At 71.7% G+C, this 93,834-nt stretch carries 78 protein-coding genes, 1 tRNA gene and 3 pseudogenes; 36 read left to right on the top strand and 46 right to left on the bottom strand.

The annotated features are described in order from the left end of the window. Positions 1-161 precede the first annotated feature (161 nt). Together ACWD0J_RS17070 and ACWD0J_RS17075 are read left to right on the top strand one after the other, a co-directional pair. Positions 162-578 (top strand): annotated as a pseudogene (locus ACWD0J_RS17070) (amino acid permease); the annotation flags it as partial. A 22-nt stretch (positions 579-600) separates the two neighbouring features. Then, entirely contained in the window at positions 601-1,551 is a 951-nt protein-coding gene (locus ACWD0J_RS17075) for a pseudouridine synthase (protein ID WP_451496607.1), read from the top strand. Between the two features lie 86 nt (positions 1,552-1,637). Here the strand turns inward: ACWD0J_RS17075 and ACWD0J_RS17080 are convergent, their stop codons facing one another. The 6 genes from ACWD0J_RS17080 to ACWD0J_RS17105 all read right to left on the bottom strand — a co-directional run bounded on the left by ACWD0J_RS17080 (position 1,638) and on the right by ACWD0J_RS17105 (position 7,186). After that, positions 1,638-3,122, bottom strand: a complete 1,485-nt coding sequence (locus ACWD0J_RS17080) for a cytochrome P450 (RefSeq protein WP_451496608.1) — start codon at positions 3,120-3,122, stop codon at positions 1,638-1,640. 85 nt (positions 3,123-3,207) lie between these two features. Next, a complete protein-coding gene (locus ACWD0J_RS17085) occupies positions 3,208-3,828 on the bottom strand; it encodes a GTP-binding protein (protein ID WP_451496609.1) in 621 nt (206 codons plus the stop codon). Next, positions 3,809-4,225 (bottom strand): DUF742 domain-containing protein, encoded by a 417-nt coding sequence (locus tag ACWD0J_RS17090; protein WP_451496610.1) that lies wholly within the window; start codon positions 4,223-4,225, stop codon positions 3,809-3,811. The genes ACWD0J_RS17085 and ACWD0J_RS17090 overlap by 20 nt, the downstream gene beginning before the upstream one ends. Next, a complete protein-coding gene (locus ACWD0J_RS17095) occupies positions 4,222-4,629 on the bottom strand; it encodes a roadblock/LC7 domain-containing protein (protein ID WP_451496611.1) in 408 nt (135 codons plus the stop codon). The genes ACWD0J_RS17090 and ACWD0J_RS17095 overlap by 4 nt, the downstream gene beginning before the upstream one ends. Continuing rightward, positions 4,626-6,227 carry a sensor histidine kinase gene (locus ACWD0J_RS17100; protein ID WP_451496612.1) on the bottom strand — a complete coding sequence of 534 codons (1,602 nt, stop codon included), beginning with the start codon at positions 6,225-6,227 and terminating at the stop codon, positions 4,626-4,628. Before ACWD0J_RS17100 ends, ACWD0J_RS17095 begins: the two co-directional genes overlap by 4 nt. A 323-nt stretch (positions 6,228-6,550) precedes the next feature. Further along, complete coding sequence (locus ACWD0J_RS17105; RefSeq protein ID WP_451496613.1) at positions 6,551-7,186, bottom strand: TetR/AcrR family transcriptional regulator; 636 nt, start codon at positions 7,184-7,186, stop codon at positions 6,551-6,553. 197 nt (positions 7,187-7,383) lie between these two features. Here ACWD0J_RS17105 and ACWD0J_RS17110 point away from each other — a divergent pair, with 197 nt between their 5' ends. From ACWD0J_RS17110 to atzF, 4 genes and pseudogenes are all read left to right on the top strand, one after another. Next, the gene (locus ACWD0J_RS17110) at positions 7,384-8,208 is read left to right on the top strand and encodes an urea amidolyase associated protein UAAP1 (protein WP_451496614.1); all 825 of its coding nucleotides are present in this window, start codon (positions 7,384-7,386) and stop codon (positions 8,206-8,208) included. Continuing rightward, positions 8,205-8,834: an urea amidolyase associated protein UAAP2 gene (locus ACWD0J_RS17115; protein WP_451496615.1), complete on the top strand. Its 630-nt coding sequence runs from the start codon at positions 8,205-8,207 to the stop codon at positions 8,832-8,834. The genes ACWD0J_RS17110 and ACWD0J_RS17115 overlap by 4 nt, the downstream gene beginning before the upstream one ends. Next, positions 8,831-12,345, top strand: a pseudogene (locus tag ACWD0J_RS17120) (5-oxoprolinase/urea amidolyase family protein). The gene ACWD0J_RS17115 and the pseudogene ACWD0J_RS17120 overlap by 4 nt, the downstream one beginning before the upstream one ends. A gap of 115 nt (positions 12,346-12,460) precedes the next feature. Next, a complete protein-coding gene (gene atzF / locus ACWD0J_RS17125; protein WP_451496616.1) occupies positions 12,461-14,113 on the top strand; it encodes an allophanate hydrolase in 1,653 nt (550 codons plus the stop codon). Between the two features lie 87 nt (positions 14,114-14,200). Here the strand turns inward: atzF and ACWD0J_RS17130 are convergent, their stop codons facing one another. The 11 genes from ACWD0J_RS17130 to ACWD0J_RS17180 form a co-directional block, all read right to left on the bottom strand. After that, complete coding sequence (locus tag ACWD0J_RS17130) at positions 14,201-17,053, bottom strand: DEAD/DEAH box helicase (RefSeq protein ID WP_451496617.1); 2,853 nt, start codon at positions 17,051-17,053, stop codon at positions 14,201-14,203. Between the two features lie 143 nt (positions 17,054-17,196). After that, positions 17,197-18,141, bottom strand: a complete 945-nt coding sequence (gene tatC / locus ACWD0J_RS17135; RefSeq protein ID WP_451496618.1) for a twin-arginine translocase subunit TatC — start codon at positions 18,139-18,141, stop codon at positions 17,197-17,199. Positions 18,142-18,188: 47 nt separating this feature from the next. After that, positions 18,189-18,479 carry a Sec-independent protein translocase subunit TatA gene (tatA, locus tag ACWD0J_RS17140; protein WP_451496619.1) on the bottom strand — a complete coding sequence of 97 codons (291 nt, stop codon included), beginning with the start codon at positions 18,477-18,479 and terminating at the stop codon, positions 18,189-18,191. Between the two features lie 264 nt (positions 18,480-18,743). Continuing rightward, on the bottom strand, positions 18,744-18,938 hold the full coding sequence (locus ACWD0J_RS17145) for a hypothetical protein (RefSeq protein ID WP_451496620.1): 195 nt from the start codon (positions 18,936-18,938) through the stop codon (positions 18,744-18,746). Between the two features lie 37 nt (positions 18,939-18,975). Further along, the gene (locus tag ACWD0J_RS17150; RefSeq protein WP_451496621.1) at positions 18,976-19,263 is read right to left on the bottom strand and encodes a hypothetical protein; all 288 of its coding nucleotides are present in this window, start codon (positions 19,261-19,263) and stop codon (positions 18,976-18,978) included. 126 nt (positions 19,264-19,389) lie between these two features. After that, positions 19,390-20,415 (bottom strand): helix-turn-helix transcriptional regulator, encoded by a 1,026-nt coding sequence (locus tag ACWD0J_RS17155; RefSeq protein WP_451496622.1) that lies wholly within the window; start codon positions 20,413-20,415, stop codon positions 19,390-19,392. A 14-nt stretch (positions 20,416-20,429) separates the two neighbouring features. Next, on the bottom strand, positions 20,430-21,383 hold the full coding sequence (locus ACWD0J_RS17160; protein WP_451496623.1) for a helix-turn-helix transcriptional regulator: 954 nt from the start codon (positions 21,381-21,383) through the stop codon (positions 20,430-20,432). Between the two features lie 129 nt (positions 21,384-21,512). Beyond that, positions 21,513-21,884, bottom strand: coding sequence for an FKBP-type peptidyl-prolyl cis-trans isomerase (locus ACWD0J_RS17165; RefSeq protein ID WP_030672441.1), 372 nt, complete (start codon positions 21,882-21,884; stop codon positions 21,513-21,515). A gap of 60 nt (positions 21,885-21,944) precedes the next feature. Beyond that, positions 21,945-22,949 carry an FKBP-type peptidyl-prolyl cis-trans isomerase gene (locus tag ACWD0J_RS17170; protein ID WP_451496624.1) on the bottom strand — a complete coding sequence of 335 codons (1,005 nt, stop codon included), beginning with the start codon at positions 22,947-22,949 and terminating at the stop codon, positions 21,945-21,947. 127 nt (positions 22,950-23,076) lie between these two features. Then, positions 23,077-24,438: a Pup--protein ligase gene (pafA, locus tag ACWD0J_RS17175; protein WP_451496625.1), complete on the bottom strand. Its 1,362-nt coding sequence runs from the start codon at positions 24,436-24,438 to the stop codon at positions 23,077-23,079. Between the two features lie 9 nt (positions 24,439-24,447). Then, the gene (locus ACWD0J_RS17180) at positions 24,448-25,707 is read right to left on the bottom strand and encodes an MFS transporter (protein ID WP_451496626.1); all 1,260 of its coding nucleotides are present in this window, start codon (positions 25,705-25,707) and stop codon (positions 24,448-24,450) included. A gap of 116 nt (positions 25,708-25,823) precedes the next feature. Between ACWD0J_RS17180 and ACWD0J_RS17185 the strand changes: the two genes are divergently transcribed. Continuing rightward, positions 25,824-26,840, top strand: coding sequence for a LacI family DNA-binding transcriptional regulator (locus ACWD0J_RS17185; RefSeq protein ID WP_451496627.1), 1,017 nt, complete (start codon positions 25,824-25,826; stop codon positions 26,838-26,840). A 79-nt stretch (positions 26,841-26,919) separates the two neighbouring features. Here ACWD0J_RS17185 and prcA read toward each other — a convergent pair whose 3' ends face one another. The 6 genes and pseudogenes from prcA to arc all read right to left on the bottom strand — a co-directional run bounded on the left by prcA (position 26,920) and on the right by arc (position 32,976). Then, on the bottom strand, positions 26,920-27,657 hold the full coding sequence (prcA, locus tag ACWD0J_RS17190; protein WP_451496628.1) for a proteasome subunit alpha: 738 nt from the start codon (positions 27,655-27,657) through the stop codon (positions 26,920-26,922). A gap of 60 nt (positions 27,658-27,717) precedes the next feature. Continuing rightward, positions 27,718-28,563: a proteasome subunit beta gene (gene prcB, locus ACWD0J_RS17195; protein WP_451496629.1), complete on the bottom strand. Its 846-nt coding sequence runs from the start codon at positions 28,561-28,563 to the stop codon at positions 27,718-27,720. Next, positions 28,515-29,041: pseudogene (locus ACWD0J_RS17200) on the bottom strand (endonuclease VII domain-containing protein). The gene prcB and the pseudogene ACWD0J_RS17200 overlap by 49 nt, the downstream one beginning before the upstream one ends. Before the next feature lie 51 nt (positions 29,042-29,092). After that, positions 29,093-29,308 (bottom strand): ubiquitin-like protein Pup, encoded by a 216-nt coding sequence (locus tag ACWD0J_RS17205; protein WP_030038375.1) that lies wholly within the window; start codon positions 29,306-29,308, stop codon positions 29,093-29,095. Between the two features lie 155 nt (positions 29,309-29,463). Further along, positions 29,464-30,975, bottom strand: a complete 1,512-nt coding sequence (dop, locus tag ACWD0J_RS17210) for a depupylase/deamidase Dop (protein ID WP_451496630.1) — start codon at positions 30,973-30,975, stop codon at positions 29,464-29,466. A 234-nt stretch (positions 30,976-31,209) separates the two neighbouring features. Further along, positions 31,210-32,976, bottom strand: a complete 1,767-nt coding sequence (arc, locus tag ACWD0J_RS17215) for a proteasome ATPase (RefSeq protein ID WP_451496631.1) — start codon at positions 32,974-32,976, stop codon at positions 31,210-31,212. 243 nt (positions 32,977-33,219) lie between these two features. Here arc and ACWD0J_RS17220 point away from each other — a divergent pair, with 243 nt between their 5' ends. Next, positions 33,220-33,525, top strand: coding sequence for a ferredoxin (locus ACWD0J_RS17220; protein ID WP_451496632.1), 306 nt, complete (start codon positions 33,220-33,222; stop codon positions 33,523-33,525). A 59-nt stretch (positions 33,526-33,584) separates the two neighbouring features. Here the strand turns inward: ACWD0J_RS17220 and ACWD0J_RS17225 are convergent, their stop codons facing one another. The 3 genes from ACWD0J_RS17225 to ACWD0J_RS17235 all read right to left on the bottom strand — a co-directional run bounded on the left by ACWD0J_RS17225 (position 33,585) and on the right by ACWD0J_RS17235 (position 36,959). Beyond that, on the bottom strand, positions 33,585-34,163 hold the full coding sequence (locus ACWD0J_RS17225; protein WP_451496633.1) for a hypothetical protein: 579 nt from the start codon (positions 34,161-34,163) through the stop codon (positions 33,585-33,587). Between the two features lie 211 nt (positions 34,164-34,374). Further along, entirely contained in the window at positions 34,375-35,277 is a 903-nt protein-coding gene (locus tag ACWD0J_RS17230; RefSeq protein ID WP_451496634.1) for a tRNA (adenine-N1)-methyltransferase, read from the bottom strand. 38 nt (positions 35,278-35,315) lie between these two features. Next, entirely contained in the window at positions 35,316-36,959 is a 1,644-nt protein-coding gene (locus ACWD0J_RS17235; protein ID WP_451496635.1) for a site-2 protease family protein, read from the bottom strand. Positions 36,960-37,133: 174 nt separating this feature from the next. On the opposite strand from ACWD0J_RS17235, the gene ACWD0J_RS17240 reads away from it, so the two are divergent. Together ACWD0J_RS17240 and ACWD0J_RS17245 are read left to right on the top strand one after the other, a co-directional pair. Beyond that, positions 37,134-38,150, top strand: coding sequence for a RecB family exonuclease (locus tag ACWD0J_RS17240; RefSeq protein WP_451496636.1), 1,017 nt, complete (start codon positions 37,134-37,136; stop codon positions 38,148-38,150). Between the two features lie 14 nt (positions 38,151-38,164). Next, a complete protein-coding gene (locus tag ACWD0J_RS17245) occupies positions 38,165-38,836 on the top strand; it encodes a response regulator transcription factor (RefSeq protein ID WP_345624712.1) in 672 nt (223 codons plus the stop codon). Positions 38,837-38,922: 86 nt separating this feature from the next. On the opposite strand, the gene ACWD0J_RS17250 is transcribed toward ACWD0J_RS17245, so the two are convergent. The 4 genes from ACWD0J_RS17250 to metH form a co-directional block, all read right to left on the bottom strand. After that, positions 38,923-40,500, bottom strand: a complete 1,578-nt coding sequence (locus ACWD0J_RS17250; protein ID WP_451496637.1) for an ABC transporter substrate-binding protein — start codon at positions 40,498-40,500, stop codon at positions 38,923-38,925. 72 nt (positions 40,501-40,572) lie between these two features. After that, the gene (locus tag ACWD0J_RS17255; protein WP_451496638.1) at positions 40,573-42,177 is read right to left on the bottom strand and encodes an ABC transporter substrate-binding protein; all 1,605 of its coding nucleotides are present in this window, start codon (positions 42,175-42,177) and stop codon (positions 40,573-40,575) included. A 448-nt stretch (positions 42,178-42,625) separates the two neighbouring features. Then, positions 42,626-43,321: an HAD family hydrolase gene (locus tag ACWD0J_RS17260; RefSeq protein WP_451496639.1), complete on the bottom strand. Its 696-nt coding sequence runs from the start codon at positions 43,319-43,321 to the stop codon at positions 42,626-42,628. 130 nt (positions 43,322-43,451) lie between these two features. Next, positions 43,452-46,976, bottom strand: coding sequence for a methionine synthase (gene metH, locus ACWD0J_RS17265; RefSeq protein WP_451496640.1), 3,525 nt, complete (start codon positions 46,974-46,976; stop codon positions 43,452-43,454). A 282-nt stretch (positions 46,977-47,258) separates the two neighbouring features. On the opposite strand from metH, the gene ACWD0J_RS17270 reads away from it, so the two are divergent. From ACWD0J_RS17270 to ACWD0J_RS17285, 4 genes are all read left to right on the top strand, one after another. Then, positions 47,259-48,023, top strand: a complete 765-nt coding sequence (locus tag ACWD0J_RS17270) for an IclR family transcriptional regulator (protein WP_451496641.1) — start codon at positions 47,259-47,261, stop codon at positions 48,021-48,023. A 344-nt stretch (positions 48,024-48,367) separates the two neighbouring features. Further along, positions 48,368-49,162, top strand: coding sequence for an MIP/aquaporin family protein (locus tag ACWD0J_RS17275; RefSeq protein ID WP_451496642.1), 795 nt, complete (start codon positions 48,368-48,370; stop codon positions 49,160-49,162). Between the two features lie 87 nt (positions 49,163-49,249). Continuing rightward, positions 49,250-50,788 carry a glycerol kinase GlpK gene (gene glpK, locus ACWD0J_RS17280; protein WP_451496643.1) on the top strand — a complete coding sequence of 513 codons (1,539 nt, stop codon included), beginning with the start codon at positions 49,250-49,252 and terminating at the stop codon, positions 50,786-50,788. 19 nt (positions 50,789-50,807) lie between these two features. Continuing rightward, the gene (locus ACWD0J_RS17285; protein WP_451496644.1) at positions 50,808-52,424 is read left to right on the top strand and encodes an FAD-dependent oxidoreductase; all 1,617 of its coding nucleotides are present in this window, start codon (positions 50,808-50,810) and stop codon (positions 52,422-52,424) included. 106 nt (positions 52,425-52,530) lie between these two features. Here the strand turns inward: ACWD0J_RS17285 and mtnK are convergent, their stop codons facing one another. The 4 genes from mtnK to ACWD0J_RS17305 form a co-directional block, all read right to left on the bottom strand. Then, positions 52,531-53,703 carry an S-methyl-5-thioribose kinase gene (gene mtnK, locus ACWD0J_RS17290; protein WP_451496645.1) on the bottom strand — a complete coding sequence of 391 codons (1,173 nt, stop codon included), beginning with the start codon at positions 53,701-53,703 and terminating at the stop codon, positions 52,531-52,533. A 15-nt stretch (positions 53,704-53,718) separates the two neighbouring features. After that, entirely contained in the window at positions 53,719-54,765 is a 1,047-nt protein-coding gene (locus tag ACWD0J_RS17295; protein WP_451496646.1) for an ABC transporter permease, read from the bottom strand. A 76-nt stretch (positions 54,766-54,841) separates the two neighbouring features. Then, positions 54,842-56,386, bottom strand: coding sequence for a sugar ABC transporter ATP-binding protein (locus ACWD0J_RS17300; RefSeq protein WP_451496647.1), 1,545 nt, complete (start codon positions 56,384-56,386; stop codon positions 54,842-54,844). Next, on the bottom strand, positions 56,373-57,479 hold the full coding sequence (locus ACWD0J_RS17305; protein WP_451496648.1) for a substrate-binding domain-containing protein: 1,107 nt from the start codon (positions 57,477-57,479) through the stop codon (positions 56,373-56,375). Before ACWD0J_RS17305 ends, ACWD0J_RS17300 begins: the two co-directional genes overlap by 14 nt. 562 nt (positions 57,480-58,041) lie before the next feature. On the opposite strand from ACWD0J_RS17305, the gene ACWD0J_RS17310 reads away from it, so the two are divergent. From ACWD0J_RS17310 to mtnB, 3 genes are all read left to right on the top strand, one after another. After that, positions 58,042-58,641, top strand: coding sequence for a 1,2-dihydroxy-3-keto-5-methylthiopentene dioxygenase (locus ACWD0J_RS17310; protein ID WP_451496649.1), 600 nt, complete (start codon positions 58,042-58,044; stop codon positions 58,639-58,641). A gap of 71 nt (positions 58,642-58,712) precedes the next feature. Further along, positions 58,713-59,420, top strand: coding sequence for an acireductone synthase (gene mtnC, locus ACWD0J_RS17315; RefSeq protein WP_451496680.1), 708 nt, complete (start codon positions 58,713-58,715; stop codon positions 59,418-59,420). Next, positions 59,417-60,025, top strand: a complete 609-nt coding sequence (gene mtnB / locus ACWD0J_RS17320; RefSeq protein ID WP_451496650.1) for a methylthioribulose 1-phosphate dehydratase — start codon at positions 59,417-59,419, stop codon at positions 60,023-60,025. The genes mtnC and mtnB overlap by 4 nt, the downstream gene beginning before the upstream one ends. 72 nt (positions 60,026-60,097) lie before the next feature. Here the strand turns inward: mtnB and mtnA are convergent, their stop codons facing one another. Continuing rightward, positions 60,098-61,180, bottom strand: a complete 1,083-nt coding sequence (gene mtnA, locus ACWD0J_RS17325) for an S-methyl-5-thioribose-1-phosphate isomerase (protein ID WP_451496651.1) — start codon at positions 61,178-61,180, stop codon at positions 60,098-60,100. Between the two features lie 292 nt (positions 61,181-61,472). Here mtnA and ACWD0J_RS17330 point away from each other — a divergent pair, with 292 nt between their 5' ends. From ACWD0J_RS17330 to ACWD0J_RS17365, 8 genes are all read left to right on the top strand, one after another. Continuing rightward, the gene (locus ACWD0J_RS17330) at positions 61,473-62,525 is read left to right on the top strand and encodes a BMP family ABC transporter substrate-binding protein (protein WP_451496652.1); all 1,053 of its coding nucleotides are present in this window, start codon (positions 61,473-61,475) and stop codon (positions 62,523-62,525) included. Next, positions 62,506-64,035, top strand: coding sequence for an ABC transporter ATP-binding protein (locus ACWD0J_RS17335; protein ID WP_451496653.1), 1,530 nt, complete (start codon positions 62,506-62,508; stop codon positions 64,033-64,035). Before ACWD0J_RS17330 ends, ACWD0J_RS17335 begins: the two co-directional genes overlap by 20 nt. Before the next feature lies 1 nt (position 64,036). Next, positions 64,037-65,098: an ABC transporter permease gene (locus ACWD0J_RS17340; protein WP_451496654.1), complete on the top strand. Its 1,062-nt coding sequence runs from the start codon at positions 64,037-64,039 to the stop codon at positions 65,096-65,098. After that, positions 65,098-65,961 carry an ABC transporter permease gene (locus tag ACWD0J_RS17345; RefSeq protein ID WP_451496655.1) on the top strand — a complete coding sequence of 288 codons (864 nt, stop codon included), beginning with the start codon at positions 65,098-65,100 and terminating at the stop codon, positions 65,959-65,961. The genes ACWD0J_RS17340 and ACWD0J_RS17345 overlap by 1 nt, the downstream gene beginning before the upstream one ends. Continuing rightward, entirely contained in the window at positions 65,961-66,722 is a 762-nt protein-coding gene (locus tag ACWD0J_RS17350; RefSeq protein ID WP_451496656.1) for a phosphorylase family protein, read from the top strand. The genes ACWD0J_RS17345 and ACWD0J_RS17350 overlap by 1 nt, the downstream gene beginning before the upstream one ends. Then, a complete protein-coding gene (locus ACWD0J_RS17355) occupies positions 66,719-68,014 on the top strand; it encodes an amidohydrolase (RefSeq protein ID WP_451496657.1) in 1,296 nt (431 codons plus the stop codon). The genes ACWD0J_RS17350 and ACWD0J_RS17355 overlap by 4 nt, the downstream gene beginning before the upstream one ends. A gap of 107 nt (positions 68,015-68,121) precedes the next feature. Continuing rightward, positions 68,122-68,793, top strand: coding sequence for a FadR/GntR family transcriptional regulator (locus ACWD0J_RS17360; protein ID WP_451496658.1), 672 nt, complete (start codon positions 68,122-68,124; stop codon positions 68,791-68,793). Positions 68,794-69,207: 414 nt separating this feature from the next. Further along, on the top strand, positions 69,208-70,212 hold the full coding sequence (locus ACWD0J_RS17365) for a PAC2 family protein (RefSeq protein WP_451496659.1): 1,005 nt from the start codon (positions 69,208-69,210) through the stop codon (positions 70,210-70,212). 93 nt (positions 70,213-70,305) lie between these two features. Here ACWD0J_RS17365 and mshC read toward each other — a convergent pair whose 3' ends face one another. The 4 genes from mshC to ACWD0J_RS17385 form a co-directional block, all read right to left on the bottom strand. Then, positions 70,306-71,535, bottom strand: coding sequence for a cysteine--1-D-myo-inosityl 2-amino-2-deoxy-alpha-D-glucopyranoside ligase (gene mshC, locus ACWD0J_RS17370; RefSeq protein WP_451496660.1), 1,230 nt, complete (start codon positions 71,533-71,535; stop codon positions 70,306-70,308). A 90-nt stretch (positions 71,536-71,625) separates the two neighbouring features. Further along, positions 71,626-72,456, bottom strand: a complete 831-nt coding sequence (locus ACWD0J_RS17375; RefSeq protein WP_451496661.1) for an SCO1664 family protein — start codon at positions 72,454-72,456, stop codon at positions 71,626-71,628. Beyond that, on the bottom strand, positions 72,420-73,010 hold the full coding sequence (locus ACWD0J_RS17380; RefSeq protein ID WP_451496662.1) for a DUF3090 domain-containing protein: 591 nt from the start codon (positions 73,008-73,010) through the stop codon (positions 72,420-72,422). Before ACWD0J_RS17380 ends, ACWD0J_RS17375 begins: the two co-directional genes overlap by 37 nt. 99 nt (positions 73,011-73,109) lie before the next feature. After that, positions 73,110-73,796 (bottom strand): histidine phosphatase family protein, encoded by a 687-nt coding sequence (locus tag ACWD0J_RS17385; RefSeq protein WP_451496663.1) that lies wholly within the window; start codon positions 73,794-73,796, stop codon positions 73,110-73,112. Between the two features lie 62 nt (positions 73,797-73,858). On the opposite strand from ACWD0J_RS17385, the gene corA reads away from it, so the two are divergent. Continuing rightward, positions 73,859-74,854: a magnesium/cobalt transporter CorA gene (gene corA, locus ACWD0J_RS17390; RefSeq protein ID WP_451496664.1), complete on the top strand. Its 996-nt coding sequence runs from the start codon at positions 73,859-73,861 to the stop codon at positions 74,852-74,854. Between the two features lie 126 nt (positions 74,855-74,980). Here the strand turns inward: corA and ACWD0J_RS17395 are convergent, their stop codons facing one another. Both ACWD0J_RS17395 and ACWD0J_RS17400 read right to left on the bottom strand, forming a co-directional pair. Beyond that, positions 74,981-75,769, bottom strand: coding sequence for a ferritin-like domain-containing protein (locus tag ACWD0J_RS17395; RefSeq protein WP_451496665.1), 789 nt, complete (start codon positions 75,767-75,769; stop codon positions 74,981-74,983). Positions 75,770-76,011: 242 nt separating this feature from the next. Then, positions 76,012-77,067 carry an LLM class F420-dependent oxidoreductase gene (locus ACWD0J_RS17400; protein ID WP_451496666.1) on the bottom strand — a complete coding sequence of 352 codons (1,056 nt, stop codon included), beginning with the start codon at positions 77,065-77,067 and terminating at the stop codon, positions 76,012-76,014. A 195-nt stretch (positions 77,068-77,262) separates the two neighbouring features. Here ACWD0J_RS17400 and ACWD0J_RS17405 point away from each other — a divergent pair, with 195 nt between their 5' ends. After that, positions 77,263-78,246 carry an aldo/keto reductase gene (locus ACWD0J_RS17405; RefSeq protein ID WP_451496667.1) on the top strand — a complete coding sequence of 328 codons (984 nt, stop codon included), beginning with the start codon at positions 77,263-77,265 and terminating at the stop codon, positions 78,244-78,246. Next, complete coding sequence (locus ACWD0J_RS17410; protein ID WP_451496668.1) at positions 78,243-80,432, top strand: helix-hairpin-helix domain-containing protein; 2,190 nt, start codon at positions 78,243-78,245, stop codon at positions 80,430-80,432. Before ACWD0J_RS17405 ends, ACWD0J_RS17410 begins: the two co-directional genes overlap by 4 nt. 98 nt (positions 80,433-80,530) lie before the next feature. Here the strand turns inward: ACWD0J_RS17410 and ACWD0J_RS17415 are convergent, their stop codons facing one another. Then, a complete protein-coding gene (locus ACWD0J_RS17415; RefSeq protein ID WP_451496669.1) occupies positions 80,531-81,226 on the bottom strand; it encodes a hypothetical protein in 696 nt (231 codons plus the stop codon). A gap of 47 nt (positions 81,227-81,273) precedes the next feature. On the opposite strand from ACWD0J_RS17415, the gene ACWD0J_RS17420 reads away from it, so the two are divergent. Next, positions 81,274-81,462, top strand: a complete 189-nt coding sequence (locus ACWD0J_RS17420) for a DUF5703 family protein (protein WP_005485166.1) — start codon at positions 81,274-81,276, stop codon at positions 81,460-81,462. A gap of 109 nt (positions 81,463-81,571) precedes the next feature. Here the strand turns inward: ACWD0J_RS17420 and ACWD0J_RS17425 are convergent, their stop codons facing one another. The 3 genes from ACWD0J_RS17425 to ACWD0J_RS17435 all read right to left on the bottom strand — a co-directional run bounded on the left by ACWD0J_RS17425 (position 81,572) and on the right by ACWD0J_RS17435 (position 84,281). Next, positions 81,572-82,399, bottom strand: a complete 828-nt coding sequence (locus ACWD0J_RS17425; RefSeq protein ID WP_451496670.1) for a chaplin — start codon at positions 82,397-82,399, stop codon at positions 81,572-81,574. A gap of 169 nt (positions 82,400-82,568) precedes the next feature. Next, positions 82,569-82,802: a chaplin ChpH gene (gene chpH / locus ACWD0J_RS17430; RefSeq protein WP_451496671.1), complete on the bottom strand. Its 234-nt coding sequence runs from the start codon at positions 82,800-82,802 to the stop codon at positions 82,569-82,571. Between the two features lie 153 nt (positions 82,803-82,955). Then, positions 82,956-84,281 carry a M20/M25/M40 family metallo-hydrolase gene (locus ACWD0J_RS17435; RefSeq protein ID WP_451496672.1) on the bottom strand — a complete coding sequence of 442 codons (1,326 nt, stop codon included), beginning with the start codon at positions 84,279-84,281 and terminating at the stop codon, positions 82,956-82,958. A gap of 187 nt (positions 84,282-84,468) precedes the next feature. Between ACWD0J_RS17435 and ACWD0J_RS17440 the strand changes: the two genes are divergently transcribed. The 4 genes from ACWD0J_RS17440 (at position 84,469) to ACWD0J_RS17455 (ending at position 90,626) form a co-directional block, all read left to right on the top strand. Beyond that, positions 84,469-84,553 (top strand) — tRNA-Leu (locus tag ACWD0J_RS17440). A gap of 279 nt (positions 84,554-84,832) precedes the next feature. Beyond that, a complete protein-coding gene (locus tag ACWD0J_RS17445) occupies positions 84,833-88,687 on the top strand; it encodes a Pls/PosA family non-ribosomal peptide synthetase (protein WP_451496673.1) in 3,855 nt (1,284 codons plus the stop codon). 74 nt (positions 88,688-88,761) lie between these two features. Beyond that, positions 88,762-90,141, top strand: a complete 1,380-nt coding sequence (locus ACWD0J_RS17450) for a M1 family metallopeptidase (RefSeq protein WP_451496674.1) — start codon at positions 88,762-88,764, stop codon at positions 90,139-90,141. A gap of 83 nt (positions 90,142-90,224) precedes the next feature. Beyond that, the gene (locus tag ACWD0J_RS17455) at positions 90,225-90,626 is read left to right on the top strand and encodes a YchJ family protein (protein WP_451496675.1); all 402 of its coding nucleotides are present in this window, start codon (positions 90,225-90,227) and stop codon (positions 90,624-90,626) included. 12 nt (positions 90,627-90,638) lie between these two features. On the opposite strand, the gene ACWD0J_RS17460 is transcribed toward ACWD0J_RS17455, so the two are convergent. Then, positions 90,639-91,340, bottom strand: coding sequence for a FadR/GntR family transcriptional regulator (locus ACWD0J_RS17460; protein WP_451496676.1), 702 nt, complete (start codon positions 91,338-91,340; stop codon positions 90,639-90,641). A gap of 143 nt (positions 91,341-91,483) precedes the next feature. Between ACWD0J_RS17460 and ACWD0J_RS17465 the strand changes: the two genes are divergently transcribed. From ACWD0J_RS17465 to ACWD0J_RS17475, 3 genes are all read left to right on the top strand, one after another. Then, complete coding sequence (locus ACWD0J_RS17465) at positions 91,484-92,062, top strand: gluconokinase (protein ID WP_451496677.1); 579 nt, start codon at positions 91,484-91,486, stop codon at positions 92,060-92,062. A gap of 38 nt (positions 92,063-92,100) precedes the next feature. Next, positions 92,101-93,528: a GntP family permease gene (locus ACWD0J_RS17470; RefSeq protein ID WP_451496678.1), complete on the top strand. Its 1,428-nt coding sequence runs from the start codon at positions 92,101-92,103 to the stop codon at positions 93,526-93,528. Between the two features lie 25 nt (positions 93,529-93,553). After that, on the top strand, positions 93,554-93,834 hold a 281-nt coding region (locus ACWD0J_RS17475), incomplete at its 3' end, for an SDR family NAD(P)-dependent oxidoreductase (protein WP_451496679.1).

The following is a 93,834-nucleotide window of genomic DNA, read 5'->3' on the forward strand; positions in this document are numbered from 1 at the left end:
GTGACGCACTTTGGGGTGACGGCCCGGCGTGCGATGGGGTGGTGCAACCTGCGATCAGGGGTAAGGGGCCAGGGCTCCCAAGCTAGTGCTTTCGTCGTCCCTCCCGGCGTCGGCGTATCACGAGGCATCGCGATCGGGAACCCGACGCGGGAGCGTGAGGAATGGTCGGTGTCCTCGCGGCGGCCCTGCTGCTGCTCAACTTCGCCTCCCCGGACGCGTTTCTGGCCATCGGCACGACCTGCATCGTGCTGCTGTACCTGGCGTACGCGATGGTCACCGGCCCGTTGCTGGTGCGCCGGCTGCGCGGCCGGTTCTCCGTCGACGGCACCGACGAGACGGGCGCCCGGCTCTTCTCCCTCGGCCGCTGGGGCGTCCCGGTCAACGCCCTCGCCCTCCTGTACGGCGCGTTCATGACCGTCAACCTGGCCTGGCCACGGGCCGCGGTGTACGACCCGGCGGGCATGCACTGGTACTTCCGGTGGTTCTCCGTGCTCTTCCTCACCGGGACCGTCGTGATCGGCGCCGGCTACCGGCTGCACCCGTCCCGTACCCGGGCCGCCGTGGCCGTGCCGGTGTGAGCGGCGCTTAGGCTGGCGGGTGATGAGACGCCGGACCCGGATCCCGCCCGCTCCCCTGCCGCAGCGCGAGGGGGTGGATCCGGTGCGGGTACGGCTGCCCGCCGAGGGACGCTGGGCCACTGTGCGCGAGCATCTGGTGGAGCGGCTCCCGGCGGGCGCCGGTGTCGTCGAGGGGATGTTCGACGCGGGGCTGGTCGTCGGGGCGGACGGCCGGGCGGTGGCGCCGGACGCGGCCTATGAGCCCGGGATGTTCGTGTGGTTCCACCGGGAGCTGCGCGCCGAGGTGCCGGTGCCGTTCCCGGTCGGCGTGGTCTACCGCGACGAGCACATCGTCGTCGCCGACAAGCCGCACTTCCTGGCCACCACCCCGCGCGGCAGCCATGTCACCGAGACCGCGCTCGCCCGGCTGCGCCGGGAGCTGGGCATCCCGGCACTGGGCGCCGCGCACCGGCTGGACCGGCTCACCGCCGGGCTGGTGCTGTTCACCGTACGGCCCGAGGAGCGGGGCGCCTATCAGTCGCTGTTCCGCGACCGGCACGTACGCAAGGAGTACGAGGCCGTCGCCCCGTACGATCCGGCCCTCGCGCTGCCCCGGACCGTGCGCAGCCGGATCGTGAAGGAGCGCGGGGTGCTGGCCGCCTACGAGGTCGAGGGCGAGCCGAACGCGGTCAGCCGCGTCGAGCCGGCCGAGCACGACGGGCGGGGACGCGGCCTGTACCGCCTCGTGCCCGCCACCGGACAGACCCATCAGCTGCGGGTGCACATGAACAGGCTCGGCGTGCCGATCCTCGGTGACCCGCTCTACCCGGTGGTGACCGGCCCCGTACCGGCCGGTGACTTCCGGCGTCCGCTGCAACTGCTGGCACGGAGCCTGGAGTTCACCGATCCGGTCACGGGGGCGGAGCACCGGTTCCGGAGCGGGCGGGTCCTCGCGGCGTGGACGTCGTACGACGACTGGGCGGCCGGCGCGTAGCACCGGCCCGGTCGGGCCGCACCGGGTCGCCGATCCGCCCGCAGGCGTCGAGTTCTCCCGTACCGTCGGCCCTCCGGTCCGCCCGGTCAGCGACCGCGCCACCAGCGCAGGAACCGGCGCCAGGGGCCCCTCGGGCGAGCAGGTCCAGGGGTCGGGCCGGGGTGCTGCGGCGGGGTGACGGCCGGCTGGGGTGCCGTCTGCGCCACCGGCGCCGACTCCGGCTGGCGGGTGCCGATCCGCCAGGCCTCGCGCTGCGGCGGGAGCTGCGTGTGGCCCGGCTTGAGCATCACGTCCTGCGGCGGCTTCGGCGCGAACCGTACCGGCAGTTCCACCAGGTGGCGTGAGGACATCGACTCCGTCCAGGTCAACTCGTCCTCGTCGCAGTCGAGTTCCACGTCCGGCAGCCGCATCAGCAGCGCGTCGACACCGGTGTCGGCGATGGCCCGGCCGATGTCCTGGCCGGGGCACTCGTGCGGCCCGCCGCCGAAGGCGAGGTGCGAGCGGTTGCCCTGCATGTTGGCGGTCAGGTCGGGACGCACCCGGGGGTCGATGTTGCCCGGCGCGATACCGAAGAGCAGCCCGTCGCCCCGGCGGATGCGCTGGCCCCCCAGCTCCGTGTCCTGCTTGGCGAAGTAGGCGAAGATCGTGCTGAACGGCGGCTCGTTCCACAGGGACTGCTCGACCGCCTCCGGCACCGTCATCTGGCCGCCGCTGAGCTGGGCGCGGAAACGCGGGTCGGTGAGCACCATCCGCAGCACGTTGGCGGTGAGGTTGGCGGTCGCCTCGTACGCGGCGATCAGCACCAGCCGGAGGTGCTCGCGGACCTCGTCGTCGGTGAGCCGCGCCGGATGGGTGATGAGGTAACTGGTGAAGTCCTCCTCGGGCTGGGCGCGACGGCGCGCGGTGAGCCGGCCGAGGGCGTCCATGAGGTACGCGTTGCTCGCGATCGCGGTCTCGGTGCCCCGGAGCATGTCGCGGGCGGCCTGCACGATCCGGTCGTTGTACTCCTCGGGCATACCGAGGATCTCGCACATCACGGCCATCGGCAGGTGCTCGGCGAACTGGCTGACCAGGTCCGCGGTGCCCTCCTCGCAGAACCGGTTGACCAGGCGCTGCGTGGAGCGGTTGATGTGCCGGCGGATGCCCCGGGGGTCGATGGTCGAGATGGCGCCGTTGACCGCGCGGCGCAGCCTCAGGTGCTCGTCGCCCTCGACGTGCGAGGCGATGGGCTGCCAGGCGATGTGCGGCATGAGCGGGTGGTCCGGCTTGACCATGCCGTCCAGGAGCGGGGTCCAGATGCGGCTGTCCCGGCAGAACTGCGAGGGCGTACGCACCATGTGCAGGTTCTCGGCGTGGCCGAGCACCAGCCACATCGGCACGTCGTCATGGAGCAGCACGGGCGCCACCGGGCCGTGTTCGTCCCGCAGTCGCTCGTACAGGGAGCTGAGGTCCTCCGCCTGCGGGCCGTAGAGCCGGCGCAGCCCGCCGGGGCCGCGGGCGTGGGCGGGGCAGCCGGGCGGCGGGACGGGACCGGGGTCCGTGCCGGTCGGGGAGTGGGTTTCAGGCGTCACAGTGATCGCTCCGAAGTGGATCCGGTGTCCGTGTCGGTGGGTGTGAGTCGGGGGTGGGCCGGGACGTCGGGGGCGGACACGGCGGTCACCTCAGCGCGCCCGACATCGCGAGGGAGTGCAGGAACCGCATGAGGGTCATCAGGGTGTCCCGGCTGGAGGCGCGACGGCGGGCGTCGCACTCGACGATGGGGATCTCCGCGTCCAGGTCGAGCGCCTCGCGCAGCTCCTCGACGGGGTACCGGGGGCCGTCCGGGAAGGTGTTGACGGCGACCACGTACGGCACGCCCTTCTCCTCCAGCCGGTCCATGACGTCGAAGCTGACGTCCAGCCGGCGGGTGTCGACCAGCACGACCGCGCCCAGCGCCCCCTCGAACAGGCCGTTCCACAGGAACCAGAAGCGTTCCTGTCCGGGGGTGCCGAAGAGGTACAGCACGAGCTGGTCGGTGATGCTGATGCGGCCGAAGTCCATCGCCACGGTGGTGGCCGTCTTGGTCTCGGAGCCGTAGTTGTCGTCGACGCCGACGCCGGCCTGCGTCATGGTCTCCTCGGTGGTCAGCGGTTTGATCTCGCTGACCGAGCCGACCATGGTGGTCTTGCCGACACCGAAGCCGCCCACGATGACGATCTTCACCGCCGCCTGGGCGGTGTGCGGGAGGTGGTCCTCCGTTCGTGGACCCGTGATGGTGTCAGAGCTTTTGAAGTCCATGCATCACCGCTTCGAGGAGGGAACGGTCGGCCAGCGCCTGGCGGATGATCGGGGCGCGCGCCGTCACCAGTTCGGCCGTCAGCAGCTCGGTGACCAGCACGGTCACCACGCTGTACGGCAGGCTCAGATAGGCCGACAGCTCGGCCACGGACAGAGGGGCCGTGCACAGCCGGAGCAGCGCCGCCTGCTCGGGCGTGGCGGAGGGCGGTGGATCCGCCTCCGCCACGATTAACGTGACCAGGTCGAGGTCGGAGCGCACTCCGCCGTCCGACCCGGTGATCACGTACAGCCGTTCGGGGTTCTTCTTCGGCCCCTCGGGTGGCTCTCGTTCCTCCGGCGGGGGCGTCGGCTCGGGTTCCTGTGTGGGGTGTCGCCGCCGGCGTTGCGGAGGAGTCATACGGTCTGCCCGTTGCGCCTCGGCGGGCTCGTGAGATGCGCGCCGATCCGGACGACCAGGTCACTCATGCGAGCGCTCATGAAGCCGGGTTCGGCGCGCACGTCGGAGAGCACCGCGAGGTAGGCGTTGGGGCCGGCGGCCATCAGGTAGAAGTAGCCGCCCTTGATCTCGATGAGGACCATCTTCATCTCGCCCTCGCTGCCCGGGATCTCCTGGGCGACGGCGGTCGCCAGGCTCTGCAGGCCCGCGCAGGCCGCGGCGACGCGGTCGGCGGTGTCCGGGTCGCCGCCGTGGCGGGCGATGCGCAGGCCGTCGGCGGAGAGCACCACGATCATCTGGATGCCCGGCACGCCTTTGGCGAGGTCCTGGAGCATCCAGTCGAAGTTGCCTCGCTGCTGGATCACTTGAGGTTCCCCTCGTCGTCGGCCTCGACGTGGGCCGGTTCGTTGGTCGGCTGGGTGGATGCGGTGGAGCCCGGACGCTTGAGTCCGTCGAAGAACGCCTGGACCCACAGGCCCGGCGGGGGTTCGGGCGCTTTCTCCTCGGGCTCGGGTTCCGGCTCGGGATCCCGCTTGGCGGTCGACCAGATGGTCGGCCGGCCTTCCCGTTCGGCCTGCTCGATGGCGGCCTGCTCGGCGTACCGCTGCGAGAAGGAGGCCCTGATCTGGCGGCGGCGCTGCGGCAGCCCGTTGGCGGTCCACTCGGTGACCTCGCGGACGTCGTCCTCCACGGCGACCGGGGTGATGAACTTGGGGCTGGTGGGGCGGCGCTTCTTGATCGTGCGCTTGGGACCGGGGAGAGCGCCGAGTTCGGGCTGGGGCACGGCGGTGGCGCCGATGCCGTGGGCGAGTCCGACACCGGGCTCGGAGGTGAGCATGTCGCTCGGCACGACGAGGATGGCGCGGACCCCGCCGTACGCGGAGGCGCGCAGCGAGACCTGCATGTCGTACGCCCGGCAGAGGCGGCCCACGACGGCGAGGCCGAGGCGGGGCGCCTCGCCGAGGTCCTGCAGGTCGCCGCCCGACATGGCGCGCTCCAGCATGCCCTCGGCGCGCAGCCGGGCCTCCTCGCTGAGGCTGACGCCGGCGTCCTCGATCTCGATGCAGACGCCGGTCTGCACCTCGGTGGCGGTGACGTGCACCTTGGTCTGCGGCGGCGAGTAGCGGGTGGCGTTGTCGAGGAGTTCGGCGGCCGCGTGGATGACGGGTTCGACGGCGGTGCCCTTGACGTTGACCTTCGCGATGGAGGACAGGTCGATGCGCCCGTACTCCAGGATCCGGGACATGGCGCCGCGCAGCACGCTGTACAGCGCGACCGGCTCGGGCCACTGGCGGCCGGGGCGGCCGCCGCCGAGGACGGAGATGGAGTCGGCGAGCCGGCCGATCAGCGCGGTGCCGTGGTCGATGCGCAGCAGGTCGTCGAAGACCTCGGGGTTGCGGCCGTGGTCCTCCTCCATCTCCCGCAGTTCACTGGCCTGCTGGTGCACGATCGCCTGAACGCGGCGGGCGATGTTGACGAAGGACCGCTGGGTGCCGTCGCGCAGGATCTCCTCGTCGTCGACGATCTTGAGCATCGTCTTGATCAACGACAGCTGGGCCTCGGGCAGGTCGCGCCACGCGGGGTCCATGTCGCCGAGGTCGAGCATCACCTCTCTGGGGGAATTGCCGGCCCGCAGCCGGTCCAGCGCGGCCGGGACGATCACCTTCGCGAGGTTGATCATCTCCTCGTCGTGGGCGGCGATCCGCCGTTCTAGATACGCGGTGTGACGGTCGTGCTCCGCGCGCAGGTCGCGCAGGGTCCGGCCGCGGCGGACCGCTTCGGTCGCCGTCGCGATCACCAGGAGCGTCGCGACGGCACCGCACCAGCCGACCGCCGACCGGGCCGGCTCCGTCACCACGGCGACGGCGGCCCCGGTCACCGCGGCCATCGCTATGGCGGGCAGCAACAGCACGCGCGGGTACGGGAGTTCACGGCGACCGGGAGGAGATTGAACACTCACCATGTGGGCCCTCGGAAAGAGATCGGCTGGGTGTCAGGGGAGCTTGCGGGGGGAAACGTCATGGGTATGTCGGTATCTTCTGCGCATGTGGGAACAAGCGCACGAATACCCATCAACTCGGTGCGCTGCGGGCGAGCTTAGTCCGACCGGATCATCGCCGTGTCATATTCAGCAAGCGCCTGAAATCGGGCGCGCGGGAAGAGTACGCTCGGCTCCATTTGCACGCTGTGGTCTCATTCGAACACGTTGCGTGATGCCGTACGGGCGTACGCGTGTCACTCACCGTGACGAGTGAAGCGCCACGGAGGCAGCTGCTCGTGGGAGCCTCAGACCCCCGCGATGCGCAGCGCGGCGTCCGCCGTCGCCTCCGCGAACGCGGACACGGGCCGCTCGGGGTCGGAGCGGTGCACGAGGATGACGCTCTCGATGAGCCCGAACACCAGGTCCGTGCGCAGCTTGAGCTCACTCTTGGCGAGCGCGCCGCCTTCTGCCGTGGCCGCGATCAACTGCCGGTAGGCGTCCTTGAGTTCGGCGCGCACGGCATGGAAGCCGGCGAACCGTTCGGCGCGCGCCTCGGGCAGGAGACAGAGCCCGCCGAGATTGTGCGGTCCGCCGCACAGCACCTCCACGTCGGCCCGGCACAGCTCCCACAGCCGGTCTGCGGCCGGGGCGGTGTCGTCGGCGAGGAGTTCACGGGCGTACGCGAGGGAGGGCGTGACCGTGGACTCCAGGAGCCGGGCGAGCAGTTCCTCCTTGCCGGAGACGTAGTGGTACATGGACGCCTGGCGCATGCCGGCGCGCTCGGCGACGGCCCGGGTGGAGGTGGCCGCGTAGCCGAGGGTGGTGAACAACTCCGCGGCGGCCGCGAGGAGTTCCTCGCGCGGCTCCAGTCCGCTGTCCGGCCGCTGCGCGGCTCGCGGCCTGCCGACCCGCCGGCCCGGTCGTGCACCTGCTGTCCCCATGCGGTCGATCCTCGCACACCACCGATCCCGGTGATCTTCGTGAGGGCCCGGTAACCGAGCGGCAACGCGGGGGCAACGCCGGCGACCCGCCTTCCGCCTAATTTCTGTCGAGCGACAGAAATGGACCGGAACCCGAGACCGGAACACAAGACCGGAACACAAGACCGGAGCCCGAGACCAGAGCCGGAGGTCCCGCGATGGCGACACAGACCACAGACGGAGCCCGCGCCCACGCACGCGCCCAGGAGGGCACCCGCGCCGAGGCCATGCCCGTCGTCCCGGCGCGGGACTGGCCGGCCCCGCCCCGCGAGGCGGGCCACCTGGTGTGGGCGGAGACCGTGGCGGGCGGGAACTACACGCACCGGGTCCTGGCCCGCGGCACCGAGCTGCGTCTGGCCGACCCGCGCGGCGAGGCCTGCGCGCACCTGCTCCTGTACGCGGCCGACCGGCCCTGGGAGCGGCTGAACGTCGCCGACACGGTGAAGGTCCAGTGGAACGCCTACCTCGGCGAGGGGCGGCTGCTGCTGTCCGACCAGGGCCGGGTCCTCGCCTCGGTCGTCGCCGACACCTCCGGCCGGCACGACGCGCTGTGCGGCACTTCCACGCTCGTCCGCAACACCGGGCGCTACGGCGACGGCACCCCGCAGGGCCCCTCCCCCGCGGGCCGCGAGCTGTTCAAGCTGGCGGCCGCCAAGAACGGCCTGGAACCCCGGGACCTGCCGCCGTCGCTCTCCTTCTTCCAAGGGGTGGAGGTGGGTGAGGACGGCGTCCTCGCCTTCACCGGCTCGGCCGGCCCGGGCGCGAGCGTGACCCTGCGCGCCGAGCAGGACGTCACCGTCCTGATCGCGAACGTGCCGCACCCGGCCGACCCGCGCCCCGAGTACGTCAGCACCCCGCTGGAGGTGCTCGCCTGGCGCGCCGAGGCGACCGGGCCGGGCGACCCCGGGTGGGACGCCACCCCCGAAGGCCGCCGCGCCTTCCTCAACACCGCCGAGTTCCTCGCCGCGAGGGGGCTCGCATGAGCACGAACACCCGTCCGAACACGCGTACGTCCGTCATCCCCGCCCGCGCCGCCTGGTCCTCCGTCGTCCGCGCCGGCGACACGCTCACCATCACCGACCTGCACGGCAACCAGGCCGTCGACTTCCTCGTGTACGACGCCCACGACACGTCGGTCCGCTACAGCGCGCCCGACACGATCCACGCGCAGGGCGGCATCTTCCTGACCACGGGGAGTGTGCTCATGTCCAACGAACACACCCCGCTGATGAGCGTGGCCGCCGACGAGGTCGGCCGCCACGACACGGTCGGCGGTGCCTGTTCCAAGGAGTCGAACACCCTGCGCTACGGCCACCACACCTGGTCGCAGCACGCGTGCGTGGACAACTTCCTGGCCGAGGGCGCCCGGTACGGCCTCGGCAAGCGCGACCTCGTCTCCAACATCAACTGGTACATGAACGTGCCGGTCGAGAAGGACGGCACCCTCGGCATCGTCGACGGCCTGTCCGCCCCGGGCCTGAAGCTGACCCTGCGCGCCGCGTGCGACGTGCTCGTCCTGGTCTCCAACTGCCCGCAGATCAACAACCCGTGCAACGGCTTCGAGCCGACGGCGGTCGAGATGACGGTCACCGAGGCGGGCACCGCATGAGCTTCGACACCCTCCTGGTCGCCAACCGGGGCGAGATCGCGGTCCGGATCATCCGCACCGCCCGCGAACTCGGCCTGCGCACGGTCGCCGTGTACTCCGACCCGGACCGCTCCGCTCCGCACGTCCGGCTCGCCGACGAGGCGGTGCGGCTGGGCCCGGCGCCCGCGAAGGAGTCGTACCTCGACGCCGATCTGGTGCTGAAGGCCGCCAAGGACACCGGCGCGGGCGCGATCCACCCCGGCTACGGCTTCCTGTCCGAGGACGCGGCCTTCGCCCGCCGCTGCGAGGACGCCGGGATCGTGTTCGTGGGTCCCACCCCCGGCCAGTTGGAACTGTTCGGCGCCAAGCACACGGCCCGGGCGGCGGCCGAGGCGGCCGGGGTGCCGCTGGCACCGGGCACCGGTCTGCTGGCCTCGCTCGACGAGGCGCTCGCCCGGGCCGCCGGAATCGGTTATCCGGTGATGCTCAAGGCGACCGGCGGGGGCGGCGGCATCGGCATGTCGGCCTGTCACTCCGCCGACGCGCTGGCCGACGCCTGGGAGCGCGTGCAACGCGTCGCCGCCGCCTCCTTCTCCTCGGCCGGTGTCTTCCTGGAGCGGCTGGTCGAGCACGCCCGCCATGTCGAGGTGCAGGTCTTCGGCGACGGCGCGGGCAGGGTGGTCACCTTCGGCGACCGCGACTGCTCCCTCCAGCGCCGCAACCAGAAGGTCGTCGAGGAGGCTCCGGCACCGGGACTGCCCGCACCCGTGCGCGCCCGACTCGCCGCCTCCGCCCGCGACCTGTGCGCCTCGGTCGGCTACCGTTCCGCCGGAACCGTCGAGTTCGTCTACGACGCCGCCCGCGAGGAGGCGTACTTCCTGGAGGTCAACACCCGCCTCCAGGTGGAGCACCCGGTCACCGAGGAGATCCACGGCGTCGACCTGGTCGCCTGGATGCTGCGCCTGGCGCGCGGCGAGCGGGACGTCGTGCGCGAGCCGGGCGCACCGCGCGGCCACGCCGTCGAGGCCCGCCTCTACGCCGAGGACCCGTCCCGCGACCACCGGCCGAGCGCGGGCCTGCTGACCCGGGTCGAGTTCCCGCCGGGCGTCCGCGTCGACGGCTGGGTGGAGACCGGCACCGAGGTGACCACGTCGTACGACCCCCTGCTCGCGAAGGTCGTCGCCTACGGCTGCGACCGGGCGCACGCCCTGCGGCGGCTGGACGAGGCGCTGGCCCGCACCCGCGTCGACGGCATCGAGACGAACCTGGGCCTGGTCCGGGCGGCGCTCGCGGACCGCGCCTTCCGGGCGGCCACGCACTCCACGGCGACCCTGGCCGGGGTGAGCGATCCGACGCCTCGCGTCGAGGTCGTCTCCGGCGGCACGCTCACCACCGTGCAGGACTGGCCGGGCCGCACCGGCTACTGGCAGGTCGGCGTCCCCCCGTGCGGCCCGATGGACGACCTGTCCTTCCGGCTCGGCAACCGGGCGCTCGGCAACCACGAGGGCGCTCCGGGCCTGGAGTGCACCCTCCAGGGCCCCTCGCTCCGGTTCACGCACCCGACGACCGTGTGCGTGACGGGCGCCCCGGCCCCGGTCACCGTGGACGGCGCCCCGGTCGGCCAGTGGGAGCCGGTGACGGTGCCTGCGGGGGCCGTCCTGGAGATCGGCGCCCCGCGCGCCCACGGCCTGCGGACGTACGTCCTGGTCGCCGGGGGTCTCGACGTGCCGGCGTTCCTCGGCAGTGCGAGCACCTTCACCCTGGGCCGCTTCGGCGGACACGGCGGCCGGGCGCTGCGCACCGGTGACGTCCTGCACGGCGGAACGGTGGCCGAGGGCCGGCCGGTGCCGCCGGAGCACCGCCCGGACTTCAGCGCCGCATGGCACGTCAAGGCCGCCGAAGGCCCGCACGCCGCCCCGGAGTTCTTCACCGAGGACGACATCCGCGACTTCTACGCCGCCGACTGGAAGGTCCACTTCAACTCGGCGCGCACCGGTGTCCGCCTGATCGGCCCGAAGCCGCGCTGGGCCCGCACCGACGGCGGCGAGGCGGGCCTGCACCCGTCCAACATCCACGACACCCCGTACTCCGTCGGCGCCGTCGACTACACGGGCGACATGCCGGTGCTGCTCGGCCCGGACGGCCCGTCGCTCGGCGGGTTCGTCTGTCCGGCGACCGTGCTCAGCGCCGAGCGCTGGAAGCTGGGCCAGCTGCGCCCCGGCGACACCGTGCGCTTCGAGCCCGCCCGGATCGACGGCTCGTCCCGCGAGGCCATCGAGGACGGCGGCATCCTCGCCCGGGACGGCGACGTGACGTTCCGGCGCAGCGGCGACGACAACCTGCTGGTCGAGTTCGGCCCCATGCAACTCGACCTGGCGCTGCGCATGCGCGTCCACGCGCTGATGGAGGCGGTGACCGACGAGGGCCCGGAGGGGATCACGGACCTCACCCCGGGCATCCGCTCCCTCCAGATCCGGACCGACCCGCGCCGCCTCTCCCAGCCCGAACTCCTCGCCGCGGTACGGGTGATCGCCGCGTCCCTGCCGCCGAGCGACCGGCTGGTGGTGCCCTCCCGCACGGTCCGGCTCCCGCTGTCCTGGGACGACCCGGCGACCCGGGAGGCGATCGACCGCTACATGGCGGGCGTGCGCGACGACGCGCCCTGGTGCCCGTGGAACATCGAGTTCATCCGCCGCGTCAACGGGCTGCCGTCGGTGGACGACGTGTACCGCACGGTCTTCGACGCCGAGTACCTGGTCCTCGGGCTGGGCGACGTGTACCTGGGCGCCCCCGTGGCCACCCCCCTGGACCCCCGTCACCGCCTGGTGACCACCAAGTACAACCCGGCCCGCACCTGGACGGCCGAGAACTCCGTCGGGATCGGCGGCGCCTACCTGTGCGTCTACGGCATGGAGGGCCCCGGCGGCTACCAGTTCGTGGGGCGGACGACCCAGGTGTGGTCGGGCTGGCAGCAGCGCGGCGCGTTCGAGCCGGGCTCCCCGTGGCTGCTGCGCTTCTTCGACCGGATCAGGTGGTATCCGGTGGACGCCGACGAACTCCTCGGCCTGCGCGCCGACATCACGTCCGGCCGCTTCGTGCCTCGATCGAGGAGGGCACCTTCTCACTGGCCGACTACCAGGCCTTCCTGGCCGAGAACGCCGAGTCCATCGCGGAGTTCGGGAACCGGCAGCGGACCGCGTTCGCCGCGGAGCGGGACGCGTGGGAGGCGGCGGGCGAGTTCACGCGGGCGGACGTGGCGGGCGAGGCACCGGCCGTGCCCGCCGCGGAGGTGACCGTCCCGGCGGGCGGACGCCTCGTCGAAGCGGAGTTCGCCGCTTGCGTCTGGCAGCTGAACGTCGAGCCGGGCGACGAGGTGACGGCCGGCCAGCCGCTGCTCGCCCTGGAGGCGATGAAGATGGAGTCCCGGGTGCACGCGCCGGTGGACGGCGTGGTGGCCAGGGTCCTCGCCAGGCCCGGCGACCAGGTGGAGGCGGGCACGGCCCTGGTCGTCCTCGCCCCGGCGCCGGCCTGACAGCTCCCGTACCCGCCGCCCGGCTCCCGCTCACACACCGGGAGCTGCCGACCTGACAGCTCCCGTCGCCGCACGGGTGACGCCGGCCCGCGAACCGAAAGCCGAGGATCACCGCATGTCCAGCACACTCTCCCGCGTCCGCGCCGCCCACGCCCGGATCGAGACCGTGGACCGTCCCGAGATCTGGATCGGCCTGCGCCCGCGGGCGGACGTCGAGGCGGAGGCCCGGGCGATCGACGCCCGGGTGTCCCAGGGTGAACGGCTTCCGCTCGCCGGACGCCTGTTCGCCGTCAAGGGCAACATCGACGTGGCGGGCCTGCCCACCACCGCGGGCTGCCCGTCGTACGCCTACGAGCCGCGGGACGACGCGCCGGTCGTCGCCCGTCTCCGCGCGGCGGGCGCGCTCGTGCTGGGCACCACCAACCTGGACCAGTTCGCGACGGGCCTGGTCGGCACCCGCTCCCCGTACGGCGCCGTGCGGGGAGCGCACGACCCGGCCAGGATCAGCGGCGGCTCCAGCTCGGGATCGGCCGTCGCCGTGGCCCTGGGCATCGTCGACTTCGCGCTGGGCACCGACACCGCGGGCTCCGGCCGGGTCCCGGCCGCCTTCAACGGCATCGTGGGCCTCAAGCCCACCCGTGGCCTGGTCCCGACGGCGGGCGTGGTCCCCGCCTGCGCCTCCCTGGACTGCGTGACCGTCTTCGCCCGGACCCTCCCGGAGGCCGAGCAGGCCCTGTCGTACATGGCGTCCCCGGCCGGCCGCGACCTGCCGCCGCTGCCCCAGCGCGCGCCGGGCCCGTGGCGGATCGCGGTCGCGGCGGCGGATCAGCTCGGCGAGCTGGACGAGGGCTGGGCACAGGCCTACGAGGCCGCCGTGGACCGGCTGGTCTCCTCCGGCACCTCGGTGCGCACCCTCGACCTCACCCCCTTCACCGAGGCCGCCGCGATGCTCTACGAGGGCGCTTTCGTCGCCGAGCGCTACACCGCCGTGGGGAGCTTTGTCGACAAGGCGATCAGCGAAGGTGACGGGTCCCTCGATCCCACCGTCGCCGGCATCATCACCCGCGCCCGTGACATCCCGGCCCACCGGCTGTTCGCCGACACCGAGCGCCTGGCCGCCCTGCGCACCCGCGCCCGCGCCGAGCTGGCCGACGCGGACGCCCTGCTGCTTCCCACCGCGCCCGGCCACCCCACACTCGCCGAAGTGGCCGCCGACCCGCTGGGCGCGGGCGCGCGCCTGGGCCGTTTCACCAACTCCACGAACCTCTTCGACCAGGCGGCGGTCGCCGTCCCGGCGGGCGAGGCGAACGGCCTGCCGTTCGGCGTGATGCTGGTGGGCCCGGCGTTCACGGACGGGCGGCTGGCGAGGATCGCCGCGCTGCTGCCCCCGCAGACGCGCCTGGCGGTGGTGGGCGCGCACCTGTCCGGCCAGCCCCTCAACGCCCAGCTGCTGTCCCTGGGCGCCCGCCTCGACCGTACGACCACCACGGCGCCGGTCTACCGCCTGCACGCCCTACGGACCGACCCGCCCAAGCCGGGCCTGGTCCATGTCGGCGAGGGCGGGAGCCCGGTCGAGACGGAGGTGTGGCGCCTTCCGGCGGAAGGCCTGGGCCGCCTGCTGACGGCACTCCCCCGCCCGATGGCCCTGGGCAGCGTGGAACTGGCCGACGGCAGCCGGGTGCCCGGTTTCCTGTGCGAGCCGGGCGCCCTGGAAGGAGCGCCCGACATCACCGAGTACGGGGGCTGGCGAACGTACCTGGACCGCTGATCCCCAGGGGTGCGGGGAACCGCGCGACCAGCCACAGACCAGCCGCCCCGCACCGACCCGCACCCGCACCCGCACCCATGCGGCCCGTCACCCCACCGACGAGTAGGCCACAACCCCCCGCAGCAGCTGGTCGACCGCCTTGCGCGCGTTCTTCGCCACCGTCGAACTGCCGGAGGGTGCCGCCGCCGCGATCTGCCCCAGCACGTCGATCACCTGCTTGCACCACCGAACGAAGTCCCCCGCCGGCATCTCCACCTCGCGCAGCACCTCGTCGAGGCCCTTGCCGCCGGCCCACATGTACGCGGCCCAGGCGAACCCGAGGTCGGGCTCACGCTGGCCCACGCCCTCGGTCTGGCTGATCCGGAAGTCCTCCTCCAGAGCGTCCAGCCGGCCCCAGATCCGCACCATCTCCCCGAGCGCGGTCTTCGCCTTCCCGGACGGCAGCTTGGGCGCCATCGCGTCGTCGCTCTGCCGCGCCTCGTACACCAACGCCGAGACGCACGCGGCCAGTTCGGCGGGGCTGAGCCCTTCCCACACACCCGCCCGCAGGCATTCGCTCGCCAGCAGATCGAGTTCGCCGTACAGCCGGGCGAGCCGCTTGCCGTGCTCGGTGACCTCGTCGGCGCGCAGATAGTCCAGCTCGGTCAGCAGCGCCACGATGCGGTCGAAGGTACGGGCGATCGTGTTGGTGCGGCCCTCGATGCGCCGCTCCAGCTGCGAGGTGTCCCGCAGCAGCCGGTGGTAGCGCTCGGCCCAGCGGGCGTGGTCCTCCCGGTCGTCGCAGCCGTGGCACGGGTGCGCCCGGATCGCGGTGCGCAGCCGGGCGATCTCCCGGTCGTCGGCGGCCTGGGACCGCTGCTTGCGGGCCCGCTCCGGCGGGATGTGCCCGGCCTTGGTGCGCAGCGCGGAGGCCAGGTCCCGACGCGACTGCGGGGAGCGCGGGTTGAAGGACTTCGGGATCCGCATCCGCTCCAACGCCTCGACGGGCACCGGGAAGTCGATCGACGCGAGCCGCTTGACCTGGCGCTCGGCGGTCAGCACCAGCGGGCGCGGCCCGTCGTGGTGCTCGAAGCCCCGGTGGCCGTTGGACCGCCCGGCCGGCAGCCCGGGGTCCAGCACCAGGGCCAGGCCCGCGAACTTGCCGGTCGGCACGTGGATGACGTCACCGGGCTTCAGTTTCTCCAGGGCGACCGCCGCCTCCGCCCGCCGCTGCGCCACACCCTGCCTGGCCAGTTCCGTCTCACGGTCCTTGAGTTCGCGGCGCAGCCGCGCGTACTCCTCGAAGTCGCCGAGGTGGCAGGTCATGGAGGCCTTGTAGCCCTCCAGTCCCTCCTCGTTGCGCTGCACCTGCCGGGAGATCCCGACCACCGACTTGTCGGCCTGGAACTGCGCGAAGGACGTCTCAAGCAGCTCACGCGAGCGGTGCCGGCCGAACTGCTCGACCAGGTTGACCGCCATGTTGTACGACGGCTTGAAGCTGGAGCGCAGCGGGTACGTGCGCGTGCCGGCCAGTCCCGCCAGGTGGTCGGGGCTGATCCCGCGCTGCCACAGCACCACCGCGTGGCCCTCGATGTCGATGCCGCGCCGGCCCGCGCGCCCCGTCAGCTGCGTGTACTCGCCGGGGGTGATGTCGGCGTGCTGCTCGCCGTTCCACTTGACGAGCTTCTCCAGCACCACCGAGCGGGCGGGCATGTTGATGCCCAGCGCGAGCGTCTCGGTCGCGAACACGGCCTTCACCAGGCCGCGGACGAACAGTTCCTCGACGACCTCCTTGAACGTCGGCAGCATGCCCGCGTGGTGGGCCGCGATACCGCGCTCCAGGCCCTCCAGCCACTCGTAGTAGCCGAGCACGTGCAGGTCCTCGGTCGGGATGGACGCCGTGCGCTCCTCGACCAGGGCGCGCACCCGTTCCCGCGCCTCGTCGTCGTTGAGCCGCAGGCCGGCGTGCAGGCACTGCTGTACGGCGGCCTCGCAGGCGGCGCGGCTGAAGATGAACGTGATGGCGGGCAGCAGGCCCTCGGCGTCGAGCCGTTCGATGACCTCGGGCCGGCTCGGTGTCCACACCCGTGAGCGCTGGCGGCGCTCCCGCTCCCGGTCGGCCTCGCGCATGGCGCGGCCCCGTTTGCGGTCCGGGTACGAGGGGCGGCTGGCCTCCATGCGGGCCAGCCGCGTGAGGTCGGGGTTGACGGCCTTCTTGTGGCCCTCGCCCTCCTCGAACAGGTCGTACATCCGGCGCCCGGCGAGCACGTGCTGGAACAGCGGCACGGGCCGGTGCTCGGAGACGATCACCTGGGTGTCGCCGCGGACGGTGTCGAGCCAGTCGCCGAACTCCTCGGCGTTCGAGACGGTGGCCGACAGCGAGACGAGGGTGACCGACTCGGGGAGGTGAATGATCACTTCCTCCCAGACGGCGCCACGGAAGCGGTCGGAGAGGTAGTGCACCTCGTCCATGACCACGTGTCCGAGGCCCAGGAGGGTCTGCGAGCCCGCGTACAGCATGTTGCGGAGCACCTCGGTGGTCATCACGACCACGGGGGCGTCGGAGTTGACGCTGTTGTCGCCGGTGAGCAGGCCCACCTTGTCCGCCCCGTACCGGCGGCACAGGTCGGCGTACTTCTGGTTCGACAGGGCCTTGATCGGGGTCGTGTAGAAGCACTTCTTGCCCTGCTGGAGGGCGAGGTGGACGGCGAACTCGCCGACGATCGTCTTGCCCGAGCCGGTGGGCGCGGCGACCAGCACGCCCTTCCCCGCTTCGAGCGCCTGACAGGCCTCGATCTGGAAGGGGTCGAGACCGAAGTCGTACATCTCGCGGAAGGAGGCGAGCGCGGTGGCCTGCTCGGCAGCGCGCCTACGTGCTGCCGTGTACCGCTCGGCCGGTGAGAGGTCGTCTGTCATCGTGCTTTCGAGCGTACCGGGCCGCACTGACAACAGGACGATCATTATCCGGATCCGCCCTCGCCGATCCCCGGATCCCCGCAGTTCACAGCCCCGCCAGGCCGCACACGGCCGTGTACGGCGAGCGGCCGGTGCGCCGCTCGGGCGCCCGGCCGCGATCCGCGGTGGGGTGAGTGAGGCCGGGCGCCTCAGGTCACGTCGTCGTACCCGTTGACCCGCTCGGTGCTCGCCTGCTCGGGCAGCGCCCGGCTGGCCGGGACGGTCTCCACCTGGCCGATGTCCTCGGGCGTGAGGTCGAGCTCGGAGGCCTCGTCGTCGGCGGGGCCGAGCTCGTCGCGGCGGCGCCTGCGCCGGTCGTTGACCAGGGAGAAGGCGACCGCGGCGAAGTACAGCACCCAGATCGGTCCGGCGAGCGCCAGCATCGAGATGGGGTCGGTGCTGGGCGTGGCGATGGCCGCGAAGAGCGTGATGCCCAGGATCATGCCGCGCCACCAGCCGAGCATGCGCTTGCCGGTGATCGCCCCGGTGAGGTTGAGGAAGACCAGCAGCAGGGGCAGCTCGAAGGAGAGGCCGAAGACGAGCACCATGCGCGTGACGAGGTCGAGCAGGTCGTCCAGCGGCAGCAGGTTGGAGACGCCGGACGGCGTGAAGTCGAGCAGCACCTTCGCCGTGGTGGGCAGCACCGCGTAGGCGAAGTAGGCGCCGCCGAGGAACAGCGGGGCCCCCATGCCGACGAACGCGTAGGCGTACTTCTTCTCGTGCTTGTGCAGGCCGGGTGCGACGAAGGCCCACAGCTGGTAGAGCCAGACCGGCGAGGCCAGGACGACACCGGCCATCAGCGACACCTTCAGCGCCAGCGTGAAGGGCATGAGCAGACCGTTGACCGTGATCTGCGCACACGTCTCCGAGGAGGTCTTCGACAGTTCCTCGAAGGACAGGTCGCAGCCGACGCTGTCGAGAATCGGCTCGGTGATGAAGTTGATGATGTCGTAGTAGAAGAAGGCGGCGACGACGGTGACGGCGACGATGGCCAGCATCGCCTTCGCGAGCCGGTTGCGGAGTTCACGAAGGTGCTCCGCGAGGGGCATCCGCCCCTCGGGATCCTTCTCCTCTTTGCGGGCGGACTTCAGCAACCCACGTTCCCATCTCGTGCGGCGGGCCGGAGGTCACCGGCCCTGCGTCAGCGCTTGGTCGTGTCCGTCGGCTCGGCGACCGGGCGCGAGCTGGTCACGTCACCGGGAGCGGCCTGGATGGTGCGCTGAGCCGCGGACTGCTGGTCGTCCTGCGGCGGGGCCGCGGGAGCGGACGTGTTGTCCTGGCCCTCGGACTTCATCGCCTTCGCCTCGCTCTTGAGGATACGAGCGGACTTGCCGAGCGAACGCGCCATGTCGGGAAGCTTCTTGGCGCCGAACAGCAGGATGATGACGACGAGGATGAGAATGATCTCGGGGGCGCCGAGCCTTCCGAACATAAGTCTTTACCTTCTCACCGAGGCGGCTTTGGGTGGGGTGCTGTCCGACCGGTCGGACAGGTGTCCGATCAATCGTGCTTGACAGCGATCGTAACGCTCAGGGGTGAACGCCTGGCAATCCCTGTGCGTACTCCCGGTCCGCGGATCCGGGCCTCGTTCTCCGGTCCGCGACCAGCAGCGTACCTGCCGGGACCACCGGGGTGACAGGGCGAAGCGGCCCAAAACGCATCACACCCGGAACTCACAGGGAACACCCCGGTGGGCTCACAGGGAGTCCACAGCGCGGGCCGCGCTCATCGACGCCCGCTCCAGATCCTCGGCGGCACGGTTGATCCGCTGCGCGGATTCCGTGACCTGCCTGCCCAGCCGCTGCGCCTCCACGAAGACCCGGACGGCGAGCACACCGAGAACGGCCAGACCCAGAAAACCCACAGCTACCGCGAACATCGCCCAGAACATGACGCCGAGCCTAGACCGTCCGGCACACCCGTCGCCGCTAGGGCGAGTGCAGCCGCAGCGTCCTGACACCGCCGCCGGTGAGCAGTTCGACGATCCGTTCGCCGGCCGGCTTGCGCACGGAGGCGCCGCACTCGGGGCAGGTGAAGGAGTAGAACGTCGTGCGGCTGGAGGCGCCGATGGCCAGCCGCAGGGCGCTCGCGGCGAGCTCGAAGCGGCCCCGGCAGTCCGGGCAGCCGGCCCGGAACGTCACCGGGGTCACGCTTCTCATCCCGGCGAAGGCGGCGGACACCGTCATGGCCCCGCCGGACGTCGACGACTCGCTCAAAGCCCTGCTCCTGTTCTTCTCGCCGTTCGCCTCGGGGGCGTCTCGGGGGAGGCGTCTCGGGGACGCCCTGGCCGGTGCGAGCAGGCGACCGCGCCCAGCAGCCCTCGCCTCCGGCGCGTCCGCGGCTCACGTCCGCCTGTCGGACCGCCCGTCGGGCACCGCGTGCGCCTCGATCCCGTCGTACGCCGCCAGCGCCTCGCGGGCCGCCTCGCGGGCGCTGACGGCGAGGTCGCCGGGGGAGACGATCCGGCCGTCGCGCCCGAGCCGCAGCGCCAGCCGCCGCAGGGACGTGGGATCCGGGGTCCGCAAGGTGATACGCAGCCCGCCGTCCGCAAGCTCGTCCGCACTGTCGTGCGGGTAGTACTCGGCGACCCAGCGCCCGCCCGGGCCGACCTCGATGACGACCTCGGGATCCTCGGCGGCGGGCTGCACCAGCGCCTCGGACAGGTCCCGCAGCTCGATCTCGGGCGGGGCGGACGGCTCGTCGAGGATCTTGATCTCGGCGACCCGGTCGAGACGGAAGGTGCGGCGCGCCTCGGAGCGTCGGCACCAGGCCTCCACGTACGTGTGCCCGACGCTGACCAGCCGGATCGGGTCGATCTCCCGCTCGGTGACCTCGTCCCGCGCGGGCGAGTAGTAGCGGATCCACAGCCGGCGCCGCTCGGAGATCGCCCGGTCGACGTCGGCGAAGACGCCGCCCTCGGACTCGAAGGTCACCGACAGCCGGGAGCTGGCGCCCGCCTGCTCGCCGGCCGCGGCCTCGACCTTGGCGGTGGCGCGCAGCAGCGCCTGCCGGTCGCTCTCGCGCAGCCCGGGCAGCGTGGACACCGCACGGGCGGCGACCAGCAGCGCGGTGGCCTCGTCGGCGGCGAGCCTCAGCGGCTCGGCGGCCTCCGCCCCGAGGGCGGCGGGGTTGTGCCACCAGATCCGCTCACCGTCGGTGTCGATGTCGAGCAGGTCGCCACCGCGGAAACTGGTCCCGCACATCGGCAGGACGTCGAGGTCGGAGACCAGTTCGTCCTCGCTGATCCCGAAGGCGCGGGCGACGTCCTCGACGCGGGCGCCGGGCCGTTCCCGCAGATACGTCACCAGGGACAGCATCCGCCGGGTCTGGTCGATGGCGTTGCCCGGCCTGGCCGGTTTTCCCACCACTTTCTTACGCCCCCTCAGCCCTTGGCCACGGCTCGCAGCCGGTCCAGCACGTCGGCCCGCAGTTCGGCGGGCTCCAGGACCACCACGTCCGGCCCGAACTCCACCAGCCAGGCGTCCAGTCCGTGCCCGTACGGAATCTCCAACTCGTCCCAGCCGTCTCCCAGTTCCCGAACCGAGGTGGCCTTCGCCCGCAGGGGGTAACCCGCGCCGGTGCGCAGCCGGATCCGCGCGGAGCGGTCGGCGCTCTCCCCCGCCCAGCTCGCGACGGTCTCCCGCACGGTGACGACGTCGGGGACCGGGACGGTGAGCCGCGTACCGCGCGAGCGCACCTTGCCCGTGATCCGGGACAGCCGGAACACCCGCTCGGCACCCCGGTCGCGGTCGTAGCCGGCCAGGTACCAGTGGCCGCGCCAGCACTCCAGCGCCCACGGCTCGACATGGCGGGGCTCGGGGTGGGCGGCGTTGGCCTTGCGGTAGTCGAAGACGACCGGGCGGCGGTCGCGGCAGGCCAGCATCAGCGGTTCGAACGCGGCCTCGTGCACGGGGATCCGGGGCTCCAGGGCGCCATGCGCCTCGTACGGGTCGACGTCCTCGGGGATGCCCGCCGCGCGCAGCTTCTGCAGGGCGCCGCTGGCGGCGCCGGCGAGCCGGGCCTGCTGCCACACCTTGGCGGCCAGCCCCAGGGCGGCGGCCTCCTCGGCGTCGAGGGTGATGGCCGGGAGGCGGTTGCTGTCGCGGCGGGCCATGTACCCGACCTCGCCGTCGAGGTTCTCGACGGTCTCGATCACCAGGCCGAGTTCGCGCAGGTCGTCCTTGTCGCGCTCGAACATCCGGTTGAAGGAGTCGTCCGAGCCGGCTTCCAGATAGGCCTCGATGGACTCGCGCAGCTCGCGCTTGCTGAGCGGCCGCCGGGTCCCGAGCAGACACAGCGCCAGGTTCATCAGCCGCTCGGCCTTGGCAATGGCCATCGACGCCCTTCGCCTCCCTATGGTGCTTACGGACGATGACCGTACCGCTCCGCGGTGGCGCGGCAAAAGCCGAGGGCCCATGCCCGGACAGGCATGGGCCCCAGCTGGTCGAGACCGGTCGTAGGGCGATCAGACCCCGAGGAGGTCGACCACGAAGATCAGGGTCTCACCAGGCTTGATCGCCGGGGTCGGGCTCTGGTTGCCGTAGGCGAGGTGGGCCGGGATGGTCAGCTGGCGCCGGCCGCCGACCTTCATGCCCTGCACACCCTGGTCCCAGCCCTTGATGACCCGGCCGCCGCCCAGCGGGAAGCGGAACGGCTGGCCGCGGTTCCAGCTGGCGTCGAACTCCTCGCCGGTGCTGAAGGCGACGCCGACGTAGTGGACGGTGACGGTCTGGCCCGCCTGCGCCACCGCGCCGTCGCCCTCCCAGATGTCCTTGATCTCCAGGTCCGCCGGGGGCTCGCCGCCCGGGAAGTCGATCTCGGGCTTGTCGATGCTCACGTCTCTAGCTCCTGCTTGTGTACGGAAAGGCAACGGGCACAGTCTTGCATCCCGGCAAGGTCACATCTTCGCCAGGATGTCGACCGAGAAGACCAGCGTGGAGTCCTTCTTGATGCCACTGCCGGCCGGCGGGCTGTCGCCGTAGCCCAGCTTCGGCGGGATGGTGATGAGGACGCGGCTGCCGACCTTCTTGCCGGTCAGACCCTGCGCCCAGCCCTTGACGACCTGCTGGAGCGAGAACGACGTCAGGGTGCTGCGGCTGTACGTCGAGTCGAACTCCTTGCCGGTGTCCCACAGCACGCCCTTGTACTGGACGAGCACGGTGTCCTCGGCCGCCACCTCGTCCCCGTCGCCCTCGATGACGTAGTTCGCCACCAGCTTCGTCGGCGCGTCGGCCTCGGGGACGTCGATGGAGGGCGCCTTGCCGTCGGTGTTGGTGCCGACCTTCGGCAGGCCGGTGTCGTCCTGCGCGACATCGGTGCCCTTGGCGGAGCTCTTGCCGTTGAAGGTGTTCTGCACGTCGACCACGAAGACCAGCGTGTCGGTGCCCTTGATGCCGGCCTGCGGCTGGCCCTGCGAGCCGTACCCCCAGGTGGGCGGCACGGAGAACTCGACGCGGCTGCCGGCCTTCTTGCCGGCCAGGGCGTACCGCCAGCCGTCGATGATGCTGCCCGCGGCCAGCTGGATGACCAGCGGCGACTTGCGGTCGTAGGAGTTGTCGAAGACCTTCGCCGTGTCCCAGATCTGGCCGAGGTAGTGCGCCTGGATGTAGTCGTTCTCGGCGAGCGTGGTGCCGTTGCCCGCGACGACCGTCTTGACCGCCAGCTGCTTCGACGGGTCGCCGCTGCCCTTGGCGACGGTCGGCTTCTCACCGGTCTTCGTGCCCGCGGTGATCGCCGGCAGCGGCCCGTCGACGATCTTCGGCGGCGGCGCGGACGATCCCGAGGGCGACGCCGAGGGCGACGCGCTGTCGCTCGCCTCGCTCGAGTCGGACGTGTCGTCGCCGCACGCGGCGAGCGCGGCCAGTCCTGCGGGAACGGCGATGAGGAGTGAGCGTCGGCGCACGGTGGGGGCCTCGTAATCGGTCGATCTTGTTGATGGCGTGCGCGCAACTCTACGGCGTGAGAAGGGCGCCGTACGTGAAACGTACGGCGCCCGTGTGGCGTTCCGAATATCTCTCCGGAACTGTTGCTCACATTCCGGCGATCAGCTTCTCCACCCGCTCGTCCACCGAACGGAACGGGTCCTTGCACAACACGGTGCGCTGCGCCTGGTCGTTGAGCTTGAGATGCACCCAGTCGACCGTGAAGTCCCGGCGCTGCTCCTGCGCCCGCCGGATGAAGTCGCCGCGCAGCCGTGCCCGAGTGGTCTGCGGGGGAACCGACTTGCCCTCGAAGATCTTCAAGTCGTTGCAGATCCGGGCGGCTTGGCCCCTCTTCTCCAGCAGGTAGTACAGGCCACGACGGCGGTGGATGTCGTGGTAGGCGAGGTCTATCTGCGCGACCCTCGGGTGGGACATGGTCATGTTGTGCTTGGCCCGGTACCGCTCGATGAGTTTGTACTTCATGACCCAGTCGATCTCGGTGCCGATCCGGTCGAGGTCCTCGGCCTCGATCGCGTCGAGCGTGCGGCCCCACAGCTCCAGGACCTGCTCGACGGTGCCGGTGCGGATGCCCCGGCGCTCGCAGAAGTCCACGGCCTTCTCGAAGTACTCGCGCTGCACCTCCAGCGCGGAGGCCTCCCGGCCGCTGGCCAGGCGCACCTTGCGCCGGCCGGTGATGTCGTGGCTGACCTCGCGGATCGCCCGGATCGGGTTCTCCAGGGTGAGGTCCCGCATCACGGTGCCCGCCTCGATCATGCGCAGCACCAGGTCGGTGGCGCCGACCTTCAGCAGGTTCGTCGTCTCGGACATGTTCGAGTCGCCCACGATGACGTGCAGGCGGCGGTAGCGCTCGGCGTCCGCGTGCGGCTCGTCGCGGGTGTTGATGATCGGCCGGGAGCGGGTCGTCGCCGAGGAGACACCCTCCCAGATGTGCTCGGCCCGCTGGCTGACGCAGTACACCGCGCCGCGCGGGGTCTGCAGCACCTTGCCCGCACCGCACAGGAGCTGGCGGGTGACGAGGAACGGGATGAGGATGTCCGCGAGCCGCGAGAACTCGCCGTGACGTGCCACCAGATAGTTCTCGTGGCAGCCGTACGAGTTGCCGGCCGAGTCGGTGTTGTTCTTGAAGAGGTAGACGTCGCCCGCGATTCCCTCCTCGTGCAGGCGTCGTTCGGCGTCCACCAGGAGTCCTTCGAGAATGCGCTCGCCTGCTTTGTCGTGGGTGACCAGTTCGGTCACGTTGTCACATTCGGGGGTCGCGTATTCCGGATGTGACCCGACGTCGAGATAGAGGCGGGCGCCGTTTCGCAGAAAGACATTGCTGCTGCGGCCCCATGACACGACACGGCGGAAGAGGTACCGCGCCACCTCGTCGGGAGACAGGCGTCGCTGTCCCCTGAACGTACACGTGACGCCGTACTCGTTCTCCAGCCCGAAAATGCGGCGGTCCATGAGTGAACATTACGCCCGATCCCCCGAGCTGAAACGGGGTTCGACAGCACGGTTTGGATCATTTTCCGATGAAGACGCAACCACCGCTCCCCCACCGGGTACTGCGAGTACCCGCCCCGTGGCCAGCAGGACCACCAGCGACACGGCCCCCGCGGCCCCCGGCACGGCGAAGCCCCACAGGGTCCCGCCCGCCTCCACCACCGGCCCGGTGAGCCCCGTCCCGACCGACGTCCCCACCGTGAACGTCGTCACGAGCCAGGAGAACGCCTCGGTGACCGTCCCGCGTGGCGCGTGCCGGTCGACCAGGACGAACGCGCACGCGATGACGGGCGCGAGGAACACGCCCGCGAGGACCGCCAGCAGCGTCATGGCCACCGCTCCCGGGATCAGCGTCAGCGGCACGTAACACACCGCCAGAAGCGCGACCAGGGCCTGCAGTCGCCGGGCCGGCTCACCGGTCCACTGCCGCGCCCCGTAGAAGAGACCGCCGACCAGGGCGCCCAGCCCCACGCCCGCCATCAGCCAGCCGTACACCACGTCGCCGCCGTGGTCGTCCGCGTACGCCACGGACGCCACCGTGATGGAGCCGAGCGCGATGCCGACGAACAGCAGCGCGCCGAGCAGCGCGAGGAGTCCGGGCGAGCGCAGGGCGCCGAGCCAGTGCGCCTCGCGCGGCGCCGAACGCCACGCGCGCGAGGGCGGCGACACGGCCACGGAGAGCGCGCCGAGCACCCCGATGACGTTCAGGACGAGCAGTGCGCCCCGCTCGGACCACAGCGACGCGCACAGGGTCACCAGCAAGGGCCCGACGGTGAACATGACCTCCTGCGCGATGGCGTCCAGCGCGTACGCCGTGTGCACCTGGTCCTCCTTGCGCAGGACACTGGACCACAGTGCGCGCAGGCCGCCCTCCAGGGGCGGCGTGAAGAGCCCGGCGGCTGCCACGGCAGCGTAGGAGAGCGGCAACGGCTCGGTGCCGGTGAAGCCGAAGACGGTCATCGCGAGGGCCGACAGGACCGCGGCGGACAGCTGGACGCGCGGCTGGCCCTGGAGGTCCACGAGCCGTCCGAGCACCGGCTGGCCCACGGCGTTGGCGATCCCGTAGGCGGCCACGAGCCCTCCGGCCAGGCTGTACGTGCCGCCCTCCGCGCGGACGAACAGCACGATCGCGATGGCGGCTGTGGCGTTGGGCAACCGCCCCACCAGCGTGCCGACCAGCAGCCGGACGGCGTGCCTCGCCCTGAGGATCTCCAGATAGCCCGCGGCCATGTCCCAGCCCTTTGCTCGCCTGTGCGCCGGTGACGCGTGAGGTTTTACGTATAACGTCCTCCGTCATACGTACCATGTGCGCTGTTCGCCCGTCCAGACGAAAGAGCAGGCAGCCGGTGGCACCAGGCAGCACCCGACCCACCAGCCGTGACGTCGCCCAGGCCGCGGGCGTCTCCCAGGCCGCGGTCTCCCTGGTCCTGGGCGACAAGTGGCGCGGGCGGGTGTCCCGGACCACCGCCGAGCGCGTCCGGGAGGCCGCGCGCGAGCTGGGCTACCGGCCCAACCTCGCCGCCCGCAACCTGCGCCTGGGCCGCACCCGCACGGTGCTCCTGGTGGTCCCCGCCCTGACCAACGAGTTCTTCGCGGGCGTCTACACCGGCGCCGCCCGGATCGCCGCCGAGCACGGCTTCGGCGTGGTCCTGTACCCCTCCCCCGAGGGCATCGGCCCCGCCCGGGACCCCTTCGCCTCCGCCCAGGCCGCCCTCGACGGCGTCATCGCCTCCTCCATGGCCGCCGACGCCGTCACCGCCATCCGCGGCGACCAGCTGCCCCTCGTGATGCTGGACAGCGACCCGGCCGGAAACCTCGGCGCCGCCACCGTCAACCTGGACATCGCCGACGGCGTACGGCAAGTCACCGCCCACCTGCTCGGCCTGGGGCACCGCCGCTTCCTGCACCTCGCCGCCGACGTGCCGTCCTGGACCTTCGAGGTACGCGCCCGCGAACTGGCCGACCGGATCGGCGCTGTCCCCGGCACATCGATCCGCACCACCCGCGCGCCGATCTCCATCGAGGGCGCCGTGACCGCCACCGAGGCCGCGCTCTCCGCCCCCGGCCCCCGGCCCACCGCCCTGGTCTGCGACGACGACAAACTCGCCGCCGGCGCCTACAAGGCCCTGCGCCGCCTCGGCCTGCGCGTCCCCGACGATGTCTCCGTCACCGGTCTCGACGACCTCGCCCTGGCCACGGCCATCGACCCGGAGCTGACAACCGTGCGCCTGGACGCCGAGCTGGTCGGCGAACGCGGCATGCACGCCCTGCTGGCCGTCCTGGAGGGCCGCACACCGGAGGCCGGGGACATTCCCGTCCAGCTGGTCGTGCGGGGCTCCACGGCGCCGCCGAGCGCCTCCTGAACCGCCTGCGCCCCGGCCGAGTGACCGGCCGGGGCGCACAGAGGGTCCAGAGGGTCCAGAGGGTGAGGATCAGGCCGCGCTACTCGTCGTCGGAGCTCTCGGCCTCGGTGCTCGCTCCGCCGGCCTCCAGCAGCCGGCCGAGCTGACGGCCGACGATCCGCTTGAACTTGCGCTTCTGCGGACGCGTACGGTCCAGCACCGCGACCTCCAGGCGCTCCGCGGGGATCTCCCGCTCACTGCCGTTGGTGTCGCGGGACAAGGCCTGGACGGCCAGCTTCAGCGCCTCCGCGAGGCTCATGCCGTCCTGGTGGCGCTGGTCCAGATAGCTGCTGATCGTCTCGGCGTTGCCGCCGACCGCGACCGAGCCGTGCTCGTCCACGATCGAACCGTCGTGCGGCAGCCGGTAGATCTGGTCGCCCTCCGCCGTCTCCCCCACCTCGGCGACGACCAGCTCCACCTCGTACGGCTTCTCGGCCGCGCTGGAGAAGATCGTGCCCAGCGTCTGGGCGTAGACGTTGGCGAGACCGCGGGCGGTCACGTCGTCCCGGTCGTAGGTGTAACCCCGCAGGTCGGCGTAGCGCACACCGCCGATGCGCAGGTTCTCGTACTCGTTGTACTTGCCGGCGGCCGCGAAGCCGATCCGGTCGTAGATCTCGCTGAACTTGTGCAGCGCGCGGGACGGGTTCTCGCCGACGAAGACGATGCCGTCGGCGTACTGCAGCACGACCAGGCTGCGGCCACGGGCGATGCCCTTGCGGGCGTACTCCGCCCGGTCGGCCATGGCCTGCTGGGGGGAGACATAGAACGGCGTCGACACCGGTTATCCGTCCCTTTCTGTCGAAGTCACACGATCACCTTGATAAAGACCGGCCGCCGACTAGAGCAGGGCGGCGCGCGGGCCGTCGGGCTGCTCCAGACGCCGCTCCAGGATGGACCGGGCGATCTCGGAGGACTCGTCGTCGCCGAGCCGACGGAAACCGTCCTCGGTGATCACGGTGACGATGGGGTAGATCCGGCGGGCGACATCGGGACCACCGGTCGCCGAGTCGTCGTCGGCCGCGTCGTACAGGGCCTGCACCACGAGCATCGTGGCCTCGGCCTCGCTCAGGTCCTCACGGAAGAACTTCTTCATGGCACCGCGCGCGAAGACCGAGCCGGAACCCGTCGCCGCGAAGTTGTGCTCCTCGGAGCGGCCGCCCGTCACGTCGTAGGAGAAGATCCGGCCCTTGGCCCGGTCCACGTCGTACCCGGCGAAGAGCGGGACCACGGCCAGGCCCTGCATGGCCATGCCGAGGTTGGAACGGATCATGGTCGACAGGCGGTTCGCCTTGCCCTCCAGGGAGAGCTGCGCCCCCTCGACCTTCTCGAAGTGCTCCAGCTCCAGCTGGAAGAGCTTGACCATCTCGACGGCGAGACCGGCGGTGCCGGCGATGCCGACGGCCGAGTACTCGTCGGCCGGGAAGACCTTCTCGATGTCGCGCTGGGCGATCACGTTGCCCATCGTGGCCCGCCGGTCACCGGCCAGCACGACACCGCCGGGGAAGGTCACGGCCACGATCGTGGTGCCGTGCGGCGCCTCGATCACGCCCTGCGTGGGAGGCAGTTGCCGGTTCCCGGGCAGGATCTCCGGCTGGTGTTCGGACAGGAAGTCCATGAAGGACGAGGACCCAGGCGTCAGGAAGGCAGCTGGCAGACGCCCGGTGCTACGAGTGTTGGCTTCCACGCGATTCCTTCCACGTAAGCAGCAGCCCGCCTTATGGCATCGGGCCGATCCTTGAACTGCCCCAGCGCGGCGTTGCAGCTGAAGCACGGTACGCCCCGGACCCTACCCGTGTTGTGGCAGTGATCCACATGTGCGGCCGGAGCCGCCGAACATATGCGGCGGACGCCCGCCTGCGAGGCGATCAACTCGTGACGCCCGGCTTCGGTGAGCCCGTACTGCCGCTGGGGAGGCCACCCGCTGTGAGGCTCCACTTCGCCGCAGATCCGGCGGAGCTTGTGCCCGGCCGGAACGTCCGGCTTCTCGCGGACCCGGCCCACGGCCTCCCGGCGGCGCCGGTCATGCGTGGCGCTGTAGTGCGCCACGCACTCCCGGCACCGCATCTGGAGACCAGCGCTCCGGTTCCCGTCCCGTGCGAATGCGGCCACGGGCAGGTCTCCTTGCCGCCCCTACACCGCTTCCTGCGCGGCTCCCCAGCCACTCCTCAGCCCCCGCTTCCTTCGACTCGAAGGAGAAATGGCCGAACGACCGCCTACTGCCCACCCTTTTGCACGAAGCTTCGAACGAAATCTTCTGCGTTCTCTTCGAGCACGTCATCGATCTCGTCCAGGACGGAGTCGACATCGTCGCTCAGCTTCTCCTGGCGCTCCTTGAGGTCTTCGGATGCCTGCGCCTCGGGCGCCTCCTCGACCTCCTCGGTGTTGCGCGTCGCCTTCTGCTGTCCGCCGCCGGTGTCCTTGGTCGCCATAACCCTCACCCCGCTCGGTTCGACGTTCTTGATCAGACCCTACAAGCAGGGTCCGACATCGGCCCCGCAGTTCCCTCAACGTCCGGGGACCATCTCGATGATTCCCGGACGGAGAGGATTCCACCCTGGGGGACCGCGCCGGCCCCGAGTACCCATCAGTTGCCGGACAGCACCCTGACCAGGTCTTCCGCCGTACGACAGCGGTCCAGGAGCTCCTTGACGTGATTACGCGTTCCGCGAAGCGGTTCCAGGGTTGGGACGCGCTGGAGCGAGTCCCGGCCCGGCAGATCGAAGATCACGGAGTCCCAGGACGCCGCCGCCACGTCGTCCGCGTACTGCTCCAGGCACCGTCCGCGGAAGTAGGCGCGGGTGTCCTCCGGCGGCTTCGTACGGGCCCGCTCGACCTCGCCGTCGTCCAGCAGCCGCTTGATGCGGCCGCGGGCCGCCAGACGGTTGTAGAGGCCCTTGTCGGGGCGTACGTCGGCGTACTGGAGGTCGACCAGGTGCAGCCGCGCCGCGTCCCAGTCCAGGTCGTCCCGGCGCCGGTAGCCCTCCATGAGCTCCCGCTTGGCGACCCAGTCCAGCTCGCCGGCCAGGCTCATGGGGTCGTTCTCCAGGCGGTTGAGGGTGTCCTCCCAGCGGGCCAGGACGTCCTTGGTCTGGTCGTCGGCGTCCGCGCCGTACCGCTCCTCCACGTACTTGCGGGACAGCTCGAAGTACTCCATCTGCAACTGGACCGCGGTCAGTGTCCGGCCGCTGCGCAGCGTGACCAGGCGCTTGAGCGTCGGGTCGTGCGAGACCTGGTGGAGGGTGCGGACGGGCTGGTCGACGGCCAGGTCGACGGCGATGAAGCCGTCCTCGATCATGGACAGGACGAGCGCCGTCGTGCCCAGCTTGAGATAGGTGGAGATCTCCGAGAGGTTCGCGTCTCCGATGATCACGTGCAGACGGCGGTACTTCTCGGCGTCGGCGTGCGGCTCGTCGCGGGTGTTGATGATGGGGCGCTTGAGGGTGGTCTCCAGGCCCACCTCGACCTCGAAGTAGTCGGCGCGCTGGCTGAGCTGGAAGCCGTGCTCGTGCCCGTCCTGGCCGATGCCGACGCGGCCCGCTCCGGCGAAGACCTGGCGGGAGACGAAGAACGGCGTGAGGTGGCGCACGATGTCCGAGAAGGGGGTCTCCCGCTTCATCAGGTAGTTCTCGTGGGTGCCGTAGGACGCGCCCTTGTTGTCGGTGTTGTTCTTGTACAGGTGGATCGGCTGGGCACCGGGCAGCTGGGCGGCCCGTTCCGCCGCCTCCGCCATGATGCGCTCGCCGGCCTTGTCCCACAGGACGGCGTCGCGCGGGTTGGTCACCTCGGGGGCGCTGTATTCGGGGTGCGCGTGGTCGACGTAGAGCCGCGCGCCGTTGGTGAGGATCACGTTGGCGAGGCCGATGTCCTCATCGGTGAGCTGGCTGGAGTCGGCGGTCTCGCGGGCGAGGTCGAAGCCTCGCGCGTCCCGCAGCGGATTCTCCTCCTCGAAGTCCCAGCGGGCCCGGCGGGCCCGGTGCATCGCCGCCGCGTAGGCGTTGACGATCTGGGACGAGGTGAGCATGGCATTGGCGTTCGGGTGGCCGGGGACGGAGATCCCGTACTCCGTCTCGATGCCCATTACTCGCCGTACGGTCATGCGGCCCTCCTTGCCCGGCGGCGCCCTCGGTCGGGGGCCCCGCTCAAGTACCGCTGGCGCTCCGGTGCGTGTGCGGTGCCCGTCCCCGCACTGCGCGACTCGGCGGTACCGAAGAGCCTAGAACGCCTCTGCGCTGGTGGGGAGATCATTTGCGTCATTGCCTTGCTCCAGCCGTGTCCCGAAAAACAGTCGGCTGCGGGTACCCGGTGAGGGCACCCGCAGCCGCCCTGCCTTTTACAGGTACTGACCGGTGTTCGCCACCGTGTCGATGGAGCGTCCGGTGTCCGCACCCTGCTTTCCGGTGATGAGCGTACGGATGTAGACGATCCGTTCGCCCTTCTTGCCGGAGATGCGGGCCCAGTCGTCCGGGTTGGTGGTGTTCGGCAGGTCCTCGTTCTCCTTGAACTCGTCCACGCAGGCCTGGAGGAGGTGGGAGACGCGCAGGCCCTTCTGGTTGTGCTCCAGGAAGTCCTTGATCGCCATCTTCTTGGCGCGGCCCACGATGTTCTCGATCATGGCACCGGAATTGAAGTCCTTGAAGTAAAGGACCTCCTTGTCGCCATTGGCGTAGGTGACTTCCAGGAAGCGGTTCTCCTCGGATTCGGTGTACATGTGTTCCACGGCCGTCTGGATCATGCTCTGGACGGTGGTGGTCCTGCTGCCGCCGTGCTCACCGAGGTCGTCGGAGTGCAGCGGGAGGCGCTCGGTCAGGTACTTGCCGAAGATGTCCTTGGCCGCTTCGGCGTCCGGACGCTCGATCTTGATCTTCACGTCGAGCCGGCCCGGCCGCAGGATGGCGGGGTCGATCATGTCCTCACGGTTGGAGGCACCGATCACGACCACGTTCTGCAGGCCTTCGACGCCGTCGATCTCGGCGAGCAGCTGCGGGACGATCGTGTTCTCGACGTCCGAGCTGACACCCGAGCCCCGGGTGCGGAAGAGGGACTCCATCTCGTCGAAGAAGACGATGACGGGGGTGCCCTCGCTGGCCTTCTCCCGAGCACGCTGGAAGACGAGGCGGATCTGCCGCTCGGTCTCGCCGACGTACTTGTTCAGGAGTTCGGGGCCCTTGATGTTGAGGAAGAAGCTCTTGCCCTGGGCCTGCCCGGTGACCTCGGCGACCTTCTTGGCCAGCGAGTTGGCGACGGCCTTGGCGATGAGTGTCTTGCCGCATCCGGGCGGTCCGTACAGGAGGACGCCCTTGGGCGGGCGCAGTTCGTGCTCCTTGAACAGGTCCGGATACAGGTACGGGAGCTCGACGGCGTCGCGGATGGCCTCGATCTGGCCACCCAGTCCGCCGATCTGCTCGTAGCCGATGTCCGGGACCTCTTCGAGGACGAGTTCCTCGACCTCGCTCTTCGGAACGACCTCGTAGACATAGCCGGAGCGGGGTTCGAGCAGCAGGGCGTCGCCGGGACGGATGGTGATGTCCAGCAGCGGCTCGGCGAGCCGTACCACCCGTTCCTCGTCGGTGTGCCCCACCACAAGGGCGCGCTCGCCGTCCTCGAGGATCTCCTTGAGGGTGACGATGTCGCCGACGCTCTCGTACTCCATGGCCTCGACCACGTTGAGAGCTTCGTTCAGCATGACTTCCTGGCCGCGCCGGAGCTCTTCGAGTTCCACGCTCGGGCTGACGTTCACCCGCAGCTTGCGGCCGCCGGTGAAGATGTCCGCCGTGCCGTCCTCATTCGCCGTGAGGAAGACACCGAAGCCGGCCGGCGGCTGTGCGAGCCGGTCGACTTCCTCCTTGAGGGCCACGATCTGGTCGCGGGCCTCACGGAGCGTGTTGGCGAGTCGCTCGTTCTGGGCGGACACGCCGGCCAGGTTGGTCTGCAGCTCGACGATCCGCTCTTCGAGAATCCTCGTGTGTCGCGGAGAGTCGGCGAGCTTACGTCGCAGGACGGCGATCTCCTGCTCAAGGTAGGCAATCTGCCCGGCGGGGTCGTCGGACCCTCGTCCCGGGCGGATGCCGCGGTTCATGTCGTCGTCGTGGGCTGCCACGGTCCTCACCTCCTCCAAGGGGAGCTGGACGCTTCCAGACCCTACCTGGGTGGGTGTCGATTGAAACCCCTAGATCACAAAGACTGTCGGGGTGTGTCCGATCTTCACCCTTGCGCTCTCCCTCACGCCAGGGGAATACCCACCGAACATGATTGGGAAGCCGTCGGAGGTAGGGTCGAAGTGTTCAACACCCGCCAGAGCTGGCCGGATTCCCGGTCGCCCGGCGCTTAAACGGCAGGAGAGATGAGCGTGCAGCAGGAGGCCGGGGCCGACCGTGAGGCACTGGAGGTCTGGATCGACCAGGATCTCTGTACCGGTGACGGCATCTGCGCCCAGTACGCGCCAGAGGTGTTCGAGCTGGACATCGACGGTCTGGCCTACGTCAAGGGCGAGAGCGACGAGCTGCTGCAGGACAAGGGCGCCACAACGCCCGTACCGCTGCCGCTGCTCACCGATGTGGTCGACTCCGCGAAGGAGTGTCCGGGGGACTGCATCCACGTGCGCCGGGTCGCGGACCGGGTCGAGGTCTACGGACCGGACGCCGAGTGACCGCGCCGGTACCAGGCGTCACCGCTGTCTGATTGCTCACACCCCGCGGGTGGCGCGGCTCAGACGGTCTGCGAGCCGGCGGGTGTCGCACGCACGAACGCGCCGTCCTTCCATCGCCAGGTCGCGCCGTCCTCCACGTCCGGGCAGCAACTGGGCACAGCGGAGGTCGAGTAGCCGAGGAGCGTGGCGAACACGGCTTTGTCCCGCAGGGCGAAGTCGGTCACGGTGCGGCGGTCCTTGGGGTCGACCAGGGTCGCGACCACGCGCGGCCTGCCGGTGTCCGCGGCCCGGGTGAGGACGTACACGCCGTCGGGAGGGGTACCCATCGGTGCGTCGCAGTGCACCACGGCCACTGTTTCCGGCCGGCCGTCGCCGTCGAGGTCCCCGGACGCCTTCTTCAGCACCAGTTCCTTCACCGGACCGCACTCGATCGGGAAGTCGACGCCCGCGGGATCGGGGGCCGTGGTGGCCGCGGGAGCGGACCTGGTCTGCGGGCCGGCCGCCTGGGCCGCCGTCGCCGCGTTGGGCTGCAGGACCGAGGACAGGGCCACCACGGCCGCGACCGCCGTCGCGGTGGCGAGCCAGTGGATCGGACGGGTGTGGGTGTGTGCCAGTTCCGGGACGGCGGATTGCTGCACTAGGAGCGTCTCCTGAGGGCTGTGCCGGTGGGGGTGGCCTGCATGGTGCCACACGTCACAGTCCACAGGAAACGGCGGGGGCGGAGTTCCGCCCGCCGGAGGTCTCACGGGTTCTGGTCCGGCGTCAACACGAGTGCGCCGTGGCCGGGTTCCGGGGGGTTCGCGGGAACTCGGCCACGGCGTCGGTACGTTGTCGCGGCACGGGGCCGCCTCAGCGGCCGGCGCCGCCGTCGGCGTTGGGACCGGAGTAGTCCTCGCCGTAGGCGCCCTTGGCGGGGCGGCGGCGGCGCATGGGGGGCTCGACGCCGTCGGCGAGGCGGCGGGCGGTGAGCAGGAAGCCGGTGTGGCCGATCATCCGGTGGTCCGGGCGGACGGCCAGGCCCTCCACGTGCCAGTTGCGGATCATCGACTCCCAGGAGGTCGGCTCGTTGAAGCAGCCGATCTCGCGGATGGACTCGACGGTCCGGGCGAGCTGCGTGGTGGTCGCCACGTAGCAGCACAGGATGCCGCCGGGCACCAGCGCCTTGGAGACGGACTCCAGGCACTCCCAGGGGGCGAGCATGTCGAGGATGACGCGGTCGACGTCCGTGTCGGACAGGTTGTCCTGGAGGTCGCCGACGGTGAGCTGCCAGGCGGGGTGCGGGCCGCCGAAGTAGCGCTCCACGTTCTGCCGGGCGATGTCGGCGAAGTCCTCGCGGCGCTCGTAGCTGTGCAGCATGCCCTGGTCGCCGATGGCGCGCAGCAGGAAGCTGCTGAGCGAGCCGGAGCCGACGCCCGCCTCCACGACGCGCGCGCCGGGGAAGATGTCGGCGAAGGCGAGGATCTGCCCCGCGTCCTTGGGGTAGACCACGGCGGCGCCGCGGGGCATGGACAGGACGTAGTCGGGGAGCAGGGGGCGCAGCGCGAGATAGGCGACGTTCCCGGTGGTGCGGACCACGCTGCCCTCGGGAGCGCCGATCAGCTCGTCGTGCGGGAAGGAACCCTTGTGGGTGTGGAAGTTCTTCCCGGCTTCGAGCGTGAACGTGTAGTGGCGGCCCTTGGGGTCGGTCAGCTGTACCTGGTCCCCGACCTTGAAGGGCCCGCGTCGGCGGGCGGCACCGGTCGGTTCGGACATGTGACCAGCCTACCGGTCCCGGCGCGGGCCCAGGACCACTAGGAGGGCCTGGCCATGGCCTTCACGAAGGCGCGCTCCACGTCGGCCGCCGACAGCACGCCGTAGATCTCGCCGGTCTCCTCGACGACGAGGTACTCGGAGGCGGGGGTGGCGCGCAGGGCGTCCAGGAGGTCCTCCCCGGCCAGTTCCGCGGAGACGCGCATGCCCTCGGTGAGGTCCTGGGCGAGACCGTTGACGGCGACCCAGGGGCGGCGGTGTTCCGGGACGCCGACGATGGCGGCCTCGCGGACGAGGGAGACGGGGTGGCCGTCGGCGTCGACGACGACCAGGGCGCGGGCTCCGGCGGCGTTGGCGCGGCGCAGGGCCTCCGAGAGGGGGGTGTCGGTCTCGACGGGGACCGCGCGGCGGGTGAGTGTGCGGGCGCGCAGCTCGGGCAGGTGTTCGCGCAGCCGGGCCATGCGCAGGCTGTTGCCAGCGCCGGTCCAGATGATCGCGGCGAGGATGGCGGCGAGCAGGGCGTCCATGACGGTGTCCATGCCGACGTTGTCCTCGGCGTCGGAGCCGAGCGCCCCGGACTGGGTGAGCAGGGGCAGGCCGATCAGGACGCAGACGGCGAGGGCCCGGCCGACCCAGGCCGCGGCGACGGTGCCGGTCATGGGCCTGCCGGTGATCTTCCAGACGATGGCGCGGAGCATCCGGCCGCCGTCGAGGGGCAGACCGGGCAGGAGGTTGAAGGCGGCGACGATCAGGTTGGAGATCATCAGGCCGGCCAGCAGGACGCCGGGGACGGTACCGGGCTCGACGGGCTGCAGGGCGAGGTAGAAGAGGCCGGAGAGGACGAGGGAGAGCAGGGGGCCGACGAAGGCCAGCCAGAACTCCCGGCCCGGGGTCTCGGCCTCCTTCTCGATCTCGGAGACGCCGCCGAAGAACTGGAGCTGGATGCGGCGGACCGGGAGCTTGAAGCGCAGGGCCGCCACCGTGTGGGCCAGTTCGTGGACGAGGACGGAGGCGTAGAAGGCGATCGCGAAGAAGAGGGAGACCAGGTAGCGGGCGGCGCCGAGTTCGGGCAGCACCCGGTCGAGCTGGCCGCCGAACACCCAGGTGATCAGGGCGGCGACGAGGAACCAGCTGGGCGCGACGTACACGGGCACGCCGAACGGCCGCCCCATCAGCAGCCCGCCTCCGGGACCCCGCTCGCGCCGGGGCGGACGGCCCTTGGTGACACCGGCGTGGGCGAGGGGCCGGCCGGTGGGCGCCGGCGGGTCCGGCCGGTGGGCGCCGGCGGGCGGCGCGTCCTGGCCGGGTGCCGCGGGGCCGCCGCCGGTTCTGGGGCTCTGAGGTGCGTGGGCCGGGGGCTCGTGGGCCTGGGGTGCGCCGGTCCGGGGCTCGTGGGTCTTGGCGTCGTTCCCGGCGGGCTCGTCTCCGGGGCTCTCGCTCTCCGGGGTCTCAGCGCCGGCCGGCGTCTGCCCGGGTGTCTCGTCGGGTGCGGGGTCCGCCGGGATGTCCGCGCGCCGCACGACCATGGTGGGTTCGTCGGCGGGCGGGGCGTCGCCGGTGTCGGTGCCGTATGGGGGCGGGCCGGGGCGTGCGGGGTCGGTGGCCGGGGTCGCAGGTGCTGCGGGGCGCTCGGTCGGCTCGTCGTTGCCGGACCGCGGCTGCCCGCTCCCGCCGCTCTCGTCCACGGTGTCCCCTCGTTCGAAGCGTCTCCCGCGCCTGCCGGACGGGAGGGTCTCGGGTCGATGGTATGCGGCCGTCGGGTCGCGTTCGCCCCGGCACCCCCTGTGGTTCCCGGGCCGCGGCGCCGGTGACGACCGCGCCCGGGTCACTGTCAGTGGCGGGCCGTATGGTCTGTGGTCATGGAGACGAGCACCGAGGGCGTCGCGAAGACGGCCGGCCCGGGGACCGCGCAGGCGGATCCGCCGGCCGTGGCCGAGGCGACGACCGCGACGGCGGCGGCAGTGGAGACGGCGACGGCTGACCCGGCGACGGCGGCGGGCCGGGTGATCGGGACCGGGCGCCCCGCCATAGCACCGGCCTCGCTGTCCCCCTCGCGTGCCAGTGACTTCATGCAGTGTCCGCTGCTGTACCGGTTCCGGGTGATCGACCGGCTGCCGGAGAAGCCGAGCGAGGCGGCGACCCGGGGCACCCTGGTGCACGCGGTCCTGGAGCGGCTCTTCGACGCTCCGGCCGCCGAGCGGACCGCTCCCCGCGCCAAGTCGCTGGTCCCGGGTCAGTGGGACCGGTTGCGGGAGTCGCGGCCGGAGGTCGTCGAGCTGTTCGCCGACGATCCGGAGGGCGAGCGGCTGGCGCGCTGGCTGGGCGAGGCGGAGCAGCTCGTGGAGCGCTGGTTCACGCTGGAGGACCCGACCCGGCTGGAGCCGGTCGAGCGCGAGCTGTTCATCGAGACGGAGCTGGACTCGGGGCTGAGGCTGCGCGGGATCATCGACCGGGTCGACGTGGCGCCCACCGGTGAGGTGCGGATCGTCGACTACAAGACGGGCAAGGCGCCCCGGCCCGAGTACGCCGAGGGCGCGCTGTTCCAGATGAAGTTCTACGCCCTGGTGGTGTGGCGCCTGAAGAACGTCGTGCCGCGCCGGCTGCAGCTCGTCTATCTCGGCAGCGGTGACGTCCTGACGTACGACCCCGTCGTCGCCGACCTGGAGCGCGTCGAGCGCAAGCTGCACGCGCTGTGGGAGGCCATCCGGCAGGCCACGGAGACCGGTGACTGGCGGCCCCGCCCGACCAAGCTGTGCGGCTGGTGCGACCACCAGGCGCACTGCCCGGAGTTCGGCGGCACTCCCCCGCCCTATCCGCTCGCGGTCGGGGCGGCCGAGTCCGGCGGTGAGCCGCAGGGCAGAATGGGGCCGGACTAGCGAAGGAGACTTACGTGGCCATCCGCGTCCTACTGGTCGACGACCAGCCGTTGCTGCGCACCGGCTTCCGGATGATTCTGGAGGCCGAGCAGGAGATCGCGGTCGTCGGCGAGGCCGGAGACGGCCTTCAGGCTCTGGACCAGGTGCGGGCGTTGCAGCCCGACGTGGTGCTGATGGACATCCGTATGCCGCGGATGGACGGTGTGGAGGCGACCCGGCAGATCACCGGGCCGGGGCGGGACGGCCCGGCCAAGGTGCTGGTGCTCACCACCTTCGACCTCGACGAGTACGTGGTGGAGGCCCTGCGGGCGGGTGCCAGCGGCTTCCTGCTGAAGGACGCCCCGGCCAATGAGCTGGTGCAGGCCATCCGGGTGGTGGCCGCCGGTGAGGCGATGCTCGCGCCGAGCATCACGCGCCGGCTGCTCGACAAGTACGCCACGCATCTGCCGTCCGGCGACGAGCCGGTGCCGGACACCCTGCACACGCTGACCGACCGCGAGGTGGAGGTGTTGAAGCTGGTGGCCCGCGGGCTGTCCAACGCCGAGATCGCCGCCGACCTGTTCGTCAGCGAGACCACCGTCAAGACGCACGTCGGCCACGTTCTCACCAAGCTGGGGCTGCGCGACCGGGTGCAGGCCGCGGTGTACGCGTACGAGAGCGGGCTGGTGCGTCCTGGCGCGCAGTGACCCCTCGTCACCACGCATGAGCGGTGCTACGCCGTGCAGGGCGCCCCTGTCCGCAGGGGCGCCCTCCGTGTGCGTACGGCGGTCCGTCAGCTCTTGCTGAGTTCCCAGAACCGGAAGACGGTCGAGGCGTCGAGGCAGTACTCCAGGCCGTAGACGCCCTCGCGCTTGACGGCGTACTGCTTGGCCTGCCAGACCGGGAGGACGGGGACGTCGTCGGCGACGATGTCCTGGAGCTTGCCGTAGTCCGTCTCGGTGGCGGCGCGGTCGCTCTGGGCGGCGGTCCGCGGGATGAGGGTGCCGGTGATGGTGCGGTTGGCGTAGTTGTTGCCCAGCACGTTGCCCTTGCCGAAGAAGGGGGACGTGAAGTTGTCGGCGTCCGGGTAGTCGGGGATCCAGCCCTTCACGTACACGCCGTACTTGCCGGCCTCGATGTCCTTCTCGTACTGGTCGAAGGCCACGGACTTCACCTTGGCGTCGAACAGGCCGCTGGCGTTGAGCTGGCCGGCGATGGCCGTCAGGAGGGCGTCGGTGGCCGGGCCGTAGCGGGACGGCGTGGACCAGAGCGTCAGGTTCACCTTGCCGGTGATGCCGTCGGCCTGCAGCACGGCGGCGGCCTCGGCCTTGGAGGGGCGGGCGCCGTAGGTGTCGAAGAAGGCCGTGTTGTGGCCGGCGATACCGGCCGGGATGATCGAGTACAGCGGGGTGGCGGTGCCCTGGTAGACCTCGTCGATGAGGGCGTCGCGGTCGATCAGGTAGGCCATGGCCTTGCGTACGCCGAGCTGTCCGGCGATCGGGTCGTCCATGTTGAAGACCAGGTGCTGGACCTCGGCGCCGGAGCCCTCGACGAGTTCGACGCCCGAGTCGGCGCCCTGCTCGATGTCCGCGATGTCGCTCGCGCCGAGGCCGCGGTAGGCGATGTCGACCCTGTTGTCGAGCAGGGCCTGCTTGAGAGCGGACTGGTCGCCGTGGAACTGCTTCAGGACCACGCCGGAGTTCTGCACGTCGGCGGTGCCCTTGTAGTGCTCGTTGACGGAGAAGACGGCCTCGTCCTCGCTGAAGGAGTCCAGCGTGTAGGGGCCGGAGCCGACCGCCTGACCGTCCTCGCGCAGCCCGTCGGCGTCGTACTGCCTGTGGTCGACGATGGAGCCGGCTCCCGAGGCGATCTTGCTCGGGAAGGTGGCGTCGGGCGTGTTGAGGTGGAAGACCACCGTCTCCTCGTCCGGCGTCTCGACCTTGTCGAGCATCGGGAACATGATCGCGGGACCGGCGGGGTGGTTGATCTTCAGCATCCGGTCGAAGGAGAACTTGACGTCCTTCGAGGTGAGCGGGTCACCGTTGCTGAACTTCAGGCCGTCTTTCAGCGTGCACCGGTAGACCTGGGTCCGAGCGTCCGTGAAGGAACAGGTCTCGGCGGCCTCCGGCTGCGGTTCGGTGCTCCCCTTGGGGAAGCTGAGCAGCGACTGGAAGACGTTGTTGAACAGCAGCCAGGAGCCGGGATCGTAGCCGGAGGCGGGGTCGGTGGCCAGGACGTCGTCGGACATCCCCATGACCACGGACGAGCCGCTGCTCCCTGAGTCACCGGTCTGGGTTCCGCAGGCGGTCAACAGGCCGGAGGCCAGCCCTGCCACGAGGGGCAGGACCGGCCACGGGTTACGCAGGTTCACGTGCAGGTGCCTTGTCGTCGGTGTGCGGGTCCCCGGGGTCGTTCCTCCGGACCCCGGGCACGGGGGGCTGTGTCAGTCGCTCACACCGCGGCCCAGCTCCCAGAGCTGAAGCGTCGAGGAGGAGTTGAGCGCGTACGCGGTGCCCGTGATGGTGTCGCGTGCGGCGACGTACTGCTTGCCCTGCCACAGCGGCAGAACGGGCACGTCGTCGGCGACGATGTCCTGGATGTCGTTCAGGCTGGTGGCGGCGGCGAGCCGGTCCGACTCGCGGCGGGACTCCGGGATCAGCGTCTTGCGGATCTTGTTGTTCACGTACGGCGAGCCGATGGTGTTGTCCGCGTCGAGGAACGGCGCCAGGTAGTTGTCGGCGTCCGGGAAGTCCGGGAACCAGCCCATGCCGTAGACGTCGTACGCGCCCTTCTGCTCGGCGGGGCGGAAGGTCTCCCAGGGCGTGCCCTGGATGTCGACGTCGAACAGCTTGGTGTCGTTGAGCTGCTTCTGCAGCACCTCGAACTCCTGCTTGGTGGCCGGACCGTAGTGGTCGGTCGTGTAGTGCATGGTCAGCTTCACCGGCGTGGTGATGTTGGCCTGGGCCAGCACCGACTTGGCCTTGGCGGCGTTCGGGTCGCCGTAGGTGTTGAAGAACGCGTTGGAGTGGCCGGTGATGCTGGCCGGGACCATCGAGTACAGCGGTTCGGCCTGCGAGCCGTACACCTTGGCGACGAGTTCGCTGCGGTTGATGACCTGGGCCATCGCCTCGCGGACCGCCTTGGACTTCACGGACGGCGCGTCGGTGTTGAAGCCGAGGTAGCGGATCTCCAGGCCGGCCAGTTCGACGAGGTCGATGTCGCCGCCCGAGGCGTTGGCCAGTTTGTCGATCTGCTCCGGCGACATGGTGCGGGTCATCACGTCGATGTCGCCGTCGCCGAGCGCGGCGCCCATCGCGTCGGCGTCGTCGAAGGAGCGCATCTCGACCTCGTCGTTGTTCACCTTCAGCGTCCCCTTGTAGTGGGGGTTCTTGGTGAACACGACGTTGACGAGCGCGTCGTTGTCGACCTCGGCCTTCAGCGTGTACGGGCCGGAGCCGTCCACGTCGAAGCCGTCGCGCAGCTTGCCCTTGGCGTAGTCGTCGGGGTTGACGATGCCCGCGACGGGGGTCGACAGCTTGAACGGGAAGGTGGCGTCGGCCGTCTTGAGGTGGAAGATCACCTCGCGGTCGCCCTGGGTCTCCACGGTGTCGATGGTGGACAGCAGCGCGAAGACACCGCTGTCGGCCTTCAGGGCGCGGGCGCGGTCGATGGAGTACTTCACGTCTTGGGCGGTGACGGTCGTGCCGTCGGCGAACTTCAGGCCCTCGCGCAGGGTGCAGGCGTAGCGCTCGTTGCCGCTGTCGGTGAAGCCGCACCGCTCGGCGGCCTCGGGCACCGGGTCGCCGTCGCCCTTCGGCATGATCATCAGGGTCTGCACGGTCTGGCGCAGGATGTTCCAGGTGCCGACGTCGTAGGCGTAGGCGGGGTCGAGGGGCGCCGGGGCGTCCTTCGTGGCGCTGAACCGGTCCGTGGTGCCGACGACGATCGCGCCGCCACCGTCACTCCCGCTGCCGGACCCACCGCAGGCTGCGAGCACCGGCGCCAGCAGGCCGATCACGGCCGGCAGCACCAAAGTCTTGCGGTTCATGCTCGAAGTTCTCCAGAGCTGTCGAGTCCGTGTACCCGACATACAGGGGTGTCGATGCGGATCACGGGGTAAGGGTGAGGTTCTCGCTAGGAGATTAGTCCGCACCGGCACGAGGGTTCGCGACGACTGGAGTTGAGGGCCCATCACGCAGCGGAACCGGGTGCGGACGGACCGAAAGCCCGAGGGTGGAAGGATTCGTGCAGGCTTTCACCAATCGGGACACATGGGCGCGTCCGCACCCCCTGAACAGGGAGGGGCGGCACACCGGCCTCGTCCTGTCGAGCCCTGACGGCGTGGGAAACCTCACATACCCGACAGGGTGGAGAGACACCGGAATTCAGCCATCCGGCGCGGTGCGAATTCCTTCGGACACGTCCCGTGGAATTCACGTCCTATCGGTACCGCACGCTGGGTGAACACCCGGCGCATTTGCGTCATCAAGGCGCCCTCAGGACACCATCAGACCGCGCAGGAATGCCAGGTCCACCTCTTCCAGCGAGGTGACGACGGTGCGCCGGTCGGCCGGGCTGATGGGCGTCACGGAGGGCACCGCCACGACGTGGCAGCCGGCGGCCTCGGCCGCGGCGACGCCGGTCGCGGTGTCCTCGACGACCGCGCACCGGGCCGGGTCCGCGCCGAGTCCGGCGGCGGCGAACAGGTACGGGTCGGGGTGCGGCTTGGTGCGGGCCACCTCGTCGCCGGCGACGGTCAGCGCGAAGTACTGGGGTCCGAGCGAGGCCAGCACCCGGTCGATGATCCGCCGGTGCGAGGCCGAGACCAGCGCCGTGGGGATCTCGTGCGCGGCCAGCTCGGCGAGCAGCCGGGCGGCCCCGGGCATCATGGGCAGCGCGCGGCCGATGCGCTCCTCGAAGCCCTGGTTGAGCAGCACCGAGAGCTCGGGCAGGGTGATGTCGGCGCCGGTGGCCTCGATGAGGAACCCCGCGCTGCGGGTCATGGGACCGCCGACCACGACGTGGCGCCAGGAGTCGTCCAGGGTGTGCCCGAGGCGGGCGAAGACCTCCACCTCGACGTCCCACCAGAAGCCCTCGGTGTCCACCAGGGTGCCATCCATGTCGAGAAGCACGGCCTGCAGCGCGGAGCCTTCGGCCGTACGGGTTCCTACCGCGGGAACCGTGCTGGTCATCCACGTACCTCCTTGAGGGACGAGCAGGCCGGTTCCCGCACGGGGAACCGGCCTGCAGTGGACCGACCAGTGTACGACTTATCCGATCAGCGCGCTCTGTGAGACACACCGCAACGCCCGGGGAGGCGCCTCACCGGGCGTTGAAGTACTTCGCCTCCGGGTGGTGGATCACGATGGCGTCGGTGGACTGCTCCGGGTGCAGCTGGAACTCCTCGGACAGGTGGACGCCGATCCGCTCCGGCTGGAGCAGGTCGGCGATCTTGGCGCGGTCCTCCAGGTTCGGGCAGGCGCCGTAGCCCAGGGAGAAGCGGGCGCCCCGGTACTTCAGGGCGAACATCTCCTCCACGTCGTTCGGGTCCTCGCCGGCGAAGCCGAGCTCGGAGCGCACGCGGGCGTGCCAGTACTCGGCGAGCGCCTCCGCCAACTGCACGGACAGGCCGTGCAGTTCGAGGTAGTCGCGGTAGGCGTTGGACTCGAAGAGCTTCGCGGTCTCCCCGCCGATCCGGGAGCCGACGGTGACGACCTGGAGGCCGACCACGTCCGTCTGTCCCGACTCCTCCGGCCGGAAGAAGTCGGCCAGGCACAGCCGGCGGCCGCGGCGCTGGCGCGGGAAGGTGAAGCGGGTGCGCTCGTTGCCCTGTTCGTCCAGGATGATCAGGTCGTCGTCCTTGGACACGCACGGGAAGTAGCCGTAGACGACGGCCGCTTCGAGGAGGTTCTCGGTCTGCAGCCGGTCCAGCAGCCCGCGCAGCCGGGGCCGGCCCTCGGTCTCCACGAGTTCCTCGTAGGAGGGCCCGTCGCCGGTGCGCGCCTGCTTGAGCCCCCACTGGCCCTTGAACAGGGCGCCTTCGTCGAGCCAGCTCGCGTACTCCTTGAGCTGGACGCCCTTGATGACGCGGGAGCCCCAGAACGGCGGGGTGGGCACCGGGTTGTCGGTGGCGACGTCGGAGCGGACGTGGCCCTCCTCCGGACGCTCCTCGACCTCGCCGGCGGCGGCGGCCGCGCGCACCCGGCGCTGCTTGAGCTCCGGCAGCTTCGCCCCGGGCACGCCCCGCTTGACGCCGATCAGGGCGTCCATCAGGCGCAGCCCCTCGAACGCGTCGCGGGCGTAGCGGACTTCGCCCTCGTAGATCTCGTGCAGGTCCTGTTCGACGTACGCCCGGGTCAGGGCCGCGCCGCCGAGGATGACCGGGAAGTCGGCGGCCATGCCGCGCTGGTTGAGCTCCTGAAGGTTCTCCTTCATGATCACCGTGGACTTCACCAGCAGCCCCGACATGCCGATGACGTCGGCGCGGTGCTCCTCGGCGGCCTCCAGGATCGCGGAGACCGGCTGCTTGATGCCGAGGTTGACGACGTTGTAGCCGTTGTTGGTGAGGATGATGTCGACGAGGTTCTTGCCGATGTCGTGCACGTCGCCGCGCACGGTGGCGAGCACGATGGTGCCCTTGCCGGCCTCGTCGCCCTCGACCTTCTCCATGTGCGGTTCCAGGTAGGCCACCGCGGTCTTCATCACCTCGGCGGACTGCAGGACGAACGGCAGCTGCATCTGGCCGGAACCGAACAGCTCGCCGACCACCTTCATGCCGTCCAGCAGGGTCTCGTTGACGATGTCCAGGGCCGGGCGGGTCTCCAGGGCGGCGGCGAGGTCGGCCTCCAGGCCGTTCTTCTCGCCGTCGATGATGCGGCGCTTGAGACGTTCGTCCAGCGGCAGGGCGGCCAGTTCCTCCGCCCGGCCCGCCTTCAGGGACTTGGTGGTGGCGCCCTCGAAGAGCTGCATGAGCTTCTGCAGCGGGTCGTAGCCCTCGGCGCGGCGGTCGTAGATGAGGTCGAGGGCCGTCTGGACCTCCTCCTCGGTGAAGCGGGCGATGGGCAGGATCTTCGACGCGTGGACGATCGCCGAGTCCAGGCCCGCCTTGACGCACTCGTCGAGGAAGACGGAGTTGAGCAGGACGCGGGCGGCCGGGTTGAGGCCGAAGGAGATGTTCGACAGGCCGAGGGTGGTCTGCACGTCCGGGTGGCGGCGCTTGAGTTCGCGGATCGCCTCGATGGTGGCGACGCCGTCCTTGCGGGACTCCTCCTGACCCGTACAGATGGTGAAGGTCAGGGTGTCGACGAGGATGTCCGACTCGTGGATGCCCCAGTTGCCGGTCAGGTCGGCGATCAGCCGCTCGGCGATCGCGACCTTGTGCTCCGGCGTACGGGCCTGGCCCTCCTCGTCGATGGTCAGCGCGATCAGCGCGGCGCCGTGCTCCCGCGCCAGCTCGGTGACCTTCGCGAACCGGGACTCGGGGCCGTCGCCGTCCTCGTAGTTGACGGAGTTGATGACCGCGCGTCCGCCGAGCTTCTCCAGGCCGGCCCGCAACACCTCGACCTCGGTGGAGTCCAGGACGATCGGCAGGGTGGAGGCGGTGGCGAAGCGGCCGGCCAGCTCCTCCATGTCGGCGACGCCGTCGCGGCCGACGTAGTCCACGCACAGGTCGAGCATGTGCGCGCCCTCGCGGATCTGCTCGCGGGCCATCTCCACACAGTCGTCCCAGCGGCCGTCCAGCATGGCCTCGCGGAACTTCTTCGAGCCGTTGGCGTTGGTGCGCTCGCCGATGGCCAGGTACGCGGTGTCCTGACGGAAGGAGACCGTCTGGTAAAGGGAGGCGGCCCCCGGCTCGGGGCGCGGGTCCCGCTCGCCGGGCGTGACGTCACGGACGCGCTCGACGACCTGGCGCAGGTGCTCGGGGGTGGTGCCGCAGCAGCCGCCGATCAGGGACAGGCCGTAGTCCCGGACGAAGGTCTCCTGCGCGTCGGCCAGTCCCTCGGGGTCGAGCGGGAAGTGCGCGCCGTCCTTGGTGAGGATGGGCAGGCCCGCGTTCGGCATGCACAGCAGCGGGATGCGGGAGTGCCGGGTGAGGTAGCGCAGGTGCTCGCTCATCTCGGCCGGGCCGGTCGAGCAGTTCAGGCCGATCATGTCGATGCCGAGGGGCTCCAGCGCGGTCAGCGCGGCGCCGATCTCGGAGCCGAGCAGCATGGTGCCGGTGGTCTCGAAGGCCATGGAGACCAGCAGGGGCACCTCGACGCCGGTCGCCTCCATGGCGCGCCGGGCGCCCAGGACGGAGGCCTTGGTCTGCAGAAGGTCCTGGGTGGTCTCGACGATCAGGGCGTCGGCGCCGCCGGCCAGCAGGCCCTCGGCGTTGGCCTGGTAGCCGTCGCGGATCGTGCCGTACGCGATGTGGCCGAGGGTGGGCAGCTTGGTGCCCGGGCCGATCGAGCCCAGCACCCAGCGGGTACGGCCGTCGCGGGCGGCGTGCTCGTCGGCGGCCTCGCGGGCGATGCGGGCTCCCGCCTCGGACAGCTCGTACACGCGGTCGGAGATCTCGTACTCGGCCGCGGCCGAGTGGTTGGCCCCGAAGGTGTTCGTCTCCACGCAGTCGACGTCCGCGGCGAAGTACGCGTCGTGGACGGAGCGGACGATGTCGGGGCGGGTGACGTTCAGGATCTCGTTGCAGCCTTCGAGGTTCTCGAAGTCCTCCAGGGTCGGATCCTGGGCCTGAAGCATCGTGCCCATCGCTCCGTCGGCGACCACCACACGGGTGGCGAGCGCCTCGCGGAGCGCGGACACACGGGTCCGGCTGTCGGCGGAAGGGGTCGGTGGCAACGAGGCCATGAAGGGGCTCCCTTAGGTGCGACGGCTGTCGGCTTCCGCGCGCCCGCGAGACGGTCCGCGGGGCGCACCCCGCCAGGGTAGCCGGGTCCCCGCTGCGGCGGTCGGGGCGTCCACGGGACGGACGAGGACGACGCGCGGGCCGCCAGCGGGATACGAGTGACACGACGGATGTGGACCGACCATTAGCGAGAGGTCGGCACGGACCGGTAGTGTTCGACATTGCCGAACGGCGGCAGCGGGCGTCGCGGGTGGGCGACCGAAGGGGACGGAGGCAGGACGGCGATGGCGCGGAACATCCAGTCGCTGGAACGTGCGGCCGCGATGCTGCGGCTCCTCGCGGGCGGCGAGCGGAGACTCGGCCTGTCCGACATCGCCTCGTCCCTGGGCCTCGCCAAGGGCACCGCGCACGGCATCCTGCGCACCCTCCAGCAGGAGGGCTTCGTGGAGCAGGACGACACCTCCGGGCGCTACCAGCTGGGCGCCGAGCTGCTGCGCCTGGGCACCACCTACCTCGACGTGCACGAGCTGCGGGCGCGGGCCCTGGTGTGGACCGACGACCTGGCCCGCTCCAGCGGCGAGAGCGTCCACCTGGGCGTGCTGCACCAGCAGGGCGTGCTGGTCGTGCACCACGTCTTCCGGCCCGACGACAGCCGGCAGGTGCTGGAGATCGGGGCCATGCAGCCCCTGCACTGCACGGCCCTGGGCAAGGTCCTGTCGGCGTACGACCCGGTCGCGCACAGCGAGGCGCTGGAGAGCGACCGCAAGCCCTTCACTGACCGGACGGTCTGCGACCTGGACGACTTCGAGCACATCCTCGACGTCACGCGCGCGCGTGGGTACGCGGCCGACGTCGAGGAGACGTGGGAGGGCGTCGCCTCCATCGCCGCCCCCATCCACGACCGACGCCGCATGCCGGTGGGCGCGGTCGGCATCACCGGGGCCGTGGAGCGGCTGCGCCGGGACGGTGAGCTGCGCCCCGAGCTGATCGCGGCGGTGCGGGACTGCGCCCGCGCGGTGTCGCGGGACCTGGGCGCCGGACGGTTCTGAGCGGCCCGGCACGAGCCGACGCCGACGAGCCGGACACCGACGAGCCGACTCAGGCGAGCCGACACCGACGAGGCAGCACCGAAGGGCCGGGACGCCGTGGGCGTTCCGGCCCTCTCGTGCGCCGGGATGCCCCGGTCACGGGGGGCGGCGCCCGATCGATAGCACACGGCAATCAATAACGATCGTGTTTTCGATTACAGAACTCTTGACGTGCCCGTAACCCCGGAGCAAGACTCCCGTCCATCGGTCGACATTGTCGAACACCGACCGGCAATAGGCGTTACAGTGTGACAACGCCAAGGGCCGGCAGCTCTTCCCCTGGACGAAGGACAAAGGAGTCGCGGGTGTCCAGCTCCGACATCTTCATCGGCGAGACCATCGGTACCGCCATACTCATCCTGCTCGGCGGCGGCGTCTGTGCCGCCGTCACGCTGAAGGCCTCCAAGGCCCGTAACGCCGGCTGGCTCGCCATCACCTTCGGGTGGGGTTTCGCCGTACTGACGGCCGTGTACACCTCGGCGCCGCTCTCCGGCGCCCACCTCAACCCGGCCGTGACGCTCGCGATCGCCATCAAGGACGACGACTGGAGCAACGTCCCGGTCTACTGGGCCGGGCAGTTGCTCGGCGCCGCGATCGGCGCGGCCCTGGTCTGGGTCGCCTACTACGGCCAGTTCCACGCGCACCTCACCGACCGGGAGATCGTCGGCGGTCCGGGCGCGCAGGACACCGGCGTCAAGGCCGTCGAGGCCCAGGAGAAGGGCGCCGGCCCGGTGCTGGGCATCTTCTCCACCGGCCCCGAGATCCGGGTCGTGTGGCAGAACCTCGCCACCGAGATCATCGGCACCGTGGTGCTGGTGCTCGCCGTCCTCACGCAGGGCCTGAACGACAGCGGCAAGGGACTGGGCACCCTCGGAGCCCTGATCACCGCGCTCGTGGTGGTCTCGATCGGCCTGTCCCTCGGCGGCCCGACCGGCTACGCGATCAACCCGGCCCGTGACCTCGGTCCGCGCATCGTGCACGCCCTCCTGCCTCTGCCCAACAAGGGCGGCTCCGACTGGGGCTACGCCTGGATCCCGGTGGTGGGTCCGCTGATCGGCGGCGCCATCGCGGCAGGCATCTACAACGTCGCTTTTGCTTAGAGCACTCTTCGGACAGAGCACTCTTCGAAGCACTTGAGCAGCAGTAGAAGCAGACCCCATGACCACGGAACCCCTCAGGAGCACACAGTGACCGACGCCCACACCGCCGGGCCGTTCATCGCCGCCATCGACCAGGGCACCACCTCCAGCCGCTGCATCGTCTTCGACCGGGACGGCCGGATCGTCTCCGTCGACCAGAAGGAGCACGAGCAGATCTTCCCCAAGCCGGGCTGGGTGGAGCACAACGCCACCGAGATCTGGACCAACGTCGAGGAGGTCGTCGCCTCCGCCATCGCGAAGGCCGGCATCACCCGCGACGACATCAAGGCCATCGGCATCACCAACCAGCGCGAGACCACTCTGCTCTGGGACAAGAACACCGGTGAGCCCGTGCACAACGCCATCGTCTGGCAGGACACCCGCACCGACGCCCTGTGCCGCGAACTCGGCCGCAACGTCGGCCAGGACCGCTTCCGCCGCCAGACCGGCCTCCCCCTGGCCTCCTACTTCGCCGGTCCGAAGGCCCGCTGGCTGCTGGACAACGTCGAGGGCCTGCGGGAGCGCGCCGAGGCCGGCGACATCCTCTTCGGCACCATGGACAGCTGGGTCATCTGGAACCTGACCGGCGGCGTCGACGGCGGCCGGCACGTCACCGACGTCACCAACGCCTCCCGCACCCTCCTGATGAACCTGCACACCCTGGAGTGGGACGAGAAGATCGCCGAGTCCATCGGCGTGCCGCTGGCGATGCTGCCCGAGATCCGCTCCTCCGCCGAGGTCTACGGCGAGATCACCGGCGGCAAGCTCGGCGACCTGCTCGGCGGCATCCCGGTCGCCTCCGCGCTCGGCGACCAGCAGGCGGCCCTGTTCGGCCAGACCTGTTTCGCCGAGGGCGAGGCCAAGTCGACGTACGGCACCGGCACGTTCATGCTGATGAACACCGGTGAGAAGATCATCAACTCGTACAGCGGGCTGCTGACCACCGTGGGCTACCGGATCGGCGACGACAAGCCGGTCTACGCCCTGGAGGGCTCGATCGCCGTCACCGGTTCGCTGGTGCAGTGGATGCGCGACCAGATGGGCCTGATCTCCACGGCCGCCGAGATCGAGACGCTGGCGCTGACGGTCGAGGACAACGGCGGCGCGTACTTCGTGCCGGCCTTCTCCGGCCTGTTCGCCCCGTACTGGCGCCCGGACGCCCGCGGGGTGATCGCCGGCCTGACCCGGTACGTGACGAAGGCGCACCTCGCGCGCGCCGTCCTGGAGGCCACGGCCTGGCAGACCCGTGAGATCAGCGACGCCATGACCAAGGACTCCGGCGTCGAGCTCACGGCCCTGAAGGTCGACGGCGGCATGACCTCCAACAACCTGCTGATGCAGACGCTCTCGGACTTCCTGGACGCGCCCGTGGTGCGTCCGATGGTCGCCGAGACCACCTGCCTCGGCGCCGCCTACGCCGCCGGTATCGCCGTCGGCTTCTGGACCAGCACCGACGAGCTGCGCGCCAACTGGCGGCGGGCCGCCGAGTGGACCCCCCGCATGGACGCGGACACCCGCGACCGTGAGTACAAGAGCTGGCTCAAGGCCGTCGAGCGGACCATGGGCTGGATCGAAGACGAAAGCTGACGAGGAGTAAGAACCCGAAATGACCAGTCAGTCCACCCTGCAGTCCGTACCTGCCCTCGGTACGCGCCCGGCCTTCGGCTCGAATCCGAGCCGAGCCGAGACCCGGGAGCAGCTCTCCAAGGCGGCGTACGACCTTCTCGTCATCGGCGGCGGCATCCTGGGCATCTCCACCGCCTGGCACGCCGCGCAGTCCGGCCTGCGGGTGGCCCTGGTCGACGCCGGCGACTTCGCCGGTGCCACCTCCTCCGCCTCCTCCAAGCTGCTCCACGGCGGTCTGCGCTACCTGCAGACCGGCGCGGTGAAGCTGGTGGCGGAGAACCACTTCGAGCGCCGTGCGGTCTCCCGTCAGGTGGCCCCCCACCTGGCGAACCCGCTCACGTTCTACCTCCCCGTGTACAAGGGCGGGCCGCACGGCGCGGCGAAGCTCGGGGCGGGCGTCTTCGCCTACTCCGCGCTGTCGGCGTTCGGTGACGGCGTGGGCCACCTGCTGAGCCCGTCGAAGGCCGCGCGGGACGTGCCCGAGCTGCGCACCGAGAACCTCAAGGCCGTGGCCGTGTACGGCGACGACCAGATGAACGACGCGCGCATGGCGCTGATGACGGTCCGCGCGGCCGTCGAGGCGGGCGCGGTGGTGCTGAACCACGCCGAGGTGAGCGGCCTGCGCTTCACCGGCGGCCGGGTGACCGGCGCCGAGCTGCGTGACCGCCTCTCCGGTGACGAGTTCGGCGTGAACGCCCGCCTCGTGCTGAACGCCACCGGCCCCTGGGTCGACCACCTGCGCAGGATGGAGGACCCGGACGCGGCCCCGTCGATCCGGCTGTCCAAGGGCGCGCACCTGGTCCTGAAGCGCACCTCCCCCTGGAAGGCCGCGCTGGCGACCCCGATCGACAAGTACCGGATCACCTTCGCCCTCCCGTGGGAGGACATGCTGCTGCTCGGCACCACCGACGAGGAGTACGAGGGCGACCCGGCGGACGTCGCCGTCACCGAGAAGGACACCGCCCAGATACTCGACGAGGCCGCGTTCTCCATCCGCGACCAGCAGCTGGACCGGGACCTCATCACGTACGCGTTCGCCGGTCTGCGGGTGCTGCCGGGCGGCCCCGGCAGCACGGCGAAGGCCAAGCGCGAGACGGTGGTGACCGAGGGCCGGGGCGGGATGCTGTCGGTCGCGGGCGGCAAGTGGACCACCTTCCGGCACATCGGCCGTACGGTGATGAAGAAGCTGGAGGCGCTGCCGGGCCACCCGCTGGGCGACGACTTCGAGCCGGTCGCCTCGCTGCCGAAGAAGCTGCCGCTGCCCGGTGTCGCCAATCCGCGCGCCATCGCCCACCGGCTGCTGGTCGACAACCCGGCGTCCGGCCCGCGCATGGCGCCGGACACGGCCAGGCACCTGGCCACGCACTACGGTTCGCTGGCCCTCGACATCGCCCGGCTGGCCAACGAGAGCCCCGAGCTCGGCGAGCGGGTCCACCCGGACGCCCCGGAGATCTGGGCCCAGGTCGTCTACGCCCGCGACAACGAGTGGGCCCAGACGCCGGACGACGTGCTGCGCCGCCGGACCACGCTGACGATCCGGGGTCTGGCGACCGACGAGGTCCGCGCGAAGGTGGGGGACCTGCTCGACAAGAAGTAGGCGGCGAAGCAGGCCGTACGACGCCGAAGGGGCGGCTCCACGCCGGCGGAGCCGCCCCTTCGGCGTGCCCGGTCGGGCGGATCCGGCCCGCTGACCGGCAGACGGTTCAGGTGAGGGACTCCACAACCTCGCGTACGGCGGTGACGTCGTCCAGCTCCCGCCGGCGCACGATCAGTTCCCGCCCCAGCAGCAGCGCCCGCCGGGACGCCGGGACGGGGTCCGCCAGGGTCGTCAGGTCCGACAGGTGGGCGAAACCGATGACGCGGCGGACGATCTCCGTGCCGGCGTAGCCGACGGAGTCCGTCCAGACGCGGCGCAGGAAGCGGTCGAGGTAGGCGTCGTCGAAGAAGGCGTCGACGCGGGTGGGCCACAGACGGCGGAACTCCGCCTCGAACGCCTCCCAGCACAGGCGGAGTTGGCCGGCGTGGTCGGACAGTGTGCCGAGCGAACGGGCCCGTTCCTCCGACACCAGGGCGTTGGCCCAGTACAGGCCGAGGTCGAAGCCGATCGGGCCGACGAAGGAGAACTCCGGGTCGAAGACCCGGACTACCGGGGCTCCCTGACGTTCCCCGACCATGACGCTGCCGGTGTGCAGGTCGCCGTGGAGGAGGGCCTGGGCGCTGGTCATGAACGTGTGGCGGAGGTCGGCCACCTCGGTGCGCAGCCGGGTGTCGGCGCGGAACTCGGCGGCCAGGTCGTCCAGTCGCGGATGCCAGTGGTTGTGCTCGTGCTCGACGTACGGCTCGGACAGCACCACGTCTTCGGTGATCTTGCACAGCTCCGGGCTGACGGAGGCCGCGATCAGGGCCTTGCGTTCGGCGGAGGGCATCCCGAAGTCGCTGGTGCTGAAGGAGAGCCGGGCGACCAGTTCGCCGATCCGCGCGGAGGTGTGGGGACCGTAGGACGCGCCCTCGTTCAGGAGCGTGCGCAGGACCTCCAGGTCGGACATGTCCTCCATGACGAGGGCGTGGTTCTCGGGGTCGTAGCCGTGGACCGCCGGGATCTCGTCGGGGGCGACCTCGGCGATCCGCTCGTACGCCCGTGCCTCGGCGTCGGCGCGGTCGGGGCTCATCGGCCAGGACGGGCCCGCGACCCGGACCCAGGGCAGGGCCTGCTTGACGGCGAGGCGGCGGGTGCCGTCGGCGGAGCCGGCCAGGAAGACCCGGTTCATGTTGCCGTCGGAGACCTCGCGGACGTGGATGCCGCCGGCGTGGTCCCAGTGGCCCCGCTCGCGCAGGTAGCCGGGGATGTCGTCGGTCTCCAGGATGCGGTAGCCCATGGCTCGTGAACTCCCTTATGCGGTACGGCGCTTGGACAGGGTGAAGCTGAAGACCAGGGCGAGGATGAGAACCGCGCCCTCGACGACGTCCTGGGTGTAGTACGGCAGGCCCTTGATGGTCAGGCCGGTGGTGATGATGCCGATCAGCACCGCGCCCAGCGCCGTGCCCCAGACATTGGGGCGCCCGCGGCCCAGCACCGACGTGCCGACCAGCGCCACCGCGACCGCCTCCAGCAGCTGGGAGGTACCGGCCGACACGTCGCCCTGCCCGATGCGGGACGCCAGGATCAGGCCGCCGACGGAGGCGAGGACACCGGACAGGACGTAGGCGAGGGCCCGGTAGGCGCCGACGCGGATGCCGGCCAGCCGGGACGCCTCGGGGTTGGCGCCGATGGCGTACAGCACGCGGCCCCAGCGGGTGCGGGCGAGGAAGACCCAGGCGACGACGGTCAGACCGCCGAAGACCAGCACGGAGACCGGGATGCCGAGGACCGTGCCGCGGTCGATGCGCAGGAACCCGGCGGTGAACCTGCCGGGGGCCGTCGATCCGTCGGACATCGTCATGCCGGGGGTGATGGACTGGCCGTCGACCAGGATGAGCTTGCTGCCCTGGATCACGAACATGGTGCCGAGGGTGGCCAGCATGTCGGGGATCTTCAGGACGACGATCAGGAGGGCGTTCAGCAGGCCCGCCAGCGCGCCCGCCGCCAGCACCGCGAGGATCGCGACCGTGCCGACCTGGTTGAAGACGACCATCGTCTGGGCGGCGACCGAGACCCCGAGGCCGGCGACCGCGCCCACCGACATGTCCATCCCGCCGACGGCCATGGTGAGGGTGACACCCAGGCCGAGGATGGCGGCGACGGAGACATAGCGGAGGGTGTCGAGAAGGGTCGCCGACTCGCGGAAGGACCCCTCGCTCAGCGCGAAGTACGCGAACAGCGCGACCGTGACGAAGATGAAGCCGTACTTGATCACGGCGTTCTGGACGCGCACGGCGGTGGAGGCCGCGGGCGGGAGCGCCGCCTTGACGGGGACCTCGGTGCTCTGCGTGGTGGTCATGAGGTGCCTGTGGTGTTCATGAGGTGCCTGTGGTGGTCATGGGGTGTTCTTCCTCGGCGGCGGGTGTCGGAGGGACTCAGACGGAGACGGCGATGGTCTGGATCACGCGGTCGCGTTCCGCGTCCTCGCCGTACGCGTCGAGGCGGACCTCGCCGGCCGCGAGGACGACGACCCGGTCGGCGACCTCCAGGACCTCGTCGACGTCGGCGGACAGGACGAGCACGGCGGCGCCCTCGGCGGCCAGGGAACGGGCGCGGCGGCCGATGTCCCGGCGGGCGCCGATGTCCACACCTCGGAACGGCTCGTCCAGGATGAGGACGCGTGGGGTCTTCGCGAGCCAGCGGCCGACGACGACCTTCTGCTGGTTGCCGCCGGACAACTCCTCCACGGTGCTGTGCTCGTCGCGGGCGACGACACCGAGGGCGTCGATGGCCTCGCGGCCCTGGGCGTCCTCGCGGGAGCGGCTCACGAGTCCGGCCCTCGACAGGGACTTGAGGAACGGCAGCGAGATGTTCCGCGCCACCGACCAGCCGGGGACGAGGGCGTCGGCGTGCCGGTCCTCGGGGACCAGGTGGATCCCGCCGCGGATGGCGTCGGCGGGGCGGCGGGGTTCGTAGGGCTTGCCGTCGAGCTCGACCGTGCCCTCCGGGAACGGTTCCGCGCCGAACAGGCCGCGTGCCAGCTCGGTCTTTCCGGCACCCAAGAGACCCACCACGCCGGTGACTTCGCCGGTTCGGAGGTCGAGGTCGAGCGGCGCTCGGCCCTCAAGGAGACGGACGCCCCGCAGGGAGAGGACGACGTCTCCCCGATCGCCCTGCCGGACCGGGCGGGCCGTCGTCGCCTCCTGCGCCTGGGCGAGCATCGCGCGCAGCGCGGCGTCCCAGTCGAAGGGCTTGGTCTGGTCCCCGGTGAGACGGCCGTCCCGCAGGACGACCAGACGGTCGGCGAGCGCGTCGATCTCGCCGAGACGGTGGGAGACGTAGAGGACCGCGATGCCGTCGTCCCGCATCCTCTCGACGAGCGCGAAGAGCCGTTCCGCCTCGGCCGCCGACAGCGCCGAGGTCGGCTCGTCGAGGATCAGCAGGCGGGGGCGGGTGGCCAGCGCTCGGGCGAGGATCAGCAACTGGCGGTCGGAGATGCCGAGTTCGGTGACGTCCTTCCTGAGCAGCGAGTCGTTCCAGCCGAGGCCGAGGGACGACTGGATCTCACGGGCGCGGGCGAGGACCCGCCCGCCGTTCACGAACGGGTTCCCGCGCCGCTGCGCCAGCTCCTCGAAGACCAGGTTCTCGGCGACGGTCAGGCCGGGAACGATGCCTTCGGAGATACGCTGGTGCACGGTCTGGATGCCCAACTGCCGTGCGGCGAGAGGGGTGTTGAGGGATACCGGCTTGCCGTCCACCCGTACCTCTCCCCCATGGCCCGCGTGCACGCCGGACAGGATCTTGATCAGCGTCGACTTGCCGGCCCCGTTCGCGCCGAGCAGCGCGACCACGCTGCCCGGGGCGATGTCGAGCGAGACACCGGCGAGGACCGTCTTGCCCCCGAAGGCCATGCTGACGTCGGTGAGCCCGACGGCCGCAGGCGCCGTCGGCGCCGCTGAAACAGGATCAGTGGGCGACATTGGAGATCCAGTCCGCGGTGCTGACCTTGGACAGGTTCAGCGCGGGCAGCGCCTCGCGCAGCTGGTCCATGTTCTCGATCTTCTTCTCGCGCAGGAAGTCCTGGGTGATGGCGACGGCCGGGAAGGAGACCGTGTTCTTGTTCAGCTCGCCGGCCAGCTCCAGCGCGGTCGTACGGACGACGGCGGCGCCGACCGCGGACGGGTCGGTGCCCGCCGTGGCGACCCACGGGCTGTCCGCGGCCGTCATGTTCTGGATGTCGGCGTTGGAGACGTCGGCGCCGAAGACCTTCACCTTGTCCTGGAGCTTCTTGTTCTGCACGGCGAGGACGGCGCCCTTGGCGAGCTCGTCGTAGGGGGCGAACACGCCGGCCACGTCCGGGTGCTGGGTCAGCGCGGCGGAGACGAGGGGCACGTTGTCGGTGGCCGTGGAGTCGGTGACCTTGCCGACCTTGAACTCCTGCTTCCAGCCCTGCGCGTCGGCCGTCTTCCTCCAGACGCTGTCGCGCTTGTCGAGGGCGGCGTAACCGGCGACGTTGACATAGCCGACCTTGGCGTCCTTGCCGACCTCCTTCGCCATCACGTCGAGAACGGCCTGGGCCATGCTGGCGTCGTCCTGCTCGGTGCTGACCACGCCCTCGGTCGAGGTCTCGACGTCGTAGACGACGACCTTGATGCCCTTCTTCACGGCCTTGTCGATCTCCGGCTGGATGGTCGCCGGGAAGCCGTGGTCGATGATGATCGCCTTGGCGCCGGAATTGATGGCCGAGGACAGGTCGGTGGCCTGCTTGGCGTTGTCGGCCTGGGCGTCGTACACGGTCAAATCGATGCCGAGAGCCTTGGCCTGCGCCTTCGCGCCGTTGCCCCACTGCTCGAAGTAGTCACCGGCGCCGCTCTGCCGCACGAGGGCCACCTTGACCGCGCCCCCGCTGAACGGCGCCGGCTTCTTGCCGGTGGCGGCCGCGGCCGGCGCGGCCGAGTCGGCCGAGCCGTCGGTGGCCTTCGACGCGTCCGTGGACTGGGAGCAGCCCGCGAGCAGGAGGGCACAGACGGAGGCCAGCGAGAGCGCGGCGAGGGGAACGCGGGTACGGGACATGAGGGCTCCAGGTGCGGTGACGCGAGGGGAGGAGGCGAGGAAGGGAGGAGTGCTTGAACCCGGAGCGGGGACAGGATCGAGCCACCGCGAGGGAGGCGGTGAACAGCGGTGAACACCGCGTGCGTCGGGACGCGTCGGGGCTCCGGATGAGGTCAGCGACAGCGGGCTGTGGTCGACCGGAGCAAGTCCACGTACAGCCGCCGCACGAGCAGCAGCGTCTTCATACGCAGATGATGAGAACGATTTCAGCCACTCGTCAAAGGAACGGAAGCGGTTTCTCAGCACGTGAGACAACGACTACGTCACACCCGGCGGCCCCAGCCGCCGGAGTTACCATCACGGGACCGGCACCCGAACCGGCACAGTGAGGCCCCGATGACGACACCACGCGCGACGGCGCCGCGTATGCCCTGCATGCGGCGCTGTACCGGCGCGCGCTGTCGCGGCTGACCGGCTGTCCGCCGCCGTCCGCGCCGTTCGCCGCCACTCCCTCACCTCCTCCGTACGTCCGGTGATCGTCTCGACGTCCGGACATCCCTTCCAGACTCCCGGAGTTGCTTCCATGACCCTGCTGACGACCTGGCCCGAGTCCGGCCCCGAGTCCGTGGTCCGCCGTACCTCGGACCCCGCGGAGATCGCCGAGGCGCTCAAGCCGCTCGGTGTGCGCTACGAGCAGTGGCCGATCCGCGAGGACGTGCCGTTCGACGCCGACAGCGCGACGGTGTTCGCCGCGTACGGCCCGGAGATCGAGAAGCTGAACGCCCAGGAGGGCTTCACCACCGTCGACGTACTCGGCCTGCACCCCAGCGACGACCCGGAGTTCCCGGCGAGGGCGAAGGCCGCCCGGGAGAAGTTCCTCCAGGAGCACACGCACGACGACGATGACGAGGTCCGCTTCTTCGTCTCCGGCTCCGGCATCTTCTATCTGCACGCGAACGGCGAGGTGCACGCGGTCTTCTGCGAGAAGGGCGACCTGCTGGGCGTGCCGCGCGGCACCACGCACTGGTTCGACATGGGCACGAAGCCCTCGTTCACCGCGATCCGCTTCTTCCACGAGGAGGACGGCTGGATCGGCAGCTTCACCGGCTCCGCCATCGCCTCCCGCTTCCCGGACTACGACACGATCGCGGCCGGTTACGAGGCGGACAAGGCCACCGCGTGAACGTGAACGTGGGCGTGCACGGCCCGGGTCCGGGTTCGGGTCCGGATCCGGACCCGGGTCCGCGCTTCGACGTGGACGCCGTGGTGCTCGACATCGAGGGCACGACGAGCGCCACGGGGTTCGTGGTGGACGTGCTGTACCCGTACTCGCGCTCTCGTCTCGGAGCACTGCTGCGCGAGCGCAGCGGTGATCCGGCGGTGGCGCGGGCGGTCGCACAGGTGCGGGCGGAGATCGGTGAGCCGGACGCCGATGCCGTACGCGTCGAGAAGGCCCTCCACGCCTGGCTCGACGAGGATCGCAAGGCGACCCCGCTTAAAACCCTCCAGGGCATCATCTGGGCCGAGGGCTTCGCCCGCGGCGACCTCGTCTCGCACTTCTACGACGACGTCGTCCCGGCGCTGCGCGCGTGGCACGCGGCCGGCGTCCGGCTGTACGTCTACTCCTCCGGGTCGGTGGCGGCGCAGCGCGCGTGGTTCACCAGCAGCCCCAAGGGCGACCTGACGTCCCTCGTCTCGGGTCTGTACGACACCGAGAACGCGGGACCCAAACAGGAGCCGGAGTCCTACCGGCGGATCGCAAAGGCCACCGGCACCGCGCCCGAGCGGCTCCTCTTCCTCTCCGACCGGCCGGGCGAGCTGGACGCGGCCCGCGCCGCGGGCTGGCAGGCCGTCGGGATCCGGCGGCCCGGGGAGCCGTACTACGCACAGGGCGTCGGCGACCACGCGGAGGCCGGGACGTTCGACGAGATCACCCTCAGCACATCCGGGAGCAGCGCGTGACCACCGAGATCAGCACACTCGACCTGGAGGAGGCGGGGGCGGTGCTCGCCGCCGAGTCCGCCCGCTTCGCCTCGTTCGGCTGGATGCGGGGCACGTCCGGGAACCTGTCGGTAGTGCTCTCCCGCGACCCGCTGCGCCTCGCGGTGACCGCCAGCGGCCACGACAAGGGCGAACTGACGCCCGCGGACGTGGTGCTGGTCGACGGCCGGGGAGCGGCGGTGCGCGGCGGCAGGCCGTCCGCGGAGGCGGAGCTGCACGCGCGCGTGGCCGCGCTGACCGGTGCGGGCGCCGTGGTGCACGTGCACACGGTGGCGTCGGTGGCGATGGGCCGGCGGGAGCCGGGCGGGATCGTCCTGCGGGACCTGGAGATGCTCAAGGGCGTCGGCCAGCCCGCGCACGACGTGGAGGTGACCCTGCCGGTCATCACCAACAGCCAGGACATGAAGGTCCTCGGGGACCGTCTGGAGGCGGCCCGGGATCCGCGGATGCCGGCGGTGGTGGTGGCCGGGCACGGACTGTACGTGTGGGGCGATAACCCGCGGCAGGCCCGGCATCACACCGAAGTGGTGGAGTGGCTGCTGGAGCTGGAACTCACCCAGCGCTGACGGCACGTCAACGCGGCACGTCAGCGCGGAACACCAACGCGGCACGTCAGCGCGGAACGTCAGCGCGGCACGTCAGCGTGCGGCCCCGTCCGGGCGACCGGGCCGCGCGACCGCGGACGGGGCCGGCCGCAGGTGCTCCCCCGGCACCTGCCCCGCCGCGACCTCCAGCACCCCGCGCTCCGTCACCAGCGCCGTCACCAGCCGTCCCGGTGTCACGTCGAACGCCGGGTTGTGGCCGCGCGACGCGGCCGGGGCCGTGCGGACGCCCGCCCACTCCAGCACCTCGGACCCGTCGCGGAGTTCGATGGGGATGCCGGCGCCGGTCTTGGTCGCGAGGTCGACCGTGGTCGTGGGCGCCGCGACCAGGAACGGGATGCCGGCGTCCGCGCAGGCGAGGGCGACACCGACCGTGCCGACCTTGTTCGCGGTGTCCCCGTTGGCCGCGACGCGGTCGGCCCCGACGATGGCCGCGTCGACCTCGCCGCGCAGGATGGTGCCGGCCGCGGCCCCGTCCGCCTGGACGTAGTGCGGGATGCCCTCCTGGACGAGTTCCCAGGCGGTGAGGCGGGAGCCCTGGAGCAGCGGGCGGGTCTCGTCGGCGTACACGACCTCGACCAGGCCCCGGGCGTGCAGTTCGCGGACGATCCCGAGGGCCGTGCCCCAGCCGGCGGTGGCGAGCGCGCCCGTGTTGCAGTGCGTGAGCAGGCGCAGCGGCCGGTCGGCGCCGATCCGCGCCAGCAGCCAGTCGGCGCCGTACGCGCCCATCGCCCGGTTGGCCTCGACGTCCTCGCGCTGCACGGCGGCGGCCTCCTCCAGCACCGCGTCCAGGCCCGCGTCGAAGCGGGTCATGACCCGGTCCACGCACACCATGAGGTTGACGGCGGTGGGCCGGGCCTCCCGTATCCGGGCGACGGCCGCGCGCACCTGCCCGGCCGTCCAGCCCTCCCTCTCGCCCTGGATCAGCGCGAGCGCGACCCCGTAGGCCCCCGCGGCGCCGATCGCGGGCGCGCCGCGCACCACGAGCCGCTGGATGGCGTCCACCAGGGCGTCCACATCGTGAACGTGCACTGTCTCGGCGCGGTGTGGCAGCAGGGTCTGGTCGATCAGCGCCAGGCCGGTTCCGGTCCAGTCGACAGCACGCAACTCCTGGGACATGGCGGGGCACTCCTGATGTTCCGGTGGGTGTCCGCCACCGTACATGACCTGGCCGAACCACAGTTCGAGACAGCCGGGCGGGTGGCCGGAAAGGGGTGTTAAAGTCCAGCACCCAGCCCACGGGCCGAGACGAAGGAGGACGCATGCCGCTGACCAAGCGCCGCTTCCTCGACTTCGGCCGGTGCTGCGGCGACGGCTGTCGACGCTGAACCTTCCCTCCGCTCCGTCGCTCACCCTCACCCTCACACGCTCATCGTCGAGCGTTCCTCTCCGCATCCCGGAAGGTCCTCCGATGCCTCGCAGACACCGCCGTACCCTGCAACTCGCCGCCGCCGGCACGCTCCTGCTCACCGCGGTGACCGCGTGCAACGCCGCCGCCGAGAACGACACCTCCGACAGCGCGAGCGGCGGCAGCGGCCCGTCCTTCACCCTCGTCACGCCCGACGCCGTCGGCCAGAACGAGTTCCTGAAGCTCGCCGTCACCGGGATCGAGAACGCGGCGAAGCGGCACGACGGGACGCGGAAGGTGTACGAGTCCACGGACACCGCCTCCCAGCAGCAGAACGTGCAGGCCGCCGTGGACGCGAAGCCGGACGTCATCGTGCTGGTCGGCTTCGAGTTCGCCGACCTCGTGGCGCAGCAGGCGCAGAAGAACCCGAAGCAGCAGTTCCTGATCATCGACGCCTGCACGAGCAAGACGTATCCGAACGTCGGCTGCGCGGTCTTCCGCGAGCACGAGGGCGTCTACCTCGCGGGCGCCGAGGCGGGCCTGCTGAGCGAGAGCGGCAAGGTCGGCGCGGTGGACGTGCTGGACACGCCCCAGTTCCGCCGCTACAGCGACCCGTTCGCGGCCGGCGCCAAGGCGGTCGCGCCGAAGACGTCCACCAGCACCCGCTTCGTCGGCGGCCAGTCCCCCTTCGACGACTCGGCCCGCGCCAAGGAGCAGGCGAACTCGCTGCTCTCGCAGGGCTACGACCAGATCATGGCGGCCGCGGCGGCGGGCAACTACGGCGTCTTCGAGGCCGCGAAGGCCAAGGGCGCCTTCGCGTACGGCGTCGACGTCAACCAGTGCCCCTCGGCGCCCGGCACGGTCGTGGACAACGTCATCAAGCGCACGGACGTCGCCGTGGCCAAGGGCATCGAGACGGTCCTCGGCGGCAAGACGGGCACGACCGTCTCGTACGGCCTGAAGGAGGGCGGCATCAGCCTCACAGGCCTGGAGGACGACGTCGACTCCTCGAAGTGCGTGATCGCCGAGCACAAGGACGTCCTGACGAAGGTCGAGGCGCTGCGCGACCGGATCGTGTCCGGGAAGCTGACCGTCGATGACCCCGCCGCGAGCTGACACCGACGGCGTCGCGGTCGAACTCCGGGGCATCACCAAGCGGTTCCCCGGCACCCTCGCCAACGACGCCGTCGACCTGACCGTCCGCCACGGAGAGATCCACGCCCTGATGGGGGAGAACGGCGCGGGCAAGTCCACGCTCATGTCGGTGCTGTACGGCATGGAGCGCGCGGACGCCGGCTCGGTCCGGATCGACGGGCGCGAGGTGGCCTTCGCCAGTCCGGGCGACGCCATGGCCGCCGGGCTCGGCATGGTCCACCAGAGCTTCAAGCTGTTCGACTCGCTGACGGTCGCGGAGAACGTCGTGTACGCCGCCGAGCCGCGCCGCTTCGGTTTGGTGGACCGGGCCGCGGCCCGCCGCCGGGTGCGCGAGCTGGCCGCCGAGCACGGCCTCGCGGTCGACCCGGACGCCCGGGTCGGCGACCTCCCCCTCGGGCTGCGGCAGCGCGTGGAGATCCTCAAGCTGCTGCACCGCGGCGCCCGGACGCTCATCCTCGACGAGCCGACCGCGGTGCTCACGCCCGACGAGGCCGACGCGCTGTTCGCGGTGCTCAGGTCGCTGGCCGCCGAGGGCCGCGCGGTGATCCTCGTCACGCACAAGCTGCGCGAGGTGCTCGAAGGCAGCGACCGTGTGACCGTCCTGCGGGACGGCCGGGTCGTGGCCCGCCTGGTCACGGCGGAGACCTCCGCCGGCGAGATCGCGGCCGCGATGACCGGCCGCGCGGTCGAGCTGGACCGGGTGCACGCCCCCGGAACGCCGGGCGACGTGGTGCTGGACGTGGCGGGCCTGGCCACCGACGCGGTGCACGGCGTCGCACTCACCGTCCGCGCCGGGGAGATCGTCGGCATCGCGGGCGTCGCCGGCAACGGGCAGAGCGACCTGGTCGAGGCCCTGGCCGGGCTGCGGCCCACCAGCGCCGGCCGGGTCACACTCCAGGGCGAGGACATCACCCACGCCTCGGCCACCGAGCGCCGCGTCCGGGGCCTGGCGTACGTCCCCGAGGACCGGCACGCGGTGGGCACGGCCCCCGCGGCCTCGGTCGCGGACAACCTCGCGATGGGCCACCACCGTACGTCCCTGTCCTCCCGGGGCCTGCTGCCGCCCGCGGCCGTACGGGCCCACGCGCGGCGGCTGATCGAACGGTTCGGCGTCAAGGCGGCCACGCCCGAGGTGCCCGCCTCCGCGCTGTCCGGCGGCAATCTGCAGAAGCTGCTGATCGGCCGCGAACTCGCCCACGAAGCACCGTTGCTGCTGGTCGAGCAGCCGACGCGCGGAGTGGACATCGGTGCCGTCCAGAACATCCACGACCAGCTCATCGCCTACCGCGACGCCGGTCACGCCGTCCTCCTCGTCTCCGCCGAACTGAGCGAGATCCGCGGCCTCGCGGACCGGGTCCTGGTCATGTTCGAGGGCCGGGTCACGGCGACCTACACGAAGGACGAGGCCGACGAACGCACGCTGGGCCTCGCCATGGCGGGCGCGGACGTGCGGGCGGAGGCCGTGGACTGACATGAACGACCGGATATCGGGGGCCCTGCGCTCCCCCATCACCTTCTCCGTGCTCGCCGGGGTCCTCATCGGCGCGCTCTTCCTGGTCGGCACCGGCGCCGACCCGGTCGCCGCCTACGAGGCCGTCCTGACCGGTGCGCTGGGCGCCGACGGCATCGGCTCCACCCTGACCACCGGGACCAGCGTGCTCGGCATGGCGCTCGCGCTGGCGATCCCGCTGCGGGCCGGGCTCATCAACCTCGGCGGCGACGGGCAACTGGTGCTCGGCGGGATCAGCGCGGCCGTGACCGGCCTGTACTCACCGCTGCCCGCGCCGCTCACCGTCGTCCTGGCGTTGCTCGCGGGCATGGCCGCGGGCGCCGCCTACGCCGTCCTGGCCGCCCTGTGCGAGAACCACCTCGGTGTCCCGCTGCTGGTCAGCAGCCTCCTGCTCAGCTATCCGGCGGTCTCGCTGGCCTCCTACCTGGCGCGCTACCCGCTCAAGGAGCCGGGCTCCAGCCTGCCGCAGACGCGGTCGCTGCCCGACGGGGTGGCCCTGCCCGCGTTCGGCGACTCGACCGTGACGGCGGGCCTGCTGCTCGTCGTCCTCGCGGCGGCCGGGTACTGGTTCACCGACCGGCGCACGGCCTTCGGGTACGAGATCCGGATGACCGGCCTCAACGCGCGCTTCTCCGCCTACGCGGGCGTCGAACGCCGGGGCCTGACCCTGAGGCTGCTGTCCGTCTCGGGCGCGCTGGCCGGACTCGTGGGCGCGATCGGGGTGCTGAGCTTCCCGTACCGCTTCGTCGACGGCTCGCTCACCGCGCCCGGCTACACCTGGACCGGCCTGACGGCCGCGCTGCTGGCCACCGCGGCACCGCTCGGCACGGTGATCGCCTCGTTCTTCTTCGCCGTCCTCCAGGTCGGCGGCCTGGCGATGGAGCGCACCACCGAGGTGCCGCGCGAGCTGACGCAGGTGCTGCAGGCCGTCGTCATCGTGTTCCTCGCGGCCCGGCTGCGCCTGCCCGGCCGGTGGTTCACGAGGCGTTCCGAGGGAAACTCCGAGGAAGGCAGGGCCCTGTGATGTTCGTCGACTCCGATCTGCTGATGTCGGCGCTGCGCGCGCTGACGCCGATCCTGCTGGCGGCCCTCGGCGGGGCCCTGTGCGAGCGGGCCGGTGTGTTCAACATCGGCCTCGAAGGCATGATGCTGATGGGCTGCTTCACCGCCGTGGCCACCAGCTGGTTCACCGGCAGCCCCTGGCTCGGCGTGCTGGCGGCGGCGCTCGCGTCGGCCGCGTACGCACTGATCCTCGCGGTCGGAGCGGTGACGCTGCGCGGGGACGCGGTCGTCCTCGGCATCGCCATGAACCTGCTGGCCGTCGGCCTGACGAGCTTCCTGCTGCGGACGGTCTTCGGCGTACAGGGCACCTTCGACGATCCGGCGCTGACCGGCCTGCCCCTGGTCGGCGGCTTCTCCCCGCTCGCCTACCTGTCGTGGGCGGCCGTCGCGGTGGCCGCGCTGACGCTCTCCCGGCACGTGTGGGGGCTCAGGCTGCGCGGGGTCGGCGAGGCGCCGGACGCGGCGGCCACGCTCGGGGTCGGCCCGGCCGGGTACAAGTACGCGGCCATCCTCGTCTCGGGCGTCCTGTGCGGGCTGGCCGGCGCCCAGCTCGCCCTCGGCAACGTCACGTTGTTCAGCGAGAACATGACGGCCGGCCGCGGCTGGATCGCGGTCGTCGCGGTCATGCTCGGCCGTGCCGCGCCCGTCGGCGTCCTGCTCGCCGCACTGCTGTTCGGCCTCGCCGAGGCGGCCGGCTTCCGTCTCCAGGGCCTCGGCCTGCCCCAGCAGGCGACCGACGCCGCGCCGTACGTCGTCACGCTCGGCGCCCTCTTCCTCACGACGGCCCGCCGCCGTCGCCGTACCCGTCCTTCCGGAGCCGTCTGATGACCCAGGATCTGCTGCCCGTCACCCGCATACCGCGCACGGGGCTCCCGGCGCACGCGGTCGTCGTGGGAGACCCGGCGCGCGCGGCGGCCGTCGCCGCGCTGCTGGACGACGCCGAGGAGGTCTCGTACCACCGCGAATACCGGGTGTTCCGCGGGAGCTGGAAGGGCCTGCCGGTCGTCGTGGCCTCCCACGGGGTGGGCGCGCCGGGCGCGATCCTGCTCTTCCAGGAACTGGCGGACGCGGGGGTGCGCACCCTGGTGCGGTTCGGTACGGCGGGCGCGATGAAGCCCGGCATCGCCGACGGCGACCTCGTCATCGCGGAGGCGGCCGTCCGGGACGACGGGGTCACCCAGCAGCTGCTGCCGCCGGAGTATCCGGCGGTGTCCTCCCCCGAGGCGGTGTTCGCGCTCCAGCGCGCGGCCCGCGAGGCCGGCGCCCCGCACCACCGGGGCCTGGTGTGGACGCGGGCCGCGTTCCAGCCGGGGCTGATCCCGCTGTTCTCCTACGCCGGTGCCGGACTCGCCGCCATCGAGATGGAACTGTCCGCGCTGCTGGTCACCGCCTCCCTGCGCGGGCTCGTCGCGGGCGGCGTCCTCGTCGTGGACGGCGCGAACGCCGACGAACTCGTCGACGAGGACGCTCCGTTGTCGACCGGCGGGTACGACCCGCACCGGGAGGTCGTCGCGGCGGGCGTGGCGCGGGGCGCGGTCGTGGCGCTGGAGGCACTGCGGCTGCTGGCGGAGGAGTACCGGGCGTGACCATCGACCTGTTGGTGCACAGCGGTGACGTCCTGACGGTGGACGACGCCTCAACCGTCGTCCGGGGCGGGGCACTCGCCGTCCACGGCGGGGAGATCCTCGCCGTCGGACCGGCCGAGGAGCTGAGGGCGCGGTTCACGGCCGCCGAGTCACTGGACGCCGAGGGCTGTCTCGTCCTGCCGGGCCTGGTCAACGCCCACACCCACCTCGCCATGACCCTGCTGCGCGGCCGCGCCGACGACGTCACCCTCCAGGGCTTCCTGGAGCGGGTGATCGCCTGGGAGAGCGAGCTGCTGTCCCCGCGGAACGTGGCGGCGGCGGTGCGCCTCGCGGTGGCCGAGAGCGTACGGGCGGGCGTGACCTCGGCGCTCGACATGTACTGGTTCCACGAGGCGGCCGAAGAGGCAGCCCGGGAGGCGGGCTGGCGGCTGCACAGCGGGCCCACCTTCATGGACGTCCCCGACCCGGCCGACGGCATCGCCTACCCGGACCGGCTGGACTGGGCCCGCCGGGACCTGAGGGCCCGGGGCGCGGCACGCCCGGGCACCCGCCCGGTCCTGTTCGCGCACTCCACCTACACCCTCTCCCCGGCCCAGCTCACCGAGATCGCCGCGCTGGCCCGGGAGTTCGGGGCCCTGCTGCACCTGCACGCGGCGGAGAACGCCACCGAGGTCGCCACCGTCGAGGTGCGGTACGGCAGGCGCCCGGTCGAGCTGCTCGACTCGCTCGGGCTGCTCGGCCCCGACCTGCTGCTCGCGCACGCCGTGGACCTGACCGGGCCCGAGATCGCGGCGCTGGCCCGCACCGGCACGGCGGTCGCGCACTGTCCGGTGTCGAACCTGAAGCTGGGCTGCGGCATCGCGCCGGTGCCACGGCTGCTCGGCGCCGGGGTGACCGTCGCCCTGGGCACGGACGGGGCCGTCAGCTCGAACACGCTGGACGTGCTGGGGGCGGTGCGGCAGGCGGCGCTGGTGCACAAGGCGGGCGGCGACCCGACGGCGGTCGGCGCCGAGCAGGCCGTCCGGATGGCGACGATCGAGGGCGCGCGGGCGCTGGGGCTCGGGGAGCACCTGGGGTCGCTGGAGGCGGGCAAGCGGGCCGACCTGATCGTGCTCGACCTGTCCGCACCGCATCTGCGACCGCCGCACGACCCGTGGTCGACGCTGGCGTACGCGGCTCACTCGGCGGACGTACGGGACACCGTCGTCGACGGGCGGGTGCTGATGCGGGACCGGGCGCTGACGACGCTCGACGAGGCGGCGGTGATCGCCGGTCTGGAGGCGCTCGTCTGAACGGGCGCCATACTGTGGGCTGAGACATCCGATGTATCCACGCGGACCGCGCGGACGGGTCCGTGCCCGGTGTCTCGGCGTACGACGGGGCGACAGGGAGGCCGGTCATGGCAGTCACCGACGAGGCGATCGAGAAGATCAAGGGCATGATCGTCTCCGGCGCGCTGCGCCCCGGCGACCGGCTCCCCAGAGAGAGCGAGCTCGCCGCCGAACTGGGGCTGTCCCGCAACTCCCTGCGCGAGGCCGTGCGGGCCCTGTCACTGATCCGGATCCTGGACGTGCGGCAGGGCGACGGCACGTACGTCACCAGCCTGGACCCGCAACTGCTGCTGGAGGCGCTCAGCTTCGTCGTCGACTTCCACCGCGACGACACGGTCCTGGAGTTCCTCGCGGTGCGCCGCATCCTGGAGCCGGCCGCGACCGCGATGGCGGCCCTGCGGATCAGCGAGCAGCAACTGGACGCTCTGTCCGCCCAGGTGGACAAGCTCGGCGAGGCACCCTCGGTGGAGGAGCTGGTCGCCTGCGATCTGGACTTCCACCGGGGCATCGTGCGGAGCTCCGGCAACTCGGTGCTGTGCTCCCTGCTCGACGGACTCTCCGGGCCCACCACCCGGGCCCGGATCTGGCGCGGGCTCACCCAGGAGGACGCGGTCAGCCGCACCCTGCACGAGCACCGGGCGATCCTGGCGGCGCTGCGCGACCGGGACGCGGAGGCGGCCCGGTCCTGGGCGACCGTACACATCGCGAGCGTGGAGCAGTGGCTGCGGTCCACGCTCTGACGTCACTCCGGCGGCGGGACGGCGCGGGGGCTCGATGTACCGAACCGGTGGGCGCCGGCGAGGAAGCCCGAGCCGGGGGCGCCGGGTACCGGCAGTCACCGTACGGCGCCGGCGAGGGGGTCAGCTCCACGATCCCAGCGCGCCGCACGCGTTCCGGTCACGAACACCGCTCGTTCGACGCACGTTCGCGTACGTCAGCGGCGGCAGGCGGCGGTCCGGCGAGCCGCCGCTCTGATGGGTGAAACGACGGGCGGGGCCGGGGTGGGCGGACAGCTCGGATGATTCCGGAGTGTCCCGGGGTGGCGAACGGGGCAGTGATCCGTTCACTCCCCCGTGCAAGGGGGCTGCGGGCGCCCCCGCGGCACGCCGTAAGGTTGGGTGGTCAAGCGAGGGCACGTCGGAAGGAGGCGCTGGGTGATCGAGCTCGAGGGGGTTCCCGAGCTGATCGACCCGGTCATGGTGGCCGCGTTCGAGGGCTGGAACGACGCCGGCGACGCCGCCTCCACCGCGGTCGCGCATCTGGACAGGGAATGGAAGGGCGAGGTGTTCGCGGCGCTGGACGCCGAGGACTACTACGACTTCCAGGTGAACCGCCCCACGGTGTGGCTGGACGGCGGTGTCCGCAAGATCACATGGCCGACGACACGGTTGTCGGTGGTCCGGGTCGGCGGGGAGAAGCCGCGCGACCTCGTCCTGGTCCGCGGCATCGAACCGTCGATGCGGTGGCGCTCGTTCTGCAACGAGATCCTGGGCTTCGCGCACGAACTGGGCGTGGAGCTGGTGGTGATCCTGGGCGCCCTGCTCGGTGACACGCCGCACACCCGGCCGGTCCCGGTCAGCGGGGTCACGTCCGACCCCGACCTGGCCCAGCGGATGGACCTGGAGGAGACCAAGTACGAGGGGCCCACGGGCATCGTCGGCATCCTCCAGGAGGCGTGCACCCACGCCGGCGTCCCGGCCGTGTCGCTGTGGGCCGCCGTACCGCACTACGTCTCGCAGCCGCCCAACCCGAAGGCGACGCTGGCCCTCCTCAACCGCCTGGAGGACCTGATCGACGTGCGCATCCCGCTGGGCGAGCTGCCCGAGGACGCGCGCGCCTGGCAGGTGGGGGTGGACCAGCTGGCCGCCGAGGACACCGAGGTCGCCGAGTACGTCCAGACGCTGGAGGAGGCCCGGGACACCGCGGAGCTGCCCGAGGCGTCGGGCGAGGCGATCGCCCGCGAGTTCGAACGGTATCTGCGGCGCCGGGACGGCTCCGGGCCGGGCGGCTCGGGCGGCCACGCCACGGCGGACGGCAGTGACAGCCCGTCCTATCTGCGGGACAACCCCGGCGGCCGGGCGAAGCCCCCGAAACCGCCGAAGCCGGAAGCGGAGGCGGAGGCGGACGCGGACGACGAGGACCCGTCGCCGGAGGACTGAACGAGGACTGACCGAGGACTGATCGAGGAAGACGTGAGGGGCGCCTTCTCCCTGAGGAGGAGGCGCCCCTCACACTGTCTCCGCAGCCTGTCTCTACAGCGCGACGCCCAGGAGCGCGTCCACCGCCCGCGAGACCACGCCGGGGGCGCCCTCGTCCGTCCCGCCCCGCTCCTCCTGGAGGGTCACCCAGCGGTCCACGGCGGCCAGCGCGGCCGGGGCGTCGAGGTCGGCGGCGAGAGCCTCGCGGATCTCCTCGACGAGTGCCTCGGCACACGGGCCGTCGGGGCGGGAGACGGCGGCCCGCCAGCGGCCGAGCCGGTCGTGGGCGTCCTGGAGGACCTGGCCGGTCCACTCCCAGTCGGCCCGGTAGTGGTGGGCGAGCAGCGCCAGCCGGATGGCGGCCGGGTCGACGCCGTCGCGCCGCAGCTGCGACACGAAGACCAGGTTGCCCTTGGACTTGGACATCTTCTCGCCGTCCAGGGCCACCATGCCGGCGTGGACGTACGCCTTGGCCATGGGGAACTCGCCGGTGAGGACCTGGGCGTGGGAGGCGCCCATCTCGTGGTGCGGGAAGGCGAGATCGGAGCCGCCGCCCTGCACGTCGAAGCCCATCCCGAGGTGGTCCAGGGCGATGGCCACGCACTCGATGTGCCAGCCGGGCCGGCCGGGGCCGAGCGAGGCGCCGTCCCAGCTGGGCTCGCCCTCGCGGGCGGACATCCACAGCATCGGGTCGAGCGGGTTCTTCTTGCCCGGCCGGTCGGGGTCGCCGCCGCGCTCGGCGGACAGCAGCCGCATGGCGGCGGCGTCCAGGCCGGACACCCTGCCGAAGTTCGGGTCGGACTCGACGGAGAAGTAGACGTCCCCTTCGAGTTCGTAGGCGGCGCCCGCGTCCCGCAGCCGCTCGACGAGCGGCACGATGCCGGGTATCGCCTCGACCGCGCCGATGTAGTGCCGCGGCGGAAGCATGCGCAGGGCGGTCATGTCCTCGCGGAACAGGGCCGTCTCCTTCTCGGCGAGAGCGGCCCAGTCGATGCCGTCCCGCTGGGCGCGCTCCAGGAGCGGATCGTCGACGTCGGTGACGTTCTGGACGTAGTGGACCTGCCGCTTGGTGTCGAGCCACACGCGCTGCACGAGGTCGAACGCGTTGTAGGTCGCCGCGTGACCCAGGTGGGTCGCGTCGTACGGCGTGATGCCGCAGACGTAGATACGGGCGACGGGACCGGGGTCGAGGGTGACCAAGCCACCGGTCGCGGTGTCGTGGATCCTCAGGTCGCGGCCCTGACCAGGCAGGGCGGGGACCTCGGAAGCGGGCCAGGCATGCATGTCATGAGCCTAACCGGACGGATGCTCCGTATACGAACCGGACCGGCCCGGATGGCCGGTAAGGCGCTCTTGCGGGCTGCCGCTCACCCGCTAGACGGGCGGCCACGGGATCGCCGGCCACTCCCCGCCCGGCTCCGGGTGCGTCCCGGAGGTCAGCAGCGCGTCGACCCGCGCGCGCGTGGCGTCGATCTCCGCGGCGGTGATCAGCCCGGCCAGCCGTGCCGTCAGCGCGCCGGACTCGCCGAGCGCCTCCCTGAGCCCCGTGAGCACGTCGACCGCCTCGCCCGTCAGCGGCTCCCCGGCCCAGCCCCACAGCAGCGTCCGCAGCTTGTTCTCGGCGTTGAAGGTGACGCCGTGGTCGATGCCGTACAGCCGGCCCCCGGCGGCGGGCAGCAGATGCCCGCCCTTGCGGTCGGCGTTGTTGATCACGGCGTCGAGCACCGCGAGCCGGCGCAGCCGTTCGTCGTCGGCGTGCACGAGCAGCGCGGTCCGTCCCTCGCCGACCTCGGCGAAGCCGACCGCCTTCCAGCCCTCGCCGGGCTCCTCGCCGTCCACCAGGGCGAGGAGTTCGCTCTCGGGCGTGACGTCGATCCACAGCTGGCACATGCCCTCGCCGTACGGCCCGTCGCGCAGCACGGTGGGCGGCACGAGCCCCCAGCCGGTCGCCTCGGACACCTCGTACGCGGCGACCTCGCGCTGCGCGAGGGTCCCGTCGGGGAAGTCCCACAGGGGCCGCTCCCCGGCCACCGGCTTGTAGATGCAGGCGGCCTCCTGGCCGTTGTGGGAGACCGTGCAGTACAGCGCAGCGTTGGACGCCTCCCGGATGCGGCCGCGCACGGTCAGCTCACCCTCGGCGAGGGACTCCGCCGACATCGCCGCGGCACTCACGCCCCGCGTCGGTATCCGTTCTGGCGCGGACATACGTGTCCTTCCGGGTCGAGCGGGAGGCTGCACAGCGGACACGGCGGCCGCCCGGCGTTGACGACGTCCAGGGCACGCCTGGCGAAGGCTCTCGCCTGCGCGCCGGTGAGCCGGACCCGCAGCATCGGGGGCCCGTTCTCCTCGTCCTGGAGCAGCCGCTCCTCGGCCTCGGCGAGGTCCTCCTCGGAGTCGGCGTCGAGCTCCACGAGGGCCTGCGCCTCGACGATCATGCGCTGCTCCTCGCCGTCCCAGGCGAGGGCCATGGTGCCGACCCGGAACTCCTCCTCCACGGGGGTGTCGAGGGGGTCCGTGTCGGCGACTTCGGTGGGCACCACGGCCGGCACGGCCGCGCTGCCGCCACTACGGCGTACGACCTCGTCCAGCAGCTCGTCCATGCGCTCGGCGAGTGCGGCGACCTGGGTCTTCTCCAGGGCCACGCTGGTCACCCGGGAGCCGGCGATGGCCTGGAGGAAGAACGTACGGCGTCCGGGCAGCCCGACCGTACCGGCCACGAAACGGTCCGGGGGGTCGTAGAGGAACACCTGACGGGACACGTCCTGTCTCCATTGGAATCGTGAGTACGTGCGTCTGTACGTGTACGTCCACGCGTGAACGTGCTTGTGTGAACCGCTTCACCCTACTGCGCCCGACGATCACGGTGCGCCCGCACCACCCCCGACCGGGGCGTCCTCGGCCGGAGGCTCCTCGCGCGGTGCGAGGGACGCGAAGTCACCGGTGTCGCCGAGGCGGACGAGAAACGGCCTCAGGCGGGTGTAACGGATCGCGGTGATGGAACACGGTTCGACAGAGATCCGCTGGAAGAGGTCGAGATGAAGTCCGAGTGCGTCCGCCACGAGCGACTTGATGATGTCGCCGTGGGAGCACATGAGATAGACGCTGTCGGCTCCGTGGTCGCGCTCCACGCGCGCGTTCCACTCCCGCACCGCCTCGGCGGCACGGGTCTGCATCGTCCGCATCGACTCGCCGCCGGGGAACGCGGCCGCCGAGGGGTGCGCCTGCACCACCTCCATCAGCGGCTCGCCCGTGAGCTCGGCGAGCTTGCGGCCGGACCAGTCGCCGTAGTGGCACTCCCCGATCCGTTCGTCGGTGTGGGCGGTGAGGCCGGGCCGGGCGGCGAGCAGCGGCCGGAGGGTCTCCTGGCAGCGTTGCAGCGGGCTGCTGACGACCTCGCAGAGCGGCAGCTGGGCGAGCCGCCCGGGGAGCGCGGCGGCCTGCGCGGCGCCGCGCTCGTCCAGGGCGACGCCGGGCGTCCAGCCGGCGAGCAGGCCCTCGGTGTTGGCGGTGGATCGTCCGTGCCGGACAAGGATCAGCGTGGGCATGCGGCCCAGCGTAGGCGTCCGCCGAAAGGCCGGAACCGCCGGGAGACAGGAGATTGCACTCAGTGATCGTCGATTGCGCCATCTACCGGGACGGGAACCGCACCGCGGGGCCCGAGGACCTGTCCGACGCCCTCGCGGAGGCCCGGGCGGCGAGCGGGTTCGTATGGATCGGGCTGCACGAGCCGTCCGAGAAGGAGTTCGACCACGTCACCCGTGAATTCGGGCTGCACCCCCTGGCGGTCGAGGACGCCCTGAAGGCCCACCAGCGGCCCAAGCTGGAGGTCTACGACGACTCACTGTTCGCGGTCCTCAAGCCGGTGGTCTACGAGGCGGAGACCGACACCGTCTCCACCGGCGAGGTCATGCTCTTCCTCGGCGACTCCTTCGTGGTGACCGTCCGTCACGGCGAGGGCTCCCCGCTCGGCACCGTACGGCACCGGCTGGAGCAGGAGCACGAGATGCTCGGCAAGGGGCCCACCGCCGTGCTGTACGCGGTCGCGGACGCCGTCGTCGACCACTACCTGGACGTGGCCACCGAGTTGCAGACCGACCTGGAGGAGCTGGAGACGGAGGTGTTCTCGCCGGACGGCGGCGGTTCGCGGCACACCGCGTCGCGCATCTACAACTTCAAGCGGCAGATCCTGGAGTTCCGCCGGGCGAGCGGACCGCTGGCACTGCCGCTGACCCGGCTGGCGGGCGCGGGGGGATTCGGCGGGGAGGTGCCGTTCGTCAACGAGAAGGCGCGGCCCTTCTTCCGAGACGTCAACGACCACCTCACGCGCGTGAACGAGTCCGTGGAGGGGCTGGACCGGCTGGTCTCCGACATCCTGTCCGCCCATCTCGCGCAGATGAGCGTCCGGCAGAACGACGACATGCGGAAGATCTCCGCGTGGGCGGCCATGGCCGCGGTCCCCACGATGATCGCGGGAATCTACGGCATGAACTTCGAGCACATGCCGGAGCTGCGCTGGGTGTGGTCGTACCCGGCGGTGATCGCGCTGATGGCGGTGCTGGAGATCTTCCTGTACCGGCTGTTCAAGAGCCGGGGCTGGTTGTAGGCAGGCGGGGGGCCGTGACCGCGCAGTACCTCGTGCGGGCCGTGACCGCGCAGTACCTCGTGCGGGCCGTGACCGCGCGGTACCTCGTGCGGGCCGTGACCGCGCGGGGCTGTGCGGCGCCTCGGTTCAGGCGAACTCGGGGGCCGAGGTCGCGGGGCCGCCCAGCGCGTCCCGCCGCTGCGGCATCGTGAGGGACACCATGCGGCGCCAGCCTCCGAGCCGCTCGTACGCGTACATCGCGTGGATGCCCGCCGCGAGCGCGGCCGACTTGGGCTTCGGCCAGCCGAGGACGCGGCCCATGCGGGCCATGACCGCGAGGCTGACGTCCCGGTGGACGCGGATCTCGGCGAGCGCGCACGCGCGCAGCGTGCGCTGGATGAGCCGTCCGTGCCCGGCGGCCGCGAAGCGCAGCAGCTCCTCGTGGGTGTACGCGAGGTGGTTGTCCTCGTCGTCGGAGATCATCCGGACGGCCCTGCCGACCTCGGGATGGTCCGCGAAGTACCTCCGCAGCATCACCATCTGGTCGGCGGCGCGCTGTTCGGTGACCCGGCTGTGTGCCAGGTAGGTGACGATGTCGTCCACCGTGAGCGGCTGGTCGGCCTGGAGCCTCTCGTGCGCGAGGCCGATGCCGTGCCTCTCCAGCAGCATCGTGTAGTCCGTCTCGGGCGGAACCCCGACGGGCCTCAGGCCGCGCTTCCTCAGCAGGGCGTGGAAGATCCGGCCGTGCTTGTCCTCGTCCGCCCCGTGCCGGGTGATCTTCGGGGCGAGAGCACGCTCGCTCTCGGGTACCAGGGCCGCGATCCGCGCGTTCTCCCAGCCGCCCTGCGACTCCCCGCTGGCCGCGATGGAGCAGAAGAGCTGGAACGACTCGTCGTTGTCGACGATCTCCTGGAACAGACTCTTGGCCGAAAGCATCGTGGGCACCTCTCCGCAGGGTTCCGCAGAGAACGAGTCAAGTGCGAACGAAGGGGGACGGCAACACTTGTGTCGGACAACTCCGCCAAAAGGAGGACGCCGGGGCCGCGTGGGGGCGTAACCGCGTGGACTCCGGCGCGTTGTGCTGCGTGACGGCCGTGGCGGGGAAGACCCCCGAGCCCCCACCACGGCCGCTGAACCTCCGGTGGCGCGGCGCGCGTGCGGTGCCCGCGCGCCCGGTGTCAGGCGAGTCCCGACCGCTCCAGGGCCTCGGTGCCGGCGCGGAGCGAGGCGAGGCGCTCGTCGAGCGTGAAGCCCGCGGGGGCGAGGCTGAGGGTGGTGACCCCGACCTCGGCGTAGGCCCTCATACGGTCCGCGATGCGGTCGACGGAGCCGAGCAGGGTCGTCTTGTCGATCAGGTCGTGCGGTACGGCCGCGGCCGCGCCCTGCTTGTCGCCGGACAGGTACTTGTCCTGGATCTCGGCGGCTTCCTGCTCGTACCCCATGCGCCGGGCGAGCTGATTGTAGAAGTTCTGCTTGGGGCTGCCCATGCCGCCGACGTACAGCGCGGTGTACGGGCGGAAGGTGTCGGCGAGGGTGGTGACGTCCTTGTCGTCGCCGACGGCGAGGGGCAGGGTCGGGCAGACGTCGAAGCCGTCGAGGGTCTTGCCGGCCTTCTCGCGGCCGGCCCGCAGGTACGAGATCGCGGTGTCCTCGAGGTGGTCGGCCGAGGGGAAGATCAGCAGGGCACCGTCGGCGATCTCACCGGTCTGTTCGAGGTTCTTGGGGCCGATCGCGGCGATGTAGAGCGGGATGTGCTCGCGCTCGGGGTGCACGGTGAGCTTGATGGGCTTGCCGGGGCCGCCGGGGAGGGGGAGGGTCCAGTGCTCGCCCTCGTAGGACAGGCGCTCGCGGGTCATCGCCTTGCGGACGATCTCGACGTACTCGCGGGTGCGGGAGAGCGGCTTGTCGAACTTGACGCCGTACCAGCCTTCGGAGACCTGGGGGCCGGAGACGCCGAGGCCGAGGCGGAAGCGGCCGCCGGAGAGCGAGTCGAGGGTGGCGGCGGTCATCGCGGTCATCGCCGGCTGGCGGGCCGGGATCTGGAAGATGGCCGAGCCCACGTCGATGCGGTCGGTCTGGGCGGCGACCCAGGTGAGCACGGTGGCGGCGTCGGAGCCGTAGGCCTCGGCGGCCCAGCAGACGGCGTAGCCGAGGCGGTCGGCCTCCTTGGCCACGGCGAGATTGTCCGCGTCCATGCCGGCACCCCAGTAGCCGAGGTTGATCCCGAGCTGCATGCCGAATCCCCTTACCGATCAGTAACGTCCCTTGCGGGAGACCTTAGCGCGTGCCCGAGACGGCGGAGGGGGCGGTGCGCCGCCCGCCGCGGCCCGTGCCCCGCGCCGTCAGGCCCGTCCGGCGTCCGGGGGTGGGGGAACTGGTTGTCCACAGGCCCCCCACGCGGCAGGTTCTGGCCAGTAATCTCGGCGTTCATGGAGCAGAGGCATCTCGGCCGCACCGGCCTGCGTGTGTCCCGGATCGGGCTCGGCACCCTGACCTGGGGCCGGGACACCGACGAGCATGACGCCGCGGACCTCTTGAAGACGTTCTGGGAGGCGGGCGGGAGTCTCGTCGACACCGCGGACGTGTACGGCGACGGAGAGGCCGAGTACCTGCTCGGGCGTCTGATGGAAGGCCTCGTGCCGCGCCGGGACCTGGTCATCTCGACGAAGGCCGGCAGCGTGCCGGACCCGGACCGGCGGTTCGACGGGTCGCGCGGCCATCTGCTCGCCGCGCTGGACGCCTCGCTCGCCCGGCTCGGCACGGACTACGTCGACGTGTGGCACATTCACGCCTTCGACGCGGACACCCCGCTGGAGGAGACCCTCCAGGCGCTGGACCTGGCGGTCAGCAGCGGCCGGGCCCGGTACGCCGGGGTGTCGAACTTCTGTGGCTGGCAGCTCGCCAAGGCGGCCACCTGGCAGCTGGCGGCGCCGGGCACGCGGACCCGGCTGGCGAGCACACAGCTGGAGTACTCGCTGCTCCAGCGCGGTGTCGAGCGCGAGGTGCTGCCGGCCGCGCTGGACCTGGGCATCGGCATGCTCCCCTCGTCGCCGCTCGGGCGCGGGGTGCTCACCGGCAAGTACCGGCACGGCACGCCGGCCGACTCGCGGGGCGCCTCGGAGCATCTGGCGCCGTTCATCGCGCCGTACCTCGACGACACGGCGGCCCGGATCGTGGACGCCGTGACGACGGCGGCGGACGGGCTCGCGGTGACGCCGCTCCAGGTGGCCCTCGCCTGGGTCCGGGACCGGCCGGGCGTGGCCGCGCCCGTCGTCGGCGCGCGCAACGCGCAGCAGCTCACGGCCGCGTTGTCAGTGGAGGCCCTTAGTCTTCCTGACGAGATCTGCCGGGCGCTCGACGACGTGTCGGCGCCCGTGCACCGCTATCCCGATCACGACTGGAGCACGCTGTGAGCACGGAGCCGGAGCCCGCCGAGGACGCGGAAGACACCGAGCCGGGGACGCCGGACGCCGCGGAGCGGAGCGCCGAGGCCAGAACGCCGGGCGACCCTCAGGACGCGGCGGAGGGGGGCGGGCCGTCCCAGAGCGCGGACGAAGCCGGCGCGGAGGCGCGGAAGCTGTCCGAGGCCGAGGCCGAGCTCGCCGCCCAGCGGCTCGAACGGGAGCGGATCGAGCAGCGAAAGGCCGAGAAGAAGGGGCCCGTCCCCGCCGGTGCCAAGCTCAGCGGGCCCGCCGCCGACCTGCTCGCGGCCGTCCGGGCCGTGGAGAGCGGCGAGAAGCCCGTGGCGGCGGTCTTCGCGGAGCCCGCACCCCGGCGTACCGCGGCCGAGCCGAGCCCGCGGCCGGTCGCCGTGGAGGTGACCGCCGCTCCGGCGGCTCCGGCGCCCGACGTGGTCGCGGCCGTGCGGGGTGTGCTGGTCGAGGGGGGTGCGCCGGACTCTCTCGCGGCGCAGGCCGCCGCGGTCCTCGGTGAGGGGGCCGCTGAGCGGCTGCGGGCGGATCCCTGGCAGTTGTTGCGGATCGGCGGTGTCCGTCCCGAGCAGGCCGACGGGTTCGCGCGGGCGCTGCTGGGCGCGGGGAGCGGCCCGGACGACGAGCGGCGCGGCCGGGCGGTCACCGTCTGGCTGCTGGAGCAGGCCGCGCTCGCCGGGCACACCGCCCTGGAGATGTCCGCGCTCACCGCGGCTCTGGCCCAGCGCGGCGTGCCGGATCCGGACGCGGCCGTGCAGGACGCCCTCGCCGAGGGTGAGGCCCTGGTCTTCCAGGACGTGCTCGACCCGGCCGCGCCGGAACCGGAGGGGGACGAGGAACGGCCGGTCCGTGTCCTGGTCGGGCTGGAGCGGTACGCCCTCGCGGAGGAGAGCCTCGCCGACGGTCTGGCCCGGCTGATCAACTCCGCGCCGAAGGATGACGGTTCGGGGGCGGAGTGGGAGCGGGCCGCGGAGTCGGCCGGGGGATCCGCCGCCGAGCTGATCCGCGCGGTCGCCCGTCACGGTCTTGTGCTGCACACCGGCGGGGAGGCCTCACTGGCCGAGCCCGCCGAACTGCTCCGCGCGGCCGGGGGCCTGGGGCTGCGTGCCTGGGCCGCCGCCCACGCCCCGGACGGGCGCGATCGCTTCGCGGCCCTGACCGGGGAGGCCGAGGAGCGGCAGGAGCCGTCCGGCGGCCGGGGCGGCGGCTCCCGCGGTGTCGCCACCGTCGCCGGGCTGCTGGCCGGTGCCGAGGGGCCGGGCCGGGACGCCGAGGGCACGCTCGACCTCGACCTGCTCGTCGTCCTGGACGCGCCCCAGCTGGACGTGGAGACGGCCGCCCTGCTGACGGAGTCCCTGCCGGACGGAGCCCGGCTGGTGCTGGCCGGGGATCCGGCGGTGCTGTGGTCCGTCGGCCCGGGGCGGGTGTTCGCGGATCTGCTGGCCGCGCGGGTGTGCCCGCAGGTCGCCTCGCGGCGGCCGGATCCCGGGCCGCTGGGCGAGCTGGTGTCCGGCGTCGGCGTGGGTGAGCTGAACCAGGTCGAGGCGCCGGGCAAGGAGGTCGTGATCGTGCCGGTGCGGGACGCGGGCGAGGCGGTGCACCGGACCGTGCAGCTCGTCGCGGACTCGGTGCCGCGGGCCATCGGCGTCCCGCCCGAGGAGACCCAGGTGATCACGCCGGGCCACGGCGGCGCGGCCGGCACCCGTGTCCTGAACGCGGCCCTCAAGGAACGGCTCAACCCCGGGCCCGGCCGTTTCGGCGGCTTCGACCCCGGTGACCGGATCGCCTACTCCCCCGCGCCGGGCCGTACGCTGCCGGGCCGCGTGGTCACGGCCGACGCCGACGGACTGCATCTGTCGTGCGCGGGCGAGGCCGTCGTCGTACCGAAGGAGCGGGTGGAGCAGTCCGTGCGGCACGGGTGGGCGCTGACCGCGCACCAGGCGGTGGGCGGGCGGTGGCCCGCGGTGGTCGTGGTGCTGCCCGGTGACGCGGCGCAGGCCCTGAGCCGGCCGTGGGTCTACACCGCGTTCGGGCGGGCGGGGCGGCATCTGTCCGTGGTGCACGGCGCTGAGCAGGCGCTGCCCCGGGCCGTGGCCGAGGTGTCGGCGAAGCCGCGTACGACGCGCCTGCCCGTGCTGCTGGCTCCGCAGGTGCCGGTGACCGGCTGACGGCGCCCGCCGCAGCATGACGGCGGCGGCCCCGGAGGTGTTCTCGCCTCCGTGGCCGCCGCCGTTGTCTCAGACGCCGCCGCGGCCCCCGCGGGCGTTCAGCGCTCCGCGTCCAGGGGCTCCAGGTCCTCGTCCTCGTCCAGCTCGGTGTCGAGGTCGTCCACGACGTCGTCGGCGTCGTCGTCGATCTCCTCGTCGAAGACGGCGCTGACGTCGAAGCGGCAGACCACCCGCTGCGCGTCGGCGTGCTCGAACGGGGCCTCCAGCCATTCGCCGGGTTCGGCCGGTTCGTCGGCGGCCGTCACCCAGAGCGTGGAGTCGCCCTCCTCCAGGCCGAACTCCTTGTGCCGGGAGGCGATCTCGTCCGGTTCGAACTCGCCGAACAGGAGGCCCAGGGCGCCATGGACCGTGCCGGACGCCTCCGCGCCGGTGCCGGCCTCCTCGTCCGCCGCCTCGATCCGGTGGGCCTGCGCCAGCAGCCGCTGCGGTTCCACCACCGCGTAGTCGCGGCGGATCAGCACACTGAGGGCGTTCGGCTCCTCGGGGCCCCGGTAGGGCGGGAGCGAGTCGTCGGCTCCGGGGATCTCGAAGGGCGTGACCTCGTCGTATCGGTCGTAGAGCAGCTCGTCGTACGTCTCGGCGGCCGCGGCCAGCTCGTTGAACGCCTCGTAGACGGCCGGGTCGTCCTCCCCGGACCTGCGTTCGACCGCGGCCAGGTGGCGGTCGAGCGCGGTCTTGACCGCCTCGGCGGCGGCTCGTACCTCGGCAGCGGTGGGCTGCGCAGCATCAGACATACTGCAGACGCTATCCGTACCGGGCCTCTGCCCGCACAATAGATGCGATGCCGGAATACGAATTTGTCGACGTGTACGTACCGCGCGGGGTCTCCCGCAAGGACGCCACCCGTCTCCTGACGGACCATGCCGAGTACGGCCACTGGGAGTTGGACCGCCTGAGCCTGCTGCGTGACGGCAGCCGCAGGGTGCGGCTGCGACGCCGGATCATCCGCCAGGTTCGCGCCACCTGGTGAGCCGAGGCCATGGAACCGGGCGGGCCCCACCGAGGCGGGGCCCGCTGCGCCGCGTGCGCGGTCGGTGACGTTCGCGGTACTTCAGCCGCTGTGCGCGGCTTGTGCGGTTCTACGCCGCCGCGCGTGCCCTGCGGTAGAGCACGGCGCCCGCCAGCAGGGTCCCCGCGCCCAGGGGGAGGGCGAGGCCCATCGGCAGGTCGCTGCCGGTGTGCGCGAGCTGTGCGGCACCCCCGGACCGGCCGAGGGCCCGTGCTCCGAGCTGGTCGGCGTGGGCGGAACCGCCCGGCGCCCGGTCGCCCGCGGCGGGCACGGCACCGGGGCGGCTGGGCTCCACCGGGTCGCCCGGCCGGCCGGGGTGTTCCTGGCCGCCCGGCCGCTCGGAGCCGGGCGGGGTGGTTCCGTCGCCGCCGCCCGGCGGCGTGCCCGGGTGACCGCCGCCGTGACCGCCCCCGTTGGCGCAGTCGCCGGCGGTGGAGGGGTTGCCGACCCCGATGATGTCGACGCTGTTGCCGCACACGTTGACCGGTGCGTCGACCGGCACCTCGACGTGGTTGCCGGAGCCGACCCCCGGCGAGCCGCCGGTGTGGCCGCCGGCGTGCGACCCCCCGGAGGCGCCCTGGCCGCCGGAGCCGTCCTGGCCGCCGTACCCGCCGGAGTCGCCGTGTCCGCCGGACGAGCCGCCACCGGACCTGACACCGGTGTTGACGCACGTGTTGCCCATCGCCGGGTTGAGCACCCCGACGACGTCGACCGTGTTGCCGCACACGTTCACCGGTGCGTGCACCGGCGCCTGGACCGTGTTGCCCGACAGCACGCCGGGTGAGCCGGCGCTCGATCCGATCGCGCCCGAGCCGGCGTGCGCGGCACCGCCGGTGGCGGCGATCACACCGGTCGCGGCGGCCACGGTCATCAGGCCCTTGCGGGTGACCTGTCGCATTGCTGAATCCCTGCCTTCGACCTTGCTCCGAATTCCCGACGTTCGAAAAGAACCGTTGCGAAAAGAACCGCCACGAAAAGGCTCGTTCCGAACAGGCTCGTCGGCCCCGGAGCGCATGGCGCGCGCTCCGGGGCCGACGGGCTCAGCCCCTACGGGGCGAGGCACAACGTCACTTGTTGACGCAGGTGTTGCCGAAGGCGGGGTTCAGCAGCCCGATCACGGAGACCGTGTTGCCGCAGACGTTCACCGGGATGTGCACGGGAACCTGGATCACGTTGCCGGACAGGACGCCCGGGGAGTGCACGGCAGCACCCTGAGCACCCGCATCGGCGACGGCCATGCCCGCACTCGCGAGAACCAGACCACCAGTGGCAGCAGCAGCGGCGACGATCTTCTTGATCATTATTCCTCCTCGTTGGCAATGCGACCCCAAGCAGCGGATCACATCATCAGTAACGAGGAGGGAGTGATGGAGCTACGAGCTTATGGTCGCATTCACTCTTCTCAGTCCATTCCGCACAGCCGCTCGAATTGTGAAGTCGTTCCGTGGGCGAATTCAGGACGCGTCGATGAACCGGTCGAGCACTCGCACGCCGAACTGGAGCCCCTCCACCGGGACCCGCTCGTCGACGCCGTGGAACATGCCGGCGAAGTCCAGCTCCGGCGGCAGCCGCAGCGGCGCGAAGCCGAAGCAGCGGATGCCGAGGTCGTCGAAGGACTTGGCGTCGGTGCCGCCGGAGAGCATGTACGGCACGGCGCGGGCGATCGGGTCCTCGGCGCTCAGCGCGCTCTGCATGGCGTCGACGAGCTTGCCGTCGAAGTCCGTCTCCAGCGCCTTGTCGCCGTGCACGTCCTCGCGCTTCACCCGGGGGCCGAGGATGCGGTCGAGGTCGGCGAGGAACTCCTCCTCGTAGCCGGGCAGGAAGCGCCCGTCGACGTGCGCGGTGGCCTGGCCGGGGATGACGTTGACCTTGTAGCCGGCGCCGAGCATGGTGGGCGCGGCCGAGTTCTGGAGGGTGGCGCCGACCATCTTGGCGATACCGCCGAGCTTGGCGAGGGCCTCGTCCATGTTCTCCGGGTCGAGCTCGGTGCCGAGCGCGTCCGAGAGCTCGTCGAGGAAGGACCGCACGGTCTTGGTGACCCGGACCGGCCACTTGTGCCGGCCGAGCCGGCCGACGGCCTCGCACAGCTCGGTGATGGCGTTGTCCTTGTTGGTCATCGAGCCGTGGCCGGCCGTGCCGTCCACGGTGAGCCGCATCCAGTGCATGCCCTTCTGGGCGGTCTCCACGAGATAGAGCCGCAGGTTCTCGTTGACGGTGAAGGAGAACCCGCCGACCTCGCCGATCGCCTCGGTGACGCCCTCGAAGAGACCGGGGTGCTTGTCGACGAGGTACCGGGCGCCGTACGTGCCGCCCGCCTCCTCGTCGGCGAGGAACGCGAGGACGATGTCGCGCGGGGGCTTGCGCCCGCTGCGCAGCCGGTCGCGGACGACCGCCAGCGTCATCGCGTCCATGTCCTTCATGTCGACCGCGCCGCGCCCCCACACACAGCCGTCCGCGATCTCGCCGGAGAAGGGGTGGTGGGTCCAGTCGGCGGCGTTGGCCGGTACGACGTCGGTGTGGCCGTGGATGAGCAGCGCGGGCCGGGACGGGTCCTCGCCCTCGATGCGGGCCACCGTGGAGGCGCGCCCCTGGTGCGATTCGAAGATCTGCGGTTCGAGCCCCACCTCGGCGAGCTTCTCGGCGATGTACTCGGCCGCCTTGCGCTCCCCCGGTCCCGAATGGTCGCCGTAGTTGCTGCTGTCGATCTGGATCAGCTCGCGGCAGAGGTCCACGACCTCGTCCTCGCCGGTGACGCCCCTGGCCGTGTCCGTCTCGCTCACGTGCTTCCTCCCGCGCTGTCGCTGCTGGTGGTCCCCCTCATCCTCCCTCTCCCACCGGTCGCGCCCCAAGGCCGGTCCCGGCCCGTCACGGCCCGTTCACGCGGGGGCGGGGGTGATCGGGCCCTGTCGAAAGCCTGGTAATGTTTCCTCCGTCGCCGCGAGGGAAACCCCGCACGACAGACACCTTGTCCGGGTGGCGGAATGGCAGACGCGCTAGCTTGAGGTGCTAGTGCCCTTTAACGGGCGTGGGGGTTCAAGTCCCCCCTCGGACACGCGAGATGAGCGAGGGTCGTGACCTGCGGGTCACGGCCCTCGCTCGTTGTGTGGGGCATCTCTCCCCGGCTCGAAGATCACCAGGTCACCGCCGTTCGGCGTCGGCCGCGCACGCCCTGAAAGGCCGTCCCAAGTGGCCGGCGGAACGGCCCGAGCCCAGCGTCGTACTAAAATTTCCGGCTTGTTACGGAACGGAGCTGGAGCAGGACAACCCCAGGCAGACCTGCGGGCCCCCGCCAGCGCCCCGGAGGCTTCCGGGATCGACACGCGAGGATCCGATGGCAGCCATACACGAGAGCAGTGCTCTCGGCCTGCTCGACCAGGAACTCCGCGCACGGTTCGGGGACACCGCCCGCTTCTCCGGGGGACCCGCGGCCTCCCCGCGCACGCTGGTGGACGTGTTCGACGCGTCCGTGCGGTCGTACCCGGACGAGCTCGCCCTGGACGACGGCACCACGCGGCTCACCTACCGGCAGCTGGCCGCCGAGGTGGAGAGCCTGCGGCAGCGGCTCGCCGGGGCCGGGGTCGGACGGGGTGACCGGGTGGGGGTGCGGGTGCCGTCCGGCACCAACGAGCTGTACGTCGCCGTCCTCGCCGTGCTGGCCGCCGGTGCCGCCTATGTGCCCGTGGACGCCGAGGACCCGGACGAGCGGGCCGAGCTGGTGTTCGGGGAGGCGGACGTGCGGGCCGTCGTCGGGGGCGGGCACGAGATCGCCGTGGTCTCCACGGGCGACGTCCCGGCCGGCCGGCCCGGGACGGAGCACGACGCCTGGGTCATCTTCACCTCCGGCTCCACCGGGAAGCCCAAGGGCGTGGCCGTCAGCCACCGCAGTGCCGCCGCCTTCGTGGACGCCGAGGCCGCGCTGTTCCTCACCGAGGACCCGATCGGGCCCGGGGACCGGGTGATGGCGGGGCTGTCGGTCGCCTTCGACGCGTCCTGCGAGGAGATGTGGCTGGCCTGGCGCTACGGGGCCTGCCTGGTGCCGGTGCCGCGGGCGCAGGTCAGGAGCGGCGCCGATCTCGGGCCCTGGCTGGTCGAGCAGGAGATCACCGTGGTGTCGACGGTGCCGACGCTGGCCGCGCTGTGGGAGCCCGAGACCCTCAACGACGTACGGCTGCTGATCTTCGGCGGGGAGGCCTGTCCGCCCGAGCTGGCGCAGCGGCTGGTGACGGAGGGGCGCGAGGTGTGGAACACCTACGGGCCCACCGAGGCGACCGTCGTGGCCTGCGCGTCGCTGATGAGCGGCGCGGAGCCGATCCGGATCGGGCTGCCGCTGGCCGGCTGGGAACTGGCCGTCGTGGACGAGGCCGGGGAGCCGGTGCCGATGGGCTGCGGCGGCCAGCTGGTGATCGGCGGGGTCGGGCTCGCCCGGTATCTCGACGCCGGGAAGGACGCGGAGAAGTACGCGCCGCTGGAGTCCCTCGGCTGGGAGCGGGCGTACCGGAGCGGTGACCTCGTCAGGGCGGAGCCCGAGGGCCTGGTGTTCCTCGGGCGGGCCGACGAGCAGATCAAGCTCGGCGGGCGGCGCATCGAGCTCGGCGAGGTGGACACGGCGCTTCAGGCGCTGCCCGGGGTGGCCGGTGCCGCCGCCGCCGTGCGGACCGCCCGCGGCGGCAACCAGCTGCTCGTCGGCTATGTCGTCGTCCAGGACGGCTGGGACCACGCGGCGGCCGTGGAGAAGCTGCGCGCCGAGCTGCCCGCGGCCCTGGTGCCGCTGCTCGCGCCGGTCGCCGAGCTGCCGACCCGGACCAGCGGCAAGGTCGACCGCGACGCCCTGCCCTGGCCGCTGAAGGAGCTGGAGCACACCGGTCCCGTCGAGCGGCTCTACGGCACCGAGGCGTGGCTCGCCGAGCAGTGGGGCGAGGTGCTCGGCATTGCGGTGTCGAGCGCGCGGGACGACTTCTTCGCCATCGGCGGCGGCAGCCTCGCCGCCGCCCGGCTGACCACCCGGCTGCGCACCCGCTACCCGAGCGCCGCCGTCCTCGACATCTACCAGCAGCCCGTGCTGCGCAAGCTGGCCCGGCACCTGGAGAAGTCCGCGCAGGACGACGGCGCCCGGCGCACCGTCGCCCCGGTGCCGGTGCGCGCCCAGGTGATCCAGCTGCTCCTGCTGCTCCCCCTGTTCACCGTGCTCGGGCTGCGCTGGACCGTCGCGCTGACCGCGCTCGGGAACCTGCTGCCCGTCCACTCCTGGCTGCCGACCGCTCCCTGGTGGCTGGTCGCCGGCGGGGCGCTGCTCTTCTTCAGCCCGCCGGGGCGCCTCGCGATCGGGGCGGGCGGGGCGCGGCTGCTGCTCAGGGGCGTGCGGGCGGGGCGCCACCCGCGCGGCGGCAGTGTGCATCTGCGGCTGTGGACCGCGGAGCGGCTGGCCGAGGTCAGCGGGGCGACCTCGCTGACCGGGTCGTGGCTGGAGCGGTACGCGCGGGCGCTGGGCGCCAAGGTCGGGCCGGACGTGGACCTGCACTCGCTGCCGCCGGTCACCGGCCTGCTCAGGCTGGGGCGGGGCGCGGCCGTGGAGTCCGAGGTGGACCTGTCCGGCTGGTGGCTGGACGGCGACCGGCTGGAGATCGGGCCGGTCAGGGTGGGCGCGCACGCCGTCGTCGGCACCCGCAGCCTCCTCTTCCCGGGGGCCCGGGTCGGCAAGCGGGCCGAGGTGGCGCCGGGTTCGGCGGTCACCGGTCAGGTGCCGACCGGGCAGCGGTGGGCGGGCGCTCCCGCGGTCAAGCTCGGCAAGGCCAAGCGGAACTGGCCGAAGGAACGTCCGGTGCGGGCCGCGTACTGGCGTGCGGTGTACGGCATGGCGGGCTTCGCGCTCGGCGCCCTGCCGGTGCCGGCGGGCGCCGCCGCGCTCCTGGTGGGCCACTGGTTCCTCACTCCGGACGTGACCGTGAGCGGTGTCGCGCTCGGCCTCGTTCCGGCGACGCTCGCCTTCGGGCTGGCGTACGCGCTGCTGCTCCTGGTCGCCGTACGGCTGCTGAGCCTGGGGCTGCGGGAGGGCACGCATCCCACGCACAGCCGGATCGGCTGGCAGGCGTGGACGGTCACGCAGTTGATGGACCGCTCGCGGGAGACGCTGTTCCCGCTGTACGCCGGGCTGGTCACGCCCGTGTGGCTGCGGCTGCTGGGGATGCGGATCGGCAAGGGCGCCGAGGTGTCGACCGTCCTCGCGCTGCCCAGCCTGACGACGGTCGGCGAGGGCGCGTTCCTGGCCGACGACACGCTGACCGCGCCGTACGAGCTGGGGGGCGGCTGGATGCGGATCGGGCGGGCCGAGATCGGGCGGCGGGCGTTCCTCGGGAACTCGGGGATGACCGCGCCGGGGCGCAGTGTGCCGGACGGCGGGCTGGTCGGGGTGGGGTCGGCGACGCCGAAGAACGCGAAGAAGGGCAGCTCGTATCTGGGGCTGCCGCCGATGAGGCTGCCGCGCGCGGCGGCCGGCGGTGACCAGAGCCGGACGTACGACCCGCCGGCCCGGCTGCTGTGGGCGCGCGGGCTGGTGGAGCTGTGCCGGATGGTGCCGGTGTTCTGCTCGGCGGGGCTGGCCGTGCTGACGGTGGCCGCGCTGTGCGCGCTGGGCGCGTGGGCGCCGCTGCTGTCGGGGCTGGTGCTGCTCGGGGCGGGGCTCGTGGCGGGTCTGGTGTCCGTGCTGGCGAAGTGGGCGCTGGTGGGGCGGCACCGCGCCGGGGAGCATCCGCTGTGGAGCGGGTTCGTGTGGCGCAACGAGCTGGCGGACACGTTCGTGGAGGTGCTGGCGGTGCCGTGGCTGGCCGGGTCCGTGCCGGGTACGCCGGTGCTGACCGCGTGGCTGCGCGGCCTCGGGGCGCGGATCGGCCGGGGCGTGTGGGTGGAGAGCCACTGGCTGCCCGAGACCGACCTGGTGACCGTCGGGGACGGGGCGACGGTGAACCGCGGCAGTGTGCTGCAGACCCACCTCTTCCACGACCGGATCTTGCGGACGGATACTGTGGTCCTCCGTGAGGGCGCGACGCTGGGTCCTGGCGGAATCGTCCTGCCCGGCAGCACGATCGGCGCCCGTACGACCCTGGGTCCGGCGTCGCTGGTGATGGCCGCGGAGTCCGTTCCCGACGACACCCGCTGGCTGGGCAACCCGATCGAGTCATGGCGTTCCTGAGCGCGGCCCGGCCGGGGTCCGGGGACGGCGCACCGGCACGACGTCCGAGCACAGCGCAGGGAGCAGACGCAGCAGTGACCGTTCAGCAGGCAGTGGGACCGGACCCGTACTTTCCGGCCAACGGCGATCCCCGGTACCGGGTGCACCGCTACGAACTCGCGCTGGACTACCGCCCGGGTCCCAACCGGCTGTCGGGAACGGCCCGGATCAACGCCATCGCGGGACGGTCGCCGCTCGCCGAGTTCCAGCTCAACCTGGCCGACTTCAGGATCGGCCGGGTCCGGGTGGACGGCCGGCCGGCGCACTACACGCACCGGGGCGGCAAGCTGCGCCTGCGCCCGGCCAAGCCGGTGCGGGCCGGGGCCACGTTCACCGTGGAGGTGCACTGGTCCGGCAATCCCAAGCCGGTCGCCAGCCCCTGGGGCGGGCTCGGCTGGGAGGAGCTGGAGGACGGGGCGCTGGTGGCGAGCCAGCCGGTCGGAGCGCCGTCCTGGTACCCGTGCAACGACCGGCCCGCCGACAAGGCGTCGTACCAGATCTCCGTCACCACGCCGTCCGCGTACGCGGTGGTGGCGGGCGGGCGGCTGCTGACCCGGACGACGAAGGCGTCGACGACCACGTGGGTGTACGAGCAGGCGGCGCCCACGTCCAGCTATCTGGTCGGGCTGTCGATCGGCAAGTACCAGACGGTGCTGCTGGGCGACCCGGGGCCGGGCGGGGTGCCGCAGCACGGGCACATCCCGGCGCACCTGCTCCCCGGGTTCTCCCGGGACTTCGCCCGGCAGCCCCAGATGATGGACCTGTTCCAGGAGTTGTTCGGCCCGTACCCGTTCGACGAGTACGCGGTGGTGGTCACCGAGGAGGAGCTCGATGTCCCCGTGGAGGCACAGGGGTTGTCGCTGTTCGGCGCCAACCACGTGGACGGGGCGCGGGGTTCGGAGCGGCTGGTGGCGCACGAGCTGGCGCACCAGTGGTTCGGCAACAGCGTGTCCATCGCCGACTGGCGGCACATCTGGCTGAACGAGGGGTTCGCGAAGTACGCGGAATGGCTGTGGTCGGAACGGTCGGGAGGCCGCAGCGCCCGGCAACTCGCGGCGGCGGCCCACCGGTTGCTGTCCGCACTCCCCCAGGATCTCCAACTGGCCGATCCGGGCCGCAAGTCGATGTTCGACGACCGGCTCTACGAGCGCGGCGGGCTGACCCTGCACGCGGTGCGGTGCGCGATGGGCGACGAGGCGTTCTTCCGCATGCTGCGCGGCTGGGCGACGCAGCACCGGGGCGGGGCGGTGAGCACGACGACGTTCACCGCGCACGCGGGCCGGTTCGCCGCCGAGCCGCTGGACGACGTGTTCGAGGCGTGGGTGTACGGGACGGCGCTCCCGCCACTGCCGGAGGCGGACGCGCGGATCCCGGCGCGGCCCACCCATCCGCCGACCAACGCGGGTTCCGCGTAGGGCCCGCGCGGCGCGACGGCCGCGCGCTCGGTGACGGAGGCCGGGCGGGAAGCGTCCGTCGCCGCCCCGGCACAATGGTGCGCATGTCCCGACGCAGCGCCCGTCCCGCACGTCCCGCCGGCCCCTGTCCCTGCGGGCTTCCCGAGCCGTACGACGCCTGCTGCGGCCGCTATCACTCGGGCGGTGCCGCCGCCCCCACCGCCGAGGCGCTCATGCGGTCCCGCTACAGCGCCTTCGTGAAGGCGGACGCGGCCTATCTGCTGCGGACCTGGCATCCCCGGACGCGGCCGGAGCGGGTCGGCCTCGACGCCGGGACGCGGTGGACCGGGCTGGAGATCCTCGCCACGCGGGACGGGTCGGCGTTCCACACCACGGGGACGGTGACCTTCCGGGCCTCGTACCGGGGCGGGTCGCTGCACGAGCGGAGCCGGTTCGAGCGGGTGGACGGGGCGTGGGTGTACGTGGACGGGGAGTTCCCCGGCTGATCCCGGCAGGCCTCACGGGACCAGGATGTCCAGCTCCTGGAGCGCGCCCACCGTGATCTCGCGGGTCAGTTCCTCGGCGCGTGTCCCGTCGCCCGCGCGGACCGCCTCGGCGACCTGGACGTGCAGGGTGACGGCGGCCGGGTCGGGGTCCGCGAACATGACCTCGTGGTGGGTACGGCCCGCGAGGACCTCGGCGACCACGTCACCGAGGCGGGCGAACATCTCGTTGCCGGAGGCGTTGAGGATCACCCGGTGGAAGGCGATGTCGTGGACGAGGTAGCCCTCCAGCTGGTGGCCGCGTGAGTGGGCCACCATACCCAGGGCGCACTCGGTGAGTTCGGCGCACTGGTCGGCGGTGGCGTGCTGGGCGGCCAGGGCCGCGGCGGCCGGTTCGATCGCCGAGCGCAGCACGGTGAGGGAGCGCAGCTGGCGGGCCCGGTCGGCGCCGGCCAGGCGCCAGCGGATGACCTGGGGATCGTAGACGTTCCACTCGTTCGTGGGACGCACCGTCACGCCCACCCGGCGGCGGGACTCGACCAGGTGCATCGACTCCAGGACGCGGACCGCCTCACGCATCACCGAGCGCGAGACGTCGAAACGCTGGGCGAGTTCGTCGGTGCGCAGGACACTGCCCGGCGGGTACTCACCCGCGGTGATGGCGGGACCGAGGGTCTCCAGTACGTGGCCGTGCAGCCCCCGTCCCGATGTGCTCATGCACTCAGCGTACGGGGCACGTCACACGAATAAAAAGTCAGACTTATTCGTCACAGGCTCTTGAATTCGTCGTACCTAATGCGTTTCAGTGTGGCCGACGTCAGATGTCGACGTCGGATGTCGAGGAAGACAGCGAGGCAGTGATGCGTACCCCTCACGTCGTCGTGGTGATGGGCGTCGCCGGCACGGGCAAGACCACGATCGGTCCCCTGCTCGCCGCCCGGCTGGGCGTCCCGTATGCCGAGGGTGACGACTTCCACCCGCCGGCCAACATCGCCAAGATGTCGGCCGGCACCCCGCTCGGCGACGCGGACCGGTGGCCGTGGCTCGACGCCATCGGCGACTGGGCGCACGGGCGGGCCGGGCTCGGCGGAGTCGTCAGCTGTTCGGCGCTGAAGCGGTCGTATCGCGACCGGCTCAGGGCCGAGGCTCCCGGAGTGGTGTTCGTGCACCTCGCGGGTGACCGGGCGCTGATCGAGGACCGCATGGCGCACCGGCGGGGTCACTTCATGCCGACCGCGCTGCTGGACTCGCAGTTCGCCACGCTCCAGCCGCTCGGCGCGGACGAGGCCGGAGTCGTCGTGGACATCTCCGGCAGCCCGGAGGAGATCACCGAGCGGGCGGCGAGGGCGCTGGACGCCCTTCCCGGCCCGTCTGCCTCGGACGGGTCTCCCTCGGACGGGTCCCCCTCCGACGCGCCGCTTCCCGACGTGCCCCAGTAACACCTCTCCCCCGTCCCCGTACCTGCAAGGGAACCCCCGTGACCAGACTCAACGTCGAGCTGCTGGCAGCGGACGCACCCGAGCCGATCACCTCGGCCGGCCACGCTCAGCTGGGTATCGCCGTTCTGGCGGGCATCGCCGTCATCGTCCTGCTCATCACCAAGTTCAAGCTCCACGCCTTCCTGTCGCTCACCATCGGCTCGCTGGCGCTCGGCGCGTTCGCCGGGGCGCCGCTCGACAAGGCGATCACCAGCTTCACCACCGGACTCGGCTCCACGGTCGCCGGCGTCGGCGTGCTGATCGCGCTCGGCGCGATCCTCGGCAAGATGCTCGCCGACTCGGGCGGCGCGGACCAGATCGTCGACACGATCCTGGCGAAGGCCAGCGGCCGCACGATGCCGTGGGCGATGGTGCTGATCGCCTCGGTGATCGGGCTGCCGCTGTTCTTCGAGGTCGGCGTGGTGCTGCTGATCCCGGTCGTGCTGATGGTCGCCAAGCGGGGCAACTTCTCGCTGATGCGGATCGGCATCCCGGCGCTCGCGGGCCTGTCCGTGATGCACGGCCTGGTCCCGCCGCACCCCGGCCCGCTGGTCGCGATCGACGCGGTCCAGGCCAACCTGGGGGTCACGTTGGCGCTCGGCGTGCTCGTCGCCATCCCGACGGTGATCATCGCCGGTCCGCTGTTCGGACGGTACGCGGCCCGCTGGGTGGACGTCCCCGCGCCGGACCGGCTGCTGAGTTCGACCGGGGGTTCCCCCCAGGCCCCCGCGCAGCGCGCCTCCGAGGAGCTGGAGCGCACTCCCGGCTTCGGCGCGACGCTCGGCACGATCCTCCTGCCGGTCGTCCTGATGCTCTCCAAGGCGCTGGTCGACATCGTCGTCGACGATCCGACGCACACCGTGCAGCGGACCTTCGACGTCATCGGCTCCCCGCTGATCGCCCTGCTCGCCGCCGTGCTGGTGGGCATCTTCACGCTGCTGCGGCCCGCCGGGTTCGCCAAGGAGCGGGTCTCGCAGCTCGTCGAGAAGGGCCTCGCGCCGATCGCCGGCATTCTGCTGATCGTCGGCGCGGGCGGCGGCTTCAAGCAGACGCTGATCGACTCCGGCGTCGGCCAGATGATCCTGGACATCTCCAAGGACTGGTCGATCCCGGCGCTGCTGCTGGCCTGGCTGATCGCGGTGGCGATCCGGCTGGCGACCGGCTCGGCGACGGTGGCGACGATCTCGGCGGCCGGTCTGGTCGCCCCGCTCGCGGCCGACATGTCGACCACGCACACGGCCCTGCTGGTCCTCGCCATCGGCGCCGGCTCGCTGTTCTTCAGCCATGTCAACGACGCCGGGTTCTGGCTGGTGAAGGAGTACTTCGGCCTGACCGTCGGCCAGACCATCAAGACCTGGTCCGTCATGGAGACGATCATCTCGGTGGTCGCCGGAGGCGTGGTCCTGCTCCTCTCTCTGATCATCTAGAGGTACGAGATCCAGGGGTACGAGGATGAGTCACCGGCTGTTCGACAGCGGCGGCCGGACCGCCCTGGTCACCGGCTCCAGCCGGGGCATCGGGCCCGCGCCGGCCCGCGGGCCGGCCGAGGCGGGCTGCCGGGTCGTCCTCGACGGACGGGACGGCGGCCGGCTCGCCGAGGCCGCCGCCGCTCTCGACGCCGACGCGCCCGGAGCCGTCCGCACGGCCGTGTTCGACGTCGCCGACGGGGCGTCGGTGCGGGCTGGGGTCGCGGACGTCGAGGAGCGGGTGAGCCCGCTGGACACGCTGGGAGC

This window comes from Streptomyces sp. NPDC003011 (assembly GCF_053591515.1).

Bases quoted from the DNA above. Each gene is read 5' to 3' on its own strand.
- ACWD0J_RS17255 (WP_451496638.1), bottom strand. From the start codon at position 42,177: ATGAACCGCAAGACTTTGGTGCTGCCGGCCGTGATCGGCCTGCTGGCG.
- ACWD0J_RS17205 (WP_030038375.1), bottom strand. From the start codon at position 29,308: ATGGCGACCAAGGACACCGGCGGCGGACAGCAGAAGGCGACGCGCAAC.
- metH (WP_451496640.1), bottom strand. From the start codon at position 46,976: ATGGCCTCGTTGCCACCGACCCCTTCCGCCGACAGCCGGACCCGTGTG.
- dop (WP_451496630.1), bottom strand. From the start codon at position 30,975: ATGACCGTACGGCGAGTAATGGGCATCGAGACGGAGTACGGGATCTCC.
- ACWD0J_RS17405 (WP_451496667.1), top strand. From the start codon at position 77,263: ATGGAGCAGAGGCATCTCGGCCGCACCGGCCTGCGTGTGTCCCGGATC.
- mtnA (WP_451496651.1), bottom strand. From the start codon at position 61,180: ATGTCCCAGGAGTTGCGTGCTGTCGACTGGACCGGAACCGGCCTGGCG.
- ACWD0J_RS17220 (WP_451496632.1), top strand. From the start codon at position 33,220: ATGAGCGTGCAGCAGGAGGCCGGGGCCGACCGTGAGGCACTGGAGGTC.
- ACWD0J_RS17180 (WP_451496626.1), bottom strand. From the start codon at position 25,707: ATGGCCGCGGGCTATCTGGAGATCCTCAGGGCGAGGCACGCCGTCCGG.
- ACWD0J_RS17230 (WP_451496634.1), bottom strand. From the start codon at position 35,277: ATGTCCGAACCGACCGGTGCCGCCCGCCGACGCGGGCCCTTCAAGGTC.
- ACWD0J_RS17160 (WP_451496623.1), bottom strand. From the start codon at position 21,383: ATGGCCATTGCCAAGGCCGAGCGGCTGATGAACCTGGCGCTGTGTCTG.
- ACWD0J_RS17300 (WP_451496647.1), bottom strand. From the start codon at position 56,386: ATGTCGCCCACTGATCCTGTTTCAGCGGCGCCGACGGCGCCTGCGGCC.
- pafA (WP_451496625.1), bottom strand. From the start codon at position 24,438: ATGGACCGCCGCATTTTCGGGCTGGAGAACGAGTACGGCGTCACGTGT.
- ACWD0J_RS17420 (WP_005485166.1), top strand. From the start codon at position 81,274: ATGCCGGAATACGAATTTGTCGACGTGTACGTACCGCGCGGGGTCTCC.
- ACWD0J_RS17310 (WP_451496649.1), top strand. From the start codon at position 58,042: ATGACCCTGCTGACGACCTGGCCCGAGTCCGGCCCCGAGTCCGTGGTC.
- ACWD0J_RS17100 (WP_451496612.1), bottom strand. From the start codon at position 6,227: ATGGTGAGTGTTCAATCTCCTCCCGGTCGCCGTGAACTCCCGTACCCG.
- ACWD0J_RS17455 (WP_451496675.1), top strand. From the start codon at position 90,225: ATGTCCCGACGCAGCGCCCGTCCCGCACGTCCCGCCGGCCCCTGTCCC.
- ACWD0J_RS17445 (WP_451496673.1), top strand. From the start codon at position 84,833: ATGGCAGCCATACACGAGAGCAGTGCTCTCGGCCTGCTCGACCAGGAA.
- ACWD0J_RS17260 (WP_451496639.1), bottom strand. From the start codon at position 43,321: ATGACCAGCACGGTTCCCGCGGTAGGAACCCGTACGGCCGAAGGCTCC.
- chpH (WP_451496671.1), bottom strand. From the start codon at position 82,802: ATGATCAAGAAGATCGTCGCCGCTGCTGCTGCCACTGGTGGTCTGGTT.
- ACWD0J_RS17130 (WP_451496617.1), bottom strand. From the start codon at position 17,053: ATGATCGTCCTGTTGTCAGTGCGGCCCGGTACGCTCGAAAGCACGATG.
- ACWD0J_RS17110 (WP_451496614.1), top strand. From the start codon at position 7,384: ATGGCGACACAGACCACAGACGGAGCCCGCGCCCACGCACGCGCCCAG.
- atzF (WP_451496616.1), top strand. From the start codon at position 12,461: ATGTCCAGCACACTCTCCCGCGTCCGCGCCGCCCACGCCCGGATCGAG.
- ACWD0J_RS17105 (WP_451496613.1), bottom strand. From the start codon at position 7,186: ATGGGGACAGCAGGTGCACGACCGGGCCGGCGGGTCGGCAGGCCGCGA.
- ACWD0J_RS17400 (WP_451496666.1), bottom strand. From the start codon at position 77,067: ATGCAGCTCGGGATCAACCTCGGCTACTGGGGTGCCGGCATGGACGCG.
- ACWD0J_RS17350 (WP_451496656.1), top strand. From the start codon at position 65,961: ATGACCCAGGATCTGCTGCCCGTCACCCGCATACCGCGCACGGGGCTC.
- ACWD0J_RS17305 (WP_451496648.1), bottom strand. From the start codon at position 57,479: ATGTCCCGTACCCGCGTTCCCCTCGCCGCGCTCTCGCTGGCCTCCGTC.
- ACWD0J_RS17145 (WP_451496620.1), bottom strand. From the start codon at position 18,938: ATGTTCTGGGCGATGTTCGCGGTAGCTGTGGGTTTTCTGGGTCTGGCC.
- ACWD0J_RS17465 (WP_451496677.1), top strand. From the start codon at position 91,484: ATGCGTACCCCTCACGTCGTCGTGGTGATGGGCGTCGCCGGCACGGGC.
- mshC (WP_451496660.1), bottom strand. From the start codon at position 71,535: ATGCATGCCTGGCCCGCTTCCGAGGTCCCCGCCCTGCCTGGTCAGGGC.
- ACWD0J_RS17115 (WP_451496615.1), top strand. From the start codon at position 8,205: ATGAGCACGAACACCCGTCCGAACACGCGTACGTCCGTCATCCCCGCC.
- tatA (WP_451496619.1), bottom strand. From the start codon at position 18,479: ATGTTCGGAAGGCTCGGCGCCCCCGAGATCATTCTCATCCTCGTCGTC.
- ACWD0J_RS17395 (WP_451496665.1), bottom strand. From the start codon at position 75,769: ATGCTTTCGGCCAAGAGTCTGTTCCAGGAGATCGTCGACAACGACGAG.
- ACWD0J_RS17285 (WP_451496644.1), top strand. From the start codon at position 50,808: ATGACCAGTCAGTCCACCCTGCAGTCCGTACCTGCCCTCGGTACGCGC.
- ACWD0J_RS17270 (WP_451496641.1), top strand. From the start codon at position 47,259: ATGGCGCGGAACATCCAGTCGCTGGAACGTGCGGCCGCGATGCTGCGG.
- ACWD0J_RS17425 (WP_451496670.1), bottom strand. From the start codon at position 82,399: ATGCGACAGGTCACCCGCAAGGGCCTGATGACCGTGGCCGCCGCGACC.
- ACWD0J_RS17335 (WP_451496653.1), top strand. From the start codon at position 62,506: ATGACCCCGCCGCGAGCTGACACCGACGGCGTCGCGGTCGAACTCCGG.
- ACWD0J_RS17385 (WP_451496663.1), bottom strand. From the start codon at position 73,796: ATGCCCACGCTGATCCTTGTCCGGCACGGACGATCCACCGCCAACACC.
- mtnK (WP_451496645.1), bottom strand. From the start codon at position 53,703: ATGGGCTACCGCATCCTGGAGACCGACGACATCCCCGGCTACCTGCGC.
- ACWD0J_RS17375 (WP_451496661.1), bottom strand. From the start codon at position 72,456: ATGTCCGCGCCAGAACGGATACCGACGCGGGGCGTGAGTGCCGCGGCG.
- ACWD0J_RS17345 (WP_451496655.1), top strand. From the start codon at position 65,098: ATGTTCGTCGACTCCGATCTGCTGATGTCGGCGCTGCGCGCGCTGACG.
- ACWD0J_RS17460 (WP_451496676.1), bottom strand. From the start codon at position 91,340: ATGAGCACATCGGGACGGGGGCTGCACGGCCACGTACTGGAGACCCTC.
- ACWD0J_RS17295 (WP_451496646.1), bottom strand. From the start codon at position 54,765: ATGACCACCACGCAGAGCACCGAGGTCCCCGTCAAGGCGGCGCTCCCG.
- ACWD0J_RS17240 (WP_451496636.1), top strand. From the start codon at position 37,134: ATGGAGACGAGCACCGAGGGCGTCGCGAAGACGGCCGGCCCGGGGACC.
- ACWD0J_RS17090 (WP_451496610.1), bottom strand. From the start codon at position 4,225: ATGACTCCTCCGCAACGCCGGCGGCGACACCCCACACAGGAACCCGAG.
- ACWD0J_RS17360 (WP_451496658.1), top strand. From the start codon at position 68,122: ATGGCAGTCACCGACGAGGCGATCGAGAAGATCAAGGGCATGATCGTC.
- ACWD0J_RS17085 (WP_451496609.1), bottom strand. From the start codon at position 3,828: ATGGACTTCAAAAGCTCTGACACCATCACGGGTCCACGAACGGAGGAC.
- ACWD0J_RS17075 (WP_451496607.1), top strand. From the start codon at position 601: ATGAGACGCCGGACCCGGATCCCGCCCGCTCCCCTGCCGCAGCGCGAG.
- ACWD0J_RS17340 (WP_451496654.1), top strand. From the start codon at position 64,037: ATGAACGACCGGATATCGGGGGCCCTGCGCTCCCCCATCACCTTCTCC.
- ACWD0J_RS17330 (WP_451496652.1), top strand. From the start codon at position 61,473: ATGCCTCGCAGACACCGCCGTACCCTGCAACTCGCCGCCGCCGGCACG.
- ACWD0J_RS17415 (WP_451496669.1), bottom strand. From the start codon at position 81,226: ATGTCTGATGCTGCGCAGCCCACCGCTGCCGAGGTACGAGCCGCCGCC.